Raw genomic sequence first — 92812 nt, forward strand, 5'->3', positions numbered from 1 at the left:
CCGGCAGCGTCGTCTTTGGCGCTGTTGATGCGCAGGCCGGAAGACAGGCGCTGCATCGAAGTGGTCTGGGCGGTGCTGGCCTTGTTCAGGTTAACCTGAGTAGTAACCGAAGCAATGTTGGTGTTTACAGTTAAAGCCATGACGAAATCCTCGTTGGATGGGTACTGCGGCTTCCGGCCCTGGCATCCGCCGGGTATGGCCTAGAGAACCTTCGTAATGTTTATCGTCGTTTGCGGGGGTTGCTTGAGGGCATTTGCAAAAAAAAAATGCCATCACGCTGCCACCCCCACGAAATCAGGGGCTTATGGCTTTTCAACACGTATTCGAAGGCAAAAAAAAGCGCCTGGCGGAATACGCCAGGCGCTTTTTTTGACCGCGTCGGATCAGCCGCGATAGAGAATCGCCGAGCCCCACGACAGGCCCACGCCGAAGCCACTGATGGCCACGCGCTTCCAGCTGCTGTCGAGCATGTGCTTCTGCAGCAGCAGCGGCACGCTGGAGGACACTGTATTGCCGGTTTCGAGCATGTCCTTGACGAACTTCTCCGGGTGCTGCTCTTCAAAGCGTCGCGCCACCGCATCGACGATCGCCGCGCTGCCCTGATGGATGCAGAAGGCATCGATATCGGACGACTGCAGGCCGCTGGCATCGAGCAGCTCATGCAGGTGCGCCGGCACCTTGACCAGGGCGAAGTTGAACACCTGGCGGCCGTTCATGAAGAAATTGCCGTTGGTGACCTTCAGGTGCTCGGCACCGGAACCGTCGGTACCGAAACGCGCCTCGCCCAGTTGCCATACCGCGCCCTCGCCCATCCAGGTGGCGGTGGCGGCATCGCCGAACAGCATGGTGGTGTTGCGGTCTTCCGGGTCGACGATCTTCGAATACGGGTCGGCGGTGATCAGCAGGCCGTTCTTCAGCCCCGCCGCCTGCATGAAGCCCTTGATCGCGTACAGGCCGTAGACGTAGCCGGAGCAGCCCAGCGAAACGTCGAACGCCGCCACCCGGGTGGACAGGCCCAGCTTGTGCTGGACGATGGCCGCAGTGTGCGGCAGCCCTTCTTCGTCACCGTTCTGGGTGACCACGATCAACACATCGATCGACTGCGGATCGAGCTCGGGGTTGCTGGCGAACAAGGCACGGGCGGCCTCGACGCACAGGTCGGAGGTTTCTTGCTCTTCGGCCTTGCGCGGCAGGAACGACGCGCCGATCTTGCCGAACATGAACTCTTCGTCCTTGCCGAACTTCGCACCCTGGACGTAGTTGTCCAGGCCAGCGGTGGGCACGTAACTCGCGATGCTTTTGATGCCAATCATTCTGGCTTCCCAATGAAAACAGGCAAAGACCGCCACTCGATGAATTGAGGGCGCCCACTACCGGGTCCGTGACACGCCGACATCGGGCAGGTCACTGGCTAACCGGTAACAAATTGCTGCAGCAGCTGCCGCATAGAATACAGGGAAGATGCGCGATTTGACTCATTGGTCACACTCATTTGTTGCCAACTGCCGCTCAGCACCGTGCGCCAGGCACAAAAAAGCCCCGGCAGCGCGAGGCTGGCCGGGGCTTTTGGGCACCCGCTCAGTTACATCTGATTGAACAGGCTCAGCTTGGAGATCTGCGTGAAGCTCAGCTGCGAAGCCTGCAGCATGGCCTGGTGCAGTGCCAGCATGATCGACGCATCGGCCATGTCGGTGTTGCCGATGGCGTCCTGGGTAGCCTTGTTGGCGGTGGTCAGGCTGGTGTTCTCCTGGCGCTGGATATCGAGCGAGTTGCCACGCGCACCGATGGAGCCACGGGTGATATCGACCTGCTCGCGCGCACTGGCCAGGTTGGCGACTGCCGATGCGATGGAGTTCTTCAGCGCGATGTTCGCCGCATCACCAGTGCCCGGTGCATCCAGCGCGGTACGCAGCTGGCTGATGGTCTCCAGCACGCTTTGGTTCTGGTGGGTGTTGGCATTGACCGCAAACTGGTCACCCGCCTGCGGCGCGCCGGACACCTGGTAGGTAACGCCCGCCACCGTCAGCGCCGGCGCGGTGAAGGTGCCGCTGGCCACTACCTTGCTGTCGGCGGTCAAGGGCTGCGCGTAGAGCTCGTAGGTGTTGGCGCCGGTAAACTTGATGACCGCACCGCTGTCGGGGAACGTGCTGCGGTAGGCCGTCGGGTCGGTCACCGCACCGCTGGTGATCTGCGCGCTCGAAGGGTTGCCGGCACCACGGACGGTGGTCAGCGAGTCGGGGCGCGCCTGCAAGGAGAACTCATGGCCGGCGACGGCAGCATTGGGGTCATCACCTTCCTGCAGCGTGACGCTGATCTCGAACTCGACACCCCGGAACGCGATGCGGTTACCGCCCTCGGCCTTGCTGTCGAAGGTGCCGTTGGTCGGGGTTTCGGCAGTGATGTCGTTACCCAGGGCATCGGTCACGGTGTACTGGGTGCCACTGGTGAAGGTGACCTTGTATGGCTGGCCGGCGTTGAAGTTGCTGTTGTACGCGCTGCTCGAGGTCAGCAGGCCCGGCGAGACCGCGACGCGACCATCATCGACCGGCGGCGCCACCAGGGCGGACTCGGTACGGCTCTTGTTCTTGGCCGAATCGAAGATGCTGAAGCCGGTGTCGTTGGTCGCCAGCTTCAGGGTGTCGGACACCTGCAGGCTCAGCTGGGTCTGGTCACCCTGGTAGCTGTAGCTGCCGTCGGCATTGCGCACATAGGGCGGCGACGAGGTCTTGGTGCCGCCGAACATGTAGTCGCCATTGGCATCGCGCGAGTTGAGCAGGCCGAAGATGTTTGCCTCGATCTCCTTGAGCTCGCTGCTGATGGAGGTGCGGTCGGCCGCACTGATCCCGGCGCCGCCCGCACGAAGGGCCAGGTCACTGGCGCGCTGCATGGCGTCGTTGATGGTGGCCAGCACGCTCTCTTCCTGCAGCAGCGAGTTGTTCACCGTGGTCATGTTGCCGTCGTACTGCTTGAGCAGGGCCTGTTGCTGCTGCAGCAGCAGCAGGCGTGCGGCGCCTACCGGGTCGTCACCGGCGGACTGGATGCGCACGCCGGTATCGATCTGCTGCTTGACCTTCATCAGGTTGGCAAAGTTGCTGGTGTAGCTGGTAGCGCTCGACTCATAGAACTGAGCGGTGGAAATACGCACGATGGCTACTCCTTACAATGCGTTGATCAGGGTGGCGAAGGTTTCCTGCGCCGCCTTGATGATTTGCGAAGACGCGGTGTAGTAGTGCTGGAACTTGATCAGGTTGGCCGCCTCATCGTCCAGGTTGACACCGGAAACTCCATTACGGGCTTCCTTGGCCGAGTCGTAAACGGCCTTGGTCGCCGTGGTATCGATTTGGGCCTGGCTGGCCTTGGCACCGACCCGCTCCACCATCGAGGCATAGGCCGAAGTGAAGCTGCTGCCGCCACCGGAATTGACACCGACCGTGGCCTTGGTCTGCAGGTCGAGCAGCGCTTGGGCATTGCGGTTGTCGGACTTGCCGGCGACGTTGAAGCCCATGCTGAACGAGTCGTCCTCCGCCGGGCTGCCGCCGACCGAGGTCTCCAGGCTGAACGAACGCGGGTTGCCGCTACCGTCGAGAATGGGCGCCCCGGCCGCATCGACCATCGGCACGTTGATCGTCAGCTTGTTTTCCTGGCCGGGCACGATGGTGCCGGTACCAATGTTGTTGCCCTTGGCATCGAACAGGGTGTAGCCCTGGGTGCCGCCGCTGGCCGCACCGAACACCATGCGCACCGGCATCGAGTGCTTGATCGAATCCTGGATCAGCGCGGTGTCGGCACCGCCGTAGATATCCAGCTTCGCACCCAGGTTCGGCTGGCTGATGGTACCGGTACCGTCGTTGCCGCTGCCGATGGTGGCGTTGATCGGCCCGGCGAAGGCCAGCTTGTTGGCATCGGTGAGAGTGGTGCTGATCGAGCCCGCAGCCGCGCGGGTTGGGATCACCTTGAAGCTGTCGCCCGCCGCCAGGCCGCCACCGTTGAGCTTCAGGGTGAAGCCATCGATGACCGGTGGTGGCGTGGTGTTCAGGTCGAAGCTGCCCATGTCGGTGCCGTCGGAACGGCGCACGCTGTACTGGGTGCCGCTGGTGAAGGTGACCTGGTAGTCGTGGGTGGTCAGCAGGCTGCTGTCGGCAATGGTCACGTCCAGGTTGCCGGAGCCGGCGCTGTTGCCGGTGGCACCCAGGCTGCGCTGGCTGATCGCCGCGGCGCTGTTGATGCTGGAGAACAACGCGCTGCCGAACTGACCGTTGGCATCCAGGCCCTGCCCCAGCTGGCTGTTGATGCTGTCGGTCACCACCAGGGCCACGCGGCCCAGCTCGTTCATCGACGGGTTGAGCACGTCCTGGCGATAGCGCAACAGGCCGCCGATCTGCCCGCCCGTGATGACCGAGGTGACGTCCGAGGAGAAGGTCGGGTAGTTGACCTGCAGGCTGTACTGACTCTTGTCGGCGGCGCTCGGCCCGGCGGTCAGGGTGTTGGAGCGGTTGCCGGTGACCAGCGACTGGCCGGTACCCAGGTACACGTCGTAGTTGCCGTCACGCTCCTGCACGGTGACACCCACCAGCTCATTGAGCTGGCGCACCGCCTCGCTGCGCGCATCCAGCAGGGTGTTCGGCGTGGCGCCGGACGCCGACAGCTGGGTGATCTGCTTGTTCAGGTCGGCAATGCTCGAGGTGAGCTTGTTGACCTGGCCGGCAAGGGTATCGAGCTGGCTGTTGATGCTTTCGTTCTGTTTGTTCAATTCACTGGAGATGGAATTGAAGCGGTTGCTCAGGGTTTGCGCCTGGGTCAGCAGCAACTGCCGGGACGCCACGTCGCCGGGCTTGGCCGAGGCGGTCTGCAGGGCCGAGAAGAATGCGGTCAGCACCGAGCTGATACCGGTGCTGCTGTCGCCCAGCAGTTTGTCGACACTGCCGATCTGATCAAGGTAGGTCGCCGCATCGGTGCTCAGCGAGGTCGCGGTACGCAGCTGGTTGTCCAGGTAGGCGTTGTAGACCCGGCGAACATCCGCAAGCTGAGTACCGGTACCGATGAAACCCGAGCCGATGTTGTGTGCAGGCCCCGAGACCTGGAGGGTCTGCTGGCGCGAGTAGCCGGAGGTCGCAGCGTTGGCGATGTTGTTACTGGTGACCGACAGCGCCGCCTGGCTGGCACTCAGGCCGGACAGCCCGATCGAGATCAGAGACATGGTTCAATCCTTATAGATTCGTGGTAGTGCCAGCCATGGCGTATTGCTGGGTGGGCTGCAGTTGTCGGGCGATGCTGATGATCTTGCGGGCATAGTCCGGGTCGGTTGCGTAACCGGCCTTCTGCAGCTCTCTTGCAAACTGTTCTGGGTTATCGGCTGCACCGACCGCATCTTTATAGCGACTGTTGTTCTGCAACAGGCTGACCAGGTCGTGGAAGCTGTCCTGGTAGGAGTCGTACGAGCGGAATGCCGCTGTCTCCTTGACGAACTGACCGCCACGGAACTCGCTGGTGATCGCCCGCGCCTCGCCACCCTGCCAGTTGCCGGTGGCCTTGATGCCGAACAGGTTGTGGCTGCTGCTGCCGTCAGGGTTGCGCATGACCGACTTGCCCCAACCGGTTTCCAGCGCCGCCTGGGCCACCAGGTAACGCGGATCGATACCAATGCGCTTGGCCGCCTGCTCTGCCATCGGCAGCATGGTGCTGACGAAGGCATCGCTGTTGCCAAAGGCCTTGTTGGGGGCCAACGGTGGCTGGGCCACCGCTCGCCCGACGATACGCATGCCCTCGGCGGGTGCGGCATAGGTGCGCGCCGGCTGCCAGTCACCGCGGGCGACACCGGCCAGTGACGGCGCATGCTGGGCCGCATCGCCAGTAGCGGAGGACGGCACGATACCGGCCAGCAGGCGGTCGGTAAGCTTGCCTGGCAAGGCCAGGCGCCGCGAGTTGAGGGCCGCCACATCGTTGCGCCCGGCAGCGGGCTGTTCGGCCCGCGCAGGCTCGCCCACCCGGCTACCCCACAGCGCCGGGGCCGGCCCATCGATACGCGGGAACGGGCTGGTATTGACCGTGCTGGCCTTGCGCTTGCTCAGCTGGCGCACCAGCACATCCTGCAGGCCGATGCCGCCCCCTTCGCGGGACATGCTCACGGCCAGCTGCTGGTCGTACATGTCACGGTACTGCTTGGTCGTATCGCTGTTCATCGGGTTTTCTTCGTCGGCCAGCACATCACTGGCCTTGCGCGAGGCCTTGAGCATCTCGCTGACGAACAACGACTCGAATTCCTGGGCCACCTTGCGGATGTTGCCCTCACTGTCGCGATCACCGCGCTTGAGCGAGCTCAGGCGATTGAGGTCGGTGTAGGCACCGCTGTCGACATGGCCGGAAACCTGGCTTTTCGGATTCATCCCAGGCGTCCTCAGATCACGATCAGGTCGGCCTGCAACGCGCCGGCCTGCTTCAGGGCTTCAAGGATGGCCATCAGGTCGCTTGGCGCAGCGCCGACCTGGTTAACCGCGCGGACGATTTCATCCAGGGTGGTACCTGGGCCGAACTTGAACATCGGCTTGGCTTCCTGCTGGGCATTGACCCGCGAGCGCGGCACGACGGCGGTCTCGCCATTGGAGAACGGCCCCGGCTGGCTGACGATCGGGTCTTCGGTGATGGTCACGGTCAGGCTGCCGTGGGTAACCGCCGCCGGCGACACCTTGACGTTCTGGCCAATCACGATAGTGCCGGTACGCGAGTTGATGATGACCTTGGCCACGGCCTGGCCGGGGTCGATCTCGAGGTTTTCCAGGATCGACAGGTAGTCGACACGCTGGCTCGGGTCCATCGGCGCGGTCACCCGCACCGAGCCACCGTCCAGGGCCTGGGCCACCCCTGGGCCAAGCAGTTCGTTGACCTTGTCGACGATGCGCTTGGCCGTGGTGAAGTCGGGCCGGTTGAGGTTCAGCGTCAGGCTGTTGCCCTGGTTGAAACCGCTCGGCACTGCACGCTCGACGCTCGCACCGCCCGGAATGCGGCCAGCCGACGGGACGTTGACGGTGATCTTCGAGCCATCCCGGCCTTCGGCGTCGAAACCACCGACCACCAGGTTGCCCTGGGCGATGGCGTAGACGTTGCCGTCGATACCCTTGAGCGGGGTCATCAGCAGGCTGCCGCCGCGCAGGCTCTTGGAGTTACCGATCGACGACACGGTGATGTCGACCACCTGGCCGGGCTTGGCGAAGGCCGGCAGGTCGGCATGCACCGACACCGCGGCAACGTTCTTCAACTGCACGTTGCCCGAACCCGGCGGCACCTTGATGCCGAACTGCGACAACATGTTGTTGAAGGTCTGCAGGGTGAACGGGGTCTGGGTGGTCTGGTCGCCCGTACCGTTGAGCCCCACCACCAGACCGTAGCCGATCAGCTGGTTGGCACGCACGCCGGAAATACTGGCGATGTCCTTCAAGCGCTCGGCGTGGGCGCCGAACGCACAGGACAGAAGAAGTGTCGCGGCAATCAACCGCCTAGCGTTGAACATGGTCATCCGTACTCAGAAGGGCCAGAGCGGGCTGATGAAGAAACGGTCCAGCCAACCGGGCTGGCTGGCATCGGCGAACGAGCCGGTGCCCGAATAGGTGATGCGCGCGTCGGCCACGCGAGTGGACGGCACGGTGTTGTCCGTGGCGATGTCATCGGCACGCACCAGGCCTGCGATGCGCACCAGCTCTTCGCCGGTGTTCAGGGTCATCCACTTCTCGCCGCGCACGGCGATGATGCCGTTGGGCAGCACTTCCGCGACGGTGACGGTGATCGAACCGGTCAGGGTGTTGCCCTGGGTCGCCTTGCTGTCGCCCTTGGTGGTGCGGTCACCGTTGTAACCGGCCTCGAGGGTCAGATCGCCGCTGCCCAGCGGGTTGTTGGTGTTGGGGATGGTGCCGAACAACGAGGTCAGGCCGATATTGGCCTTGCTGTTCTTCTGGATCTGCGAGCCGGCATTCTTGCTCGCCGAGGTGCGCTCGTTGAGGGTGATGGTGATGATGTCACCGACCCGGAACGCCTTGCGATCGGTATACAGGCCCTGCTCGAAGCCGGCCTGGTAGATCGAGCCGTTGTTGGCCGCCGCCGGCAACGGGGTGCGCGGCAACACCGGCGCATAGTACGGGTCGTTTGGCTTGGGCGTCGGCGCGACGCAACCGGCCAGCAACACCGCCCCCCCCAGGGCGAAAACGGACAACAGACGATTCATGACGCTTACCTCATGGTGTAACGGGCGCTGCTACAGCGAGCGAATGGTCAATGGCCCGCACCCGGCGGGCCATCAGGGCTTACAGCTGCTGGGTGACGAACGACAGCATCTTGTCGGCCGTCGAGATGACCTTGGAGTTCATCTCGTAGGCACGCTGGGTGGTGATCATGTTGACCAACTCCTCGACGGTGCTGACGTTGGAGTTTTCCAGGGTCTGTTGCTGGGTGGTGCCGAAACCGTTGAGGCCCGGGGTGCCGACCTGCGGCGCGCCGCTGGCGGCGGTCTCGAGGAACAGGTTGCCGCCGATCGCCTGCAGGCCAGCCGGGTTGATGAAGTCGGCGGTCTGGATGTTGCCGATGATCTGCGCTGCCGGGTTGCCGGCCGTGGTGATCGACACGGTGCCGTCGCGGCCGACGGTGAAGGTCTGGGCGTCCGGCGGCACGACGATGGCCGGCTCCAGGGCGAAACCGTTGGCGGTGACGATCTGGCCGTCGGAGTTCAGGTGGAAGGTGCCGTCACGGGTGTACGACACGGTGCCATCGGGCTGCAGGATCTGGAAGAAGCCACGGCCATCGACCGCCATATCCAGCGGGTTCTCGGTGGTTTGCAGGCTGCCGGCGGTGAAGCTTTTCTGGGTGCCGACGATGCGCACACCGGTACCGACCTGCAGGCCCGAAGGCAGCTCGCTGTCCTGGGTGGACTGCGCGCCAGGCTGGCGCTTGATCTGGTACAGCAGGTCCTGGAACTCGGCGCGGTCGCGCTTGAAGCCCGTGGTCGAGACGTTGGCCAGGTTGTTGGAAATGACCGTGAGGTTGGTGTCCTGGGCGGACAGGCCGGTTTTAGCGACCCAAAGAGCCGGAAGCATCTAGTGTTCTCCTCGTGCGCCTGTTTTACGGCACCCGTTCAAATGTGATTAGCCGATTTGCAAAACCCGAGCCATGGCTTCGTCGCCTTCCTTGGCCGCGTTCATCATCTTGACGTGCAGTTCGAACTGCCGGGACAACGCCAGCACCGAGGTCATTTCCTCGACCGCATTGACGTTGCTCGACTCAAGGAACCCGGAAACCACGCGAACGTTGACGTCGGCATTGGCGGGCTGGCCGCTGGTGGTGTGGATCATGCCGTCGAGCCCTTTGGTCAGGCCCTTGATGTCCGGGTTGACCAGCTTGATCCGGTCGACCTGGGCCAGCGCCCGCGGGTCTTCGCCCATGGCGCGGATGCTGATGGTGCCATCCTCGCCGACCTCGACCTTCTGCTCGGGCGGGACAGCAATCGGGCCGCCGTTGCCGATCACCGGCATGCCGTTGCCGGCGCGCAGAATACCGAGGGCGTCAATGTTCAGGCTGCCGGTACGTACATAGGCTTCGCTGCCATCGGGCGCCTGCACGGCAATGAAACCCTGGCCACTGACCGCCACATCCAGGTCACGCCCGGTCTCGACCAGGGCACCACCGGTGAAGTCGGTGGCCGGGCGCTCGCTCATGGCGAAGGCGCGCGCCGGAAAGCTGTCACCGAACACCGGCATGGAACGCGCCTGCTCCAGGTCACGCTGGAAACCATTGGTGGAAACGTTCGCCAGGTTGTTGGCATGGGCCTTCTGCGCCAGCGCGTTCTGGCTGGCACCGGTCATGGCCACATAAAGCATCTTGTCCACAGCATCTCCTCTGCGCGAACCTTGCCGCGCTGTCGTTGGCAAGGCTTAAGCAATTATCGAACCACACTGGCAAAGCCTTTCAATACGGGGCTTTCAGGGCCGCGCAGGCCCGCCGAGCGTCAGTTTGTCGGCGAATGTTTGCCGCTGGCGGCAAGCTCCGAATCAGTCATTGCGGCACGCCCCATTGCTGTAAGGCCCCGAGTGCAGCTTCCAGCCATCACCCGGGTTGATTGCCGAACACAGGTAGCGCCCGGTAGCCAGGCTTTGCCACTGGTACCAGGGCGCCGGTGCGGCCTGCAGCGAGCAGGCAACCAGCAGCGCAATCAGCACCCCCGTAAACCTCGACAGCGTCGTCATGGCATCCCCCTTCGCCAGATGTGAAAAAGCCCCTGCAAGCAGGGGCTTTGCCCAACCACGATCATCAGGTCATCTGGATGATGGTCTGCATGATGGTACTTTCAGTGGAAATGGTCTTGGCGTTGGCCTGGTAGTTGCTCTGCGCCTTGATCAGGTTGACCAGCTCGCCGGTCAGGTCGACGTTGGAGTCTTCCAGGGAGCTGCCGGCAATGCGGCCCAGGGTGCCGGTATCCGGCTCGCCGATGATCGGCACGCCCGAAGCGTAGGACTCTTTCCAAGCTGTGCCGCCCACCGGGGTCAGGCCTTGCAGGTTGGCGAAGTTGGCGATCGCCACCTGGCCGATGACCTTGTCCTGGCCGTTGGTGAAGTTGGCGAACAGGTTGCCGCTCTGGTCGACGGTCAGGCCGGCAAGCTCACCGGTGGCATAGCCATCCTGGCTCTTGGCAGTGGTGGCCGACGCTGCGTTGTACTGGGTGGTAGCCAGCATATCGAGGGTGACGCCACCCGTGCGCGCGGTGGCGCCATTGGCAACCCAGGCGCCCGCCGCGTTCTTCTCGGCCGGCACCCAGCCGGTGAGCTGGAAGGTCTTGTCGGCACCGATGGTCAAGCCACCTGGGACTGCACCTGCAGTCATACCGGCGGTATTCAGAGTGCCGTCGGTCTTGAACGGCAGCTTGTTGACCAGCGGCGTGGTCAAGGTCGGGTCAGCCGGATTGCGGCCGTCGATGGTGGTGTACATGGTCCAGGAGTTGGTACCTGCATCCTTGACGAAGTACTGGTTGAGCTGGTGCGCATTACCCTGGCTGTCGTAGACATCGGTATTGAAGGTGTAGTTGTAGCTGTTGACGTTGGCCGGATCGAACGGCGCCACGCTCGGCTGGATCGCGCTGGAGTTCAGGTTTACGGTCTCGGACACACGACCGGTCGGATTGGGCGACAGGTTCGAGGTGTCGATCTTCAGATCGGTCAGCACGCCCTTGACGACCTTACCGTTGCCATCCACCGCATAGCCCTGCAGGTTGGCACCACTGGAGTTGACGACGTAGCCGTCCTTGTCGCTGTAGAAGGCGCCGGCACGGGTATAGATGCGCGAACCGTTGTCGCTCAGGGCGAAGAAACCGTTACCGTCGATGGCCATGTCCAGCGCCTGGCCGGTGCCATTGATGTTGCCCGGGTTGAACATCTGCGAAACGGCCATGGTCTTCACGCCACTGCCGACTTGGGTCTTGCCGCCGGAAGTACCGCGGATCGACTGCGAATACTGGTCAGCGAACTCGGCGCGCGACGATTTGAAACCGGTGGTGGCGACGTTGGCAATGTTGTTGCCGGTAACGTTCAGAGCCTTGTTCGCCGCGTAGAGACCGCTAAGGCCGATATTGAAAGACATTGACTCGCTCCTTGTGCCGATTCTGCGGCGTTAGATTCCGATGCTGGTGACTTTGGAGATGCCGATCTTGCCGATGCCGGCCAGGTCGAGCATCATCTCGCTGCCGTTCTGGAAGCTGACACTGTTGACCCTTGCCGGGAGCAAGGTGGACAGCGTCTTGGCCTTGCCGTCGACCGTGGTCTCAGCCGTGAAGGTGTAGGTGCCCGGGGCGACTTTCTCGCCCTTCTCATTGGTGCCATCCCAGATGAAGTCGGCGGTACCGGCCTTTTGCGAACCCAGCTGGATGGTCTTGACGACGTTGCCGTCCTTGTCCTTGATGCTGACCTTGCCATCGCTGATGCTCTGCGGCACCACGACCTGGCCGTTGAAGCTGGAAGTGGTGTCCACCACGGCCTTGTCGGTCTGCACGATCACCGAGCGGCCGACCAGCGAGGTGGCCTGCAGCGCCTGGGACGAGCCGATGCCGGTCAGGATCCCGTTGACCGAATCGTTCAGCGACTGGATACCTTCCAGGCTGCTGAACTGCGCCAGTTGCGCGACGAACTCACCGTTCTCCTGCGGATCGAGCGGGTTCTGGTTTTTCATCTGCGTCACCAGCAGCTGCAGGAACGCATCCTTGCCCAGCGCACTGCCGGCCTGGCCGGTTGTGCTGCTGTTCTTGCTGTCGGTCTTCTGCAACGATTTCAGGTAGGCACTACCGACATCGTTGCTGGTATTGGTTGTGGTCATGGCGGCTCCGTGCTTACTGACCCAGGGTCAGCACTTTCTGCATCATGTTCTTGGCGGTGTTCATCAGCTCGGCGTTGGTCTGGAACGCACGGCTGGCGGAGATCATGTCGGCCATCTCCTCGACCACATTCACATTCGGGTAGTAGACGTAGCCGTCCTTGTTTGCCGCCGGATGGTTCGGCTCGTAGCGCGCCTCGAGGTTGCTCTGGTCCTCGATGATGCCCTTGACCTGCACGCCCTGCCCGGCCTCGCCCTGGTCTTCGAACAGCGACTGGCTGGTGCCGGCCTGCGCGTTCTGGAAGGTGGTGGCGAACACCGGGTGGCGCGCGCGGTAAGTCTGGTCGATGCTCGAGGAGACGGTCTCGGCGTTGGCGATGTTCGAGGCAACGGTGTTCAGGCGCGTGTTCTGCGCGCTCATGCCGCTACCGGCGATATTGAAGACACTGGCAAGGGACATGGTCACTCTCCGCGCAGGGCCGATACCAGCCCTTTGAATTTACTGTTGAGCAACGTGAAGCTGGCCTGGAAGCCGATCGCGTTCTCGGTGTAGTTCGATTGTTCGATCTGGGCATCGACGGTGTTCTGGTCGATCGACGGCTGCATCGGGGTACGGTACTGCAGGGTGTCGTCGGCCATTGCCAGCCCTTCGGCCTCGATATGCCGATTGTTGGTGCGGTCCAGGGCGATGCGCCCTCTCTGCTGCTTGTCGGCCTCGGCGGCGAGCACGGACGAGAAGTCCATGTCACGCGCCTTGTAGTTCGGCGTATCGGCGTTGGCGATGTTGTTGGCCAGCACTTCGGCACGCTGGGCGCGGAAGCCCAATGCCTTTTCGTGTATGCCAAGCGCCTTGTCGAAGCTGATGCTCATATCAGGGAAACCTTCATAGGTGACCAGAATTTCGTTGGCTAAGCTTTAGCAAGGCCTATGCCAGCTTTGCAAAGCCCCGCATTCACTGGGCCCCGGGGCTTTTCGGCCTGCCGCCATTGCCAGAAAAGCGGCAAATCGCTTCCGCCGCGCAGCAGGCAAGCGGCAATTGCCGCCCGGCAAAAGCGGCAAACCAAAAAATTGACGTCATTTCACGCCCATGAAAAAGGCCGGTGTCTCACGACACCGGCCTTCGTTCGCAGCCTCAGGCGTTACTTGGCCTGATAGATGATGCCCGGGCTGCACTGGACCATCTGATAGTGGTCCGGCAAACCGTTAAGCGCCTCGGACGCACCAAGGAACAGATAGCCACCGGGCTTAAGCGTGCCATGGATACGCAGCAGAATGTCCTTCTTGACCTGGGCCGAGAAGTAGATCAGCACGTTGCGGCAGAACACGATGTCGAACTTGCCCAAGGGTGCATAGCTGTCCAGCAGGTTGTACGAGCGGAACTCGACGCGGCTGCGGATCGGCGCCTTGACCGCCCAACGCCCCGGCCCCTTGGGGTCGAAGTAACGCTGCAGGCGCTCCTGCGACAGGCCGCGGGCGATGGCCAGGCTGTCGTATTCGCCGGTCTTGCAGTTGTTGAGCATCGAGCCGGACAGGTCAGTGGCAACGATCTGCGCGCCCATCTTCAGCTGGCCAAGGTTGCTGCGCTCGAACTCGTCGATGGCCATGGAGATGGAGTACGGCTCCTGCCCCGACGAGCAGGCCGCCGACCAGATGCGCAGGCGCTGGCCCGGATTGCCCTTGATGAACTCGGGGATGACCTTGTTCTTGAGCACCTCGAAGGGGTAGGTATCACGAAACCACAGGGTTTCGTTGGTGGTCATGGCATCGACCACCTGCTCGCGCAAACCACCCCGCGGCTGTGCCTGGATACGCTGCACCAGCTCACCCAACGACTTGATGCCCTGCTGCTCCATCAGCTTGTTGAGACGGCTGGAGACCAGGTACTGCTTATTCTCGCCCAGCAGGATGCCACAGGCTTTCTCCAGGAAGACCCGGAACTGTTCGAAATCCAAATTACCCGTAGACAATGCTGCCGCCTCTTTCTAAATCGCTAGCGCCGGGGACTGGCCCCGGCCGTTTCAATGCGTTGCCTTGATCCGGTCGACTACCCGCTGGGCAAGGTCGTCCGGCTTGAACTTGGCCAGGAAATCATCGGCCCCGACCTTCTTGACCATGGCCTGGTTGAAGACCCCGGACAGCGAAGTATGCAGGACGATGTGCAGCTTTTGCATGCGCGGGTCACTGCGGATCTCGGCCGTCAGGGTGTAGCCGTCCATTTCCGGCATCTCGATATCCGAGATCATCATGAGGAATTCCTCCTCCGGTCGCTTGCCCTCATCGACCAGCTTGCGCAGGTAATCCAGCGCCTGACGGCCATCGTTGAGTGCTACCACCTCGACGCCGACAGTCTGCAGACAGCGGCTGACCTGCTTGCGCGCCACCGACGAATCATCGACGGTCAGCACCCGCAGCAGCACGGCCTTGTCCTGTACCTCGGCATCGATCACACCCTCGGACACCGACTCGGACGACGGCGCCACTTCCGCCAGCACCTTTTCCACATCGATGATCTCGACCATGCGATTGTCGACCCGGGTGACCGCGGTCAGGTAGTGATCGCGCCCGGTCCCCTTGGGTGGCGGATGGATCTCTTCCCAGTTCATGTTGACGATGCGCTCGACCGAGTGCACCAGAAAACCCTGGGTCTTGGTGTTGTACTCGGTGATGATCACAAAGCTGTTACGCGTGTCTTCCTTCAACCCCGGCAACCCTGTTGCCATCGACAGGTCCAGGATCGGGATGGTCGCCCCGCGAATGTTGGCCACCCCACGCACCACCGGATGAGACTTCGGCAGCACTGTCAGTTCCGGGCACTGCAGCACCTCCCGGACCTTGAACACATTGATGCCGTAGAGCTGGTCGCCATTGAGGCGAAACAACAACAGCTCCAGGCGATTCTGCCCCACCAGCTGCGTGCGCTGGTTGACCGAATCCATCACTCCAGCCATGCCGGACCCCTCCAACGATTGCCTGTATACCGAATCGGCACGGGCTTTGCTTTTTTGAGCGCCATGTATACGAAAACGACATTTTCCCGACGACTGACGCGCCTGCTGACCGGTTCACTGGCGGCCCTGTGCCTCATGGCATCCAGTGTTCGCGTCCAGGCGCAGGCTTTCACCTTGCCTGAACAGCTTATCGGTGTCACCCAAGGGTTTCTTGAATTCACCGTGGAAGATTATCTGGCGACCACCCAGACCGGTGGCCGCTACGAAATCCAGGTCAACAGGCTCGACCCGCGCCTGCGCATGCCGCTGTGCAGCCAGCAACTTGACGCTTCACTGGAAAGCCCGACCCCGCTGGGCCGGGTCACGGTGAAGGTGCGCTGCGACAGCGCAGCCCCGTGGACGATCTTCGTGCCCGCCCAGGTACGGCTGCTGCGCGACGTGGTGGTGATGACCCGGCCGCTCAAGCGCGAAAGCGTGGTCGGCGAAGGCGATATTGCCCTGCGCGAACGCGATGTCGGCACGCTGGGCCCAGGCTATCTGACGCAGATGGACCAGGCGGTAGGCATGAAGCTGCTACGCCCCACCGTGATTGACCAGGTACTGACCCAGCAACACCTGGAGCAGGCAGAGCTGGTGCGCAAAGGCGATCACGTCGTGATTGTCGCGCGCAGCGGTACCCTCAGCGTGCGCATGCCGGGCGAAGCCCTGAGCAAAGGTGGCCTGCAGGAACAGATTCGGGTACGCAACCTGAACTCCAAGCGCGTGGTGAAAGCGCGGGTCACAGGGCCCGGGCAGGTCGAGGTGGCCATGTAGCAATATTCACCGCCGGAACACGACAGAAAGCTGGCGGCAGGGAACCGCGCCCCCTAAACTGTGTCACAAATCGGGCTGCGCAAGCGTGCTGCCAGACAGCACTGCATTCCTGCCTAAAGTTTTTTTCGGGCTGGCCGAAAACAGGGTATGCGTACAAATACCCAGAGGTTTTGATCATGGTCATCGACTTCAGTCGTGTGAATAATTCTCCGCCCAGCACGGGTGGCGTTCGCGGCAATGCCGCGCCTGGCAACGTCGACAAAACCGACGCCAGCAGCGTAGCGCCCAGCGCCAATGCCAGCGGGGAAGCGGTACACTTCAGCCCAGAAGCCCAGCAGCTGCAGAAGATCAGCGACAGCCTGCGCGACCAGCCGACCGTCAACAGCGCCCGCGTGGCCGAGTTGAAACAGGCGATCGCAGACGGCAGCTACAAGGTCGACGCCGACCGCGTCGCCAGTAAACTGCTTGATTTCGAAGCCCAGCGCTAACCTCCAGGCGCGCTGACTTCAAGGACGCAACACGCCAAGAGTTAGCCATGCACGACATCACTCTGCTGCAACTGATCGAAAACGACATCGCGCCAACGCAGGAATTGCTCGACCTGCTCCAGAGCGAGACGGTCGCCCTGCACGGGCGCGACATGCCGCTGCTGGAACAGATCCTGGCCCGCAAGCAGTCGTTGATCATCTTGCTCGAGCAGCAGGGTCGCCGACGCAGCCAGTTGCTGCACGACATCGGCCTCAGCACCGATCGCGCAGGCGTGCAGGCCCTGGCCGCACAGTCGCCCAATGGCGAGGCCCTGCTGCAACGCCTCGATGCGCTCAGCGCGTTGATGGACGCCTGCCAGAAGGCCAACGAGACCAATGGCCAGGTCATCCAGATACAGCAGCGTGCCACGGCCAACCAGGTCAGCATCCTCATGGGCGGCGATTCTCCTTCGCTGTACGACAGCCGTGGCACCACCTCGCCGATGGCCAAGCCCCGGGCGCTCAGCCAAGTGTGATTTTCCCTGTTCAAGGCACGGAGCATACTGGCAAAATGCCGTAACTTGCGTGTGTCGTTTTTGCCTGGAGATTGAGAACCCGTGTTCAATGAAACCGATGCCCCCCAGCCACCAAAGGTGCTCACTACCCCTTTGGAAATCGCGGCCAACCTGCGCCAGCTGCTGGAGAGCCACGACCCGCTGATCATCAGCTTCCATGAGCGCAGCCAGCGGTTCCAGAGCTATGTGGTGCACATCGACCGCGACAACGGCGTTCTGGCCCTGGATGAAATGATCCCCCGCGATGGCGAGAAGTACATCGAAAACGGCGAACCGTTCCGCGTCGAAGGCTTCCATGACGGCGTACGCATCGCCTGGGAGTGCGACACACCGCTGACCATCACCGAGATCGACGGCCACCGCTGCTACCGCGGCCCGCTGCCCACCGAAGTCACTTACCATCAGCGCCGCAGCGCCTTCCGCGCTGCACTCAAGCTGTCGCAGCTGGTCGACATCGTGCTCGACGGCACCCACTTGAAAGGCAACGGCGCACTGCGCGGCAAGCTGCTGGACATCTCTGCCACCGGCTGCAAATTGCGCTTTGAAGGCAACGTCGAGGAGCGCCTGCAACTGGGCCAGGTGTACGAACGCTTCAAGGCCGCCAACCCGCTAGGCCTGGTCGACACCATGGTCGAACTGCGCCACTTGCACTTCGAAGAGCGCATCAACACCACCTTTGCCGGTGTACGCTTCCACAACCTAAACGGCCAGGCACAGCGCAAGATCGAGAGTTTCGTGTATCAGTTGCAGCGCGAAGCACGACGCTTCGACAAAGACGACTACTGATCAACCGCCAGACATGCAAACGCCACCCCTAGGGTGGCGTTTTTGTTTGCAGCGCTGTGACCGACCGAAGAGACGGTCGGCCGCCACGACCTAATTGAGCGACTTATCGACCTCGGCGCCAGGCTGCACGGCCGGCTCAACACCTTTCTCATCCGCCTCGGTATCCTCTGCCGCCACCGGCGTCTGCATCACCTCCTGCACGGTCTGCTCATCGACCCGCGGGTCAAGTGCCGCCGACAGTGGCGAACCGGCCGCCGGCATGGCCACGTGCCCCAGCGGCGCATCCTGTACCTGGTGCAGCCCGGTAACCGCCTTGGGCCGGATACGCCAGACCAGCACCAGCGCAAAGAACACGAAGAACGCATACAGCATCTGCGGGCCCAGCAGCTTCATCAGCACCCCGGCCGCCAGCGGCCCGATACAGGCACCCACCCCATAGGTCACCAGCAGCATGGCGGTCAGCGATACCCGCCGCTCGCTTTCCACATGGTCGTTGGAAAACGCCACGGCCAGCGGATACAGGCAAAACTGCAGCAGCGAGATCACGAAACCGATACCGAACAACAGCTCCAGCGGCACACCCGGCAGGATCGCCAGGGGCGCCGAGGCCAGCGCCAGGCCGATTGCCACGCTGCGGATCAGCACCGCGCGGTCATAGCGGTCGGACAACCAGCCCAGCGGCCATTGCACCACCAGGCCGGCCAGGATGCAGCTACCCATGAACAGACCGATCTGCTCGGTGGACATGCCCTGGCTGGTGGCATACAGCGGTGCCAGACCATAGAACGAACCGACGATCAGCCCTGAGCCCAGCACTGTGGAGAGCGATTGCGGCACCCGCTTGATGAAGAACTTCGGCTCCATCGGTGCCGGGCGCAAGGGTGCGGGGTGGATGCGCCGGGTCATGGCCACGGGCACCAGGCACAGGGCAAAGCACATGGCTACCAGCATCAGCAGCTCCGGCCCCAGCTGTGGGTGCACCACGAGAATCAGCTGGCCCAGCACCAGCCCCAGATAAGACGCGATCATGTAGCCGCTGAACACCGCGCCACGGTGCTTGGCATCGGCCTGCTCGTTGAGCCAGCTTTCGATGACCATGTACTGGCACATCATCCCCAGGCCGACGATCATCCGCAGCCCGATCCAGGCCGGTAGCCAACTGGTCAGGCCATGCCCGAGCACCGCCGCACAGACGATGCCGGCACAGGTGGCATAGGCGCGAATGTGCCCGACCCGGCCAATCAGCCGGTGGCCGACCTTGCCGCCCACCGCCAGGCCGAAATAGTTGGCCGCCATCAACGCGCCGATCCACAGGCTGTCGACGTGATCGGCGGCGAGGCGCAAGGCCAGGTAAGTACTGAGCAGGCCCGAGCCGATCAGCATCATCAAGGCAGCGAAGTACAGCGACTGAAACGGCTTCCAGATATTTCGCATACGTCCCGTGGGCTCCTGGCGCAGGTGGCGGTGGGTTGCTGGCAAGCATAAAAGCAAATCCGCCGCGACGCAGGCCCCCGCAGGCGAAAAAGATCGCCAACGGCGGGCCCGTTACAGCTTGCGTCGCGCTCAGGCCTGCGCCGCCAGCACTCGCCGCTCCCAGGGCGTGATCTCGTCGAGGAAATCGCTCAGTTCGAGCGTCTTGGTGGCGATATAACCTTCGATGAACTCGCTGCCGAACAGCTCATGGGCCAGCGCACTGTGCTTGAGGCGCTGCAGCGCTGCATGCAGGGTGCAGGGCAGGCTCAGGTGCTCGGGCACTTCGAATTCGCCCTGGATCGCGGGCGTTGGGGCGATTTGCTGCTCGATGCCATGCAGGCCGGCGGCAAGGCTGGCGGCAATGGCCAGGTAGGGGTTGGCGTCGGCGCCGGGCAGGCGATTCTCCACCCGCCGCGCCACTGGCGAGCTGGCCGGAATGCGCAGGCCGGCGGCGCGGTTGTCGTGCGACCAGCAGGCGTTGTTCGGCGAAGCGTAAGGGTGGCACAAGCGCTGGTACGAATTGACGTTGGGCGCGAACAGCACGGTGAAGTCGGCCAGGCAGGCCTGCAGGCCACCAATGAAATGATGGAAGGTGTCGGTCGCCCTGCCCTGCTCATCGCTGAACACGTTGCGCCCACTGGCGATGTCCACCAGGCTCTGGTGAATGTGCATCGAACTGCCAGGCGTATGCGCCAGCGGCTTGGCCATGCACACCACGGTCAGGCCATGGCGCAGCGCCACCTCCTTGAGCAGGTGCTTGAACAGCAAGGTCTGATCAGCCAGCAGCAGCGGGTCGCCATGCAACAGGTTGATCTCGAACTGGCTGACACCCATCTCGTGCATGAAGGTGTCGCGCGGCAGGCCCAGCGCCGCCATGCACCGGTACACCTCGCTGAAAAACGGCCGCAGGCCGTTGTTGGAGCTGACACTGAATGCCGAATGGCCCATCTCCCGGCGGCCATCCTTGCCCAGCGGCGGCTGGAACGGCAGTTGCGGGTCGCTGTTGGGGGCGAACACGAAGAACTCGAGCTCGGTCGCCACCACCGGCGCCAGGCCATGCTCGGCGTAGCGGGCAATCACCGCCTTGAGCTGGCCGCGGCTGGACAGCGGCGACGGCGTGCCGTCGAGTTCGACCGCATCGCAGATGGCCAGGGCCCGAGGCTCGTCACTCCAGGGCAGGCGATGGATCTGCGCAGGGTCAGCCACCAGCGCCAGGTCGCTGTCGTCGCTGCCATAGTATTTCGCCGCCGGGTAGCCACCCATGATGCATTGCAGCAGCACCCCGCGCGCCATCTGCAGACGCCGGCCTTCGAGGAAGCCTTCGGCGGTCATGACCTTGCCGCGGGGTACGCCATTGAGGTCGGGGGTGACGCACTCGATTTCATCGATGCCCTTGAGGAACGCGGCCTGGTTGCGTGGGCCTTCGGTCGTCATGACGCTGTCCTTCTTGTTGTGTTGGCATGCCGGGAATGGCGACGCACACAACATAGGCCGGGGGTGTTTAAAATATCAAGCACCCGACCCTGCTGAGCATTCCCGCGCAAGCGGCGGCCCTCCGCGAGCCCGGGCTATTGCTCACGCAAGGTCATGCCATTGGCCGGCAACGGCAACGCAGTCTTGTAGCGCACCTGCTTGAGGGCAAAGCTGGAGCGGATGTTGGCCACCCCCGGCAAGCGGGTCAGGTAGTCGAGAAAACGCTCCAGCGCCTGGATGCTGGGCAGCAGCACCCGCAGCAGGTAATCCGGGTCGCCGGTCATCAGGTAGCACTCCATCACTTCGGGGCGCTCGGCGATTTCTTCTTCGAAACGGTGCAACGACTGCTCCACCTGCTTCTCCAGGCTGACATGGATGAACACGTTGACGTCCAGCCCCAGCGCCTCGGGCGACAACAGGGTGACTTGCTGGCGGATCACCCCCAGCTCTTCCATGGCCTTGACCCGGTTGAAACAGGGGGTGGGGGACAGATTGACCGAGCGCGCAAGCTCCGCGTTGGTGATCCGCGCGTTTTCCTGAAGGCTGTTGAGAATGCCGATATCCGTGCGATCCAGTTTGCGCATGAGACAAATTCACCTGGTTTTTGTGTTTGTGCGGAATGTTTATCTCCACCGCCGGACAAAGGCAATGAACTTGAGAGAAAAATTCTCCTGCCGTCCCCCTATGATGTAACAGACGCTGACCTGCCAGTCACAAGCCGGCAGTCAGCGGCGACCGCTTCAAAGCTCACAAAAACAACAGCCGAGCGAGCGTAAAAAGCATGAACGAGTACGCCCCCCTGCGTCTGCATGTGCCCGAGCCTACAGGCCGGCCAGGCTGCCAGACCGATTTCTCCTACCTGCGCCTGAACGACGCGGGTCAAGTCCGTAAACCGCCCATCGATGTAGAACCTGCCGACACTGCCGACCTTTCCGGCAGCCTGGTCCGCGTGCTCAACGAGCACGGCGACGCCGTTGGCCCATGGGCCGAGGGCATCGACGCGCAGGTGCTGCGCCAAGGCATGCGCGCCATGCTCAAGACGCGCATCTTCGACAGCCGCATGGTCGTGGCCCAGCGCCAGAAGAAAATGTCCTTCTACATGCAGAGCCTGGGCGAGGAAGCCATCGGCAGCGGCCAGGCGCTGGCCCTGAACCGCACCGACATGTGCTTCCCCACCTACCGCCAGCAGAGCATCCTGATGGCCCGCGACGTGTCGCTGGTGGAGATGATCTGCCAACTGCTGTCCAACACCCGCGACCCGCTCAAGGGCCGCCAGCTGCCGATCATGTACTCGGTGCGCGAAGCCGGCTTCTTCACCATCAGCGGCAACCTCGCCACCCAGTTCGTCCAGGCAGTCGGCTGGGCCATGGCCTCGGCGATCAAGGGCGACACCAAGATCGCCTCGGCCTGGATCGGCGACGGCGCCACCGCCGAGTCCGACTTCCACACCGCGCTGACCTTCGCCCATGTGTACCGTGCCCCGGTCATCCTGAACGTGGTCAACAACCAGTGGGCGATTTCGACCTTCCAGGCCATCGCCGGTGGCGAGTCGACCACCTTCGCCGGCCGTGGCGTCGGTTGCGGCATCGCTTCGCTGCGGGTCGATGGCAACGACTTCATCGCCGTCTACGCCGCCTCGCGCTGGGCCGCCGAACGCGCCCGCCGCGGTCTGGGCCCAACCCTGATCGAATGGGTCACCTACCGCGCAGGCCCGCACTCCACGTCGGACGACCCGTCCAAGTACCGCCCTGCGGACGACTGGAGCCACTTCCCGCTGGGCGACCCTATTGCCCGCCTCAAGCAGCACCTGATCAAGGCCGGGCACTGGTCCGAAGAGGAGCACCAGGCGGTCAGTGCAGAGCTGGAGGCCGAGGTGATCAAGGCGCAGAAGGATGCCGAACAGTTCGGCACCCTGAGCAATGGCCATATCCCCAGCGCGGCTTCGATGTTCGAGGACGTGTACAAGGAAATGCCCGACCACCTGCGCCGTCAGCGCCAGGAACTGGGGGTCTGAGATGAACGATCACAACAACAGCATTGACCTGGAAAACGCCATGTCCACCACCACCATGACCATGATCCAGGCCCTGCGCTCGGCCATGGATGTCATGCTCGAGCGCGACGACAACGTGGTGGTCTACGGCCAGGACGTTGGCTACTTCGGCGGCGTGTTCCGCTGCACCGAGGGCCTGCAGACCAAGTACGGCAAGTCGCGGGTGTTCGATGCGCCGATCTCCGAAAGCGGCATCGTCGGTACCGCCGTGGGCATGGGCGCCTATGGCCTGCGCCCGGTGGTCGAGATCCAGTTCGCCGACTACTTCTACCCGGCCTCGGACCAGATCGTTTCGGAGATGGCGCGCCTGCGCTATCGCTCGGCCGGCGAGTTCATTTCGCCGCTGACCCTGCGCATGCCCTGCGGCGGCGGCATCTATGGCGGCCAGACCCACAGCCAGAGCCCGGAAGCGATGTTCACCCAGGTGTGCGGCCTGCGCACCGTCATGCCGTCCAACCCCTATGACGCCAAGGGCCTGCTGATCGCCTCGATCGAATGCGATGACCCGGTGATCTTCCTCGAGCCCAAGCGCCTGTACAACGGCCCGTTCGACGGGCACCACGACCGCCCGGTCACCCCCTGGGCCAAGCACCCGCACAGCAGCGTGCCGGATGGCTATTACACCGTGCCGCTGGACAAGGCTGCGATCACTCGCCCGGGCAACGACGTCACCGTGCTGACCTACGGCACCACGGTGTACGTGTCGCAAGTGGCCGCTGAAGAAACCGGCGTCGACGCCGAAGTCATCGACCTGCGCAGCCTCTGGCCGCTGGACCTGGAGACCATCGTCGAGTCGGTGAAAAAGACCGGCCGCTGCGTGGTCGTGCACGAAGCTACCCGCACCTGCGGCTTCGGTGCCGAACTGGTCTCGCTGGTCCAGGAGCACTGTTTCCATCACCTCGAAGCGCCGATCGAGCGCGTCACCGGTTGGGACACCCCCTACCCCCACGCACAGGAATGGGCCTACTTCCCAGGCCCTTCACGGGTAGGCGCGGCATTGAAACGGGTCATGGAGGTCTGAATGGGCACGCACGTCATCAAGATGCCGGATATCGGTGAAGGCATCGCGCAGGTCGAGTTGGTCGAGTGGTTCGTCAAGGTCGGCGACATGATCGCCGAAGATCAGGTAGTGGCCGATGTCATGACCGACAAGGCCACCGTGGAAATCCCTTCGCCGGTCAGCGGCAAGGTGCTGGCCCTGGGCGGCCAGCCGGGTGAAGTGATGGCGGTCGGCAGCGAGCTGATCCGCATCGAAGTCGAAGGCAGCGGCAACCATGTCGATACGCCACAGAGCAAGCCAGTGGAGGCGCCTGCCGCGCCCGTGAAGGCCGAAGCCAAGCCCGAGCCACGCGTCGAAACCGCGCCTCAGGTTGCAGCGAGCCACACCAGCGCACCGATCGTGCCGCGCGAAGCGCACGACAAGCCACTGGCCTCGCCCGCCGTGCGCAAACGTGCGCTGGATGCCGGTATCGAACTGCGTTACGTGCATGGCAGCGGCCCTGCCGAGCGCATCCTGCATGAGGACCTCGATGCCTTCATCAGCAAACCGCAAAGCAACAGCGGGCAAGCACCGGGCGGTTACGGCAAGCGCACCGACAGCGAACAGGTGCCGGTGATCGGCCTGCGCCGCAAGATCGCCCAGCGCATGCAGGACGCCAAGCGCCGCGTCGCCCACTTCAGCTACGTCGAGGAAATCGACGTCACTGCGCTCGAAGCCCTGCGCCAGCAACTCAATGCCAAGCACGGCGACAGCCGTGGCAAGCTGACCCTGCTGCCGTTCCTGGTGCGCGCCATGGTCGTCGCCCTGCGCGACTTCCCGCAGATCAACGCCACCTACGACGACGAGGCCCAGGTCATCACCCGCCACGGTGCGGTGCATGTGGGCATCGCCACCCAGGGTGACAACGGCCTGATGGTGCCGGTGCTGCGCCATGCCGAAGCCGGCAGCCTGTGGAGCAACGCCAGCGAGATCGCCCGTGTAGCCCACGCCGCACGCAACAACAAAGCCACCCGTGAAGAACTGTCCGGCTCGACCATTACCCTGACCAGCCTCGGCGCGCTGGGCGGCATCGTCAGCACACCCGTGGTCAACACCCCGGAAGTGGCGATCGTCGGCGTCAACCGCATGGTCGAACGGCCGGTGGTGATCGATGGCCAGATCGTCGTGCGCAAGATGATGAACCTGTCCAGCTCGTTCGACCATCGCGTGGTCGACGGCATGGATGCCGCACTGTTCATCCAGGCCGTGCGCGGCCTGCTGGAACAACCTGCCTGCCTGTTCGTGGAGTGACCATGCAACCGATCATCGACACCACCCTGCTGATCATCGGTGGCGGCCCTGGCGGCTATGTGGCCGCCATCCGCGCCGGGCAACTGGGCATCCCCACCGTGCTGGTCGAAGGCCAGGCGCTGGGCGGCACCTGCCTGAACATCGGCTGCATCCCGTCCAAGGCGCTGATCCATGTGGCCGAGCAGTTCCACCAGACCAGCCGCTACACCGAACCGTCGGCACTGGGCATCAGCGTCTCTTCGCCGCGCCTGGACATCAGCCGCAGCGTCGAGTGGAAGGACGGCATCGTCGACCGCCTCACCAGCGGCGTCGCCGCCCTGCTGAAAAAACACGGCGTGAAAGTGATCCACGGCTGGGCGAAGATCCTCGATGGCAAGAGCGTCGAGGTGGACGGCCAACGCATCCAGTGCGAGCACCTGTTGCTGGCCACCGGCTCGAACAGCGTGGCACTGCCGATGCTGCCGATCGGCGGGCCGATCATCTCGTCCACCGAAGCCCTTGCCCCCAAGGCCCTGCCGCAGCACCTGGTGGTGGTCGGCGGCGGCTATATCGGCCTGGAGCTGGGCATCGCCTACCGCAAGCTGGGCGCCAAGGTCAGCGTGGTGGAAGCCCGCGAACGCATCCTGCCCACCTACGACGCCGAGCTCACCGCACCGGTGGCCGACTCGCTCAAGAAGCTGGGCATCGCGCTTCACCTGGGCCATAGCGTCGAAGGCTATGCCGACGGCTGCCTGCTGGCGCGCGATGGCCAGGGCGCACAACTGCGCCTGGAGGCCGATCAGGTATTGGTGGCCGTGGGTCGTCGCCCGCGTACCCAGGGCTTTGGCCTGGAAAGCCTCGACTTGAAGATGAACGGCGCGGCCATCGCCATCGACGAGCGCTGCCAGACCAGCATGCGCAACGTCTGGGCCATCGGTGACGTGGCCGGCGAGCCGATGCTGGCGCACCGGGCCATGGCCCAGGGCGAGATGGTGGCGGAAATCATCGCCGGCAAGGCACGGCGCTTCGAGCCCAGCGCAATCGCCGCCGTGTGCTTCACCGACCCGGAAGTGGTGGTGGCCGGCACGACGCCGGAACAGGCCAGCCAACAGGGCGTGGACTGCATCGTCGCGCAATTCCCGTTTGCCGCCAACGGCCGGGCCATGAGCCTGGAGTCCAAGAGCGGCTTCGTGCGGGTGGTGGCGCGCCGCGACAATCACCTGATCCTCGGCTGGCAAGCAGTGGGGGTGGCAGTGTCCGAGCTGTCCACCGCCTTTGCCCAGTCACTGGAGATGGGCGCTCGACTGGAAGATATCGCCGGCACCATCCATGCCCACCCGACGCTGGGTGAAGCGGTGCAGGAAGCGGCGCTGCGCGCCCTCGGCCACGCACTGCACATCTAGAAACACTGAAGCGGCAATAGCCGATTTGGCCCGCAGCGTTACCAGGCGCTGCGGGCATTTTTTTATTCGACGATGGCGTTCTTGCCGGCCGCCTTGGCCCGGTACAGCGCTTTGTCGGCACGGGCCAGCAAGGCGCGTTGATCCTCCCCGTCCTGCCATTGCACCACGCCGTAGCTCATGGTCAGCTGGCAATCGCCCACCGGCGCCATGGACGCCACGGCCTGGCGTATCCTGCGCGCGGCTTCGCGGGCTTCCTCCAGGGCCGTCTGCGGCAGCACCGCCACGAACTCATCCCCGCCCCAACGTGCCAACAGGTCCTGGGCACGCAGGCACTCGCGGATGCACTCGGTCACCTCCACCAGCGCAGCATCGCCACGGGCGTGACCATGCAGGTCATTGATCGGCTTGAAGTCATCCAGGTCCATGGCGATGACCGCCAGGGGCTGGCGGTAGCGACGGGCGCGCTCGCATTCCTGCTCCAGGGTCTTTTCCAGGCGATAGCGATTGGCGGTACGGGTCAGTGCATCACGCTCGGCCAGTTCACGGTTTTCGTCGAGCTGACGCTGCAACTGCTGGTTGACCCAGGACAGCTCGCGGGTGCGCTCGGCCACCTGGCTCTCCAGCGACTGATTGCGTTGCTCCAGTTCGGCGACCAGGCGCTTGCCGGCATCGATGTTGCGGTGGGCGCCGAGCATGCGTGCCACCGAGCCATCCTCGTTGCGGGCGATGATGTGGCCGCTGTCCTCGATCCACAGGTAGCTGCCGTCCTGGCAGCGGCAGCGATACTCGATACGGTAGCGCTCATTGCGCTGGTTGATGTAGGCCTCGAAGTGGGCCATTACCCGGGGGAAGTCCTCCGGGTGGATCACGCTCTCCCAGGTCAGGACCGAATTGGCCATCGAGTGGCTGGCGTAACCCAGCATCGCGTACCAGCCCGGGTTACGGTAGACGTAGCCACTGTTGGCATCCCAGTCCCAGATGCCGTCGCTGATCAGGTCGAACAAAGTGTGCAGTTGCTGCTGGCTGAAGCCGGCCGGTACCGGCCCTGGTGCCTGACTCATGGACGCTCTCCTTGGTATCCGGCAACTGCGCCCCGGTCACGGTGCTGCGGACGTTCATCGTGATTGCCGCAGTCGGCAATCCTGTTCCTCTGGGGGGCAAGCATATGCCCAGTACAGCGTTGCCGGAATAGCCCAGGCGGGGTATTTCGACGAGTTGGCGCGCTGGCACAGCTTTTGCCCCTGTGGGAGCGGGTTTGAACCGCGAATGCGTCGGTACTTCCAACAACACTTCTGCGGATAGGTCGCAGGGGCGAAACATTCAAGGAGGAGACATGCTCACTTCAGTCAACGGGATGCCTTGGCAGCCCGCAGTGCAGCCATCCAGCCGCACCGGCAACGAACAGGCGCTGGCACAGGCGCTGCCGTTCCAGCCGATCGCCGCCGCCAGCGGCGCCACCGCACAGCAGAACAGCCAGGGCAGCACCTCGCAGCAGAACAGCGAAGACAACCGCAAGGAGGCCTTTGCCAAGCTCATGGTCATGCTGCAGAACCCGGACGTTGCCGCACGCCAGCAGGGCAGCATCGACAAGCAGCAGCTCAGCGATGTACGACAGGAGTTCCGCGACTACGTGGAGAAGTCGCCAGCGGAAAAGATCAAGGAGAAATACCTCCAGGAGCTGGGCCTGACCGAGGAGGAGTACGACGCGCTGCCACCGGAGAAGAAAGCGATGGTCGATGAGCAGATCGCTCAGCGAATGCAGGATGATGTCGAGGCCAAGGCCTTGGCCAAGCTCGGCCAGCAGGAGCAGGGCGTGCAGCAAAGCGACGAGCTCAAGGGTATCGAACTCTAAGCCAGGCGCGTGGCCTTCCCTGGGCCACGCCTCTCGAGGCAGCCCAGCCTGCCCGTGGCACCCCCGCAGCACTCGACAGCGGGCGATTATCGGGATTCAATCCAGCCCTCCTCAATCGCCTTGCTACAGGGAATCGGCAATTCGTCATGGACAGACTCAAACAAGACTTTTCACTGTCGGCGCTGGTCGCCGGCCTGATCGCAGTGATCATCTCCTACGCCGGCCCGTTGATCATCGTGTTCCAGGCCGCCCATCAGGCCCAGCTCAGCAACGAGGCGACTGCCTCGTGGATCTGGGCGATCTCCATCGGCAGTGGCCTGACCGGCTTGCTGCTGAGCTGGAAACTGCGAGTGCCGGTGATCACCGCGTGGTCGACACCCGGCGCGGCACTGCTGGTGTCGATGCTGCCGACCGTGTCGCTGGCGCAGGCCGTGGGGGCCTACATCGTTGCCTCGCTGCTGATCGCCGTGATCGCACTGAGCGGCGCGTTCGACAAGCTGATGCGCCGCCTGCCCAAGTCGATTGCCGCCGCCATGCTCGCTGGCATCCTGTTCCGCTTCGGCGCCGAGCTGTTCAGCTCCATCCGCCTGCAACCGTTGCTGGTCCTCTCGATGCTCGCGGCGTACCTGCTGTTCAAGCGCCTGTCGCCCCGCTACGCCATCCTCTCGGTGCTGGTGGTTGGCTGCGGGCTCGCCGCCAGCATGGGCCAGCTCGATACCGGCGCACTGGTGCTGGAGCTGGCCGTCCCGCACTGGACCGCGCCGCAATGGAGCTGGCATGCCATCGTCAACATTGGCCTGCCGCTGGCGCTGGTGTCGCTCACAGGCCAGTCGGTACCGGGTATCGCCGTGCTGCGTACCGCCGGTTACCAGACCGCCGCACGCCCGATTGTCTCGGTGACCGCCATCGGCTCGCTGCTGCTGGCACCGTTCGCCTGCCACGGGGTCAACCTGGCAGCGATCACCGCAGCCATCTGCACAGGCCGCGAGGCCCACGAAAACCCTGACAAGCGCTATATCGCCGGGATTGCCTGTGGCGCCTTCTATCTGCTGATGGGCACCTTCGGCGCCACCCTGGCCTCGGTGTTCGCCGCCCTGCCCCGGGAAATGATCGCCGCCCTCGCCGGCCTGGCGCTGTTCGGCGCCATCGCAACCGGGCTGACCGGTGCAATGGCCGATGAAAAGCAGCGTGAGCCTGCGTTGATCACGTTCCTGGTCACGGCCTCTGGCATGAGCTTCCTTGGCTTGGGCGCCGCCTTCTGGGGGCTGATCTTCGGCCTGGTCGCCTTCTTCGCGCTCGGTTACACCCGCCCGCAAACCGCCCACACAGGAGCGCGCGTCGGCGAACAACGTTGAGTTGGCGGGTAATGGAGGGTGTGAATGGCGTCCCAGGGCAGGTTCGAACTGCCAACCTTCCCCTTAGGAGGGGGATGCTCTATCCAATTGAGCTACTGAGACACAGGGGCCGGCAACGGACGTTGCACAGCAGGGACGGCGAGCATGTTACCCAGCGCATCGGCATTTGTCATGTTTCTATCGGGCATTTTGCACGTCAGCCGTTTCCCTGCACCTGGCCGATGACACCCTCCTGACGCAGCACCTCGAACAGCGCCTCGACGGCGACATCCAGCGCAGCCGAGTTATCCAGCACATGCACCGAGGGATCGTAGGCCTGCAGCCGGGCGCCACGGGCCAGGCGCTGTTCGATTTCCTCGGCGCTTTCCCGACCGCGCGCAGTCAAGCGCTGGCGCAGTACGCCAGGCAGAACGGTCAGGCCGATCGCCAGCAAATCCGGGTAGCGTTGCCGGGCCTCGTCCAGGTATCCCCGCGAGCCGTTCACCAGCACCGAACGGCCAGCGGCGAGGCGCTCCTCCACCTGGGCAGGAATGCCATAACACAGGCCATTGGCCGCCCAGCACAGGGCAAACTCGCCCGCCGCGCGCATGGCCTCGAAGCGCTCGCGCGTCACCCCCAGCGCACTCTCGCCCTTGGCCTCGGCGGAACGGGTTATGACCCTGCGGGCAACGTCCACACCGTGCCTGGCAAGCCGCTCGCGCGCGGCATCAATCAGGGAATCTTTGCCCGAACCCGATGGTCCCATCAGGAATATCAACCGCCCTCTTGAGGACGGTGCGCCGCTTGCGTCATATTGCATAGCCACTATGCTCAAGGTGTGGGAACCTGCGCATTCTAGGGTTTTTCCCTAACCTTTGCTGCCAGTTACCAGATTTTGACGACAGAGGTCTGACGCACCTGCATTCTGCGTCAATGTGAATCTTTTCAAACCAGTACTCATTTCTGATAATTGGTACTGGCAAAAAGCCTGTACCGGAGCCACTATTTGTCACAGAATTGACGCCAAGGAATCGGCGACATGAGGCAAGATGAAAACCCGAAAGCACATTACGGTTGAACATTTTGTCGTCGCCGCGGTCGTACTTCCACCGTGCGGCCAATTTGCGAACCGCTCCCCCTGAACCAGAACAACCGGTCAATTTATATGCGCCCATTGAAACAGGCTATTTATTCGAGCCGCACCGCTGACAAGTTCGTCGTCCGCCTGCCAGACGGAATGCGTGAGCGCATTGCCGAGGTAGCGCGCAACCATCACCGCAGCATGAACTCCGAGATCATCGCGCGCCTGGAACAGAGCCTTATCCAGGAAGGCGCGCTGGGCGACGAACTGAGCATGCGCCTGGACAGCCCAGAGCTCAGCCTGCACGAACGCGAACTGCTGCAACGCTTCCGCCAGCTGTCCCATCGCCAGCAGAACGCACTGGTTGCGCTGATCGCGCACGATGTGGAAATGGCTGCTGACGCGTCCTGACACAAAACAGCGACACACAAAAAAGCCAGCGCAAGCTGGCTTTTTTGTTGCCGCTATCCCACCACTCAGAGCAGGAACAGCGTTGCCAATCCCAGGAAAATGAAGAAGCCGCCGCTATCAGTCACAGCAGTGATCATCACGCTGGAGCCCATGGCCGGATCGCGCCCCAGGCGGGTCAGCGTCATTGGAATCAAGACCCCCATCAGGGCCGCCAGCAACAGGTTGAGGGTCATGGCCGCCGTCATCACCAGGCCCAATGACCAACTGCCGTAGAGCATGAATGCCACTGCGCCGATCACCCCACCCCATATCAGGCCGTTGAGCAGTGAAACCGCCAACTCCTTGCGCATGAGGCGGCTGGTGTTGCCCGGCGACACCTGGTCCAGTGCCATCGCGCGCACGATCATGGTGATGGTCTGGTTGCCCGAGTTACCACCGATACCGGCAACGATGGGCATCAGCGCAGCCAGGGCCACCAGTTTCTCGATCGAGCCTTCGAACAGACCGATCACCCGGGACGCCAGGAAGGCGGTGATCAGGTTGATGGCCAGCCAGGCCCAACGGTTGCGCAGCGAGCGCCAGACCGAGGCGAAGATGTCTTCCTCTTCGCGCAGACCTGCCATGTTGAGCACTTCGCTCTCGCTCTCCTCACGGATCAGGTCGACCATTTCATCAATGGTCAGTCGGCCGATCAGGCGCTCGTTCTTGTCCACTACCGGCGCGGACACCAGGTCATAACGCTCGAATGCCAGGGCCGCGTCATAGGCATCTTCCTCGGGGTGGAACACCACCGGGTCATTGGCCATGACTTCCGCGACTTTCTTGTCCGGGTCGTTGACCAGCAGCCGCTTGATGGGCAGCACGCCCTTGAGCATGCCGTCGTAGTCGACCACGAACAGCTTGTCGGTGTGCCCCGGCAGCTCTTTGAGCCGACGCAGGTAGCGCAGTACCACTTCCAGGCTGACGTCTTCGCGGATGGTCACCATCTCGAAGTCCATCAGTGCACCGACCTGCTCCTCGTCATAGCTCAGCGCCGAACGCACGCGCTCACGTTGCTGGGCATCGAGGCTTTCCATCAATTCATGGACAACGTCTCGCGGCAACTCCGGCGCCAGGTCGGCGAGTTCGTCGGCGTCCATTTCCTTGGCGGCGGCGAGCAGTTCGTGATCGTCCATGTCGGCGATCAGGGACTGGCGGACGGCGTCGGAAACTTCCAGCAGGATGTCGCCATCACGATCCGAGCGCACCAGCTGCCAGACCGTCAAGCGGTCTTCCAGCGGCAATGCTTCGAGGATGTAGGCGATGTCGGCGAGGTGCAGGTCATCGAGCTTGCGCTGCAGCTCGACGAGGTTCTGCCGGTGGACGAGGTTTTCCACGAGGTCGTGGTGATGACCTTCCTGACGGTGCGTCAGGTCCTCAACCACCCGCTGGCGCTGCAGCAGTTCGATCACCTGGGCAAGGCGATCCTGCAGGCTGTCTTGAGCTTTCTTTACTTCTACTTCGGTCATAGGCGAACTCCACCCCCAGCAGCGGAGCACGCCGGGAGAATCAATCGATCAGATCTTGCTGCATGAAGCGTGTTAGGGAGTAACTACTGGGTAAGTCCATGGTGGTATTCCACAAGCCCCGGCGGGGCTGACGGGCGCAATCATACACGGTGTCAGCTGTCGGATCGCTTAAAATTTTGGCCAGAACAATCGTTTGCGCAATAAAGCTGTGACAACACTCGAAGCCAACAGTGCGACGGCCTGAGGCTTGCAAAAATCACATGCAAATAAGGGCTGTTCGGGATCGGGCTATCAACGTGAGTCTAGTCGCGCGTGGACAGAATCAGTAAATGCCGAAAAAGAAAAAGCCCGCTTTAATAAGCAGGCTTTTCAGGTATGGCGGACTCAGGAGGATTCGAACCTCCGACCGCTCGGTTCGTAGCCGAGTACTCTATCCAGCTGAGCTATGAGTCCGTGATTGGTAGTTTTATGCCAGATTACCACTGGCCTTGAAATCGCCTTGCAAGCAAAGCCACTTCAATAAGTGGCGGACTCAGGAGGATTCGAACCTCCGACCGCTCGGTTCGTAGCCGAGTACTCTATCCAGCTGAGCTATGAGTCCGTAGTTGGTATTTTTAGACCAGATCACCACTGGTTGAATGAACTGCTTTGAAGATCAAAACCGCCCATTAAATGGCGGACTCAGGAGGATTCGAACCTCCGACCGCTCGGTTCGTAGCCGAGTACTCTATCCAGCTGAGCTATGAGTCCGTGTCTTGCCGCGCATTATAGGTCGCTGAAACATTTTTGCAAGAACTTTTTCGTTTAAAATCAACTACTTAGCGTTCTTACCGTTTACAGCGCCCTACGCAAATAATGGCGGTGAAGGGGGGATTCGAACCCCCGATACCCTTATGAGGTATACTCCCTTAGCAGGGGAGCGCCTTCGGCCACTCGGCCACCTCACCGCAACACGAGGCGAATATTAAACACACCCTTCCTCGTTTGCAACCCTTTTTTTGAAAAAAACTTCAAAAAAATTAAAGGCTTGGCTCCTCGTCCTTCTCTTTCTTGATCCGCAGGTAGATTTCCTCGCGGTGAACGGCCACTTCTTTTGGCGCGCTCACGCCGATACGCACCTGGTTGCCTTTGACACCCAGGACCGTCACGGTGATCTCACCGTCACCAATGATCAGGCTCTCGGCGCACCGACGAGTCAGAATCAGCATAGTTTTCTCCTCACATGTAACTTCAGGGACAACAGTCTTTGATTAAGCAGGGCCCGGCCGGGGACGACGGCACTGGCCCGAACAAACCGCCTGTAACACCTGGACAAGGGTGCGACCGGCAGCCAGAAACGCGAAGGGCGCGGCAAGCCGCGCCCTTCCAGGCAACGTCTTACTCGCCCTGTCGGGCAGGAGCATCGAGCTCGAACGCGGTGTGCAGCGCGCGAACGGCCAGCTCCAGGTACTTCTCTTCGATCACTACCGAGACCTTGATCTCGGAAGTGGAGATCATCTGGATGTTGATGCTCTCCTTGGCCAGGGCTTCGAACATGCGGCTGGCAACACCCGCGTGCGAACGCATGCCAACGCCAACGATCGACACCTTGGCGATCTTGGTATCACCCACCACTTCACGCGCGCCGATCTCACGGGCGGTGTTCTCCAGCACGCTCAACGCCTTCTCGTACTCGTTGCGGTGCACGGTGAAGGTGAAGTCGGTGGTGTTATCGTGCGAAACGTTCTGCACGATCATGTCGACTTCGATGTTCGCCGCGCTGATCGGGCCGAGGATCTTGAAAGCAACGCCAGGAGTGTCCGGGACGCCACGAATGGTCAGCTTGGCCTCATCACGGTTGAAGGCGATACCGGAAATGATTGGCTGTTCCATGGATTCCTCTTCATCAATGGTAATGAGGGTACCCGGACCCTCCTTGAAGCTGTGCAGCACGCGCAGCGGGACGTTGTACTTGCCGGCGAACTCCACCGAACGGATCTGCAGCACCTTGGAGCCGAGGCTGGCCATTTCCAGCATCTCCTCGAAGGTGATCTTCTCCAGGCGCTGGGCCTGGGGCACGACACGCGGGTCGGTGGTGTAGACGCCATCGACATCGGTGTAGATCTGGCATTCGTCGGCCTTCAGGGCCGCTGCCAGTGCCACACCGGTGGTGTCGGAGCCACCACGGCCGAGCGTGGTGATGTTGCCGTGCTCGTCAACGCCCTGGAAACCTGCCACCACGACCACGCGGCCGGCCTTGAGGTCGGCGCGGATCTTCTGGTCGTCGATCTGCAGGATGCGCGCCTTGTTGTGCGCGCTGTCGGTGAGGATGCGCACCTGGTTGCCGGTGTACGACACCGCAGGCACGCCACGCTTCATCAACGCCATGGTCAACAGGGCGATGGTGACCTGCTCACCGGTCGAAACAATCACGTCCAGCTCGCGAGGCTCTGGCTTGTCGGTAATCTGCTTGGCCAGGTCGATCAGGCGATTGGTTTCGCCGCTCATGGCCGACAGCACCACCACCAGGTCAGTGCCTTGCTCACGGAATTTCTTGACCTTGTCGGCTACCTGCTCGATCCGCTCGATGGAACCGACAGAGGTACCGCCAAATTTCTGTACGATCAACGCCATTTCAAAGGTGCCTCAGCCCCAAGGGGCCCCAAAAAACAATCCAACATGAAGCGACCGCCGACTAGACCGACGGTCGCCTCATCTCAAAGTCCCTGCTCGGCGAACGGCACAGCCAGGGCCAAGGCATTGTCCAGCGCGGCGACGTCGACGCCACCACCCTGGGCCATGTCCGGGCGACCACCACCCTTGCCACCCACCGCCGCAGCGGCTTGCTTCATCAGATCGCCAGCCTTGAGTTGGCCGGTGAGGTCCTTGGTCACGCCAGCCACCAGCACGACCTTGCCCTCATGCTCGCTGCCCAGCAGGATCACTGCATGGCCGAGCTTGTTCTTCAGCTGATCGACGAGCGCCAGCAAGGCCTTGCCATCCTGCCCATCCAGGCGAGCGGCGAGCACCTTGGCGCCCTTGACCTCAACGGCCGCGTTGGAGAGATCGTCCCCGGCGGCGCTGGCGGCCTTGGCCTGCAGTTGTTCAAGCTGCTTTTCCAGCTGACGGTTGCGCTCGAGCACAGCCGACAGCTTGTCGATCAGGTTGTCGCGGTTACCCTTGACCAGTTGCGCGGCTTCCTTTACCTGCTCTTCGGCAGCGTTCAGGTAAGCCAGCGCAGCGGCACCGGTGACCGCTTCGATACGGCGCACGCCAGAGGCCACGCCGCCTTCGCTGATGATCTTGAACAGGCTGATGTCACCTGTGCGCTTGGCGTGGATACCACCGCACAGCTCGACGGAGAAGTCACCGCCCATGCTCAGCACGCGCACGGTGTCGCCGTACTTCTCACCGAACAACGCCATGGCACCCTTGGCCTTGGCGGTCTCGATGTCGGTCAGCTCGGTCTGCACCTCGGTGTTACGACGCACTTCACGGTTGACGATATCTTCCAGCGCCTTGATCTGCTCAGGCTTGACCGCCTCGAAGTGGCTGAAGTCGAAACGCAGGCGCTGGCTGTCGACCAGCGAGCCCTTCTGCTGTACGTGCTCACCCAGCACCTGGCGCAGCGCTTCGTGCAGCAGGTGGGTGGCGGAGTGGTTCAGCGAGGTAGCGTGCTGGACATCGGCATCGACACGCGCGTCGACGGCTGCGCCAACGGTCAGCGCACCGCTGGCAACCACACCGTGGTGCAGGAAGGCGCCACCGGTCTTGGTGGTGTCGCGCACATCGAAGCGCGCGGCGCCGGCCTGCAGGTAACCGCAGTCACCCACCTGGCCGCCCGACTCGGCGTAGAACGGGGTGCGATCCAGGATCACCACGCCCTCTTCGCCTTCACCCAACTGCTCGACTGCCTGGCCATCCTTGTACAGGGCAATGACCTTGCCCTGCCCTTCGGTGGCATCGTAGCCGAGGAAGTCAGTGGCGGTATCGACCTTGACCAGGCTGTTGTAGTCCATGCCGAAGGCACTGGCGGAGCGGGCACGCTCACGCTGGGCTTCCATTTCACGCTCGAAGCCGGCCTCGTCGATGGTCAGTTCGCGCTCGCGGGCGATGTCGGCGGTGAGGTCCATGGGGAAGCCGTAGGTGTCGTACAGCTTGAACACCACGTCGCCCGGTACAACCTTGCCCTGCAACTGGGCCAGGTCCTGCTCGAGGATGCGCAGGCCCTGCTCCAGGGTCTTGGCAAACTGCTCTTCTTCGGTCTTGAGCACCCGCTCGATGTGCGCCTGCTGGCTTTTCAGCTCAGGGAAGGCTTCGCCCATCTCGGCGACCAGCGCGGCAACGATCTTGTGGAAGAAGCTGCCGGTGGCGCCCAGCTTGTTGCCGTGGCGGCAGGCGCGACGAATGATGCGGCGCAGCACGTAGCCGCGACCTTCGTTCGACGGCAGCACACCGTCGGCGATCAGGAAGCCGCAGGAACGGATGTGGTCAGCGACCACTTTCAGCGAAGGTTGCTCGTCGTTGCTGCAACCGATGGCCTTGGCAGCTGCGGCCAACAGGCTCTGGAACAGGTCGATCTGGTAGTTAGAGTGCACATGCTGCATCACCGCACTGATGCGCTCCAGGCCCATGCCGGTGTCCACCGACGGCGCTGGCAGCGGGTGCAGGACGCCATCGGCAGTGCGGTTGAACTGCATGAAGACGTTGTTCCAGATCTCGATGTAGCGGTCGCCGTCTTCTTCCGGCGAGCCGGGCGGGCCGCCCCAGATGTCGGCGCCGTGGTCGTAGAAAATCTCGGTGCACGGGCCGCACGGGCCGGTGTCGCCCATGGTCCAGAAGTTGTCGGAGGCGTACGGAGCGCCCTTGTTGTCACCGATGCGCACCATGCGCTCGGCAGGCACGCCGACTTCCTTGGTCCAGATGTCGTAGGCCTCGTCGTCGCTGGCGTAGACGGTGACCCACAGTTTTTCCTTCGGCAGGTTCAGCCACTTGTCCGAAGTCAGGAAGGTCCAGGCGAAGGTGATCGCATCGCGCTTGAAATAGTCGCCGAAGCTGAAGTTGCCCAGCATCTCGAAGAAGGTGTGGTGACGGGCGGTATAGCCGACGTTTTCCAGGTCGTTGTGCTTGCCGCCGGCGCGTACGCACTTCTGGCTGCTCACCGCGCGGGTGTAGGCGCGCTTTTCCTGGCCGAGGAAGCAGTCCTTGAACTGGTTCATGCCGGCGTTGGTGAACAGCAGGGTCGGGTCATTGCCCGGGATCAGGGAGCTGGAGGCAACGCGAGTATGTCCCTGCTCTTCGAAGAAGCGGAGGAAGGCTTCACGGATTTCTGCGCTTTTCATAGGTTCTTCCACGGAAACGGCGGCCACACGTCGAATCGACGAAACGACGGCAAAGGGCCGCATTATATCGGTCCTGCAGTCTCGGTGCAGTGTGTTTGTGCGATAGAAACCGTCGATAGGACGGTTTATCAGACTAAAGCAGTTGGAAACGGCATGACCGCGATGCTAAAGCCAGCGTTTCGCTACTGGCAAGCCAATTACAGTCCTGGGGCGGGGAAAATTAACAGGTTGGTGAATTAAAAGAATTTCATCACCGAAGGGATCCAAAAGCAGGCTGATCTGGTGTCGTGGGAGCGGGCTTGCCCCGCGATGACGTTTGGCCTGGCGAGCGCGTTGGCGCTGCCAGTGCTGATCGCGGGGCAAGCCCGCTCCCACGCCAGATTCCGGTGCCTACAATGGCGGGTATCAGGCCAGCCGCTGCCCCGAGTCCGGCACGATGAGAATCCCCGCCCTGAGGCCATTCTTGACCTTGGGATTGGGGAAGATGATCCGCGCGCCCTCCTCCTCCACGACCCAGCGCGTTTCGGCCAGATCTTCGGCCAGCAGGTAGCCCTTGCTCAACTCGGAGAAGTTCTCGATGTCCGCCGGCAGGTGCAGGTGAAAACTGTCACTGTGCTTGATGATCTCGCGAGCGACGCTGAACAGCTTCAGGCCGTCGAGCGAGTCGCCGGTTTCAGGCTCGGTACCTTCGATGATCTGGATCAGGCGCTCTTCGAGCTTGTCGAGATTGACGCCTTCGTTCTGCCCGAACGGCCGCGCCTTGCCCAGTTCGAGGGTGAAGGCCTCGGCCTCCAGCTGCTCATAAGTGAAGGCACTGAAGGTAATCGAAGACTTGCTCTGCAACAGCACGGCTTCCATCCCTGCCGCAGCCAGGCGAGCCAGTTCACGCCGGGAATGCGTGCGGCCCTCCTTGTAGGGATACAAGGCGAACTGCTCGATCTTGGAACCGCGGATCGCGGTATGCAGGTCGTAATGCAGGCGGGTACGCTCCGGCTTGCTGAAGAACACCCGGGCAAACTGCTCGAGCTCAGCGGCACGCAAAGCCTCGAAGCCACTGGAAAGCTCATGACGGCCATTGAACAGGCGGTTGATGTCCTGCTCGATGAAGCGCTCGCCCTTGCGGATCGCCGCCGGGTTGCCGAACAGGAACAGCACCCTCGCACGGGGCTTGATCTTGCCATTGGCCACACCATGCAGCAGCCGCTCGAGCAGTTCGATAGGCGCCGTCTCGTTGCCATGAATCCCGGCCGATAGCAGCAGGTCCAGCCCACTGTCATCGCCTTCGGGCGGACGCACTTCCAGTGCGCCCTCCCCCAGCCAGCGCAAACGCGCGCCCTTGGGTGTCACTTGGGTCTTCTCGGCCGGTTCGTGATCGGTCAGGGTCAGCTCAAGCAGTTTGCCGAGGGCGAGCATAGGCACTTCCTTAGTGGTGGTGGCCGCAGTCCGGGCCATGGACGTGATCGTCGTCATCACCGACCTCTGCCGGTTCCATTTCCAGTTGCAGGCTGACCAGGTTGGTGGCCATCGGACGCAACAGCAGGTTGGCGTACTCGGTGTCGTTCTCGTCGACATCGACACCGATCAGCAGCTGGCCGCGGCCGTCCTGCTGGATCCACACTTCCTTGCCTTGCCAGACCACGGCAAAGCGCGTGCAGGAGGTTTCCAGCTGGGTGCCGTCTTCATCTTCCAGGATCAGGCGCAGGGCGTCGGACATTGCAATTTCTCTCTATCAAGGTTGGCGTTGGAACGGATACACCGAGCCCAGCTTCATGATCTGGGTCAGCTCATCCAATGCCGTACGACATTCGATCAGCAGTTGCGGGTCGGCCAAGTCCGCTTCGCCAAGGCGATCGCGGTAGTGCTTGTCGACCCACTGCACCAAGGTGTCGTACAGCGAGGCGGTCATGATAACGCCTGGATTGACCGCCGCCAGTTCCGTTTCCTTCAAGGCCACGCGCAAACGCAGGCAAGCCGGGCCACCGCCGTTCTGCATGCTCTGCTTGAGGTCGAACACCTTGACCTCCTTCACCGGGCCGCCCTGGCTGGTCAGTTGCCCCAGGTACGCCCAGACGCGTTCGTTGTTGCGGCACTCTTCCGGCACCACCAGCAGCATGGAACCGTCGGCGCGGCTGAGCAGCTGGCTGTTGAACAGGTAGGAACGCACAGCGTCCTCCACCGTCACCGCCGAGCGCGGCACGCAGATGGCCTGGAACTGGCCACCCTTGCCGGCCAGTTTAGCCTGCAGCTGGCCGAGCACGGCGTCGGTCTCGAGGAAGGCGTCCTCGTGGTAGAACAGCACCTCGCCGTTGCCCACCGAGATCACATCGTTGTGGAACACGCCCTGGTCGATCACCGCCGGGTTCTGTTGAGCGTAGACCACGCCATCGTCGCGCAGGCCGTGCAGCCGGGCGACCGCCTGCGAAGCTTCCAGGGTCTGGCGCGCCGGGTACTTCTGCGGCGCCGGATAGCGGCTGTCGAAAGCGCTGCGGCCATAGACGAAGAACTCGACGCCGGCATCGCCGTAATTTCGGCAGAACCGCGTGTGGTTGGCCGCGCCTTCGTCACCGAACTGCGCCACCGCCGGCAGCGCAGCATGGTGGGCGAAGTGCTTGTCGTCATTGAACATGGCCCCCAGCACACGGCTGGTGGTCGGGTGTTCGATACTGCGGTGGTATTTGCAGTTGAGGTTGGCGGCAGTGAAGTGCACGCGGCCGTCGGCGGTGTCGGCGCTGGGGCTGACCGTGGCGGCGTTGGCCACCCACATGCTCGAGGCCGAGCAACTGGCGACCAGCAACGGCATGGCTTCTTTCGCCGCGCGGCGGATCACCTCGGCGTCGCTGCCGGTGAAGCCCAGGCTGCGCAGGGCAGCCACATCCGGGCGCTCCTGCGGCGCCAGCACGCCCTGCTGGAAGCCCATTTCCATCAGCGCCTTCATCTTGGCCAGGCCCTGGCGCGCCGCTTCGCGCGGGTTGGAGCCCTGCTGGCTGTTGCTTTGTGACGCCACGTTGCCGTAGGACAAGCCACCGTAATTGTGGGTCGGCCCCACCAGGCCATCAAAATTCACTTCGTAGGATTTCATCGGCAAGGCTCCGAGACCTGTTGTTATAGGGTGACGCCCGGCGTCAGGGTCGCCGGCAGTGCAAGGCTCGCGGTCTCCAGCGAAGCCACGGGGTAGGCGCAGTAATCGGCCGCGTAGTAAGCGCTGGCGCGGTGGTTGCCGCTGGCACCCACACCACCGAACGGCGCGCTGCTGGCGGCACCGGTCAGCTGCTTGTTCCAGTTGACGATGCCGGCGCGGCTGCGCAGCCAGAAGTGCTGGTAACGGGCATTGGAGTCCGACAGCAGCCCGGCGGCCAGGCCGTACTGGGTGTTGTTGGCCTCATTGATCGCCGCGTCGAAATCGCTGTAGCGGATCACCTGCAGCAGCGGGCCGAAGAATTCTTCGTCCGGGCGACCGGTCACGGCGGTGACATCGATGATGCCCGGGGTCAGCAATGCCGCATTGGCCTGTGGCTGGGTCATCTCCAGCAGCGCCACGGCGCCTTTGGCGAGCAGGTCAGCCTGGGCCGCGACCAGCGCGCGGGCGGCCTGCAGCGAAATCACCGAGCCCATGAAGGGTGCCGGCTGCTGGTCGAAAGCGCCGACACTGATGCTGCGGCTGACCTCGACCAGGCGCGCGAGGAGTTGGTCGCCCCAGGCGCCCTGGGGCACCAGCAGGCGCCGGGCACAGGTGCAGCGCTGGCCGGCGGAAATGAACGCCGACTGGATGATGGTGTAAACCGCAGCGTCCAGGTCCTTGACCTCGTCCACCACCAGCGGGTTGTTGCCGCCCATCTCCAGGGCCAGGATCTTGTCCGGGCGCCCGGCGAACTGCTGGTGCAACAGGTTGCCGGTGCGGCTGGAGCCGGTGAAGAACAGGCCATCGATACCCGGGTTGGCAGCCAGCGCCACGCCGGTTTCGCGGGCACCCTGGACCAGATTGAGCACACCGGCAGGCAGCCCGGCTTCAATCCAGCACTGCACCGTCAACTCGGCAACCTTGGGGGTCAGTTCACTCGGCTTGAAGACCACGCAATTGCCCGCCAGCAAGGCCGGGACGATGTGGCCGTTGGGCAGGTGGCCGGGGAAGTTGTACGGGCCGAACACCGCCACCACACCATGCGGCTTGTGGCGCAGCACGGCCGTGGCGTCGGCCAGCGGGCCGCTCTTCTCACCGGTACGTTCGCGGTAGCTCTGCACCGAGATCGCCACCTTGTTGACCATGCTGGTGACTTCGGTGGCCGACTCCCACAAGGGCTTGCCGGTTTCTTCACCAATGCAGCGTGCCAGCTCGTCGGCACGGGCCTTGAGCTTTTCGGCGAACGCCTCGAGCACGGCGATACGCGCGTCCAGGCTCAACTGCGCCCAGTTCGGGAACGCCTGGCGCGCTGCCTCCACTGCCGCTGCAACTTGAGCGGCATCGGCGCCCTGCCCGGCCCAGACCACCGCCTGACTGACGGGGTTGAGCGACTGCAAGGCTTCGCCCTGGCCAGCCAGCCAGTTGCCTGCGATGTAATGCGTGGTCATTTACTGAGCCTCCCGGCCGGCGGACAGCGGCACCGCGCGCACATTGTCGCCGGCGCCCAGGCGCAGGCGCTTGGCGGTCAGCGGATCGACCACCAGGGTGCCTGCGGCAAGGCGCGCCGGCGCGGCAGTGATGCGGCAGTCTTCGCGCTTGCGGTTGTGAATGATGTAAGGGGTGGCGTCGTCACCCGGGGTGCCGACAGCCAGCACCAGGGTTTCGCTTTCACGCACTGCACGGATCTTCGAGGTTTCGCACTCGATGGCCGGGCCTGCGTCGAAGATGTCGACATACCCCTGGTAGTTGAAGCCTTCGCGCTTGAGCATGGCCAGCGCAGGCTCGGTGTCGGTGTGCACGCGGCCGATCACGTCGCGCGCAGCCTGCGACAGGAAGCAGGTGTACAACGGGAACTTGGGCATCAGTTCGGCGATGAACGACTTGTTGCCTACCCCGGTGAGGTAGTCGGCCTGGCTGAACTCCATCTTGAAGAAGTGCCGGCCCAGGCTTTCCCAGAACGGCGAGCGCCCGGATTCATCGGACATGCCGCGCATCTCGGCGATGATCTTGTTGCCGAACAGTTGCGGGAACTCGGCGATGAACAGCATCCGCGCCTTGGACAGCAGCCGGCCGTTGAGGCCGCTGCGATAGTCGCTGCGCAGGAACAACGAGCACAGCTCGGAGTTGCCGGTCAGGTCGTTGGCCAGGAACAGCGTGGGGATTTCGCGGTAGATGCCCAGTTCCTGCGAGGCGCTGACGGTCAGCCCTACCCGGTAGTTGTACCAGGGCTCGCGTAAACCGACGGCGCCGGCGATGGCACTGATGCCGACCACCAGGCCTTCGTCGTTCTCCAGCACGAACAGGTAGTCGGTGTCGCCGCGCTCGGCTTCACCGCGGAAGCTCTTCTCGGCCCAGCCGACACGCTGGCCGAGGCGCTCTTCGTTGGCCGGGAGCGTGGTCAGCCCGGTGGTGCCGGTGCTGCGGGCCAATTCGATCAGCGCGGGTAAATCGCTGCTGCGTACAGGACGAACGATCATGCTATCTCCTTGTGCGGCGGTCTGTGCCCGCCGCGAAACTCTCTGTTCCGGCTTATCAGACCGCTACCAGGCGCACGCTGGCACCCTCGCCGACGCCCAGGGCATCGGCGGCTTCGCTGTTCAGGCTGACCGGCTTGCCCGGCACCCAGTCAAGCTCCAGCAGCACCGCGCGGTAATCCTGCAACTGGCCGTTGCACACCAGGTACGGGCGGCCGCCCTTGACCGGCGCTTCGTCGAGCTTGACCGGCACCACACGGCTCTGGGCGATCGAACGGATGCCCGAAGCACGGGCATGCAGGGTCGGGCCGCCGTCGAAGATGTCGATGTAGTGCTCGGTCTCGAAGCCCTCACGCATGAGGATGTCGAAGGTGATCTGCGCACGCGGGTGCACCTGGCCCATCGCTTCCTGGGCCTCATCGTGCAGCAGCGGCACATAGATCGGGTAGTGCGGCATCAGCTCGGCCAGGAAGGTACGGCTCTTCAGGCCGCACAGGCGCTCGGCGTCGGCGTAGTTGAGGTCGAAGAAGTTGCGCCCGATGGCATCCCAGAACGGCGACTCGCCCTGCTCGTCGCTGTAGCCGACGATTTCGGTCACCACCGACTCGGCGAAACGCTCCGGGTGCGCGGCCATGAACAGCAGGCGGCCACGCGAGTTGAGTTCGGCGAAGGCGCTGTTCACCAGCTCCGGCAGCACATAGAAGCTGGTCAGCAGGCTGTTGCCGGTGAGGTCGTGGCACAGCGACAGGACGTGGATCTTGTTGTGGATCTTCAGCTCGCGCGAGGCATGCACGAAGGTCTCGTTGCGAAAGCTGTAGAACGGCTCGGAGTAGCCGGCAGAGGCGACGATGGCCGAGCAGCCGACCAGCTTGCCGGTGGCGCTGTCTTCGAGCACGAAAAAGTAGCTCTCTTCGCCATTGAAGCTCACTTCAGCGGCGAAGGAGGTTTCCGAGGCGGCGATCTTGTCGCCCAGGCGACCGGCATCGTCCGGCAGCGAGGTGACACCAATGGGGCTGTCGGCAGCCATGCGCTGCACTTCGTTCAGATCAGCCATTTGCGCGGGGCGCATCACCAGCATGGTGTCACTCCTTTCGGGAAAGCGCGCCGATCAATCGGCACGGGAAAACAGCGGGCACGCGCCACTACCTGCAAGCAGGTGCCCGCATTGAAATTCTGGATTCGCCCGCCCTGATCATGCTCAGGGCGGGCGACGGGACTACCGGGCGATCAGCCCTGAGTCAGTTTGGCCACGGCACGCTCGAAGCGATCCAGGCCTTCGTCGATGTCGGCATCCTCGACCACCAGGCTCGGGGCGAAGCGCACCACGTCGGGGCCCGCCTGCAGCACCATCAGGCCTTCCTTCTCGGCGGCGTTGAGGATGTCCTTGGCCTTGCCTTTCCAGGCGTCGCTGAGCACGCAGCCGAGCAACAGGCCGACGCCACGCACCTGGGTGAACAGGCCGGATTGCTGGCCGATCTTTTCCAGGCGGGTCTTGAAGCGCTCGTGCTTGGCCTTGATGCCCGCCAGCGTCTCCGGGGTGTTGATCACGTCCAGTACCGCGCAGGCGACGGCGCAGCCCAGCGGGTTGCCGCCGTAGGTGGTGCCGTGGGTGCCGACGGCCAGGTGCTTGGCAATTTCGCTGGTGGTCAGCATGGCGCCGATCGGGAAGCCGCCGCCCAGGCTCTTGGCGCTGGTGAGGATGTCCGGGGTGACGCCGTAATGCTGGTAGGCATACAGCGAGCCGGTTCGGCCGACGCCGGTCTGCACTTCATCGAAGATCAGCAGGGCATTGTGTTCTTCACACAGCTTGCGGGCGCCTTCCAGGTACGCCTTGTCGGCTGGAACCACACCGCTCTCGCCCTGGATCGGCTCGATCACCACAGCGCAGGTCTTGTCGGAAATTTGCGCCTTCAGCGCTTCCAGGTCGTTGTAGGCCACGTGGCTGATGCCGGTGATCTTCGGGCCGAAGCCGTCGGAGTACTTGGGCTGGCCACCGACGCTGACGGTGAACAGGGTGCGGCCGTGGAAGCTGTTAACCGTGGCGATGATTTCGTGCTTGTCCGGGCCGAAACGGTCATGGGCGACGCGACGGGCCAGCTTGAAGGCGGCCTCGTTGGCTTCGGCGCCGGAGTTGCAGAAGAACGCACGCTCGGCAAAGGTCGCGTCCACCAGCTTGTGCGCCAGGCGCAGGGCCGGCTCGTTGGTGAATACGTTGGAAACGTGCCAGAGGGTGTTGGCCTGTTCGGTCAGCGCCTTAACCAGCGCCGGATGGCAGTGGCCCAGGGCGTTGACGGCGATACCGCCGGCGAAGTCGATCAGTTCACGACCCGACTGGTCCCAGACTCGGGAGCCCTCGCCTCGCACAGGAATGAAGGCCGCCGGAGAATAGTTGGGGACCATGACCTGGTCGAAATCGGCACGTTGCACCGGGGCTTGCTCAACGGACATCTGAGTCTCCTGAAGAGGAACGCTGGCCTGGAAGTGGCGAGCGATGGGGGGATTGTAAGGACTGATCGGCGCCTGTCCTTGCTGCCAGGCGACAACTTGTTACAGCGCAAAACCCTGTTTTCAGCAGGTTTTCGGCAATGCGACAAACAGTGTCGCAATCGCGCAGTGTAACGGCAGCGGGGGAATGGGTGAACGGGTGTTCACATCAACAAAGGCGACTCACCTGTGCCGGCCCCTTCGCGGGTAAACCCGCTCCCACAGGGACCGCACAAACATCGAATGCTGCACAGGCTCTGTAGGAGCGGGTTTACCCGCGAAGAGGCCGACACAGGCAATAAAGAAATCAGCCCTTCTCGGCAGGCGCCGAGCTGAGCTCGAACGGGCTGCTGCTGCGGCGCTGGTTGCGGTCTTCACGCGGCGTTGCGCCAAAGAAGTTGCGGTACGCACTGGAGAAGTGCGGCCCGGAGGAGAACCCACACGACAGGCCAATCTGGATGATCGACTTGCTGGTCTGCATCAGCATCTGCCGCGCCTTGTTCAGGCGCAGCTCCAGGTAATACTGGCTGGGCACCCGGTTGAGGTACTGCTTGAAGATCCGCTCCAACTGGCGACGGGACACGCACACATGCTGGGCGATCTCGTCGGTGGTCAGCGGCTCTTCGATATTGGCCTCCATCAGCAGCACCGCCTGGGTGAGCTTCGGATGGCTGGAACCCAGGCGGTTCTGCAGCGGGATACGCTGACGCTCACCCCCTTCACGAATGCGCTCGACCACCAGCTCTTCGGATACCGCACCGGCCAGTTCGGCACCGTGGTCACGCGCCAGCACCGCCAGCAACAGGTCGGTCACCGCCATGCCGCCACAGGCGGTCAGGCGGTCCCGATCCCAGTCGAACAGGTGGCTGGTGGCGATCACCTTGGGGAACCGCTCGGCAAAATCGTCCTGCCAGCGCCAGTGCACCGCGGCGCGGTAACCATCGAGCAGCCCCATCGCCGCCAGCGGATAGACCCCGGCGGACAGGCCACCGACCATGCAGCCACTGCGCGCCAGCTGCTTTAGTGCGGCCGACAGCGCCGAACTGATTGCCGCCGGCGGCTCGTCGGCCAGCAGGAACAACTTCTGGCAACCTTCCAGGCGGCCGTTCCAGGCCTCGCCCGGCAGGCGCCAGGCGCCTTCATGCCCGGCCTCGGCCTGCAAGTAGACCAGCTCGTAGACCACTTCCGGATGTACCCGCTGGGCCACCTGCAACACCTCGTCGGCCAACGCCAGGGTCAGCGGCTTGGTGCTGGGCCAGATGAGAAATCCGATTCGCTGGGTGGTCATAGGGCGTGGTCCGAAACCTGGAGGGGAAGGTTCGCGCTCGTGGCGCCAAGGCATGCCGCGCGCGTTGCGCAGCATGCCCCATTATGGTGCAAAGTGCAGCCTTTACTTCAGGCTACCGGAGAGGAACTGCTTGAGTCGTTCGGACTGCGGATTGACCAGCACTTCACGCGGGCAGCCGCGCTCTTCCACCAGGCCTTTGTGCAGGAACACCAGCTGGTTGGAGACTTCACGGGCAAAGCCCATCTCGTGGGTGACCACCACCATGGTGCGGCCTTCCTGGGCCAGCGACTGCATCACCTTGAGCACATCGCCCACCAGCTCAGGGTCCAATGCCGAGGTCGGCTCGTCGAACAGCATCACCTCGGGCTCCATGGCCAGGGCGCGGGCGATGGCCACACGCTGCTGCTCGCCGCCGGACATGTGCCCGGGGAACGCATCCTTGCGATGGGCGACACCGACCTTGTTCAGGTAGTGCTCGGCCTTTTCCAGCGCTTCCTTCTTGTTCACGCCCAGCACATGCACCGGGGCCTCGATGACGTTCTCCAGCGCAGTCATGTGCGACCACAGGTTGAAGTGCTGGAACACCATCGACAGGCGCGAACGCATGCGCTGCAACTGTTTCGGGTCGGCGGCCTTGAGCGCGCCGTCCTTGCCGGCCACCAGCTTGAGCTCTTCGTTGTTGAGCAGGATCCGGCCGGCATGCGGCTGCTCGAGCATGTTGATGCAACGCAGGAAGGTCGATTTGCCCGAGCCACTGGAGCCGATGATGCTGATCACGTCGCCTGCCTTGGCTTCGAGGGAGATGCCCTTGAGCACCTCGTGGCTGCCGTAGCGCTTGTGCAGGTCTTGGATTTGAAGTTTGTACATGCTGTCGGTTCTCACAGAGCGGTCAGTGCTTGCGCGGCGCCAGGTAGCCGAGCCAGCGGCGTTCGGCCATCTTGAACAGGCGCACCAGGATGAAGGTCAGGCACAGGTAGAACACGCCCGCCGTGATGTAGGCCTCGAAAGGCAGGTAGTACTGGGCATTGACCGTGCGCGCAGCGCCGGTGATGTCGATCAGGGTGACGATCGACGCCAGGCTGGTGGTCTGCAGCATCATGATCACCTCGTTGCTGTACTGCGGCAACGCACGGCGCAGCGCCGACGGCAGCAGGATGCGACGGTACATCTTGAAGCGCGACATGCCGATCGCCTTGGCGGCTTCGATCTCGCCATGGGGCGTGGCCTTGAGGCTGCCGGCGATGATCTCGGCGGTGTAGGCGCTGGTGTTGATGGCGAACGCCAGGCAGGCGCAGAAGGTCGCACTGGATAGCCACGGCCACAGGAAGCTTTCGCGCACCGCCTCGAACTGGGCCAGGCCGTAGTAGATCAGGAACAGCTGCACCAGCATCGGCGTGCCGCGAATGACGTAGGTGTACAACCAGGCGGTCATGTTCACCACCGGCTGCTTCGATACCCGCATCAAGCCCAGCGGGATGGCCGCCAGCAGGCCGAACAGCAGCGACAGCGCCAGCAGCTTCAGCGTGGTCAGCAGGCCGCCCAGGTACAGCGGCATGGCTTCCCAGATGACGTTGTAGTCAAAGATCATAGTTCAACCACCTTGACGCCAACCGAGTAGCGCTTCTCGAGATACTTCAACGCCAGCAGCGAGACACTGGTCAACACCAGGTACAGCGCTGCCACCGCCAGGAAGAAGGTGAAGGGTTCGCGGGTGGCATCGGCCGCCTGCTTGGCCTTGAACATCATGTCCTGCAGGCCGACCACCGAAATCAGCGCGGTCGCCTTGGTCAGCACCAGCCAGTTGTTGGTGAAGCCCGGGATCGCCAGGCGGATCATCTGCGGCACCATGATGCGGAAGAACACTTGCAGGTTGCTCATGCCATACGCCGCACCGGCCTCGGCCTGCCCCTTGGGGATGCCCAGGAAAGCGCCGCGGAAGGTTTCCGACAGGTAGGCCCCGAAGATGAAGCCCAGGGTGCCGATACCGGCCACCAGCGGGTTCAGGTCGATGTAGTCGTCATAGCCCAGCAGCGGTGCCAGCCGGTTGAGCAGGTCCTGGCCGCCGTAGAAGATCAGCAGGATCAACACCAGGTCAGGGATGCCACGGATCACCGTGGAATACAGGTCACCCAGCCAGGCCAGCCAGCGCACCGGCGACAAGCGCAGCGCCACACCGATCAGGCCGAGGACGATGGCCAGGGCCATCGACGACAGGGCGAGCTGCAGCGTCAGCCACGCCCCATCGAGGATGACTGCCCCATAGCCTTTCAACATGATTGCAATTCCTCAGGGCTTGGGAATGAAAAATGGTGCAAACCTCAGAGATTCTGCTGTTTGCACCATTGCACAGGTGAAACCCGACGTCTTACTGAGCGTCAGGGCCGTAGATGTCGAAGTTGAAGTACTTCTTCTCGATCTCTTTGTACTTGCCGTTGGCGCGGATCGCGTCGATGGCCTTGTTGATGCGCTCGCGGTTGGCGTCGTCACCCTTGCGCACGGCGATACCCACGCCATCACCGAAGTACTTCACATCGGTGAACGATGGGCCGACGAAGGCGAAGCCCTTGCCGGCGTCGGTTTTCAGGAAACCGTCTTCGAGCAGGGTGGCATCGGCCACGGTACCGTCGAGGCGACCGGCCGCCACGTCCAGGTAGATTTCGTTCTGGGTGCCGTAAGGCACGACGGTAGCGCCTTTCGGGGCCAGGACTTCCTTGGCGAAGCGGTCGTGGATCGAGCCACGCTGCACACCGATTTTCTTGCCCTTGAGTTCGTCCAGGCTGGCGCTGACGGTGGTGCCTTCCTTCATCACCAGGCGAGCTGGGGTGAGGTAGTAGCGCTTGGTGAAGTCGACCGACTTCTTGCGATCGTCAGTGATCGACATGGACGACAGGATGGCGTCGATCTTGCGCACTTTCAGTGCCGGGATCAGGCCATCGAATTCCTGCTCGACCCAGGTGCACTTGGCTTTCATCTCTTCGCACAGCGCGTTGCCGATGTCGTAGTCGAAGCCGGCGATGCTGCCGTCGGGTTGCTTGAAGGCGAAGGGTGGGTAAGCGGCTTCGATACCGATCTTCAACGGCTTCTCATCGGCCTGCGATACCAGGGAAAACACGGAAAGCGCCAGGGCGCCAAGCAGTGCAAGCTTCTTCATCAGGTAACTCCATCGGTACGGGGCAATACAAGGCAGGTGTAACGGCTGCCCGATATGCGAATGGGTACAACGCGAGCCGCGCAGGTTTCGACCAAGGTCGCAGACCACGAGCGAGTGAGTGGCATTTTAGCGACAGCCCGGTAGTCGATATTTCTTCAAAGCGACAACTAGTTACAGAAGCGCTTGAAACCGCGGCGGGCGATATTGACAGCTCTCGCTGATTATGCAAGAGCAAAAGAGAAATAACCTATATCCAAAGCAATAAGCGCGCCTATTATTGGCAAACCCTTGTATTCCGGCAAGTGCAGCGTGCCACGGTGCATGAAATGGCCGAAAAATCGCACCGCGATGCGCCACGGATGTTTCCACAAGCCCCATTTCTGTGCGAAACCACCTACAGCCACGGTTACCGATGAATGTCGGGTAACAGTCCATTCAGTAAAGCAAAAACCCCGCCGGTTGCCCGGCGGGGTTTGTTTTGAAGAAAAGCCATCGCGGGGCAAGCCCGCTCCCACAGTATCGGATGACCACCGTGGGAGCGGGCTTGCCCCGCGATCAGACAGATCAGGCCGAAGCCAGGCTCATCGCCTTGTGGGTATCGATCAGGTGCTGCACCACACCCGGGTCGGCCAGGGTGGAGATATCACCCAGCGCGTCGTACTCGGCCGTGGCGATCTTGCGCAGGATACGGCGCATGATCTTGCCCGAGCGGGTTTTCGGCAGCCCCGGCGCCCACTGGATCACGTCCGGCGAAGCGATCGGGCCGATCTCCTTGCGCACCCAGTTCTTCAGTTCCAGGCGCAGTTGCTCGCTCGACTCCTCGCCGGCATTGAGGGTGACATAGACATAGATGCCCTGCCCCTTGATGTCGTGCGGCACACCCACCACCGCGGCCTCGGCCACTTTCGGGTGGGCGACCATGGCGCTTTCGATCTCGGCGGTGCCCATGCGGTGGCCGGACACGTTCAGCACGTCATCCACACGGCCAGTGATCCAGTAGTAGCCATCCTCGTCGCGACGGGCGCCGTCACCGGTGAAGTACATGCCACGGAAGGTCTTGAAGTAGGTGTCGACAAAGCGGTCGTGGTCGCCATACAGCGAGCGCGACTGGCCCGGCCACGAATCGAGAATCACCAGGTTGCCTTCGGCCGCGCCATCGATCAGGTTGCCCAGGTTGTCCACCAGGGCTGGGACCACACCGAAGAATGGGCGAGTCGCCGAACCCGGCTTGAGCGCGGTAGCGCCCGGCAGCGGGCTGATCAGCACACCACCGGTCTCGGTCTGCCACCAGGTGTCGACGATCGGGCAGCGCTGCTTGCCGACGGTCTTGTAGTACCAGTTCCAGGCCTCCGGGTTGATCGGCTCGCCCACCGAACCCAGCAGGCGCAGGCTGGAACCGTCGGCACCGGCCACGGCGGCTTCGCCCTCGGCCATCATGGCGCGGATCGCGGTCGGCGCGGTGTAGAGGATGTTGACCTTGTGCTTGTCGACGATCTTCGACACGCGGGTAATGTCCGGGTAGTTCGGCACGCCTTCGAACAGCAGCGTGGTGGCGCCATTGGCCAGCGGGCCATAGACGATATAGCTGTGGCCAGTGACCCAGCCCACGTCGGCGGTGCACCAGTACACCTCGCCCGGGCGATAGTCGAACACCCGCTCATGGGTCAGCGCGGCATACACCAGGTAGCCACCGGTGGTGTGCAGCACCCCCTTCGGCTTGCCGGTGGAGCCGGAGGTATAAAGGATGAACAGCGCCTCTTCGGCACCCATCTCTTTCGGCGCGCAGTGGCTGGAGGCGACCTTCATCAGGTCCTCGTACCAGATGTCGCGGTGCTGGTGCCAGGCGATGTCGCCGCCGGTGCGCTTGCACACGATGATCTTCTGCACGCTGCTGGTTTCAGGGTTGGTCAGGGCCAGGTCGACGTTGCCCTTGAGCGGGGTACGACGGCCGCCGCGCACGCCTTCGTCGGCGGTGATCACCACTTTCGACTTGCAGTCGATGATGCGCCCGGCCAGGGCCTCCGGCGAGAAGCCACCGAACACCACCGAGTGGATCGCGCCGATACGGGCACAGGCCAGCATGGCCACCACCGCCTCGGGGATCATCGGCATATAGATGGTGACCACGTCACCACGGTGCACGTCCTGGCCACGCAGGGCGTTGGCGAACTTGCAGACCTGCTCGTGGAGCTCGCGGTAGGTGATGTTGCGGTGCTCGGAAGGGTCGTCGCCCTCCCAGATGATCGCCAGCTGGTCGCCGCGCTCTTCGAGGTGGCGATCCAGGCAGTTGGAGGAAACGTTCAGAGTGCCGTCGGCGAACCACTTGATATCGACATGGTGGTCGTCGAACGAGGTCTGCTTGACCTTGGTGAAGGGCTTGATCCAGTCCAGGCGCTGGGCCTGCTCGCGCCAGAAGCCGTCCGGGTTGATCACAGACTGCTGGTACATGGCCTTGTAGGTGGCCTCGTCGGTCAGGGTGGTGGCCGCAACCTCGGGACGAACGGGATACAGTGGAGCCGCACTCATCTGTGTTACCTCGGTGTAATAGTTGTTTTTGTATGGAACCGTTTGTAACTGTACCAGAGCGGCAAAAGCCATTCGACGTTGGTAGTAACGCGTCCCAGCGAAGCCCGGCCCACCAGGCTCGACCGCTCTAACTCATGGCACACAGCCATCCGCGAGAAAAACCGGAGCATGCTGCCAAGGGATTGTTACAGATTCTGTCAAAAGACTTTATCAAAACCCCCTCTGTTTCGGCCGCGGTCACCCTCCTAAAATTCAACTCGCCAGCAACGGCAACGCGATTAACTTCTGGTTACAGCCCCCACGAAGGCAAAGTTGATCCGCACCTCATCCTGATAGTTGAACAACCGTTGTACTCGCGGCGCCACAAGCGCCGCGTGCCCCCTCACGACCTTAGACAGGTAAATAGAAAATGAAAGCTTTACTGGTATTGGTACTTGGCAGTCTTTGCGGCGCGGCAATGGCCGGCGAGGCAAAAGATGCCGAGCAGATTCCGGTTGAACAGTACAGTTATTCGCAGCACCTGGACATCGCCCGCGTTATTTCCATGAGCGAAGTGCCCAATGTCTGCGAAGTGGTGCCGGCCCGTATGACCTACGAGGACTCTCAGGGCCAGAAGCACATTCTCGAATACCGCGTGATGGGCAACGGTTGCTCCAACGGCTGACCCCCTGAATTAGGGCCCGCCAGGGCCCATCGCGGGGCAAGCCCGCTCCCACGAGCCTTGCTCAGACTTCGTGGGAGCGGGCTTGCCCCGCGATGCGTTTTACGACTTATAAATTCCGGACTCAATCTGCCGACTTGTTAAGTGAGTAATCACGCAACTTGTTGGCAATCGTCGTATGTGAAACACCCAGTCTTTTACCCAGCGCCCGGCTACTTGAATATTCACTCATCAAACTTTCAAGTACCGCTTTTTCAAAACGCCCGACAATCTGCGCAAGATCACCGTCCAGCGAAAACTCGCCCAACGGCTGGCGCGCACCATAATCCGGCAAACGGATATGTTCGCTCTTCACTACCCCGCCCTCGCACAACGACACAGCCTGGAACAACACGTTCTCCAGTTGCCGAACGTTGCCCGGCCAATGGTACTGACTGAGCTTGTCCATCGCGGCCGGCGCCAGGCGCGGCATCGGGCAACCAATCTGCCGGCTGGCCTGGTCGAGAAAGTGCTGCACCAACCCCTCCAACCCATCCATGCACTCGCGCAGCGGCGGGATGTGCAGCGACAGCACGTTGAGCCGATGGTAGAGGTCCTGGCGGAATTCCCCCCGGGCACACAGCTCGGACAAATCGACCTGGGTGGCACAGATCACCCGCACATCCAGGTAAACCTCCTCATCGCTACCCACCCGGCGGAAGCAACCGTCCTGCAGGAAGCGCAGCAGCTTCACCTGCAGACGCGGGCTCATCTCCCCTACCCCGTCGAGGAACAAGGTGCCGCCTGCGGTCAGCTCCAGCAGCCCGAGCTTGCCTTCGGCACGCGCGCCCTCGAACGCCCCCGGCCCGTAACCGAACAGTTCGGTTTCGGCCATCGACTCCGGCAGGCCGGCGCAGTTGAGCGCCATCAATGGCGCCTGGCCGCGCGGGCTGGCCAGGTGGCAGGCGCGGGCCAGCAGCTCCTTGCCGGTGCCGGTCTCACCCTCGATCAGCAGCGGCGCATCCAACGGCGCCATGCGCCGGGCCTCACGCACCACCGCAGCCATCACTCGCGAGCTCTGGAAGATGCTGTCGAATCCGCGCAGTTCCTGCTTGCGCACGTTGTAGATGCGCTCGCCGATGCGGTCGGCGCGGTGCAGGGTCAATACCGCGCCGGCCAACGCCTCGCTTTCGTCGTGCTCCGATTGCAGCGGCGCGATGTCGGCCAGGAACACGTCACCCTTGACCTTGATGCGCAGGCCATTGATTCGCGACTTGTTGGCGCGCACCAGCTCCGGCAGGTCGAAGTCCTCGACATAGCGTGAAAGCGGCAGGCCCGGCACCTCATCGACCCGCACCCCGAGCAGCTGCGCCGCGCCACGGTTGGCGGCCACGATGCTGCCGCCCATGTCGATGGACAGCACCGGGAAGTCCAGCGCCCCGAGCAAGGCATTGAGCTCCATGTGCCGACGCTCGCTGGGCATCAGCCCGACCCGCTTGACCCCGAACACCCCGGCGATCGACTCGAACTTCGGCCGCAAGGCCTGGAACTGGATGTTGATCAGGTTCGGGCAGTGCAGGTAGATGGCGTTGCCATGATCACCCCCCACCTCGCCGCGCAGCACGTTGATGCCGTACGCCACCAACAGGTTGAGGATGTCGCGCAGGATCCCGATGCGGTTCTGGCAGTGCACTTTGATACGCATGAAAGCTCTCGAAGCGGCCGAAGTTTTTCTTCGGCACGCGGAAAAGTCGTAAAGATAAGCTGACAAAATCCACGGAATAGCCAGCTCGATGTCCGTGATTTTCCGGGATGACAGGGCTTTTGTAAAATTATCGTTACAAAATCCAACCCAGCAGACGCCCGATAGCGGCCCGCGACCCCGTGCAAAGCGGCGGATGTAGGGATATTCCTAATGCATGTCCTGCACATAACAAGAAAGCCCTCACCAGGAGCGCCACATGAAACAGACGCACTACGTGGCCCGCGAGCCCGATGCGCAAGGTTTTATCGACTACCCGCAGCAAGAGCACGCGGTGTGGAACACCCTGATTACCCGCCAGCTGAAAGTCATCGAAGGCCGGGCCTGCCAGGAATACCTGGACGGCATCGAGCAGCTCAAGCTGCCCCATGACCGCATCCCGCAGCTGGGCGAAGTCAACAAGGTGCTCGGCGCCACCACCGGCTGGCAGGTTGCCCGCGTGCCGGCACTGATCCCCTTCCAGACCTTCTTCGAACTGCTGGCCAGCAAGCGCTTCCCGGTCGCCACCTTCATCCGCACCCCGGAAGAACTCGACTATCTGCAAGAGCCCGACATCTTCCACGAGATCTTCGGCCACTGCCCGCTGCTGACCAACCCGTTCTTCGCCGAGTTCACCCACACCTACGGCAAGCTGGGCCTGGCGGCCACCAAGGAACAGCGCGTTTACCTGGCGCGCCTCTACTGGATGACCATCGAATTCGGCCTGATGGAAACCCCGCAAGGTCGCAAGATCTACGGCGGCGGCATCCTCTCCTCGCCGAAAGAGACCGTCTACAGCCTGTCCGGCGAACCCGAGCACCAGGCCTTCGACCCGATCGAAGCCATGCGCACGCCGTACCGCATCGACATCCTGCAGCCCCTGTACTTCGTCCTGCCGAACATGAAGCGCCTGTTCGACCTGGCCCACGAAGACATCATGGCCATGGTCCACCAGGCCATGCAGCTGGGCTTGCACGCACCGAAGTTTCCACCCAAGGTCGCCGCCTGAGCCACCTTCGTCGATAACAACTCAAAACGGAAAATACTCACCATGAATGCCTTGAACCAAGCCCACTGCGAAGCCTGCCGCGCCGATGCTCCGAAAGTCTCCGACGAAGAACTGGCGGTGCTGATCCGCGAGATTCCGGACTGGAACATCGAAGTGCGTGACGGCCACATGGAGCTCGAGCGCGTCTTCCTGTTCAAGAACTTCAAGCACGCCCTGGCCTTCACCAACGCCGTGGGTGAAATCGCCGAAGCCGAAGGCCACCACCCTGGCCTGATGACCGAGTGGGGCAAGGTCACCGTGACCTGGTGGAGCCACTCGATCAAAGGCCTGCACCGCAACGACTTCATCATGTGCGCCCGCACCGACAAGGTCGCCGAGACCGCCGAAGGGCGCAAGTGATGCACTTCGCGGCGATCGGACGGGTCCCTGGCGACCCGATCCTCGGGCTGATGGAGGCCTACGCGCGCGATAGCAATCCGGCCAAGTTCGACCTGGGTGTCGGCGTGTTCAAGGACGCCCAGGGCCTGACGCCGATCCCTTCGGCGGTCAAGCAGGCCGAACAGCGCCTGATCGCCCAGCAAGCCAGCAAAAGCTACATCGGCGGCCACGGCGACGCAGCCTTTGGCCGCTTGATCAGCGAACTGGTGCTGGGCAGCGCTTCACCGCTGCTGGCCAGCCAGCGTGCCGGCGCCACCCAAACCCCGGGCGGCACCGGCGCCCTGCGCCTGGCGGCGGAGTTCATCGCCCACTGCCTGCCGGGCCGCGGCCTGTGGCTGAGCGACCCGACCTGGCCGATCCACGAGACGATCTTCGCCGGTGCCGGCTTGAAGGTGTCGCACTACCCCTACGTGGACAGCGACAACCGCCTGGACGTCGCTGGCATGCTCGCCGTGCTGGAACAAGCCCCCGAAGGCGACGTGGTGCTGTTGCACGCCTGCTGCCACAACCCCACCGGTTTCGACCTGAGCCAGGACGACTGGCGTGCGGTGCTCGATATCGTCAAGCGGCGCAACCTGCTGCCGCTGATCGATTTCGCCTACCAGGGTTTCGGCGATGGCCTGGAGCAAGACGCATGGGCCGTGCGCCTGTTCGCCGCCGAGCTGCCGGAACTGCTGATCACCAGCTCCTGCTCGAAGAACTTCGGCCTGTACCGCGACCGCACCGGCGCCCTGCTGGTGTGCAGCCACGACGCCGAGAAACTGCAGGACGTGCGCAGCCAACTGGCGCTGCTCGCCCGCAACCTGTGGTCGACGCCGCCGGACCATGGCGCCGCCGTGGTGGCCGAGATTCTCGGCGATCCGGCACTCAAGGCACTGTGGGTCGAAGAAGTCGAGGCCATGCGCCAGCGCATCGCCGAGCTTCGTGAGGGCCTGGTGCAGGCTCTTGCGCCACACGGCCTGGCCGAGCGCTTCGCGCACATTGCCGAGCAACGCGGGATGTTCTCGTATACCGGGCTGACTCCAGAGCAGGTGCGCCTGCTGCGAGAAAAGCACAGCGTGTACATGGTCGGCACCGGCCGGGCGAACATCGCCGGCGCCGACGCCAAGCGCCTTGAGCAACTGGCTGCTGCCATCGCCGACGTCTGCCGCTGATATCGCAATACCTGTGGGAGCGGCTTTAGCCGCGAAGCAAGCGACGCGGTGCCTGGCACCGGCTACGCCGGTGTTCGCGGCTAAAGCCGCTCCCACATGGACCGCGCCAGTCTCATACCTGTGGGAGCTGGCTTGCCAGCGATGAAGCCAGCACAGGCAATACAAGACAGTTGCTCCCACAGCCTTTTCGGTGCCCTGACACCGCCGGCGGTGCGCTGATCGCCCGCAAAAACCGACCCACGGGGCGGAAAAATCTCAAACTGTCATCCTCACTGCTGTATCCTGCCCCTGCTTTTCGAAGCCACACACGCGCCACGCGCAGTCTTTTCACTCACACTTGCGAGGAACGACGAGATGCATGAAATCCCGAATCTTCCCTTCCCAAGCCTGAACCCCGAAGAGCAATCCGTTGCCGCCCACGCCGAACCGACGCCTGCCGTCGAACCGCACGGTGACGATCAATCCAGCGCTGACCAGGAATAACCGCGCAGACCCCGACAGTGTGAAAACGGCTGGCCTGTGGGAAACTCCCCGCCATCGCGTTTTCACACCGTCCAGAACCTCTACACACCGAAGGCCCCATGCCCGATTCACCGCGCCCCCTTGCGGTCACCCTGCAAGTCGTCTCGATCGTCCTCTTCACCTTCATCGGCTACCTGAACATCGGCATCCCCCTTGCCGTGTTGCCGGGCTATGTGCACAACCAGCTGGGTTTCAGCGCCGTCATCGCCGGCCTGGTGATCAGTGTGCAGTACCTGGCCACCCTGCTCAGCCGCCCCACCGCCAGCCGCATCATCGACAACCTCGGCAGCAAGAAGGCCGTGATGTGGGGCCTGGCCGGCTGCGGCCTGAGCGGCGTGTTCATGCTCGCCTGCCACTTCCTCACGCCCTGGCCCTGGCTGAGCCTGGCCTGCCTGCTGATCGGCCGCCTGGTACTGGGCAGCGCGGAAAGCCTGGTGGGCTCGGGTTCGATTGGCTGGGGCATCGGCCGGGTCGGCGCAGGCAACACCGCCAAGGTGATCTCCTGGAACGGCATCGCCAGCTATGGCGCACTGGCCATCGGCGCGCCGCTCGGGGTGCTGATGGTCAAGCACCTTGGGCTGTGGAGCATGGGCGCGAGCATCATCCTGCTGGGCGTGCTCGGCCTGCTGCTGGCCTGGCCCAAACGCGCGGCGCCTGTGGTCAGCGGGGTGCGCCTGCCCTTCCTGCAAGTACTGGGCAAGGTGTTCCCCCATGGCTCGGGGCTGGCCCTGGGCTCGATCGGCTTCGGCACCATCGCCACCTTCATTACCCTGTACTACGCCAGCCGCGACTGGCCCAACGCGGCGCTGACCCTGAGCCTGTTCGGCGCCAGCTTCATCAGTGCGCGGCTGCTGTTCGGCAACCTGATCAACCGGCTGGGCGGTTTTCGCGTGGCAATCGTTTGCTTGTCGGTGGAGACCCTGGGGTTGCTGATGCTGTGGCTGGCACCGAGCGCCGAGATGGCCCTGCCCGGTGCGGCGCTCAGTGGTTTCGGCTTCTCGCTGGTGTTCCCGGCACTGGGCGTCGAGGCGGTGAACCAGGTGTCGGCGGCCAACCGCGGCGCAGCGGTGGGGGCTTACTCGCTGTTCATCGACCTGTCGCTGGGGATTACCGGGCCGCTGGTGGGCGCGGTGGCGGCGGGGTTCGGCTTTGCCTCGATGTTCCTGTTTGCGGCAGGGGCTTCGGCGTGCGGACTGGTATTGAGCCTGTATCTGTACCGCCAGGCGCGGCGGCTGCGTCCGGCCTGAAAGCATCGCGGGGCAAGCCCGCTCCCACGCGACCGATGATGTCCGTGGGAGCGGGCTTGCCCCGCGATGGCCTTGACAGTCAGCGCTGCGCGAACTGCAGCACCACCTCCAGCGGATGGCGCAGCTGCTTCTCGGTCATGCGCTTGACCTGGCTGCGGCACGAATAACCGGTCGCCAGCGCCTCGCCGTCCTTGTCCAGCTTGGTCGCCCAGGACTGCTCGAAGATGGTCTTCGAGGTTTCCTGGTTGCGCGCCTCATGCCCATAGGTACCGGACATGCCACAGCACCCCGTGGCCTCGGTGACCAGCTTCAGGCCCATACGCGCGAACACCTGCTCCCACTGTTTGGTACTGGCCGGCACATTGGTCTTCTCGGTGCAGTGGGCCATCAGGCGGTAGCTGCCAGCCTTGGCCGGCGCCTGCTCGGGCAGCACGTCCATCAGCCACTCCTGGGGCAGCAGCACTTGCGGGCAGCCCTCCAGGCCTTCGACCTTCTGGTACTCCTGGCGATACACCAGGGTCATCGCCGGGTCCAGCCCCACCAGCGGCACACCGCAGTCGGCCAGGGCCTTGAGCTGGGTACCGTTGCGGATGGCCGCCTTGGCGAAGGCGCCGAGGAACCCCTGCACATGCAGGGGCTTGCCGTTGGCACTGTAGGGCGCGAGAAACACCTTGTGCCCCAGGCGATGGGCCAGCTCGATGAACGAGGCCAGCAACGGCGTCTCGAAGTAACGGGTAAAGGCATCCTGCACCAGCACGATGCTGCGCTCGCGCTGGGCCGGGGTCAGCTCGCGCAGGGCCGGCACGCTGGCCACCTGCACGCGGCAGCGGGTCAGGGTGGCCTGGAAGTTGAAGCGGCTGATCAGCGGGCTGTCGACCATGCCGACCTGGTCCGCCAGCAGCTTGCTCACCCACTTCGAGCCCATCACCGCGTTGTACAGGCCTGGAGCGTGGGCCAGGTACGGAATGCTGAACTCCAGCGAACCGATCAGGTAATCGCGCAGCGGGCGCTGGTAGCGGCCGTGGTACAGCTCAAGGAAGCGCGAGCGGAAGTCCGGCACGTTGACCTTGATCGGGCACTGCCCCGCGCAGGACTTGCACGCCAGGCAGCCGGCCATGGCGTCGTACACCTCGTGGGAGAAGTCCTGCTGCCCCTGCTGTTGCGCACGGCGGTTACGCAGCCGCGCTGGCAGCCCCTTGAGCCACGAGGCCTTGCGCTGGGCGGCGGCCAGCACGTCGATGTTGGCCTCGCCCTGCAGGCGCAGCCATTCTCGGATCAGCGAAGCGCGGCCCTTGGGCGAGTGCTGGCGTTCGCGGGTGGCCTTCCACGACGGGCACATGGCGTCGTTGGGGTCGTAGTTGTAGCAGGCACCGTTGCCGTTGCAGTGCACGGCGCTGCCGAAGCTCTGCCAGACGCGCTCGTCAATGCTGCGGTCGAGGTCGCCGCGCAGGGTCACGCCATCCACCGGGGTCAGGCCTTCGACGCTGTCCGGCGGGGTGCAGATCTTGCCCGGATTGAGCTGGTTGTGCGGGTCGAACGCGCCCTTGAGGCGCTGCAGCGCCGGGTACAGTTCACCGAAATACTCCGGCACGTACTCCGAGCGCAGGCCCTTGCCGTGCTCGCCCCACAGCAGGCCGCCATAGCTTTTGGTCAGTGCCGCCACGGCATCGGAGATCGGCTTGACCAGTGCGGCCTGGGCCGGGTCTTTCATGTCCAGCGCCGGGCGCACGTGCAACACGCCGGCATCGACATGGCCGAACATGCCGTAGGCCAGGCCATAGCCATCCAGCAGCGCGCGGAAGTCGGCAATGTAATCGGCCAACTGCTCCGGGGGCACGGCCGTGTCCTCGACGAACGGCTGCGGGCGCACTTCGCCCTCGACGTTACCCAGCAGCCCCACCGAGCGCTTGCGCATCACATAAACGCGGGTCACCGCCTCGGCGCCTTCGGCCAAGGTGTGGCCCAGGCGCTCGACACCCTTGTCGGCCTGCAAGTGCGCGACGAAGGCCTGGACCCGGGCATTGACCTCGTCCGGCTCGTCACCGCAGAACTCCACCAGGTTGATGCCAAGGGTCGGGCGCTCGGGGTCGGCCGGGAAGTATTCGGCGACGCTGTGCCAGACGATGTCCTTCATCGCCAGCATCAGCACCTTGGAATCGACGGTCTCGATCGACAGCGGCTTGTGCGCCATCAAGGCATTGGCGTCGCGCAGGGCGTCCATGAAGCTGGTGTAGCGCACGTTGACCAGCACGGCGTACTTGGGGATCGGCAGCACATTGAGCTTGGCTTCGACCACATAGCCCAGCGAACCCTCGGCACCGCACAGCACGCTGTTGAGGTTGAAGCGGCCCTGTTCGTCGCGCAGGTGCGCCAGGTCGTAGCCGGTCAGGCAGCGGTTGAGCTTGGGGAAGGTGCTTTCGATCAGCTCGCCCTGGGTTTCCTGGATCTCGCGGGCCATACGGTACACCTCGCCCACCCGGCCGCCGGCGGCGCAGGCTTGCTCCAGCGCGGCATCGTCGATCGGCAGGCTGTGCAGGCGCTCGCCACCGAGCAGCACGCTGTGCAGTTCGAGCACGTGGTCACGGGTCTTGCCGTAGGTGCAGCTGCCCTGGCCGCTGGCATCGGTGTTGATCATGCCGCCCACGGTGGCGCGGTTGGAGGTGGACAGCTCGGGGGCGAAGAACAGCCCGTGGGGCTTGAGCGCAGCGTTTAGCTGGTCCTTGACCGTGCCGGCCTGCACCCGCACCCAGCGCTCCTCGACGTTGATTTCGAGGATCTTGTTCATGTGCCGCGACAGGTCGACGACGATACCGTCGGTCAGCGACTGGCCGTTGGTGCCGGTACCGCCACCGCGCGGGGTGAGCTTGATCGCATGAAAGCGCGGTTCGGCCATCAGCGTGGCGACCCGCGCCACGTCGTCGGCGTCCAGCGGGAACACCGCCGCCTGGGGCAGGCGCTGGTAGATCGAGTTGTCGGTGGCCAGCACGGTACGGGTGCCGTAGTCGGCGCTGATCTGGCCACGGAAGCCGCTGTTTTTCAGGGCTTCGAGGAATTCGGGGTAGTTGGCGGCAGGCGCACGGGGCAGCAACTGGGCGATCATCGTTGGATGGCCTCTTGATATGGGCTTGTTCACGGTTTCAGGCGCGACGCAGTTGTCATCGGGGGAGCAGGCTTGAAGCCATCGCGGGGCAAGCCCGCTCCCACGAATATGAGCGTTTCCTGTTCATCCGGCATGAATGCAACTCAAGCGGATGACGAATGTGCCAATGTTCCTGTAGTTTCGCGCCAAGGGCAAACGGATATTCCTGCCGCTATCAATGAGTTTTATGAATGAATTACCGCCACCTCACGCCATCGATGTCGCTGCTGCTGGCATTCGAGGCCGCCGCCCGGCATGAAAGCTACACCCGCGCCGCCGCGGAGCTTTCGCTTACGCAAAGCGCGGTGAGCCGCCAGGTGCAGGCACTGGAGCAGCAACTGGGGCTTACCCTGTTCCGCCGCGAGGGGCGCCAGGTGCAACTGACCGACGTTGGCCGCCTGTACCAGCGCGAGCTGAGCGAGGCGCTGGGGCGCATCCGCAGTGCCACCTTGCAGGCGCTGGCCTATCAGTCCGGGGTCGGCACCCTGCGCCTGGCCACCCTGCCGACCTTCGGCTCGAAATGGCTGCTGCCGCGCCTGCATGCCTTCTACAGCGCCCACCCGGGGATGTTGGTGCATATTCATTCACGTATCGAAGCGATCAATTTCGACGCCAGCGAGATCGACGCGGCCATCGGCGTGGCCAGCCACGACCTGCCGGGGCTGATCTGCCATCGCCTGCATGCCGAGGAACTGGTGGTGATCCTGCCGCCCGAGGCCGCCGGCGACGACGACTGGAGCCCGACGCGTATCAGCGGGCAAGTGCTGCTGAATGTCGCCAACAATCCACATGCCTGGGGCGAATGGTTCTCCTATCACGCCCTGCCCCACCGCGCGATGCGCCTGGGGCCTAGCTTCGAGCTGACCTCGCACCTGATCCAGGCCGTGCGCGCCGGCATCGGCATCGGCCTGGTGCCACGCATTCTGGTGCAGGAAGAACTGGCCAATGGAGAACTGTTCAGCCCTGGAGAGCCATTTGCCAGCCAGCGCAGTTACTACCTGATCTATCCGCCGAGGAATGAGGCGTTGCCTTCGTTGCGGGCGTTCCGCAGTTGGCTGCTCGAACAGATCTGAGGGCCTCATCGCTGGCAAGCCAGCTCCCACAGTTGACGGCGATCGCAGTCATTGTGGGAGCCGGCTTGCCGGCGATGAGGGCGGCACCGACAACAAAAAACCCGATGCCAGTCTCCCGGCATCGGGTTTGTTCAACCAGCCTCAGCGCTTACTTGGCGACAGTGCCAGCCGCACCGTTGGCCTGCGAGCCACGCTTGCTCTTGAGCATGTAGGCCACATACATCACCACCAGCCACACCGGCATCGCATACACCGACACCTGAATGCCCGGGATCTGCAGCATGATGCCCAGGATCAGCACCACGAACGCCAGCACCACATAGTTGCCGTAGGGGTACCACAGCGCCTTGAACAGCGGCTTCTGGCCGGTACGGTCGAGGTGCTGACGGAACTTCAGGTGCGAGTAGCTGATCATCGCCCAGTTGATCACCAGGGTCGCCACCACCAGCGACATCAGCAGCTCCAGGGCATTCTGCGGCATCAGGTAGTTGAGCAGCACCGCGATCAGGGTCACGGCCGCCGACACCAGGATCGAACGCACCGGCACACCGCGCTTGTCCACCTTGGCCAGGGCCGCCGGGGCATCGCCCTGCTCGGCCATGCCCAGCAGCATACGGGCGTTGCAGTAGGTGCCGCTGTTGTACACCGACAGTGCCGCGGTCAGTACCACGAAGTTCAGCAGGTGCGCGGCCACGTCACTGCCCAGCAGCGAGAACACCTGGACGAACGGGCTGCTGCCATAGCTGCCACCGGAGGCGTCGATGCTGGCGACCAGGGTGTCCCATGGCGTCAGCGACAGCAGCACGACCAGGGCACCGACGTAGAAGATCAGGATGCGGTAGATGACCTGGTTGATGGCCTTGGGGATCACGGTCTTCGGCTTGTCGGCCTCGGCAGCGGTGAAGCCGAGCATTTCCAGGCCACCGAAGGAGAACATGATGAACGCCAGGGCCATCACCAGGCCGCTGACCCCATTGGGGAAGAAGCCGCCGTGGGCCCACAGGTTGGTGACCGTAGCCTCAGGGCCACCGCTACCGCTGGTCAGCAGGTAGGCACCCAGGCCGATCATGCCGACGATGGCGGCCACCTTGATGATGGCGAACCAGAACTCGGCCTCGCCGAAGAACTTCACGTTCATCAGGTTGATGGCGTTGATCAGCAGGAAGAACCCTGCCGCAGTGACCCAGGTCGGGATCTCCGGCCACCAGTAATGGACGTACTTACCCACCGCCGACAGTTCCGACATGCCGACCAGGATGTACAGCACCCAGCAGTTCCAGCCCGACAGGAAGCCGGCGAAACCGCCCCAGTACTTGTGCGCGAAGTGGCTGAAGGAACCGGCCACCGGCTCTTCGACGATCATCTCGCCCAGTTGGCGCATGATCATGAAGGCAATGAAGCCGCAGATGGCGTAGCCGAGGATCATCGACGGACCCGCGGATTTCATCACGCCGGCCGAGCCGAGGAACAATCCGGTGCCGATGGCGCCGCCCAGGGCGATCAGCTGGATATGGCGGTTCTTCAAGCCACGCTTGAGCTCGCCAGACTGTGAGTTATGTCCACTCATGAACGAAGTCACCTGCTTGTTTTTATCTGTGACGGAATCGGACCCACCGCGCTCGTGGCGCAGCGGAATGGGCAAGGTGGTTACCTTGGGTTCTTGGACGGGTCTGTCGCGGTGGGCACAGGGGCCCAGGGCGAATCAACCGGGTGTCAGCAAGAGTGCGCGGTACGCAAGGGGGTCACAGGTAAAACGCGGCGCATTGTATACCCCTGCAAACGCGCAGGCGTCAACGCGTTGCATCGTTTCCTGTGGAAAAAACGCAGCGGTCCTGGGGCGAAGGCCTGAAAAGGCGGAGTGATCGGCGTACATGGCGCCTCCATTTGTTGTTTTGTTACCGGGCTCTTTGGCCAGGCGTTGCACACGGCAATGGCGCTATATCAACGTGTGGCCAGGGTTTGGACAAGGGGGCGGATCGAGGCCGGAAGGCTCTGGAATGGCGGGCGCGGCAAGTTCTGTTTACAGCGGTAGGAAAAATCGAGTTTGGCCGGGAATTTTGCCGCGATTCGTACAATTTTCTTTACAAGGCGGTTCAAAAACTTTCCAAAACCTAAAGAAATTTCTTTTGAATCAGCTATTTGGGCCAGTTTGCAGCCCTGCACCCTGTAGGAGCGGCCTTGCGCCGCGAAAGGGTCGCGCAGCGGCCCCAGGATCTTAGGTAGCTTCAAAATTGCTGGGGCCGCTTTGCGGCCCCATCGCGGCACAAGGCCGCTCCTGCAGGGCCCGCGCCAATTCGCCGGGCACAAAAAAGCCAGCCCGATGGCTGGCTCTTTCGCTACACGGGCCGATCAGCCACGCGGCTTGCCGCGACCACGGCCGGCCGGCTTGTCACCGTCCGGGCGGGCGGGACGCTTGCGCATGTCACTCGGACGCTCGGCCACCGCGCTGCCACGGTTGCCTTTGCGCGGCGCAGCCTCTTCACGCGGCGCACGCGCCGGGCGCTCGGCCTGAGCTTCGCCGGCCGGGCGCAGGGTGCGCACGCGCTCGCCACGGCCCAATGGGCGGGTCGACTTGCGCTGCATGCGCTCCATCTTGTCCTTGGCCTTGAGGTTCAGCGTTGGCAGAGCCACCGGCTGCAGGCCCACTTCGGCGGCCAGGATATCGATCTCGCCCTGGCTCATTTCGCGCCAGCGGCCCATCGGCAGGTCGGAGTTGAGGAACACCGGGCCAAAGCGCACGCGCTTCAGGCGGCTGACCACCACACCTTGCGACTCCCACAGGCGACGCACTTCACGGTTACGGCCTTCCATCACCACGCAGTGGTACCAGTGGTTGAAGCCTTCACCACCCGGGGCCTTCTGGATGTCGGTGAACTTGGCCGGGCCGTCCTCGAGCATCACGCCAGCCTTGAGGCGCTCGACCATGTCGTCGTCGACCTCACCGCGCACGCGCACGGCGTACTCGCGGTCCATCTCGTAGGACGGGTGCATCAGGCGGTTGGCCAGCTCACCGTCGGTGGTGAACAGCAACAGGCCGGTGGTGTTGATGTCCAGACGGCCGATGTTGATCCAGCGGCCCTCTTTCGGACGCGGCAGGCGGTCGAATACGGTCGGGCGGCCTTCCGGGTCGTCACGGGTGCAGATTTCGCCGTCGGGCTTGTTGTACATGATCACGCGGCGGGTCGCTTCGGCGGCCTCGACGCGCTTGATCAGCTTGCCGTCAACGGTGATGGCGTCGTGCAGGTCGACGCGCAGGCCCAGGGTGGCCTCGACACCGTTGACCTTGATGCGGCCCTGGCTGATCCAGGCCTCGACGTCACGACGCGAGCCCACGCCGATACGCGCCAGCACTTTCTGCAGCTTTTCGCCGGACGGAGGGGTAGGTTGTTGGTCCTGCAGGTCTTGCTCACTCATCTGGGCACCTCCCGGTGTATTAGTGAAAGCGGTTTTTGGCGACGGATGCGCCAAAGGGGCGCGCATCATACGCGGTTCGGCGCGGGAACGCACTGGAGGGTAGGCTGTTTTTTGAGGTTGGGGAGCGCTTTCTGCCAGATGGCACTTCATTGCTCGCGCCGGCCCTTTCGCGGGTAAACCCGCTCCCACAGGATTACTGCTGCTGTGGGAGCGGGTTTACCCGCGAAGAGGCCGGCGCAGCAAACGCATGGACATCAGGGCTCCAGCCTGGCTTGCGCTTCAGGCTCTTCGCGCAAATCATCGAAGTCAGTCTTGAGCCCCTCTTCCATCGCATCCAGCTCCACCAGCAGCGAGCGGAAGCTGGTTTCATCCTTCGGCGCTGGCGCTTCACCCTCCTCGCCCAGGCTGGCATCGGCCAAGGCCTGCAGGTGCGCGGGCACCGGCGCTTCGTCCGGGTCGTCGAGTGGCGCCTCCGACTCCAGCTCACGCAACTCGGCCAGCGCCGGGAGCTGATCGAGGCTCTTGAGGTTGAAGTGATCGAGGAATGCCTTGGTGGTGGCGAACATGGCCGGCCGCCCGGGCACCTCACGGTAACCGACGATACGGATCCACTCACGCTCCATCAGGGTCTTGATGATGTTGCTGTTCACCGCCACCCCCCGCACATCCTCGATCTCGCCGCGGGTAATGGGCTGGCGATAGGCGATCAGCGCAAGGGTTTCAAGCAAGGCACGGGAATAGCGCTGCGGGCGCTCTTCCCATAGGCGGCCGACCCAAGGCGCATAGCTTTCGCGGATCTGCAGGCGGTAACCGGTGGCCACCTCTTTGAGCTCGAAGGCGCGGCCATTGCAAGACTTGCCGAGCACCTCCAGGGCTTTCTTGAAGACAGCCGGCGCCGGGCGCTCGGCCTCTTCGAACAGTTCGTACAGGCGCTCGAGGGATTGCGGCTTGCCCGAGGCGAGCAGGAAAGCCTCGATCAGCGACGCGAGTTCACGGGGTTCGTTCAGGTTCATGGGGTCGTCAGGTCACTCTGCCCGGGCGCGGACGTGGATCGGGGCGAAAGCCTCATTTTGCACCAGTTCGATCAGTGATTCCTTCACCAGCTCAAGAATCGCCATGAAGGTCACCACCACTCCGAGCTTGCCTTCCTCGGCGCTGAACAGCTCGACGAAGGGCACGAACTCGCCACCCTTCAGGCGCTCTAGCACCTGGCTCATGCGCTCGCGGGTGGACAGCGTCTCGCGGGTGATCTGGTGGCTTTCGAACAAGTCGTTGCGGCGCATGACCTCGGCCATGGACAGCAGGATTTCTTCCAGGGCCACATCGGGCAGCAGCTTGCGTACCTTGGCCTGGGGCGCATCCAGCTGCGGCACCAGCACTTCACGGCCAACCCGTGGCAACTCATCGATACCTTCGGCAGCAGCCTTGAAGCGCTCGTACTCCTGCAGGCGGCGGATCAGCTCGGCGCGCGGGTCGCCCTCTTCCTCCTCCACTTCGGCCGAACGCGGCAGCAGCATGCGCGACTTGATCTCGGCGAGCATCGCAGCCATCACCAGGTACTCGGCGGCCAGCTCCAGGCGCACGTTCTTCATCAGCTCGACATAGCTCATGTACTGGCGGGTGATTTCTGCCACCGGGATATCGAGGATGTCGACGTTCTGCTTGCGAATCAGGTACAGCAGCAGGTCCAGCGGGCCTTCGAAGGCTTCGAGGAAGACCTCCAGGGCGTCCGGAGGGATGTACAGATCAACCGGCAGCTCGGTCAGGGCTTCGCCATAGACCAGGGCCAATTGCAGCTGGAAAGGCGTCTCGGCCTCGCTGGCCGGCGCCTCGGGCGCTTGCACCTGGCTCACGCGCTGGCCAGGAACGGCGCAGGGTCACCGCACCCTTCGCGGATCAGCTCGGGCTCATCGCCGGTCAGGTCGATCACCGTGGACGCCTTCAAGTCGCCAAAGCCACCGTCGACGATCAGGTCGACATGGTGCTCCAGGCGCTGGCGAATCTCGTACGGATCGGTCATGGGGTCTTCATCGCCCGGCAGGATCAGGCTCACGCTCATCAAAGGCTCGCCGAGCTCTTCAAGCAGCGCCAGGACGATCGGGTTGGACGGCACGCGCAGGCCGATGGTGCGGCGCTTTTCGTGCAGCAGCAGGCGTGGCACTTCGCGGGTGGCATTGAGGATGAAGGTGTAAGGGCCTGGGACATGGGCCTTGAGCAGGCGGAACGTCGCCGTGTCGATCTTGGCGAAGGTGCCCATCTGCGACAGGTCGCAACACAGCAGGGTGAAGTTGTGATTCTTGTCCAGCTGGCGCAGGCGGCGGACACGCTCGATGGCGTTCTTGTCGCCGATCTGGCAGCCCAGCGCATAAGCCGAATCGGTGGGATAGACCACCACACCACCCTTGCGGATGATTTCGACGGCCTGCTTGATCAGCCGCGCCTGCGGGTTTTCCGCATGAATCTGGAAAAATTGGCTCACGAAGTCGTCCTGTTCATACCGCCATAGGCTGTTCATGTCGGAATCGGCGCCACAGGGGTGGCAGGTCCTCAGGCAATGGCCGATAGGCACCGATCTCGCCCCAGGTGCCGGGGCCGTGGAAATCACTGCCAGCGCTTGCCAGCAGGCCGAACTCACGGGTGAGGATGGACATCGTTCCCACCTGCTCGGGCGGCATCATCCCATTGACCACTTCCAGTGCCTGCCCACCTGCCTGAATATAGTCGGCAATCAGCCGTCTGCGCTTGCTGCGGGTCAGTTCGTAGTGCATGGGATGGGCCAGGCTCACCCACGCATTGGACTGGCGCAGCGTGGCGACGGTTTCCTCGAGTGTCGGCCAGTGCAACTTGACGTCACCGAGCTTGCCGGCGCCCAGCCACTTGCGAAACGCTTCGCCGCGGTCCTTGACGAAGCCTGCGCGCACCATGAACTCGGCGAAATGCGGGCGTGCCGGGGCGTTGCCGCTGTCGCCCAGTTCCTGCTGCACCGCCCGCGCACCGTCGAGCGCCCCGGGCATGCCCTTGGCGGCCAGCTTGCGATCGATCTCTTCGGCGCGCAGCCAGCGGCCACGGTGGAGGTTTTCGATGGCTTCGAGCAACGGCGGTGCATCGAGGGGGAAGTCGTAGCCCAGCACATGGATGGTCGCGCCGCCCCAGGTGCACGACAGCTCAACGCCACTGACCCAGTGCATGCCATTGTCGAGGCAGGCCTGGCGGGCCTCGGACAGCCCCTCGAGGGTGTCGTGGTCGGTGAGCGACAAGGTCCGCACCCCATGCTCATGGGCCCGGGCGACCAGTGCCGTGGGCGACAGGGCGCCGTCGGAGGCCGTGCTGTGACAGTGCAGATCAACATTCATGGTGGAGCGCTTTCGCCGGAATCGATGTTTGTTATTATGCCGTCACATCCCGCTTCTGGCTGCCACTGTGAAACAATTCATCGATTTCATCCCGCTGCTGCTGTTCTTCATCGTCTACAAACTGGACCCGCGCCCGGTCGAATTCGCAGGCCACAGCTTTGAATTCGGCGGTATCTACAGCGCCACGGCGATGCTTATCCTCAGTTCGCTGGTGGTTTACGGCGCGCTGTTCCTGCGCCACCGCAAGCTCGAGAAAGGCCAGTTGCTGACCCTGGTCGCCTGCCTGGTGTTCGGTGGCCTGACCCTGGCCTTCCACAGCGAAACCTTCCTCAAGTGGAAGGCGCCGGTGGTCAACTGGCTGTTTGCCCTGGCCTTCGCCGGCAGCCACTTCATCGGTGACCGGGTGCTGATCAAACGCATCATGGGCCACGCACTGACACTTCCAGAAACAGTCTGGACCCGCCTGAACCTGGCATGGATCGTCTTCTTCCTGGTCTGCGGCGCCGCCAACCTGTTCGTCGCCTTCACCTTCCAGGCCTTCTGGGTCGACTTCAAGGTGTTCGGCAGCCTGGGCATGACCGTGATCTTCCTGGTGGCGCAAGGCGTCTACCTCTCGCGCCACCTGCACGACACCGACCCCTCCACTTCCAAACCCAAGGACTGACATGCTCTACGCCATCATCGCCAGCGACGTCGCGAACTCCCTGGAAAAACGCCTGGCTGCCCGCCCCGCCCACATCGAGCGCCTGCAACAGCTCAAGGCCGAAGGCCGCGTGGTCCTGGCCGGCCCGCACCCGGCCATCGACAGCAACGACCCGGGCGCCGCCGGCTTCAGCGGCAGCCTGATCGTCGCCGAGTTCGAATCGCTGGCCGCCGCCCAGGCCTGGGCCGACGCCGACCCGTACATTGCCGCCGGTGTCTACGACAAGGTCGTGGTCAAGCCGTTCAAGCAGGTCCTGCCGTAACAGGCTTTTGAGGAGTTGTTGTGGGTGCAGCTTCGTGGGAGCGGGCTTGCCCCGCGATTGCGCCAGTCCAAGCTATCGCTAGCGCGGGTCAAGCCCGCTCCCACGCAACTACTCCCAGCTACACCCCCGCGCTGCACTATTCATAAATTGCGACGACCGGCCGACAACCTCCTGAACCGACAAGAATCAGGAGTCCCAATGCGTCAAGGTCCGATGTCCGTGCTGCTTTGCCTGTTGCTGCTATCCCCTTTCGCCGCGGCCGAACAGCCGTTGTCGCTGGAAGCCGGGGCGCGAATCACCGAACTGCAGCAGCGCCTGGAAGAGAGCGAGAAACAACGCACCCTGCTGGCCCAGCAGATGCAGAGCCAGGACAGCGAACGCGAGAGCGCCCAGCTGAGCCGCCTGCGCCAGGACAACCAGCGCCTGAAGCTGGCCATCAAGGAGCTGCAGGCCGGGGCCAATCCGGTGCAACGCCTGCTCACCGACCAGCAACAATGGTTCCTGATCGGTTCGGCCGTTGCACTGTTGTCGGTAGTCTGCGGTATCTTAGCCAGCGGCGGTCACAGACGACGCCGGCAATGGTTGAATTGAGTGAGACATGAGCGAGCTGTTACTGATTGATGATGACCAGGAGCTGTGTGAGCTGCTTGGCAGCTGGCTTACCCAGGAAGGCTTTGAGGTGCGCGCCTGCCACGATGGCTTGAGTGCGCGCCAGGCCCTGGCCGCCCACGCTCCGGCAGCGGTGGTACTGGATGTGATGCTGCCCGACGGCAGCGGCCTGGAACTGCTCAAGCAGTTGCGCACCGAACACGCCGACCTGCCGGTGCTGATGCTCTCGGCCCGTGGCGAGCCGCTGGACCGCATCCTTGGCCTGGAGCTCGGCGCCGACGACTACCTGGCCAAACCCTGCGACCCCCGCGAGCTCACCGCTCGCCTGCGCGCGGTGCTGCGCCGCAGCCACCCCAGCGCGCCCACTTCGCAGATCGAGGTCGGCGACATGGTCTTCAGCCCGGTGCGCGGCGTGGTCAGCATCGACCAGCGCGAGATGACCCTTACGCTGTCCGAGAGCCGTATCCTCGAAGCCTTGCTGCGCCAGCCCGGTGAACCGCTGGACAAGCAGGAGCTGGCGCAGATCGGCCTGGGCCGCAAGCTCACCCTCTACGACCGCAGCCTGGACATGCATGTCAGCAACCTGCGCAAGAAGATCGGCCCACACGCCGACGGTCGCCCACGCATCGTCGCGCTGCGTAGCCGCGGTTACTACTACAGCCTCTGACAGGATTCACCGTGAGGGCGGCGGTGCGTGGGAGCGGGCTTGCCCCGCGATGGCGTCGGCGCAACCGCCCAGGTTTCCCTGCTGATGCTATCGCGGGGCAAGTCGCAGCGGCGCACCACCGCTCCCACGCGGCGCCCAGTGGCATCTTTGATCTTTACCCAGCCTTTACCCTCGCCTGACCGCCCTTGACCTTGATCTCCCTAAACTGGGCTCATCCGGTAACCACCGGCCCCTGAAAGGAGAGACACCATGCGCAAGACCCTTATCGCCCTGATGTTCGCCGCCGCCCTGCCGACCGTAGCCATGGCCATGCCTGAAGGCGGCCCGCGCCACGACGGCCCGCATCATCGCGGTGACGCGCCTTTCGCCCAGCTGGACCTGAGCCGCGACCAGCGCCAGCAGATCGGCAAACTGATGGGCGAGCAGATGCAGCAGCGCCGCGACATCACCGAGCGCTACATGAACAAGCTGCCGGCCGCCGAGCAGAAGGCCATGAAGGACGAAATCAAGGCCAGCCACGACAAGACCGAAGGCCAGATCCGCGCCCTGCTCAAGCCGGACCAGCAGAAGAAGTTCGACGAACTGCAGAAAGAACGCGCCGCGCGCAAGGCCGAATGGCAGGAGTTCCAGGCCTGGAAGGCTGAAAAAGGCACCAAGGCCCAGTAAGCTGTCCCCCCGTGCCCGGCCCGCTCAACAGCGGGCCGGGCTTTTGCCATTTCACGGAGGTGCTCGTCTTGCGTTCACTGTTCTGGCGCATCCTGGCCAGCTTCTGGCTGGCCATCGCCCTGGTCGCCGGCCTGTCGATCCTGCTGGGCCATATGCTCAACCAGGACACTTGGATCCTCAGCCGTCACCCCGGCCTGAACACCCTGGCCAGCCGCTGGGTGCAGCATTACGAACAGGAGGGCCTGGAGTCGTCGCAACGTTTCCTTGAGCGGCGCAAGCAACGCTACAAGATCGACGTGCAGGTGCTCGACGACAGTGGCGATGCCGTGGTTCCCGGCACCTTCCCGCGCCGCGCTGCCGCTTTCGAGGCGCGCCAGCACAACGACGAACGCCGCCTGCCCTGGCGCCGCCTGACCGAGGAGTACACCAGCCCCACCAGCGGCGAAACCTACCTGCTGATCTACCGAATCCCCCACCCGGAACTGGCCGCCTGGCATCGCGAAAGCCTGATCTGGCCGCTCAGCGCGCTGGGCATCGCGCTGGTGGTGCTGACCCTGTTCAGCCTGCTGGTGACCTTGTCGATCACCCGCCCGCTGAGCCGCCTGCGCGGCGCGGTGCATGACCTGGGGCAGACCAGCTACCAGCAGAACAGCCTGGCGCGCCTGGCCGTGCGCCGCGACGAGTTCGGCGTGCTGGCCAACGACTTCAACAAAATGGGTGCACGCCTGCAGAGCCTGATCGGCAGCCAGCGCCAGTTGCTGCGCGATGTGTCCCACGAATTGCGCTCGCCCTTGGCGCGCCTGCGCGTCGCCCTGGCCCTGGCCGAACGCGCCGGGCCCGAACAGCGCCAGGCCCTGTGGCCACGGCTGACCCGTGAATGCGACCGCCTGGAAGACCTGATCAGTGAAATTCTGGTGCTGGCCCGGGTCGATGCCGAGCAGGCGCATGCCGAGCCCGTGGACCTCAACGCCGTGCTGGGTGGCGTGCGTAAGGACGCCCAGTTGGCGGCACCGGATCAGGAAGTGCGCCTGCAGATGCAGCCAGGGCTGACCCTGCAAGGCTGGCCGACTTTGATCGAGCGGGCGCTGGACAACCTGCTGCGCAATGCCCTGCGCTTCAATCCGCTGGGGCAACCGATCGAAATCGATGCCCACCGTGAACAGGAGCGCATTGTCCTGAGCGTGCGTGACCATGGGCCGGGGGTGGCAGAGGAACATCTGGCGCAGCTGGGCGAGCCGTTCTTCCGCGCCCCAGGCCAGGAGGCACCGGGGCATGGGTTGGGGCTGGCGATCGCGCGCAAGGCGGCGGAGCGCCATGGCGGCAGCCTGACGCTGGCGAATCATCCGCAGGGTGGGTTCGTGGCGACGCTGGCGTTGCCCTGTGAGGTCAGCGCTGGCTGACATACCCCTGAGCGACCATGCAGCTTTTCGCGGGTAAACCCGCTCCCACAGGGTTCGTGCATTCCCCTGGATTGCACAGTACCAGTGGGAGCGGGTTTACCCGCGAAGGGCCGCAAAGCGGCCCCCGCTCAATCACTCGCCCCAGGCGCTGACGAACTCGGCGGTTTCCAGGATCGGTGCGGTGCGTGGCTCGGCCATTGGCGTGCCGACGTACAGGTAGCCGATCAGTTCTTCGTTCTCGGCCAGCCCAAGGCCCTTGTGCACATGGGCATCGAAGGCCATGTCGCCGGTGCGCCATACCGCGCCGATCCCCTGGGCATGCGCCGCGATCAGGATCCCGTGGGCCGCGCAACCGGCGGCCAGGCGCTGCTCGATCTTCGGCACCTTGAAGTGATCCTGCAGTTTGGCGATCACCACGATCAGCAGCGGCGCGCGCAGTGGCATGGCCCGGGCCTTGTCCAGCGCAGCCTGGCTGGCATCACCCTTGGCCTGTACCGCCTCGGCGAACAGCTCGCCGAGCTTCTCGCGGCCCTGCCCCTCGATGGTCAGGAAGCGCCAGGGCCGCAGTTGGCCATGGTCCGGCGCACGCAGCGCTGCCTGGAACAGCGCCTCGCGCTGCGCGGCGTTGGGCGCGGGCTCCGTCAGGCGTGGTACGGAAACACGGTTGAGCAATGCGTCGAGAGCCTCCATCGGCGTCCCTCCTGGCAAGTTGAAAGTGCCGCCATTCTGCACCAACCGGAAGGCAACGTGGGAGCGGCGGTGCGCCGCCCCACACCCCAATCGTGCGTTTACAAGACCCAGTCCACAGGTAGAATGGCGCCCTTTCCGTTGCGAGTCAGGGCAGATCACATGGCGTTGCCGACCTTAAGGATCATTGGTTTCATCATCGGCATCTTCCTGATCACCCTGGCGGTGAGCATGGTGGTGCCCATGGCGACCCTGGTGGTCTTCGAACGCACCGGCGACATGCCATCGTTCCTCTGGTCGAGCCTGATCACCTTCGTCGCCGGCCTCGGCCTGGTGGTGCCCGGCCGCCCCGAACATGTGCACCTGCGCCCGCGCGACATGTACCTGCTGACCGTCAGCAGCTGGCTGGTGGTGTGCGTGTTTGCCGCCCTGCCGTTTTTGCTCACCCAGCACATCAGCTACACCGATGCCTTCTTCGAGAGCATGTCGGGCATTACCGCCACCGGCGCCACGGTGCTCAGCGGGCTGGACAGCATGTCGCCCGGCATCCTGATGTGGCGCTCGATGCTGCACTGGCTGGGCGGCATCGGCTTCATCGGCATGGCGGTGGCGATCCTGCCGCTGCTGCGCATCGGTGGCATGCGCCTGTTCCAGACCGAGTCGTCCGACCGCTCGGAGAAGGTCATGCCGCGCTCGCACATGGTCGCCAAGTCGATCGTCGGGGTCTACGTCGGCATCACCGTGTTCGGCAGCCTGGCGTTCTGGTGGGCGGGCATGGGCCTGTTCGATGCGATCAACCACGCCATGTCGGCGATCTCCACCGGCGGTTTCTCCACCTCCGACCAGTCGCTGGCCAAGTGGGACATCCCGGCGGTGCACTGGGTCGCGGTGGTGGTGATGATCCTCGGCAGCGTGCCGTTCACCCTCTACGTGGCCACCTTGCGCGGCCACCGCAAGGCGCTGATCAAGGACCAGCAGGTCCAGGGCCTGCTCGGCATGCTGGTGGCCACCTGGCTGGTGCTGGGCACCTGGTACTGGGCCACCACCGACCTGCACTGGCTCGATGCCTTGCGCCACGTGGCCCTGAACGTCACCTCGGTGGTCACCACCACCGGTTTCGCCCTGGGCGACTACAGCCTGTGGGGCAACTTCTCGCTGATGCTGTTCTTCTACCTGGGTTTCGTCGGGGGCTGCTCGGGCTCGACTGCCGGCGGCATCAAGATCTTCCGTTTCCAGGTGGCCTACATCCTGCTCAAGGCCAACCTCAACCAGCTGATCCACCCGCGCGCGGTGATCAAGCAGAAGTACAACGGCCACCGTCTCGACGAAGAGATCGTGCGTTCGATCCTGACCTTCTCGTTCTTCTTCGCGATCACCATCTGCATCATCGCCCTGCTGCTGTCGCTGCTGGGCGTCGACTGGATGACCGCGCTGACCGGCGCCGCAGGCACTGTCTCAGGGGTCGGGCCGGGCCTGGGCGAGGTGATCGGCCCGGCCGGCAACTACGCCACCTTGCCGGATGCCGCCAAGTGGATCCTGGCCGGCGGCATGTTGCTGGGCCGGCTGGAGATCATCACGGTGCTGGTGTTGTGCATGCCAGCGTTCTGGCGTCACTGAGGGTCAAGCGCGCGCGGTACTCGCTGGGGGTGGCGTCGAACCAGCGGCGGAACGCCCGGTAGAAGTTGCTGGGGTCGGCAAACCCCAGCAGGTAGGCGGTTTCCAGCAAGGTGGTACCCGGCTGGGCGAGGTACTGCTCGGCCAATTCCCGGCGGGTGTCGTCGAGCAGGGTCTGGAAACTGGTGCCCTCGTCCTGCAGGCGCCGCTGCAGGGTGCGCTGCGACAGGTGCAGGGCCTGGGCCACGGTGTCGCGCTTGGGCTCGCCTTGCGGCAGGATGCGGCACAGCACCTGGCGCACCCGATGGGTGACCCGGCTCTCCGAGAACCGCGCCAGGTACTCGCCGGCAAAACGATCATGCAGTATGGCCATGGCTTCGTTGGCGGTGGGCAATGGCGCTTCCATGTCGGCGCGCTCGAACACCAGCGCGTCATGGGCCGCGCCAAACACCAGCGGTGCGTGGAACGCCACCTTGTACGGTTCGATATTTTTCGGCTGCGGGCCCTGAATCAGCACCCGACGCGGCTGGATCGGCCGCCCGCTGAGCCAGGTCGACAGCGCCAGGGCGCATGCCAGCGAGGCTTCCGCGCTGTGCCGGGTGGGTGGCAGGTGGTCGCCATGCACAGTCAGGATCAGCGAATAGCCTTCCGACCCGAGGCGAAAGCTCAGGTCCGAGCTTTCGGCAATGATCCGCTGGTAACGCACCAGGCGCTCGAAACCTTCGGCCAGGGTGCGGCTGGACATCAGCGCATAACCGACCACATGAAACGAAGCCGGGCGCACCACCCGGGCCATGTTCAGACCGATGGCTTCATTGCCGGACAGCTCGACCGCCAGCTGCCACAACCGGGTCATGGCGTCCTGGGGGAAACGCGCATCGGGGTCTTCGAGGGAGGCGAAATCCAGTCCCAGTTGCCTGAACATGGCCGGGCAGTCGAGCCCCTCCAACTCAAGCGCCTTGACGATCCCTGATGCCCAGCTGGCTGAAGTGGTTCTCTCACTCATGACTGGCTTCTTGTGCTGACCGCTCCTGCGGTGAATCGAAAGGATACTCAATTGGCGCCAATTGTCACTGGCCAGCGCATCTGCTGACTCTAGACTCGATTCAGGCTCCACGCCGTGTATCCTGTCTTCAACCGCAGCCTCGGGAGCACAGCCATGACCAGCACAGCGCAGTTCCGCAGTTTTGCCGAGTTCTATCCCTATTACCTGGGCGAGCACAACAACCCCACCTGCCGCCGCCTGCATTTCGTCGGTACCAGCCTGGTGATCGCCCTGCTCGCCTACACCCTCGGCAGCGGCAAGTGGCTGCTGCTGCTCGCCGTGCCTCTCGCCGGCTACGGTTTCGCCTGGGTTGGCCACTTCTTCTTCGAAAAGAATCGCCCGGCCACCTTCACTCACCCCTGGTACAGCCTGATCGGCGACTTCGCCATGTTTCGCGACATTCTCCTGGGCCGGCTCAGCCTCTGAATAACGGCCCGCAAGGCCAGATTCACGTCCCCGCCGGCCACTGCCAGGGCCGCCGACATGCCTAACACTGCTGGCATGTCCCCGCCCCGAGTAGCCCAAAGGCAATGAACCAGCAAGCCAGCTTCAACCACATGCGCGATGGCACCGCCCAGGACTGGGCGATCATCGCCGATGACTTTCGCGCCTATGCCCGCCAACTGCCCAGCCGCATCCTGGCGCACTTGCGCCTGCTCGACGGTGACTTTGGCGGCTTCCCCATCGACCGCCTCAGCCATTCGCTGCAGACCGCCAGCCGTGCCTGGCGTGATGGCCGCGACGAGGAGTACGTGGTCTGCGCGCTGCTGCATGACATTGGCGATACCCTGGGCAGCTACAACCACCCGGACATCGCCGCGGCGATCCTCAAGCCCTTCGTCAGCCCGGAGAACCTGTGGATGGTGGAGCACCACGGGATCTTCCAGGGCTACTACTTCTTCCACCACCTGGGCATGGACCGGCACCTGCGCGAGCGATTCAACGCACACCCGCAGTACCAGCGGACCATCGAGTTCTGTGCGCGCTACGATGCCGCCGCGTTCGACCCCGACTACGAAAACCTGCCGTTGTCATTCTTCGAGCCGATGCTCGAACGGGTGTTCGCCCAGCCGAGGCAATCCCTCTACAAAACGGCATTGCAGGAATCTGCCTGAGTCATAGGTCGCAAGCCCCGGCCTCATCGCCGGCAAGCCGGCTCCCACAGGAATGCGTATGGCTTGAGGCACGCGCGATCGAAGTGGGAGCTGGCTTGCCTGCGATGAAGCCAGCACGGTTTCACGCCGGCTCGCCAAGCTCCGCCAACCGCTGCGCCACCTCGCGCGCCTGGGCATCGGCGAAGCGGTACAGCTCGATCTGCCCGTCCCAATGCTCGATCAGCGCCGTGCACGACTCCACCCAGTCACCGCAGTTGAGGTATTCCACCTCGCCAACCTTGCGTATTTCGGCATGGTGTATATGCCCGCAGACCACCCCCTGAAAGCCTCGCCGAGTGCACTCGTGAGCAATCGCATCCTCGAAATCGCTGATGAAGCTCACCGCGCCCTTGACCTTGTGCTTGAGGTAGGCGGACAGCGACCAGTAACCGTAGCCATAGCGGGCACGCCAGTGGTTGAGCCAGCGGTTGAGCACCAGGGTGAATTCGTAGGCGCGATCGCCCAGGAACGCCAGCCAGCGGTGATAACGGGTGATCACGTCGAACTGGTCGCCGTGGATCACCAGCAGGCGACGGCCATCGGCGGTGAGGTGTTCGGCTTCGTCCACTAGCTGGATATTGCCGAGGATCAGTTTGGAATAGCGGCGCAGAAACTCGTCATGGTTGCCGGTGACGTAGACCACCTCGGTACCGCGCTTGCTCATGGTCAGCAGGCGGCGAATGACGTTGGTGTGCGCCTGGGGCCAATAGATGCCGCCGCGCAGCTTCCAGCCATCGATGATGTCGCCGACCAGGTAGATGCGGTCGGCCTGATACCCCTTGAGAAATTGCGACAGGTGTTCGGCCTGGCAATCCCGGGTGCCCAGGTGCACATCGGAGATCCACAGGGTACGTACACGCTGCTTGCGTGACGGGCGGACGGTTTCGGCATGGGTCATGGGCAGGCTCCGGCACTGTTTGCTGGAGACTGGCAGGCACAGGTGACAGGTTGGTGGCAGGCCGATGACGACTGATCGCGCCTTGCCGGCGGACAGCCCGGCACAGGGTGTACACTCTTGCCCTGCCCTACGAGGACCCATCATGACCACCGGCCCGCTGCTCTCACTGCGCCACTACCGTGACGAGTTGATCGCCCACAGCCACGAGCACCCGCAACTGGTGTTCGGCCTGCGCGGGCGGCTGGACTTCGAGGTGCAGGGCCAGGGTGCGCGGGTCGATCGCCAGGCTTTGATGGTGGTGCCTGCCGGCGCCCACCATACCTGCGGCAGCGCCGCCGGCAGTCACTGCCTGGTGCTGGATGTGCCGGGCGAGCATTGGCTCGGCGAACAGCTGGGGGCGCATGCCGATGCCAGCCGCCGCCTGCTCGACCGCCCTGGCGCGCTGGGCCTGGACAACCGCCAGCAGCAGTTGGTGGACTGGCTGGCGACAAGCCCGATGGACGACCCATTGATCGCCCGCCAGGGTGCGGTGCTGTTGCTGGCCAGCCTCAACCCTCGGGCGGGGGCACCGATAGTCGCCAGCAGCCGCCTGCCCTACGCAGCCTTCGACGCCCATATCGAACAGCATGCCGCCTACCCACTGCAGGTCGCTGACCTGGCGCGGCTGGCCGGGCTGTCCAGCGCTCGACTGCATGCGCGCTTCACTGCGGAATGCGGCATGACGCCGATGGACTATATCCGCCAGCGCCGGCTGCACATGGCCCGGCAGTTGTTGCGCGAGTCACTGCTGCCAGTGGGGGAGATCGCCGCGCGGGTGGGATACGAGTCCCAGAGTGCCTTCAGTGCGGCGGTGATGCGGGCATTTGGCTGCACCCCCTCGGCGTTGCGGCGAGAGCCCGGCGATAACTGACGCGAGACTGGCGACAGACACCGGCGAACCGGCCTTTTACACTGAGCGCCTGTACCAGCCCTATCGCGGGGCAAGCCCGCTCCCACGCTACATCCGTCCGAGCAAACGTGGGAGCGGCGATGCACCGATGCGACTTGCCCCGCGATAGGGCCGGTAATATCGCGCAACCAACCCAAGGACCACCATGAACCACCGCACCGCCCTCGGCGCCCTGCACATCGGCGCGCTGTTTTTCGGCCTGACCGGCGTGTTCGGCAAACTGGCCGCCAGTGCCAGCCCGTCGATCATCGTCTTCGGCCGCGCCGCCTTCGCCGTACTCGCCCTGGGCCTGTTCGCCAGCCTGGCGCGTCAGGCCTGGCAGCCTCTGGGCGGGCGCGACCTGCGCCGCCTGCTGTTGGGCGGCGTATTGCTGGCGGGGCACTGGGTGAGCTTCTTCGTCGCGGTCAAGGTCGCGGGCGTGGCCATTGCCACCTTGGGCTTTGCCAGCTTCCCGGCCTTCACGGTCATCCTTGAAGGCCTGTTGTTCCGTGAGCGTATCCGTCGCAACGAGGCCGTGCTGGTGGTGCTGGTGAGCATCGGCCTGGTGCTGGTCACCCCTGCTTTCGACCTGGCCAGCGAGGCCACCGGCGGGCTGCTCTGGGCGCTGCTTTCAGGGCTGCTGTTCTCGCTGCTGTCACTGACCAACCGCGCAGGTTCCGGGCGCCTGCCGGCGGTGCAGGCGGCGCTGTGGCAGAACCTGGTGGTCAGCCTGTGCCTGCTGCCCTTCGCCGCTCCGGGGCTGACCAGCGTAGCGCCCATGGACTGGCTGTGGATCGCCCTGCTGGGGGTGTTCTGCACCGGCGTCGCCCACAGCCTGTTCGTCGCCAGCCTGGCCGTGATCAAGGCCCGTACCGCGGCGGTGGTGTTCGGCATGGAGCCGGTCTACGGCATCGCGGTGGCCTGGGTGGTGTTCGCCGAAACCCCCACCCTGCGCATGCTCGCCGGCGGCGCGCTGATCATCTTCGCCATCGTGCTGTCCAGCCGCATGGCCGCCGAGCAGCCGGTGAAACCGCGCGCCGTGGTGGAAAGCGCCTGATCAGCGATCGTTGTGGCCCAGGTCGCGCTCGGGGTCGATCAGGTCGCGCAGCCGCTGCTTGAGCACCTTGGCTTCGGGGAAACCGCCATCAGCCTTGCGCTCCCACAGTTGCACGCCGTCGCACGTGATGCGGAACACGCCACCGGTACCTGGCGCCAACGCCACCTGGCCAAGCTCGTCGGCGAAGGTGCTGAGCAGCTCCTGGGCCAGCCAGGCGGCACGCAGCAGCCATTGGCACTGGGTGCAGTAGGTAATGACGATCTGCGGTTTGCTGTCGGCCATGTCGGGCATCTCCAGAGGAAGGGCCGCTTATACTAGCGGTCTTTACCGCTGCTTTTGAGACTCACGATGCGCCGCCTGCTGTTATGCCTTTTGCTGACGCTCACCTCCCTCACCCTGTTCGCCGCCGAACCTGCCAGGCCGAAGGTCGGCCTGGTGCTGTCGGGCGGCGCCGCCCGCGGCCTGGCGCACATCGGGGTGCTCAAGGCCCTGGAGGAACAAGGCGTGCGCATCGACGCCATCGCCGGCACCAGCATGGGCGCGGTGGTCGGCGGGCTGTATGCCTCGGGCTACAGCGTCGAGGAGCTGGAAAAACTGGCGACCACCCTGGACTGGCAGCAGGCGCTGTCCGATGCCCCGCCGCGCGAGGACATCCCGTTCCGCCGCAAGCAGGATGACCGCGACTTCCTGGTCAAGCAGAAGCTGAGCTTCCGCGACGATGGCAGCCTGGGCCTGCCGCTGGGGGTGATCCAGGGCCAGAACCTCTCGCTGCTGCTGGAGAGCAAGCTGGCACACACTGCCGACATCCGCGACTTCGACAAGCTGCCGATTCCCTTCCGCGCCGTGGCCACCGACATCACCACGGGTGAAAAAGTGGTGTTCCGCCGCGGCCACCTGCCCCAGGTGGTCCGCGCCAGCATGTCGATCCCGGCGGTGTTCGCCCCGGTGGAGCTGGATGGCCGGCTGCTGGTGGACGGCGGCATGACCGACAACATCCCGCTGGATGTGGTGCGCGAGATGGGCGTCGACATCGCCATCGTGGTCGACATCGGCACCCCGCTGCGCAACCGCAAGCAGCTGGCCACGGTGGTCGACGTGCTCAACCAGTCGATCACCCTGATGACCCGGCGCAACTCCGAGGAACAATTGGCCAGCCTGGCCCGCGACGACATCCTGGTGCAGCCGCCGCTGGCCAGCTTCGGCGTCACCGACTTCGGCCGCGCCCAAGACATGATCGACGCCGGCTACCGCGCCACTCGCGCCCTCGACCCGCGTCTGGCAGCGCTGCGCCAGGCCGACGGTGATGCCGGCCTGGCGGTGGCCCGCTCACCCGGCCAGCGCACCCCGGTGATCACCGCGATCAAGGTGGAAAACGACTCCAAGGTCAGCGACGACGTGATTCGTTACTACATCCGCCAGCCGATCGGCGAGCCGCTGCAACTCGATCGCCTGCAGACCGACATGGGCACCCTGTACGGCCTGGATTATTTCGACCAGGTGCAATACCGCGTGGTGCACAAGGGTGACGCCAACACCCTGGTGATCAAGGCCCGCGGCCGGCGCGGCGGCACCGACTACCTGCGCCTGGGCCTGAACCTGTCCGATGACCTGCGCGGCGACAGCGCCTTCAACCTGGGCGCCAGCTACCGGGTCAATGGCATCAACCGCCTGGGCGCCGAATGGCTCACCCGCGCCCAGATCGGCGACCAGCAGGAGCTGTACAGCGAGTTCTACCAGCCGCTGGACGTTGGCTCGCGCTACTTCATCGCCCCTTATCTGGACCTCGGCTCACAGAACGTCGAGGCCACGCTGGACAACGACCCGGTGGCCGAATACCGCCTGGAGCGCTACGGCTTTGGCCTGAACGTCGGGCGGCAGATCAGCACCTACGGCGAAGTGCGCCTGGGCGTGGGCAAGGCCTGGGGCCAGGCCGAGGTGCGCATCGGCGACCAGAGCCTGCCCAAGGTCAGCTTCAACGAGGGCTTCTACGAGCTCAAGTACTCATACGATACCTTCGACAATGTCTACTTCCCCCACAGCGGCGAGGAAATCGGCCTGACCGCGCGCAAATACGACCAATCGCTGGATTCGGACCAGAATTACCGGCAGTGGTTGTTCAACCTGGACAAGGCCTTCAGCAGCGGGCCGAACACCCTGGTGCTGGGTGGGCGCTACGGGCGCACGCTGGATGAAGCCGAAGTGGTGACATCAAGCTTCGTGTTCGGCGGCGCCCGGCAGCTGTCGGGCTTTCGCCAGGACTCGATCTCCGGGCAGAACATGAGCCTGCTGCGCATGGTCTATTACCGCCGCCTGACACCACGCGCCTACCTGCCACTGGACTTCCCGCTGTACATCGGCGGCTCGCTGGAGCGGGGCCGGGCATGGAACAACGACAATGAGTTCGACAGTGGCTACATCAATGCCGCGAGCATCTTCCTCGGGCTGGAGACGCCGCTGGGCCCGCTTAACCTGAGCTATGGGGCCAACGATGCGAATGAGCAGGCGGTGTACCTGAATCTGGGGCACACCTTCTAGAAAGCATCGCGGGGCAAGCCCGCTCCCACGCAGTGTCCACTTTGTGGGAGCGGGCTTGCCCCGCGATTTGGCTGAGACTCAGGACTTCTCGAGATTGCCGAGGATCTTGGCGTGTACCCGCATGCACACTTCCAGATCGGCTTCATCCACCCCGCTGAACAGCTCCACGCGCAAAGCATTGGCGATGGTCTCGATCTGCTCGATCAGCGGTTTGGCCGGTGGGCACAGCACAATCTTCTTCGCCCGACGATCCTCCACTACCGCCTGACGCCGCACCAGGCCCTGGCTTTCCAGGCTGTCGAGCAAGCGGGCCAGGGTCGGGCCTTCAACCCCGACGCTCTGGGCCAGCTCACGCTGGGTTGGCGCATCGTCAAAACGCGCCAGGTGCAACAGCACCAACCAGCGCGCCTGGGAAAGATTGAGCCCGGCGAGGCGGCGGTCCAGTTCGGCACGCCAGCCCCGGGACATCTGGGCCAGCTGCATGCCGAAGCGGTGTTGGTTGTCGGTCAGGGGCATAAGCAACTCAATGAATAGAACTAATTATTAGTCAGCTAACCATGCCCCAGCCCATGAGGCAAGGTTCAGCGCTTGGGAAACATCCGATAATCCTGTAATCGCCTGACAAAGGTCAGCAAATGGCACAAATGCCAGCGATCACAGTTCGAACTCCGATGCCAGCGCCGCCCGTACGCAATACAACACGCCTTCGGGGACGCGCGAGCCGAACAGCGGCGCGACAGCCGAGACCGGCGGCAGCTCGCCCTCGCCATCGAGGAAGGCATCCTGCACCTCCATCATCAGCTCTTCGGGCAGGTCGAGCGCCTGCTCCAGGCTCAGCTCCTGGCGGCCAATGGCTTCTGCCAACAGGCTGTAGACGTTCTTCTCGCTGCAGTTGAGCTGGCCGGCGATCTGCGCCGGGGTCATACCGGCACGGGCCAGGCTGACCAGTTCGTGGCGCAGGTCGAGTACCACTTTCGGCGCCTCCTCGGTGCCGCCGGCGCCATTGAGCACTTCGAGGAAGGCCTGGCCGTAGCGCTCCAGCTTGCGTGCGCCGACGCCGCTGACCTGGGCCATGTCGCTGAGGCTGGTGGGCATGCTGCGCAGCATTTCCAACAGCGTCGAATCGGGGAAGATGACGTACGGCGGTACGCTGTGCTCTTCGGCCAGTTTGCGCCGCAGGGTGCGCAGCGCCTCCCACAGCTCACGCTCCTCGGCCCGTACCAGCTGGCTGGCCGGGCTGCCACCGCTGCTGCCGGACGACTTGGCCGCGGTCTGCGGCTTGAGGTCACGGCGCAGTTGCAGGTTGACTTCGCCACGCAGCAGCGGGCGGCAGCTGTCGGACAGGCGCAAGCCGCCATAGCCTTCGAGGTCGATGTCCACCAGGCCGCGTGCCACCAGCTGGCGGAACAGCGAGCGCCATTCGGCCTCGGCCAGCGCCTTGCCGACGCCGTAGACCGAGAGTTTCTCGTGGCCGAAGTTGCGCACCTTTTCGTTGTCCTTGCCCAGCAGCACGTCGACCAGGTGGCCGACGCCGTAACGCTGGCCGGTGCGGAACACCGCCGACAGCGCCTGCCGGGCAGGCTCGGTGGCGTCCCAGGTCTGGATCTGGTCTACGCAGTTGTCGCAGTGGCCACAGGGCTGCTCCAGCACTTCATCGAAGTAGGCCAGCAGCGACTGACGGCGGCAGCGCGTCTCTTCGCACAGTGCCAGCATGGCGTCGAGCTTGTGCTGCTCGATGCGCTTGTGGCGCTCGTCGCCTTCGGAGTTCTGCAGCATCTGCTTGAGCATCACCATGTCCTGCAGGCCGTAGGCCATCCAGGCGTCCGACGGCAGGCCATCACGGCCGGCACGGCCGGTTTCCTGGTAGTAGGCCTCGAGCGACTTGGGCAGGTCGAGGTGGGCGACGAAGCGCACGTTGGGCTTGTCGATGCCCATGCCGAAGGCGATGGTGGCTACCATGATCAGCCCTTCCTCGTTGAGGAAGCGGTGCTGGTTGGCGGCGCGGGTTTCGGCTGCCAGCCCTGCGTGATAGGGCAATGCCGGGAAACCCTGCTCGCAGAGGAAGGCCGCGGTTTCGTCGACTTTCTTGCGTGACAGGCAGTAGACGATGCCGGCGTTGCCACGGCGCTCGGCGAGGAAGGCCATCAGCTGCTTGCGCGGCGCTTCCTTGGGCACGATGCGGTAGAAGATGTTCGGCCGGTCGAAGCTCGACAGGAAGCGCTCGGCGCCCTGCAAGTGCAGGCGCTGGACGATTTCCTCGCGGGTGCGCATGTCGGCGGTGGCGGTGAGGGCGATCCGCGGCACATGGGGGAACAGCTCGGCGAGCTGGCCCAGTTGCAGGTATTCGGGGCGGAAATCGTGGCCCCATTGCGATACGCAGTGGGCTTCATCGATGGCGAACAGCGAAATGTCGAGGTCGCGCAGAAAATCCAGCATGCGCGGCTGTACCAGGCGCTCGGGCGCCAGGTACAGCATCTTCACCTCGCCGCGGCGCAGGCGCCCGGCCAGTTCGCGCTGCTGCTCGGCACTGAGGGAGGAATTGAGCGCCGCGGCGGCCACCCCCAGTTCGTCAAGGGTGGCGACCTGGTCGGCCATCAACGCGATCAGTGGCGACACCACTACCGTCAAGCCCGGGCGCAACAGCCCCGGCACCTGGAAGCACAGCGACTTGCCGCCGCCGGTGGGCATCAGCACCAGGGCATCGCCGCCGTTGGCCACGCATTCGATGATCGCGGCCTGGCGCCCACGGAAACTGTCGTAACCGAAGACATCCTTGAGGACGCGCTGAGCCTGTTCGAGCATTTGCCACTCCAAAATCGCCGTACCATCCTGGACACAGGCTGGACGATAAATCCGCCAGGCACCGTACAAATGCGTAAGCGGTTTTTGCCGGATCGCCGCACAGGCCACCCAGCACGAAAAGTGGCGGAGTATACCCGACTGGCTCAGCCCACGGCAGGCTGCGGTGACAGACGTTCCCTTTGCCCCGTGAACGCCGCAAGGTGCTAGAATTCGTTATCGTTTATTCCCCAAGGTAGCCCTGTAATGTCCTTCGCCGAGCAACTGACCCGCCTGCAAGCCTTCCTCGATGCCGATGAGCTGCACGAAGAAGCGCTGGACTACGTCGCCGCACACGGCTACCTGACCGCGCTGTCGATCTGCTCGGAAGAGGTTCCCGAGCGCGAGTGGATCGACGCGCTGTTCGCTGAAGAGCCCCACTACACCAGCGATGCCCAGCGCACCGAGATCGAAGCGACGCTGGTAGCCCTCAAGGGCCACATCGCTCGCCAGTTGGCCAGCGAAGAAGAATTCGACCTGCCCTGCGACCTCGACCTGACCGACGAGCCGGACGACTCGGACCTGCGCGGCTGGTGCATCGGTTTCATGGAGGGCGTGTTCCTGCGTGAAGAGGCCTGGTTCGACAGCTCCGAGGATGAAGTCAGCGAAATGCTCCTGCCGATCATGGTCGGTTCGGGCCTGTTCGACGAGCAGCCGGAGTTCGCCGACATCGCCAGCGATGCCAACCTGCAGGACGACATGATCGTGCAGATTCCCGAAGCGCTGAGCGCGCTGTTCCTGCTGCAGCACGCACCGGACGAAAAACCTGCCGTACTCAAACCACGCCGCCACTGATCGGCGTGGTGCGCTACCTGCTGCTGGCCGTCGGCTGGCTCAGCGTCGCGCTGGGGGTGCTGGGGATCTTCCTGCCAGTGCTGCCCACCACCCCTTTCCTGCTGCTCGCGGCGGCCTGCTTTGCCCGTAGCTCGCCGCGCTTTCACACGTGGTTGGTGACCCACCCGAAACTCGGGCCATGGATTCGCGATTACCTCAGCGGCGAGGGCATCCCGCTCAAAGGCAAGGTGTATGCGATCGGCCTGATGTGGGCGAGCATCGGCCTGTCGTGCTACCTGGTACCGCTGTTCTGGGCCCGGGCGTTCATGCTGACCAGCGCGGTGCTGGTCAGTGCCTGGATTCTCAAGCAGAAGACACTGCGCCGCCAAGGCTGACGCCTTCGCGGCGCAAGGCCACTTACACCGTATCCACCTTCAACGAATGGTCATTGAGCATGCCGTTGATGATGGTCGCGGTATCATGCCCGGCCGCGATCAGCCCACCGGCACCTGCCGTGACCCCGTAATGCTGGGCCAGGTCGACCCCGGCCAGCTCGATGGTCTGGGTCGGCGCCGCCCCCGCAACGCTGCTCACCTCGATGGTCGACACCACGTTGCTGCCCGTGCCGCTGACCTTGAAGTGCAGGTAGTCATCCAGCGAAGCGCTGGTGGCGTTCTCGCCCTGCAGCAACTGCGACAGATCGAGGCGATCGGAACCCGGGGTGAAATCGGTCACGGTGTCATGCCCGCTATCGCCCTTCTGCCAGACGAAGGTGTCGTTGCCACTGCCGCCGGTCAGGGTGTCATCACCCGGGCCGCCAATGAGCGTGTCGTTGCCGCCACCACCTTTGAGCACATCATTGCCAGCGCCACCGTTGAGCACGTTGTCACCGCCATTGCCGATCAAGGTGTCGTTGTAATCTGAGCCGATCAGGTTCTCGATGCTGGTCAGGGTATCCACGCCGGCGCCCCCGGTGTTCTGCGCACCGACGTTGCCCAGATCGACCACCACCCCGGCAGTGGCCTTGGCAAAACTGACCGTGTCGATGCCTTGCCCGCCGTCGAGCAAGTCATTGCCGGGCCCTGCGATCAGCAAGTCATTGCCGTCGCCGCCATGCAGGCTGTCATTGCCGGCCCCGGCCACCAGCACGTCATTGCCGGCCCCGCCGTTCAGCGTATTGTCACCAGCCCCGGCGAGCAGCACATCGTCCCCCCCCGTGCCCTCGAGGACATGACCTGCCTGATAAGTGATATCCACGTTGCCGGTCGCCGTGCCGCCATGGTTGTCGCTGACAGTGTAGGTGTCATGGACCACGGGATTACTGGCGTTGCTGTAGTCCACCAGCAGGCTCAGCTTGTAGTTCTCGGCGGCCTTGCTGCTACCCAGGGCGTTCTCGGTGTTGACCAGGTGAATGCTGTACACCCCGTCATGGCTGGCCGTGAAACTCTGGCCATCGGCAATCGGCTGGTAACTGCCAGTGGCGTCCTTCCACTCCATAGACAGGTTGCCGGCCGGTCGGTCGTGATCGAGGGTAAGGGTTTCACCCTTGCGCAGGGTGACGGTGAAGGTGTCCTCGTCGTTGGCGTTGCTGTTGCTGATCAGCCCGAGGTAGCCCGCCACCACCAGTGCCGCGGTCATGCTGCCCGACTGGCTGGTGAACTCGCTGCGTGCCAGGGCGCGGAACTGGTTCTCGGCACGGTCCTTGGTGCCGTCCATGTAGAGGGTCTGCGCCTGGACGCCCGGGGTGAAGCCTGCGCCTTTGTCGGCGAAGCCGGTGTTGAAGGTGATCGGCGCCGCGCTCAGCCGATCGTGGTCCGCATCGCTGTCGTTGGCCAGCAGCGCTTCGGCCGGCACGCTGACGCTGGCACCGCTGATATTGGTGATGATGTGGTCCGCACCGGCGATCGGTGCATGGTTGCCGTTGATGTTCACCGTCAGGGTGGCAGTGCTGGTATCACCGTCGTTGTCGCTGGCCGTGAAGGTGAATTTCTCCACCTGGCCGCCGTTGTCCTTGGGTGGTGTATAGGTGAATTCACCGTTGTCCATGTTCACCAGCAGGGTGCCGCCCAGGCTGGTCTTGATGGTGAGGCTGTTGCTGACGGTATCGAACGACGCCTTGTCCACCCCGCCACTGACCGTGTAACCGCCCTGCCCGCCGTTGGCTTTCGGGTCGAAGCCATAGGTGGTGCCGTCCACCATCAGGGCTTTGATGAAGCCACCGTCGGCACCGAAGTCGCCGCCACTCATCAGGCTGCCGGTGATCGGTGCGCCCTGCACCGTGCCCGAGAGCACTGCGCCGAGCTGGTTGAGGTCGGTAACCACCACCGACTGGGTATCGACATGGCTGCTGCCATCGTAGGCCAGCGGGTCGAGATTGCCCTCGTTGACGCCACTGCCCATACCGATGGCGTAAGCCTTGATGCCATTCTGGTCGAGGAACGTCTCCCAGGTGGCTTCCCGCGTGGCGGTCATGCCGTGGCCCGAGCTCGGCTCACCGTCGGAGAAGAAGTAACTGACATTCTGTGCACCGTCGAGCTTGCCGCTGGTGGCGAACGCCTGCTGGGCCTTGGTGGCTGCCGAGTCGTAGTAGGTCGCCCCGTCGGCGTGCAGCCCGGCGATCAGGTTCTTGGCCTCGCCGATCGACACCCACGTCTGCGCTTGCTGGGTGGCGCCGCTGGAGAAGGTGACAATCTGCACTTTGATGTCGCCCATCGCGTCGTACTTGTCCAACAGCGTGTTGATCGCTTGCTTGGCCAGGTCCAGCCGGCTCAGGCCATTCACGCCGGAGTCCCAGGCCATGCTGCCGGAGACATCGATCACCAGCAGGATATTGGAGTCCACCTGGCCAGGGGTGATGTTGCGCACTGCGCATTCGGCCTTGGGCACGTCGTCGACGATGTTGATGGCAATGGTGTTGGTGACACTGTTGCCATGTGCGTCGGTGGCCCTGTAAGTGAAGTGTTCCACCACCGTGTTGGCACCATCGTTGGCGCCGCCCGGGGTTTTCGGTGCGGAGGTCAGGGTGTAGGTGTAGGAACCGTCAGCCTTGAGCAGTAGCTGCCCGTACTGTCCTGTCGCATTGCCCTCCAGGCTGTAGGTCAAGGCGCCGGAACCGCCGGTGACCGACCCGACCAGGCTGCCGGACGCCGTCTCGCCGGTCGACCCTGGGTCGCTGCCCACGACGGTGCCGGCTGCCAGGTCATTGCCGTCCTTATGCAGGTCCAAAGCCTTTTCATACACAGTGACGTCGTTGTCCTCGGACGCCATCAGCTTGCTGTCCAGCACTTTGACCGAGATGGTCGTGGTGCTCTCGTCACCGTCGGCGTCACGGATGGTGTAGACGAAGGTGTCCGTCGCCCATGGTGGCAGGTCCTGGTTGGGGTTGGCGTGGTAAGTGGCATTGCCCTGGGCATCCAGGGTCAGGTAACCGTACAGCCCGTTGATAGGGTCGCCCACATGGCCGCTGGCCGAGGTGGAGGTGTCGTTGCCGGCGCGCACACCCACCACGTACTGGCCGTCACCGCGCACATCGGCGCCGATCACATCGTTGGCCAACACATTGCCGCTGATGCTGTCGCCCTCGCTGACATGGGCGAAGTCGCAATGGGCCTTGGGCACGTCGTCGACGATGCTGATCACGATGGTGCTGGTGGTCGTGTTGCCCACCGAGTCCTTCACCTGGTAGGTGAAGCTGTCGGTGATCACGTTCGGGCCATCGTTGACATGGTTCGGCGAGTTCGGCGCCGAGGTCAGGGTGTAGGTGTAACTGCCATCGGCGTTCAGCAGGATCTGGCCATATTGGCCAGCAGCATTGCCGACCAGGGTGAAGGTCAATGCACCCACGCCACCGGTGACCGCATCGGCCAGCGAACCCGACGCTGTTTCGGCGCTTGAGTGCGGGTCGCTCCCCACTACGTTGCCACCGGCCAGGTCGTTGCCATCCTTGGTCAGATCCAGGGCTTTCTCGTACACCGTCACTTCACTGTCGGTGCCGGCGACCAGCTTGCTGTCCAGCACCTTCACCGAGATGGTCGTGGTGCTTTCGTCACCATCGGCATCACGGATGGTGTAGACGAAGGTATCCGTCGCCCATGGCGGCAG

General features: G+C 63.7%; 87 protein-coding genes and 5 tRNA genes (1 of these 92 only partly in view). 32 read left to right on the top strand and 60 right to left on the bottom strand.

Annotation, left to right across the window (positions count from 1 at the left end):
• From DM373_RS01580 to DM373_RS01650, 16 genes are all read right to left on the bottom strand, one after another.
• Window positions 1-140: the 5' end (the start) of a flagellin N-terminal helical domain-containing protein gene (locus DM373_RS01580; protein ID WP_110991879.1), read on the bottom strand. 1273 nt of this gene lie to the left of the window's left edge; 140 of the gene's 1413 nt are visible here — the first part of the coding sequence; the start codon lies at window positions 138-140; the stop codon falls past the left edge of the window.
• A 243-nt stretch (window positions 141-383) separates the two neighbouring features.
• Window positions 384-1313, bottom strand: a complete 930-nt coding sequence (locus tag DM373_RS01585; RefSeq protein ID WP_110991880.1) for a ketoacyl-ACP synthase III — start codon at window positions 1311-1313, stop codon at window positions 384-386.
• Between the two features lie 269 nt (window positions 1314-1582).
• On the bottom strand, window positions 1583-3145 hold the full coding sequence (locus tag DM373_RS01590; protein WP_110991881.1) for a flagellar hook-associated protein 3: 1563 nt from the start codon (window positions 3143-3145) through the stop codon (window positions 1583-1585).
• 12 nt (window positions 3146-3157) lie between these two features.
• Window positions 3158-5197 carry a flagellar hook-associated protein FlgK gene (gene flgK, locus DM373_RS01595; protein WP_110991882.1) on the bottom strand — a complete coding sequence of 680 codons (2040 nt, stop codon included), beginning with the start codon at window positions 5195-5197 and terminating at the stop codon, window positions 3158-3160.
• Between the two features lie 10 nt (window positions 5198-5207).
• Complete coding sequence (flgJ, locus tag DM373_RS01600) at window positions 5208-6383, bottom strand: flagellar assembly peptidoglycan hydrolase FlgJ (protein WP_110991883.1); 1176 nt, start codon at window positions 6381-6383, stop codon at window positions 5208-5210.
• An 11-nt stretch (window positions 6384-6394) separates the two neighbouring features.
• Complete coding sequence (locus DM373_RS01605; RefSeq protein ID WP_110991963.1) at window positions 6395-7504, bottom strand: flagellar basal body P-ring protein FlgI; 1110 nt, start codon at window positions 7502-7504, stop codon at window positions 6395-6397.
• A gap of 12 nt (window positions 7505-7516) precedes the next feature.
• Complete coding sequence (gene flgH, locus DM373_RS01610; protein WP_110991884.1) at window positions 7517-8212, bottom strand: flagellar basal body L-ring protein FlgH; 696 nt, start codon at window positions 8210-8212, stop codon at window positions 7517-7519.
• A gap of 79 nt (window positions 8213-8291) precedes the next feature.
• On the bottom strand, window positions 8292-9077 hold the full coding sequence (flgG, locus tag DM373_RS01615; protein WP_110991885.1) for a flagellar basal-body rod protein FlgG: 786 nt from the start codon (window positions 9075-9077) through the stop codon (window positions 8292-8294).
• A gap of 48 nt (window positions 9078-9125) precedes the next feature.
• Complete coding sequence (locus DM373_RS01620) at window positions 9126-9866, bottom strand: flagellar basal body rod protein FlgF (RefSeq protein WP_110991886.1); 741 nt, start codon at window positions 9864-9866, stop codon at window positions 9126-9128.
• A 162-nt stretch (window positions 9867-10028) separates the two neighbouring features.
• Complete coding sequence (locus DM373_RS28640; protein ID WP_157966800.1) at window positions 10029-10223, bottom strand: hypothetical protein; 195 nt, start codon at window positions 10221-10223, stop codon at window positions 10029-10031.
• A 64-nt stretch (window positions 10224-10287) separates the two neighbouring features.
• Entirely contained in the window at window positions 10288-11610 is a 1323-nt protein-coding gene (gene flgE, locus DM373_RS01625; protein ID WP_110991887.1) for a flagellar hook protein FlgE, read from the bottom strand.
• Window positions 11611-11640: 30 nt separating this feature from the next.
• Window positions 11641-12339 carry a flagellar hook assembly protein FlgD gene (gene flgD / locus DM373_RS01630; protein ID WP_110991888.1) on the bottom strand — a complete coding sequence of 233 codons (699 nt, stop codon included), beginning with the start codon at window positions 12337-12339 and terminating at the stop codon, window positions 11641-11643.
• Between the two features lie 13 nt (window positions 12340-12352).
• Window positions 12353-12796 (bottom strand): flagellar basal body rod protein FlgC, encoded by a 444-nt coding sequence (gene flgC / locus DM373_RS01635; RefSeq protein ID WP_110991889.1) that lies wholly within the window; start codon window positions 12794-12796, stop codon window positions 12353-12355.
• 2 nt (window positions 12797-12798) lie between these two features.
• Complete coding sequence (gene flgB, locus DM373_RS01640) at window positions 12799-13206, bottom strand: flagellar basal body rod protein FlgB (protein WP_110991890.1); 408 nt, start codon at window positions 13204-13206, stop codon at window positions 12799-12801.
• 269 nt (window positions 13207-13475) lie between these two features.
• Entirely contained in the window at window positions 13476-14303 is an 828-nt protein-coding gene (cheR, locus tag DM373_RS01645; RefSeq protein WP_110991891.1) for a protein-glutamate O-methyltransferase CheR, read from the bottom strand.
• Between the two features lie 51 nt (window positions 14304-14354).
• Window positions 14355-15284, bottom strand: a complete 930-nt coding sequence (locus DM373_RS01650; protein ID WP_110991892.1) for a chemotaxis protein CheV — start codon at window positions 15282-15284, stop codon at window positions 14355-14357.
• Window positions 15285-15347: 63 nt separating this feature from the next.
• Between DM373_RS01650 and flgA the strand changes: the two genes are divergently transcribed.
• The 4 genes from flgA to DM373_RS01670 all read left to right on the top strand — a co-directional run bounded on the left by flgA (window position 15348) and on the right by DM373_RS01670 (window position 17925).
• Complete coding sequence (gene flgA / locus DM373_RS01655; protein WP_110991893.1) at window positions 15348-16097, top strand: flagellar basal body P-ring formation chaperone FlgA; 750 nt, start codon at window positions 15348-15350, stop codon at window positions 16095-16097.
• Between the two features lie 176 nt (window positions 16098-16273).
• Complete coding sequence (gene flgM / locus DM373_RS01660; protein WP_110991894.1) at window positions 16274-16585, top strand: flagellar biosynthesis anti-sigma factor FlgM; 312 nt, start codon at window positions 16274-16276, stop codon at window positions 16583-16585.
• A gap of 47 nt (window positions 16586-16632) precedes the next feature.
• Complete coding sequence (locus DM373_RS01665; RefSeq protein ID WP_110991895.1) at window positions 16633-17100, top strand: flagella synthesis protein FlgN; 468 nt, start codon at window positions 16633-16635, stop codon at window positions 17098-17100.
• An 81-nt stretch (window positions 17101-17181) separates the two neighbouring features.
• On the top strand, window positions 17182-17925 hold the full coding sequence (locus tag DM373_RS01670) for a flagellar brake protein (protein ID WP_110991896.1): 744 nt from the start codon (window positions 17182-17184) through the stop codon (window positions 17923-17925).
• 90 nt (window positions 17926-18015) lie between these two features.
• On the opposite strand, the gene DM373_RS01675 is transcribed toward DM373_RS01670, so the two are convergent.
• The 3 genes from DM373_RS01675 to bkdR all read right to left on the bottom strand — a co-directional run bounded on the left by DM373_RS01675 (window position 18016) and on the right by bkdR (window position 21455).
• Window positions 18016-19359 (bottom strand): MFS transporter, encoded by a 1344-nt coding sequence (locus DM373_RS01675; RefSeq protein ID WP_110991897.1) that lies wholly within the window; start codon window positions 19357-19359, stop codon window positions 18016-18018.
• A gap of 129 nt (window positions 19360-19488) precedes the next feature.
• On the bottom strand, window positions 19489-20730 hold the full coding sequence (locus DM373_RS01680; protein WP_167409784.1) for a glutamine synthetase family protein: 1242 nt from the start codon (window positions 20728-20730) through the stop codon (window positions 19489-19491).
• 236 nt (window positions 20731-20966) lie between these two features.
• Window positions 20967-21455, bottom strand: coding sequence for a Bkd operon transcriptional regulator BkdR (bkdR, locus tag DM373_RS01685; RefSeq protein ID WP_028691050.1), 489 nt, complete (start codon window positions 21453-21455; stop codon window positions 20967-20969).
• Between the two features lie 197 nt (window positions 21456-21652).
• Between bkdR and DM373_RS01690 the strand changes: the two genes are divergently transcribed.
• The 4 genes from DM373_RS01690 to lpdA are packed head-to-tail and all read left to right on the top strand — an operon-like array spanning window position 21653 to window position 26596.
• Window positions 21653-22885, top strand: a complete 1233-nt coding sequence (locus DM373_RS01690) for a 3-methyl-2-oxobutanoate dehydrogenase (2-methylpropanoyl-transferring) subunit alpha (protein WP_110991899.1) — start codon at window positions 21653-21655, stop codon at window positions 22883-22885.
• Window position 22886: 1 nt separating this feature from the next.
• Window positions 22887-23945: an alpha-ketoacid dehydrogenase subunit beta gene (locus DM373_RS01695; protein WP_110991900.1), complete on the top strand. Its 1059-nt coding sequence runs from the start codon at window positions 22887-22889 to the stop codon at window positions 23943-23945.
• Window positions 23946-25214 carry a dihydrolipoamide acetyltransferase family protein gene (locus DM373_RS01700; protein ID WP_110991901.1) on the top strand — a complete coding sequence of 423 codons (1269 nt, stop codon included), beginning with the start codon at window positions 23946-23948 and terminating at the stop codon, window positions 25212-25214.
• A gap of 2 nt (window positions 25215-25216) precedes the next feature.
• Window positions 25217-26596, top strand: coding sequence for a dihydrolipoyl dehydrogenase (gene lpdA / locus DM373_RS01705; protein WP_110991902.1), 1380 nt, complete (start codon window positions 25217-25219; stop codon window positions 26594-26596).
• Between the two features lie 62 nt (window positions 26597-26658).
• Here the strand turns inward: lpdA and DM373_RS01710 are convergent, their stop codons facing one another.
• The gene (locus DM373_RS01710; RefSeq protein ID WP_110991903.1) at window positions 26659-27657 is read right to left on the bottom strand and encodes a diguanylate cyclase domain-containing protein; all 999 of its coding nucleotides are present in this window, start codon (window positions 27655-27657) and stop codon (window positions 26659-26661) included.
• A 272-nt stretch (window positions 27658-27929) separates the two neighbouring features.
• On the opposite strand from DM373_RS01710, the gene DM373_RS01715 reads away from it, so the two are divergent.
• Both DM373_RS01715 and DM373_RS01720 read left to right on the top strand, forming a co-directional pair.
• Window positions 27930-28448 carry a hypothetical protein gene (locus tag DM373_RS01715; protein WP_110991904.1) on the top strand — a complete coding sequence of 173 codons (519 nt, stop codon included), beginning with the start codon at window positions 27930-27932 and terminating at the stop codon, window positions 28446-28448.
• Between the two features lie 146 nt (window positions 28449-28594).
• Window positions 28595-29803 carry a benzoate/H(+) symporter BenE family transporter gene (locus DM373_RS01720; RefSeq protein WP_110991905.1) on the top strand — a complete coding sequence of 403 codons (1209 nt, stop codon included), beginning with the start codon at window positions 28595-28597 and terminating at the stop codon, window positions 29801-29803.
• A 25-nt stretch (window positions 29804-29828) separates the two neighbouring features.
• Here the strand turns inward: DM373_RS01720 and DM373_RS01725 are convergent.
• Both DM373_RS01725 and phnN read right to left on the bottom strand, forming a co-directional pair.
• Window positions 29829-29905, bottom strand: a tRNA-Arg gene (locus DM373_RS01725).
• 94 nt (window positions 29906-29999) lie between these two features.
• On the bottom strand, window positions 30000-30602 hold the full coding sequence (phnN, locus tag DM373_RS01730) for a phosphonate metabolism protein/1,5-bisphosphokinase (PRPP-forming) PhnN (RefSeq protein WP_110991906.1): 603 nt from the start codon (window positions 30600-30602) through the stop codon (window positions 30000-30002).
• A 345-nt stretch (window positions 30603-30947) separates the two neighbouring features.
• Here phnN and DM373_RS01740 point away from each other — a divergent pair, with 345 nt between their 5' ends.
• Window positions 30948-31274 (top strand): Arc family DNA-binding protein, encoded by a 327-nt coding sequence (locus DM373_RS01740; RefSeq protein ID WP_033699552.1) that lies wholly within the window; start codon window positions 30948-30950, stop codon window positions 31272-31274.
• 65 nt (window positions 31275-31339) lie between these two features.
• On the opposite strand, the gene mgtE is transcribed toward DM373_RS01740, so the two are convergent.
• From mgtE to acs, 22 genes are all read right to left on the bottom strand, one after another.
• On the bottom strand, window positions 31340-32782 hold the full coding sequence (gene mgtE / locus DM373_RS01745) for a magnesium transporter (RefSeq protein WP_110991908.1): 1443 nt from the start codon (window positions 32780-32782) through the stop codon (window positions 31340-31342).
• 376 nt (window positions 32783-33158) lie between these two features.
• Window positions 33159-33235: transfer RNA gene (locus tag DM373_RS01750), tRNA-Arg, on the bottom strand.
• A gap of 71 nt (window positions 33236-33306) precedes the next feature.
• A tRNA-Arg gene (locus tag DM373_RS01755) sits at window positions 33307-33383 on the bottom strand.
• 72 nt (window positions 33384-33455) lie between these two features.
• Window positions 33456-33532: transfer RNA gene (locus tag DM373_RS01760), tRNA-Arg, on the bottom strand.
• 106 nt (window positions 33533-33638) lie between these two features.
• Window positions 33639-33729, bottom strand: a tRNA-Ser gene (locus DM373_RS01765).
• A gap of 72 nt (window positions 33730-33801) precedes the next feature.
• Window positions 33802-33990, bottom strand: a complete 189-nt coding sequence (csrA, locus tag DM373_RS01770) for a carbon storage regulator CsrA (protein WP_003254503.1) — start codon at window positions 33988-33990, stop codon at window positions 33802-33804.
• Between the two features lie 169 nt (window positions 33991-34159).
• Window positions 34160-35395, bottom strand: a complete 1236-nt coding sequence (locus tag DM373_RS01775) for an aspartate kinase (protein WP_110991909.1) — start codon at window positions 35393-35395, stop codon at window positions 34160-34162.
• An 83-nt stretch (window positions 35396-35478) separates the two neighbouring features.
• A complete protein-coding gene (alaS, locus tag DM373_RS01780; protein ID WP_157966801.1) occupies window positions 35479-38103 on the bottom strand; it encodes an alanine--tRNA ligase in 2625 nt (874 codons plus the stop codon).
• 405 nt (window positions 38104-38508) lie between these two features.
• Window positions 38509-39516, bottom strand: a complete 1008-nt coding sequence (astE, locus tag DM373_RS01785; RefSeq protein WP_110991911.1) for a succinylglutamate desuccinylase — start codon at window positions 39514-39516, stop codon at window positions 38509-38511.
• Between the two features lie 10 nt (window positions 39517-39526).
• On the bottom strand, window positions 39527-39817 hold the full coding sequence (locus DM373_RS01790; RefSeq protein ID WP_110991912.1) for a topoisomerase II: 291 nt from the start codon (window positions 39815-39817) through the stop codon (window positions 39527-39529).
• Window positions 39818-39832: 15 nt separating this feature from the next.
• Window positions 39833-41182 (bottom strand): N-succinylarginine dihydrolase, encoded by a 1350-nt coding sequence (gene astB / locus DM373_RS01795; RefSeq protein WP_110991913.1) that lies wholly within the window; start codon window positions 41180-41182, stop codon window positions 39833-39835.
• 23 nt (window positions 41183-41205) lie between these two features.
• Entirely contained in the window at window positions 41206-42669 is a 1464-nt protein-coding gene (astD, locus tag DM373_RS01800; RefSeq protein ID WP_110991914.1) for a succinylglutamate-semialdehyde dehydrogenase, read from the bottom strand.
• Window positions 42670-43698 carry an arginine N-succinyltransferase gene (gene astA, locus DM373_RS01805; protein ID WP_110991915.1) on the bottom strand — a complete coding sequence of 343 codons (1029 nt, stop codon included), beginning with the start codon at window positions 43696-43698 and terminating at the stop codon, window positions 42670-42672.
• A gap of 55 nt (window positions 43699-43753) precedes the next feature.
• Window positions 43754-44773 (bottom strand): arginine/ornithine succinyltransferase subunit alpha, encoded by a 1020-nt coding sequence (gene aruF, locus DM373_RS01810; RefSeq protein ID WP_110991916.1) that lies wholly within the window; start codon window positions 44771-44773, stop codon window positions 43754-43756.
• Window positions 44774-44922: 149 nt separating this feature from the next.
• The gene (locus DM373_RS01815; RefSeq protein ID WP_110991917.1) at window positions 44923-46143 is read right to left on the bottom strand and encodes an aspartate aminotransferase family protein; all 1221 of its coding nucleotides are present in this window, start codon (window positions 46141-46143) and stop codon (window positions 44923-44925) included.
• Window positions 46144-46486: 343 nt separating this feature from the next.
• Window positions 46487-47467: a transcriptional regulator ArgR gene (argR, locus tag DM373_RS01825; protein WP_110991918.1), complete on the bottom strand. Its 981-nt coding sequence runs from the start codon at window positions 47465-47467 to the stop codon at window positions 46487-46489.
• A gap of 102 nt (window positions 47468-47569) precedes the next feature.
• Window positions 47570-48334, bottom strand: a complete 765-nt coding sequence (locus DM373_RS01830; RefSeq protein WP_110991919.1) for an ABC transporter ATP-binding protein — start codon at window positions 48332-48334, stop codon at window positions 47570-47572.
• A 22-nt stretch (window positions 48335-48356) separates the two neighbouring features.
• A complete protein-coding gene (locus tag DM373_RS01835; protein ID WP_110991920.1) occupies window positions 48357-49055 on the bottom strand; it encodes an ABC transporter permease in 699 nt (232 codons plus the stop codon).
• Window positions 49052-49741, bottom strand: a complete 690-nt coding sequence (locus DM373_RS01840) for an ABC transporter permease (protein ID WP_110991921.1) — start codon at window positions 49739-49741, stop codon at window positions 49052-49054. The genes DM373_RS01835 and DM373_RS01840 overlap by 4 nt, the downstream gene beginning before the upstream one ends.
• 91 nt (window positions 49742-49832) lie before the next feature.
• Window positions 49833-50618, bottom strand: a complete 786-nt coding sequence (locus tag DM373_RS01845) for an ABC transporter substrate-binding protein (RefSeq protein ID WP_110991922.1) — start codon at window positions 50616-50618, stop codon at window positions 49833-49835.
• A 221-nt stretch (window positions 50619-50839) separates the two neighbouring features.
• Entirely contained in the window at window positions 50840-51121 is a 282-nt protein-coding gene (locus DM373_RS28645) for a hypothetical protein (protein WP_157966802.1), read from the bottom strand.
• Window positions 51122-51182: 61 nt separating this feature from the next.
• The gene (acs, locus tag DM373_RS01850; protein WP_110991923.1) at window positions 51183-53144 is read right to left on the bottom strand and encodes an acetate--CoA ligase; all 1962 of its coding nucleotides are present in this window, start codon (window positions 53142-53144) and stop codon (window positions 51183-51185) included.
• Between the two features lie 409 nt (window positions 53145-53553).
• On the opposite strand from acs, the gene DM373_RS01855 reads away from it, so the two are divergent.
• Window positions 53554-53808 (top strand): DUF2790 domain-containing protein, encoded by a 255-nt coding sequence (locus tag DM373_RS01855; RefSeq protein WP_003254526.1) that lies wholly within the window; start codon window positions 53554-53556, stop codon window positions 53806-53808.
• A gap of 121 nt (window positions 53809-53929) precedes the next feature.
• Here DM373_RS01855 and DM373_RS01860 read toward each other — a convergent pair whose 3' ends face one another.
• Entirely contained in the window at window positions 53930-55489 is a 1560-nt protein-coding gene (locus tag DM373_RS01860) for a sigma-54-dependent transcriptional regulator (RefSeq protein ID WP_110991924.1), read from the bottom strand.
• Between the two features lie 256 nt (window positions 55490-55745).
• On the opposite strand from DM373_RS01860, the gene phhA reads away from it, so the two are divergent.
• The 5 genes from phhA (at window position 55746) to DM373_RS01880 (ending at window position 59895) form a co-directional block, all read left to right on the top strand.
• Complete coding sequence (gene phhA, locus DM373_RS01865) at window positions 55746-56534, top strand: phenylalanine 4-monooxygenase (RefSeq protein ID WP_110991925.1); 789 nt, start codon at window positions 55746-55748, stop codon at window positions 56532-56534.
• A 42-nt stretch (window positions 56535-56576) separates the two neighbouring features.
• A complete protein-coding gene (locus tag DM373_RS01870) occupies window positions 56577-56933 on the top strand; it encodes a 4a-hydroxytetrahydrobiopterin dehydratase (protein ID WP_110991926.1) in 357 nt (118 codons plus the stop codon).
• Window positions 56930-58126: an amino acid aminotransferase gene (locus DM373_RS01875; RefSeq protein WP_167409783.1), complete on the top strand. Its 1197-nt coding sequence runs from the start codon at window positions 56930-56932 to the stop codon at window positions 58124-58126. The genes DM373_RS01870 and DM373_RS01875 overlap by 4 nt, the downstream gene beginning before the upstream one ends.
• 354 nt (window positions 58127-58480) lie before the next feature.
• Entirely contained in the window at window positions 58481-58609 is a 129-nt protein-coding gene (locus DM373_RS29410) for a hypothetical protein (RefSeq protein WP_256671375.1), read from the top strand.
• Between the two features lie 98 nt (window positions 58610-58707).
• Complete coding sequence (locus DM373_RS01880; protein ID WP_110991928.1) at window positions 58708-59895, top strand: MFS transporter; 1188 nt, start codon at window positions 58708-58710, stop codon at window positions 59893-59895.
• A gap of 79 nt (window positions 59896-59974) precedes the next feature.
• Here DM373_RS01880 and ydiJ read toward each other — a convergent pair whose 3' ends face one another.
• Entirely contained in the window at window positions 59975-62995 is a 3021-nt protein-coding gene (ydiJ, locus tag DM373_RS01885; RefSeq protein ID WP_110991929.1) for a D-2-hydroxyglutarate dehydrogenase YdiJ, read from the bottom strand.
• 230 nt (window positions 62996-63225) lie between these two features.
• Between ydiJ and DM373_RS01890 the strand changes: the two genes are divergently transcribed.
• On the top strand, window positions 63226-64107 hold the full coding sequence (locus DM373_RS01890; RefSeq protein WP_110991930.1) for a LysR substrate-binding domain-containing protein: 882 nt from the start codon (window positions 63226-63228) through the stop codon (window positions 64105-64107).
• A gap of 148 nt (window positions 64108-64255) precedes the next feature.
• On the opposite strand, the gene DM373_RS01895 is transcribed toward DM373_RS01890, so the two are convergent.
• The 7 genes from DM373_RS01895 to DM373_RS01920 form a co-directional block, all read right to left on the bottom strand.
• Complete coding sequence (locus DM373_RS01895; protein ID WP_110991931.1) at window positions 64256-65674, bottom strand: amino acid permease; 1419 nt, start codon at window positions 65672-65674, stop codon at window positions 64256-64258.
• Window positions 65675-66048: 374 nt separating this feature from the next.
• Window positions 66049-66372 (bottom strand): hypothetical protein, encoded by a 324-nt coding sequence (locus DM373_RS28650; protein ID WP_157966803.1) that lies wholly within the window; start codon window positions 66370-66372, stop codon window positions 66049-66051.
• Between the two features lie 84 nt (window positions 66373-66456).
• Window positions 66457-67521 (bottom strand): 23S rRNA pseudouridine(2605) synthase RluB, encoded by a 1065-nt coding sequence (rluB, locus tag DM373_RS01900; RefSeq protein ID WP_110991932.1) that lies wholly within the window; start codon window positions 67519-67521, stop codon window positions 66457-66459.
• A 254-nt stretch (window positions 67522-67775) separates the two neighbouring features.
• Entirely contained in the window at window positions 67776-68534 is a 759-nt protein-coding gene (gene scpB / locus DM373_RS01905; protein WP_110991933.1) for an SMC-Scp complex subunit ScpB, read from the bottom strand.
• Window positions 68535-68546: 12 nt separating this feature from the next.
• A complete protein-coding gene (locus DM373_RS01910; RefSeq protein ID WP_167409785.1) occupies window positions 68547-69245 on the bottom strand; it encodes a segregation and condensation protein A in 699 nt (232 codons plus the stop codon).
• A gap of 125 nt (window positions 69246-69370) precedes the next feature.
• Window positions 69371-70000, bottom strand: coding sequence for an L-threonylcarbamoyladenylate synthase (locus DM373_RS01915; protein ID WP_110991965.1), 630 nt, complete (start codon window positions 69998-70000; stop codon window positions 69371-69373).
• Window positions 70001-70013: 13 nt separating this feature from the next.
• Entirely contained in the window at window positions 70014-70874 is an 861-nt protein-coding gene (locus DM373_RS01920; RefSeq protein ID WP_110991935.1) for a PHP domain-containing protein, read from the bottom strand.
• A 67-nt stretch (window positions 70875-70941) separates the two neighbouring features.
• Between DM373_RS01920 and DM373_RS01925 the strand changes: the two genes are divergently transcribed.
• From DM373_RS01925 to DM373_RS01950, 6 genes are all read left to right on the top strand, one after another.
• Complete coding sequence (locus DM373_RS01925; RefSeq protein ID WP_110991936.1) at window positions 70942-71538, top strand: septation protein A; 597 nt, start codon at window positions 70942-70944, stop codon at window positions 71536-71538.
• A 1-nt stretch (window position 71539) separates the two neighbouring features.
• Window positions 71540-71839 carry a YciI family protein gene (locus DM373_RS01930; RefSeq protein WP_110991937.1) on the top strand — a complete coding sequence of 100 codons (300 nt, stop codon included), beginning with the start codon at window positions 71540-71542 and terminating at the stop codon, window positions 71837-71839.
• Window positions 71840-72037: 198 nt separating this feature from the next.
• Window positions 72038-72430, top strand: coding sequence for an SH3 domain-containing protein (locus DM373_RS01935; RefSeq protein ID WP_110991938.1), 393 nt, complete (start codon window positions 72038-72040; stop codon window positions 72428-72430).
• Between the two features lie 7 nt (window positions 72431-72437).
• Window positions 72438-73115 carry a response regulator transcription factor gene (locus DM373_RS01940; RefSeq protein WP_110991939.1) on the top strand — a complete coding sequence of 226 codons (678 nt, stop codon included), beginning with the start codon at window positions 72438-72440 and terminating at the stop codon, window positions 73113-73115.
• Between the two features lie 249 nt (window positions 73116-73364).
• Complete coding sequence (locus DM373_RS01945) at window positions 73365-73781, top strand: Spy/CpxP family protein refolding chaperone (RefSeq protein WP_110991940.1); 417 nt, start codon at window positions 73365-73367, stop codon at window positions 73779-73781.
• A 68-nt stretch (window positions 73782-73849) separates the two neighbouring features.
• Entirely contained in the window at window positions 73850-75181 is a 1332-nt protein-coding gene (locus DM373_RS01950; RefSeq protein ID WP_110991941.1) for a sensor histidine kinase, read from the top strand.
• Between the two features lie 132 nt (window positions 75182-75313).
• On the opposite strand, the gene DM373_RS01955 is transcribed toward DM373_RS01950, so the two are convergent.
• Window positions 75314-75871: an NAD(P)H nitroreductase gene (locus DM373_RS01955; protein WP_110991942.1), complete on the bottom strand. Its 558-nt coding sequence runs from the start codon at window positions 75869-75871 to the stop codon at window positions 75314-75316.
• Window positions 75872-76030: 159 nt separating this feature from the next.
• Between DM373_RS01955 and DM373_RS01960 the strand changes: the two genes are divergently transcribed.
• The gene (locus tag DM373_RS01960) at window positions 76031-77485 is read left to right on the top strand and encodes a TrkH family potassium uptake protein (protein ID WP_110991943.1); all 1455 of its coding nucleotides are present in this window, start codon (window positions 76031-76033) and stop codon (window positions 77483-77485) included.
• Here the strand turns inward: DM373_RS01960 and DM373_RS01965 are convergent.
• Window positions 77442-78488 (bottom strand): AraC family transcriptional regulator, encoded by a 1047-nt coding sequence (locus DM373_RS01965; RefSeq protein ID WP_110991944.1) that lies wholly within the window; start codon window positions 78486-78488, stop codon window positions 77442-77444. The genes DM373_RS01960 and DM373_RS01965 overlap by 44 nt on opposite strands.
• A gap of 153 nt (window positions 78489-78641) precedes the next feature.
• On the opposite strand from DM373_RS01965, the gene DM373_RS01970 reads away from it, so the two are divergent.
• Both DM373_RS01970 and DM373_RS01975 read left to right on the top strand, forming a co-directional pair.
• Window positions 78642-78953, top strand: a complete 312-nt coding sequence (locus tag DM373_RS01970) for an Mpo1-like protein (RefSeq protein WP_110991945.1) — start codon at window positions 78642-78644, stop codon at window positions 78951-78953.
• A gap of 104 nt (window positions 78954-79057) precedes the next feature.
• Window positions 79058-79642 (top strand): HD domain-containing protein, encoded by a 585-nt coding sequence (locus DM373_RS01975; protein ID WP_110991946.1) that lies wholly within the window; start codon window positions 79058-79060, stop codon window positions 79640-79642.
• Window positions 79643-79763: 121 nt separating this feature from the next.
• Here DM373_RS01975 and DM373_RS01980 read toward each other — a convergent pair whose 3' ends face one another.
• On the bottom strand, window positions 79764-80579 hold the full coding sequence (locus tag DM373_RS01980) for a UDP-2,3-diacylglucosamine diphosphatase (RefSeq protein WP_110991947.1): 816 nt from the start codon (window positions 80577-80579) through the stop codon (window positions 79764-79766).
• Window positions 80580-80721: 142 nt separating this feature from the next.
• Between DM373_RS01980 and DM373_RS01985 the strand changes: the two genes are divergently transcribed.
• Window positions 80722-81489 (top strand): helix-turn-helix transcriptional regulator, encoded by a 768-nt coding sequence (locus DM373_RS01985; protein WP_110991948.1) that lies wholly within the window; start codon window positions 80722-80724, stop codon window positions 81487-81489.
• A gap of 184 nt (window positions 81490-81673) precedes the next feature.
• Window positions 81674-82564 carry a DMT family transporter gene (locus DM373_RS01990; protein WP_110991949.1) on the top strand — a complete coding sequence of 297 codons (891 nt, stop codon included), beginning with the start codon at window positions 81674-81676 and terminating at the stop codon, window positions 82562-82564.
• On the opposite strand, the gene DM373_RS01995 is transcribed toward DM373_RS01990, so the two are convergent.
• A complete protein-coding gene (locus DM373_RS01995; RefSeq protein ID WP_110991950.1) occupies window positions 82565-82846 on the bottom strand; it encodes an Rdx family protein in 282 nt (93 codons plus the stop codon).
• A gap of 66 nt (window positions 82847-82912) precedes the next feature.
• Between DM373_RS01995 and DM373_RS02000 the strand changes: the two genes are divergently transcribed.
• The gene (locus DM373_RS02000; RefSeq protein WP_110991951.1) at window positions 82913-85099 is read left to right on the top strand and encodes a patatin-like phospholipase family protein; all 2187 of its coding nucleotides are present in this window, start codon (window positions 82913-82915) and stop codon (window positions 85097-85099) included.
• Between the two features lie 78 nt (window positions 85100-85177).
• Here the strand turns inward: DM373_RS02000 and DM373_RS02005 are convergent, their stop codons facing one another.
• Together DM373_RS02005 and recQ are read right to left on the bottom strand one after the other, a co-directional pair.
• Complete coding sequence (locus DM373_RS02005; protein ID WP_110991952.1) at window positions 85178-85615, bottom strand: MarR family transcriptional regulator; 438 nt, start codon at window positions 85613-85615, stop codon at window positions 85178-85180.
• A 138-nt stretch (window positions 85616-85753) separates the two neighbouring features.
• Window positions 85754-87901 (bottom strand): DNA helicase RecQ, encoded by a 2148-nt coding sequence (gene recQ / locus DM373_RS02010; protein WP_110991953.1) that lies wholly within the window; start codon window positions 87899-87901, stop codon window positions 85754-85756.
• 243 nt (window positions 87902-88144) lie between these two features.
• Between recQ and DM373_RS02015 the strand changes: the two genes are divergently transcribed.
• Together DM373_RS02015 and DM373_RS02020 are read left to right on the top strand one after the other, a co-directional pair.
• Complete coding sequence (locus tag DM373_RS02015; RefSeq protein WP_110991954.1) at window positions 88145-88732, top strand: YecA/YgfB family protein; 588 nt, start codon at window positions 88145-88147, stop codon at window positions 88730-88732.
• 8 nt (window positions 88733-88740) lie between these two features.
• Window positions 88741-89106 (top strand): YbaN family protein, encoded by a 366-nt coding sequence (locus DM373_RS02020; protein WP_110991955.1) that lies wholly within the window; start codon window positions 88741-88743, stop codon window positions 89104-89106.
• Between the two features lie 22 nt (window positions 89107-89128).
• Here the strand turns inward: DM373_RS02020 and DM373_RS02025 are convergent.
• A partial coding sequence (locus DM373_RS02025; protein ID WP_157966804.1) for an Ig-like domain-containing protein occupies window positions 89129-92812 on the bottom strand: 3684 nt, incomplete at its 5' end.

The sequence above is a fragment of the Pseudomonas sichuanensis genome, assembly GCF_003231305.1.
Lineage (GTDB): Bacteria > Pseudomonadota > Gammaproteobacteria > Pseudomonadales > Pseudomonadaceae > Aquipseudomonas > Aquipseudomonas sichuanensis.

What these genes read in the sequence shown, in the direction of transcription:
- DM373_RS01720 (WP_110991905.1), top strand. Translation starts at nt 28,595, where the DNA reads ATGGACAGACTCAAACAAGACTTTTCACTGTCGGCGCTGGTCGCCGGC.
- alaS (WP_157966801.1), bottom strand. Translation starts at nt 38,103, where the DNA reads ATGAAAAGCGCAGAAATCCGTGAAGCCTTCCTCCGCTTCTTCGAAGAG.
- scpB (WP_110991933.1), bottom strand. Translation starts at nt 68,534, where the DNA reads ATGAACCTGAACGAACCCCGTGAACTCGCGTCGCTGATCGAGGCTTTC.
- DM373_RS01585 (WP_110991880.1), bottom strand. Translation starts at nt 1,313, where the DNA reads ATGATTGGCATCAAAAGCATCGCGAGTTACGTGCCCACCGCTGGCCTG.
- DM373_RS01985 (WP_110991948.1), top strand. Translation starts at nt 80,722, where the DNA reads ATGACCACCGGCCCGCTGCTCTCACTGCGCCACTACCGTGACGAGTTG.
- DM373_RS01890 (WP_110991930.1), top strand. Translation starts at nt 63,226, where the DNA reads ATGAATTACCGCCACCTCACGCCATCGATGTCGCTGCTGCTGGCATTC.
- DM373_RS01840 (WP_110991921.1), bottom strand. Translation starts at nt 49,741, where the DNA reads ATGTTGAAAGGCTATGGGGCAGTCATCCTCGATGGGGCGTGGCTGACG.
- phnN (WP_110991906.1), bottom strand. Translation starts at nt 30,602, where the DNA reads ATGCAATATGACGCAAGCGGCGCACCGTCCTCAAGAGGGCGGTTGATA.
- DM373_RS01790 (WP_110991912.1), bottom strand. Translation starts at nt 39,817, where the DNA reads ATGTCCGACGCCCTGCGCCTGATCCTGGAAGATGAAGACGGCACCCAG.
- DM373_RS01970 (WP_110991945.1), top strand. Translation starts at nt 78,642, where the DNA reads ATGACCAGCACAGCGCAGTTCCGCAGTTTTGCCGAGTTCTATCCCTAT.
- DM373_RS02015 (WP_110991954.1), top strand. Translation starts at nt 88,145, where the DNA reads ATGTCCTTCGCCGAGCAACTGACCCGCCTGCAAGCCTTCCTCGATGCC.
- mgtE (WP_110991908.1), bottom strand. Translation starts at nt 32,782, where the DNA reads ATGACCGAAGTAGAAGTAAAGAAAGCTCAAGACAGCCTGCAGGATCGC.
- DM373_RS01700 (WP_110991901.1), top strand. Translation starts at nt 23,946, where the DNA reads ATGGGCACGCACGTCATCAAGATGCCGGATATCGGTGAAGGCATCGCG.
- DM373_RS01920 (WP_110991935.1), bottom strand. Translation starts at nt 70,874, where the DNA reads ATGAATGTTGATCTGCACTGTCACAGCACGGCCTCCGACGGCGCCCTG.
- DM373_RS01870 (WP_110991926.1), top strand. Translation starts at nt 56,577, where the DNA reads ATGAATGCCTTGAACCAAGCCCACTGCGAAGCCTGCCGCGCCGATGCT.
- DM373_RS01715 (WP_110991904.1), top strand. Translation starts at nt 27,930, where the DNA reads ATGCTCACTTCAGTCAACGGGATGCCTTGGCAGCCCGCAGTGCAGCCA.
- flgG (WP_110991885.1), bottom strand. Translation starts at nt 9,077, where the DNA reads ATGCTTCCGGCTCTTTGGGTCGCTAAAACCGGCCTGTCCGCCCAGGAC.
- astD (WP_110991914.1), bottom strand. Translation starts at nt 42,669, where the DNA reads ATGACCACGCATTACATCGCAGGCAACTGGCTGGCTGGCCAGGGCGAA.
- flgB (WP_110991890.1), bottom strand. Translation starts at nt 13,206, where the DNA reads ATGAGCATCAGCTTCGACAAGGCGCTTGGCATACACGAAAAGGCATTG.
- DM373_RS01835 (WP_110991920.1), bottom strand. Translation starts at nt 49,055, where the DNA reads ATGATCTTTGACTACAACGTCATCTGGGAAGCCATGCCGCTGTACCTG.
- DM373_RS01690 (WP_110991899.1), top strand. Translation starts at nt 21,653, where the DNA reads ATGAACGAGTACGCCCCCCTGCGTCTGCATGTGCCCGAGCCTACAGGC.
- csrA (WP_003254503.1), bottom strand. Translation starts at nt 33,990, where the DNA reads ATGCTGATTCTGACTCGTCGGTGCGCCGAGAGCCTGATCATTGGTGAC.
- flgM (WP_110991894.1), top strand. Translation starts at nt 16,274, where the DNA reads ATGGTCATCGACTTCAGTCGTGTGAATAATTCTCCGCCCAGCACGGGT.
- flgA (WP_110991893.1), top strand. Translation starts at nt 15,348, where the DNA reads ATGTATACGAAAACGACATTTTCCCGACGACTGACGCGCCTGCTGACC.
- DM373_RS01695 (WP_110991900.1), top strand. Translation starts at nt 22,887, where the DNA reads ATGAACGATCACAACAACAGCATTGACCTGGAAAACGCCATGTCCACC.
- DM373_RS01855 (WP_003254526.1), top strand. Translation starts at nt 53,554, where the DNA reads ATGAAAGCTTTACTGGTATTGGTACTTGGCAGTCTTTGCGGCGCGGCA.
- ydiJ (WP_110991929.1), bottom strand. Translation starts at nt 62,995, where the DNA reads ATGATCGCCCAGTTGCTGCCCCGTGCGCCTGCCGCCAACTACCCCGAA.
- DM373_RS01860 (WP_110991924.1), bottom strand. Translation starts at nt 55,489, where the DNA reads ATGCGTATCAAAGTGCACTGCCAGAACCGCATCGGGATCCTGCGCGAC.
- DM373_RS02005 (WP_110991952.1), bottom strand. Translation starts at nt 85,615, where the DNA reads ATGCCCCTGACCGACAACCAACACCGCTTCGGCATGCAGCTGGCCCAG.
- DM373_RS01775 (WP_110991909.1), bottom strand. Translation starts at nt 35,395, where the DNA reads ATGGCGTTGATCGTACAGAAATTTGGCGGTACCTCTGTCGGTTCCATC.
- lpdA (WP_110991902.1), top strand. Translation starts at nt 25,217, where the DNA reads ATGCAACCGATCATCGACACCACCCTGCTGATCATCGGTGGCGGCCCT.
- DM373_RS01710 (WP_110991903.1), bottom strand. Translation starts at nt 27,657, where the DNA reads ATGAGTCAGGCACCAGGGCCGGTACCGGCCGGCTTCAGCCAGCAGCAA.
- DM373_RS01895 (WP_110991931.1), bottom strand. Translation starts at nt 65,674, where the DNA reads ATGAGTGGACATAACTCACAGTCTGGCGAGCTCAAGCGTGGCTTGAAG.
- bkdR (WP_028691050.1), bottom strand. Translation starts at nt 21,455, where the DNA reads ATGCGCAAACTGGATCGCACGGATATCGGCATTCTCAACAGCCTTCAG.
- DM373_RS01680 (WP_167409784.1), bottom strand. Translation starts at nt 20,730, where the DNA reads ATGACCGCCGAAGGCTTCCTCGAAGGCCGGCGTCTGCAGATGGCGCGC.
- DM373_RS28640 (WP_157966800.1), bottom strand. Translation starts at nt 10,223, where the DNA reads ATGACGACGCTGTCGAGGTTTACGGGGGTGCTGATTGCGCTGCTGGTT.
- DM373_RS01990 (WP_110991949.1), top strand. Translation starts at nt 81,674, where the DNA reads ATGAACCACCGCACCGCCCTCGGCGCCCTGCACATCGGCGCGCTGTTT.
- DM373_RS01830 (WP_110991919.1), bottom strand. Translation starts at nt 48,334, where the DNA reads ATGTACAAACTTCAAATCCAAGACCTGCACAAGCGCTACGGCAGCCAC.
- flgC (WP_110991889.1), bottom strand. Translation starts at nt 12,796, where the DNA reads ATGTCCCTTGCCAGTGTCTTCAATATCGCCGGTAGCGGCATGAGCGCG.
- astE (WP_110991911.1), bottom strand. Translation starts at nt 39,516, where the DNA reads ATGCTCGCCCTCGGCAAACTGCTTGAGCTGACCCTGACCGATCACGAA.
- DM373_RS29410 (WP_256671375.1), top strand. Translation starts at nt 58,481, where the DNA reads ATGCATGAAATCCCGAATCTTCCCTTCCCAAGCCTGAACCCCGAAGAG.
- DM373_RS01955 (WP_110991942.1), bottom strand. Translation starts at nt 75,871, where the DNA reads ATGGAGGCTCTCGACGCATTGCTCAACCGTGTTTCCGTACCACGCCTG.
- DM373_RS01650 (WP_110991892.1), bottom strand. Translation starts at nt 15,284, where the DNA reads ATGGCTGGAGTGATGGATTCGGTCAACCAGCGCACGCAGCTGGTGGGG.
- DM373_RS01940 (WP_110991939.1), top strand. Translation starts at nt 72,438, where the DNA reads ATGAGCGAGCTGTTACTGATTGATGATGACCAGGAGCTGTGTGAGCTG.
- flgD (WP_110991888.1), bottom strand. Translation starts at nt 12,339, where the DNA reads ATGACCACAACCAATACCAGCAACGATGTCGGTAGTGCCTACCTGAAA.
- astA (WP_110991915.1), bottom strand. Translation starts at nt 43,698, where the DNA reads ATGATCGTTCGTCCTGTACGCAGCAGCGATTTACCCGCGCTGATCGAA.
- astB (WP_110991913.1), bottom strand. Translation starts at nt 41,182, where the DNA reads ATGAAATCCTACGAAGTGAATTTTGATGGCCTGGTGGGGCCGACCCAC.
- DM373_RS01965 (WP_110991944.1), bottom strand. Translation starts at nt 78,488, where the DNA reads ATGAGTGAGAGAACCACTTCAGCCAGCTGGGCATCAGGGATCGTCAAG.
- recQ (WP_110991953.1), bottom strand. Translation starts at nt 87,901, where the DNA reads ATGCTCGAACAGGCTCAGCGCGTCCTCAAGGATGTCTTCGGTTACGAC.
- DM373_RS01740 (WP_033699552.1), top strand. Translation starts at nt 30,948, where the DNA reads ATGCGCCCATTGAAACAGGCTATTTATTCGAGCCGCACCGCTGACAAG.
- DM373_RS01675 (WP_110991897.1), bottom strand. Translation starts at nt 19,359, where the DNA reads ATGCGAAATATCTGGAAGCCGTTTCAGTCGCTGTACTTCGCTGCCTTG.
- DM373_RS01975 (WP_110991946.1), top strand. Translation starts at nt 79,058, where the DNA reads ATGAACCAGCAAGCCAGCTTCAACCACATGCGCGATGGCACCGCCCAG.
- flgJ (WP_110991883.1), bottom strand. Translation starts at nt 6,383, where the DNA reads ATGAATCCGAAAAGCCAGGTTTCCGGCCATGTCGACAGCGGTGCCTAC.
- DM373_RS02000 (WP_110991951.1), top strand. Translation starts at nt 82,913, where the DNA reads ATGCGCCGCCTGCTGTTATGCCTTTTGCTGACGCTCACCTCCCTCACC.
- DM373_RS01665 (WP_110991895.1), top strand. Translation starts at nt 16,633, where the DNA reads ATGCACGACATCACTCTGCTGCAACTGATCGAAAACGACATCGCGCCA.
- DM373_RS01995 (WP_110991950.1), bottom strand. Translation starts at nt 82,846, where the DNA reads ATGGCCGACAGCAAACCGCAGATCGTCATTACCTACTGCACCCAGTGC.
- acs (WP_110991923.1), bottom strand. Translation starts at nt 53,144, where the DNA reads ATGAGTGCGGCTCCACTGTATCCCGTTCGTCCCGAGGTTGCGGCCACC.
- DM373_RS01880 (WP_110991928.1), top strand. Translation starts at nt 58,708, where the DNA reads ATGCCCGATTCACCGCGCCCCCTTGCGGTCACCCTGCAAGTCGTCTCG.
- DM373_RS01960 (WP_110991943.1), top strand. Translation starts at nt 76,031, where the DNA reads ATGGCGTTGCCGACCTTAAGGATCATTGGTTTCATCATCGGCATCTTC.
- DM373_RS01945 (WP_110991940.1), top strand. Translation starts at nt 73,365, where the DNA reads ATGCGCAAGACCCTTATCGCCCTGATGTTCGCCGCCGCCCTGCCGACC.
- flgE (WP_110991887.1), bottom strand. Translation starts at nt 11,610, where the DNA reads ATGTCTTTCAATATCGGCCTTAGCGGTCTCTACGCGGCGAACAAGGCT.
- DM373_RS01605 (WP_110991963.1), bottom strand. Translation starts at nt 7,504, where the DNA reads ATGTTCAACGCTAGGCGGTTGATTGCCGCGACACTTCTTCTGTCCTGT.
- DM373_RS01980 (WP_110991947.1), bottom strand. Translation starts at nt 80,579, where the DNA reads ATGACCCATGCCGAAACCGTCCGCCCGTCACGCAAGCAGCGTGTACGT.
- phhA (WP_110991925.1), top strand. Translation starts at nt 55,746, where the DNA reads ATGAAACAGACGCACTACGTGGCCCGCGAGCCCGATGCGCAAGGTTTT.
- flgK (WP_110991882.1), bottom strand. Translation starts at nt 5,197, where the DNA reads ATGTCTCTGATCTCGATCGGGCTGTCCGGCCTGAGTGCCAGCCAGGCG.
- DM373_RS01935 (WP_110991938.1), top strand. Translation starts at nt 72,038, where the DNA reads ATGCGTCAAGGTCCGATGTCCGTGCTGCTTTGCCTGTTGCTGCTATCC.
- DM373_RS01815 (WP_110991917.1), bottom strand. Translation starts at nt 46,143, where the DNA reads ATGTCCGTTGAGCAAGCCCCGGTGCAACGTGCCGATTTCGACCAGGTC.
- DM373_RS01845 (WP_110991922.1), bottom strand. Translation starts at nt 50,618, where the DNA reads ATGAAGAAGCTTGCACTGCTTGGCGCCCTGGCGCTTTCCGTGTTTTCC.
- DM373_RS01930 (WP_110991937.1), top strand. Translation starts at nt 71,540, where the DNA reads ATGCTCTACGCCATCATCGCCAGCGACGTCGCGAACTCCCTGGAAAAA.
- flgH (WP_110991884.1), bottom strand. Translation starts at nt 8,212, where the DNA reads ATGAATCGTCTGTTGTCCGTTTTCGCCCTGGGGGGGGCGGTGTTGCTG.
- rluB (WP_110991932.1), bottom strand. Translation starts at nt 67,521, where the DNA reads ATGAGTGAGCAAGACCTGCAGGACCAACAACCTACCCCTCCGTCCGGC.
- argR (WP_110991918.1), bottom strand. Translation starts at nt 47,467, where the DNA reads ATGACCACCCAGCGAATCGGATTTCTCATCTGGCCCAGCACCAAGCCG.
- aruF (WP_110991916.1), bottom strand. Translation starts at nt 44,773, where the DNA reads ATGCTGGTGATGCGCCCCGCGCAAATGGCTGATCTGAACGAAGTGCAG.